At 62.1% G+C, this 115,343-nt stretch carries 86 protein-coding genes and 1 pseudogene (2 of these 87 only partly in view); 30 read left to right on the forward strand and 57 right to left on the reverse strand.

Translation table 11 applies throughout. The annotated features are described in order from the left end of the window. The 19 genes from RO07_RS12540 to RO07_RS25980 form a co-directional block, all read right to left on the reverse strand. On the reverse strand, positions 1-182 hold the beginning of the coding sequence (locus tag RO07_RS12540; RefSeq protein WP_039411105.1) for a hypothetical protein. The gene continues 340 nt to the left of window position 1, outside the view; the window shows 182 of its 522 coding nt (coding positions 1-182); the start codon lies at positions 180-182; its stop codon lies off the left edge, out of view. A 141-nt stretch (positions 183-323) separates the two neighbouring features. Next, the gene (locus RO07_RS12545; protein WP_039411106.1) at positions 324-4,133 is read right to left on the reverse strand and encodes a type VI secretion protein IcmF/TssM N-terminal domain-containing protein; all 3,810 of its coding nucleotides are present in this window, start codon (positions 4,131-4,133) and stop codon (positions 324-326) included. A gap of 1 nt (position 4,134) precedes the next feature. Beyond that, positions 4,135-4,797: a DotU family type IV/VI secretion system protein gene (locus tag RO07_RS12550; RefSeq protein ID WP_052267240.1), complete on the reverse strand. Its 663-nt coding sequence runs from the start codon at positions 4,795-4,797 to the stop codon at positions 4,135-4,137. Position 4,798: 1 nt separating this feature from the next. Continuing rightward, positions 4,799-6,184, reverse strand: coding sequence for a type VI secretion system baseplate subunit TssK (tssK, locus tag RO07_RS12555; RefSeq protein ID WP_039411107.1), 1,386 nt, complete (start codon positions 6,182-6,184; stop codon positions 4,799-4,801). Further along, positions 6,181-6,879, reverse strand: coding sequence for a type VI secretion system lipoprotein TssJ (tssJ, locus tag RO07_RS12560; protein WP_052267241.1), 699 nt, complete (start codon positions 6,877-6,879; stop codon positions 6,181-6,183). The genes tssK and tssJ overlap by 4 nt, the downstream gene beginning before the upstream one ends. After that, complete coding sequence (locus RO07_RS12565; protein WP_039411110.1) at positions 6,876-7,280, reverse strand: DUF4150 domain-containing protein; 405 nt, start codon at positions 7,278-7,280, stop codon at positions 6,876-6,878. The genes tssJ and RO07_RS12565 overlap by 4 nt, the downstream gene beginning before the upstream one ends. A gap of 20 nt (positions 7,281-7,300) precedes the next feature. After that, positions 7,301-7,879 (reverse strand): DUF3540 domain-containing protein, encoded by a 579-nt coding sequence (locus tag RO07_RS12570; protein ID WP_039411111.1) that lies wholly within the window; start codon positions 7,877-7,879, stop codon positions 7,301-7,303. A 63-nt stretch (positions 7,880-7,942) separates the two neighbouring features. Continuing rightward, positions 7,943-8,908, reverse strand: coding sequence for a pentapeptide repeat-containing protein (locus tag RO07_RS12575; protein WP_160118043.1), 966 nt, complete (start codon positions 8,906-8,908; stop codon positions 7,943-7,945). Further along, positions 8,905-11,406 (reverse strand): DUF2169 family type VI secretion system accessory protein, encoded by a 2,502-nt coding sequence (locus tag RO07_RS12580; protein WP_039411115.1) that lies wholly within the window; start codon positions 11,404-11,406, stop codon positions 8,905-8,907. Before RO07_RS12580 ends, RO07_RS12575 begins: the two co-directional genes overlap by 4 nt. Before the next feature lie 4 nt (positions 11,407-11,410). Next, entirely contained in the window at positions 11,411-13,603 is a 2,193-nt protein-coding gene (locus RO07_RS12585; protein WP_052267242.1) for a type VI secretion system Vgr family protein, read from the reverse strand. A 2-nt stretch (positions 13,604-13,605) separates the two neighbouring features. Further along, complete coding sequence (tssH, locus tag RO07_RS12590; RefSeq protein ID WP_039411117.1) at positions 13,606-16,317, reverse strand: type VI secretion system ATPase TssH; 2,712 nt, start codon at positions 16,315-16,317, stop codon at positions 13,606-13,608. Beyond that, a complete protein-coding gene (gene tssG, locus RO07_RS12595; RefSeq protein WP_052267243.1) occupies positions 16,304-17,377 on the reverse strand; it encodes a type VI secretion system baseplate subunit TssG in 1,074 nt (357 codons plus the stop codon). Before tssG ends, tssH begins: the two co-directional genes overlap by 14 nt. After that, positions 17,341-19,065: a type VI secretion system baseplate subunit TssF gene (tssF, locus tag RO07_RS12600; protein WP_039411119.1), complete on the reverse strand. Its 1,725-nt coding sequence runs from the start codon at positions 19,063-19,065 to the stop codon at positions 17,341-17,343. Before tssF ends, tssG begins: the two co-directional genes overlap by 37 nt. Positions 19,066-19,106: 41 nt before the next feature. Then, positions 19,107-19,523, reverse strand: a complete 417-nt coding sequence (tssE, locus tag RO07_RS12605; protein WP_052267244.1) for a type VI secretion system baseplate subunit TssE — start codon at positions 19,521-19,523, stop codon at positions 19,107-19,109. Positions 19,524-19,612: 89 nt separating this feature from the next. Beyond that, the gene (locus RO07_RS12610) at positions 19,613-20,098 is read right to left on the reverse strand and encodes an Hcp family type VI secretion system effector (RefSeq protein WP_039411123.1); all 486 of its coding nucleotides are present in this window, start codon (positions 20,096-20,098) and stop codon (positions 19,613-19,615) included. 68 nt (positions 20,099-20,166) lie between these two features. Next, positions 20,167-21,663: a type VI secretion system contractile sheath large subunit gene (tssC, locus tag RO07_RS12615; protein ID WP_425325261.1), complete on the reverse strand. Its 1,497-nt coding sequence runs from the start codon at positions 21,661-21,663 to the stop codon at positions 20,167-20,169. Between the two features lie 5 nt (positions 21,664-21,668). Then, positions 21,669-22,175, reverse strand: coding sequence for a type VI secretion system contractile sheath small subunit (gene tssB / locus RO07_RS12620; RefSeq protein ID WP_039411127.1), 507 nt, complete (start codon positions 22,173-22,175; stop codon positions 21,669-21,671). A gap of 1 nt (position 22,176) precedes the next feature. Next, complete coding sequence (gene tssA / locus RO07_RS12625) at positions 22,177-23,721, reverse strand: type VI secretion system protein TssA (RefSeq protein WP_084072586.1); 1,545 nt, start codon at positions 23,719-23,721, stop codon at positions 22,177-22,179. A gap of 229 nt (positions 23,722-23,950) precedes the next feature. Next, on the reverse strand, positions 23,951-24,136 hold the full coding sequence (locus RO07_RS25980; protein WP_147284487.1) for a hypothetical protein: 186 nt from the start codon (positions 24,134-24,136) through the stop codon (positions 23,951-23,953). 458 nt (positions 24,137-24,594) lie between these two features. Between RO07_RS25980 and RO07_RS12630 the strand changes: the two genes are divergently transcribed. Further along, entirely contained in the window at positions 24,595-25,617 is a 1,023-nt protein-coding gene (locus tag RO07_RS12630; protein WP_157118205.1) for a hypothetical protein, read from the forward strand. A gap of 130 nt (positions 25,618-25,747) precedes the next feature. Here RO07_RS12630 and RO07_RS25985 read toward each other — a convergent pair whose 3' ends face one another. Continuing rightward, entirely contained in the window at positions 25,748-26,800 is a 1,053-nt protein-coding gene (locus tag RO07_RS25985) for a hypothetical protein (RefSeq protein WP_157118206.1), read from the reverse strand. A gap of 1,040 nt (positions 26,801-27,840) precedes the next feature. Here RO07_RS25985 and RO07_RS12640 point away from each other — a divergent pair. From RO07_RS12640 to RO07_RS12645, 3 genes are all read left to right on the forward strand, one after another. Continuing rightward, positions 27,841-28,998 (forward strand): GTPase family protein, encoded by a 1,158-nt coding sequence (locus RO07_RS12640; protein ID WP_039411138.1) that lies wholly within the window; start codon positions 27,841-27,843, stop codon positions 28,996-28,998. A 124-nt stretch (positions 28,999-29,122) separates the two neighbouring features. After that, positions 29,123-29,356 carry a hypothetical protein gene (locus RO07_RS25990; protein ID WP_147284661.1) on the forward strand — a complete coding sequence of 78 codons (234 nt, stop codon included), beginning with the start codon at positions 29,123-29,125 and terminating at the stop codon, positions 29,354-29,356. Between the two features lie 552 nt (positions 29,357-29,908). Continuing rightward, positions 29,909-30,946 (forward strand): hypothetical protein, encoded by a 1,038-nt coding sequence (locus tag RO07_RS12645; RefSeq protein WP_039411139.1) that lies wholly within the window; start codon positions 29,909-29,911, stop codon positions 30,944-30,946. A 174-nt stretch (positions 30,947-31,120) separates the two neighbouring features. Here RO07_RS12645 and RO07_RS12650 read toward each other — a convergent pair whose 3' ends face one another. The 5 genes from RO07_RS12650 to RO07_RS12670 form a co-directional block, all read right to left on the reverse strand. Beyond that, positions 31,121-31,783 (reverse strand): winged helix-turn-helix domain-containing protein, encoded by a 663-nt coding sequence (locus RO07_RS12650; RefSeq protein ID WP_147284662.1) that lies wholly within the window; start codon positions 31,781-31,783, stop codon positions 31,121-31,123. Between the two features lie 1,188 nt (positions 31,784-32,971). Beyond that, a complete protein-coding gene (locus RO07_RS12655) occupies positions 32,972-33,538 on the reverse strand; it encodes a Dabb family protein (protein WP_052267246.1) in 567 nt (188 codons plus the stop codon). Positions 33,539-33,549: 11 nt separating this feature from the next. Continuing rightward, entirely contained in the window at positions 33,550-35,160 is a 1,611-nt protein-coding gene (locus RO07_RS12660; RefSeq protein WP_039411141.1) for an Ig-like domain-containing protein, read from the reverse strand. Between the two features lie 77 nt (positions 35,161-35,237). After that, complete coding sequence (locus tag RO07_RS12665; RefSeq protein ID WP_052267247.1) at positions 35,238-38,438, reverse strand: RCC1 domain-containing protein; 3,201 nt, start codon at positions 38,436-38,438, stop codon at positions 35,238-35,240. Between the two features lie 69 nt (positions 38,439-38,507). Next, positions 38,508-43,508 (reverse strand): RCC1 domain-containing protein, encoded by a 5,001-nt coding sequence (locus RO07_RS12670; protein ID WP_147284663.1) that lies wholly within the window; start codon positions 43,506-43,508, stop codon positions 38,508-38,510. Positions 43,509-43,669: 161 nt separating this feature from the next. Between RO07_RS12670 and RO07_RS12675 the strand changes: the two genes are divergently transcribed. The 4 genes from RO07_RS12675 (at position 43,670) to RO07_RS12695 (ending at position 51,118) form a co-directional block, all read left to right on the forward strand. Next, positions 43,670-45,676 (forward strand): hypothetical protein, encoded by a 2,007-nt coding sequence (locus RO07_RS12675; RefSeq protein ID WP_039411143.1) that lies wholly within the window; start codon positions 43,670-43,672, stop codon positions 45,674-45,676. Positions 45,677-46,792: 1,116 nt separating this feature from the next. Continuing rightward, positions 46,793-49,066 (forward strand): autotransporter outer membrane beta-barrel domain-containing protein, encoded by a 2,274-nt coding sequence (locus RO07_RS25545; RefSeq protein ID WP_160118122.1) that lies wholly within the window; start codon positions 46,793-46,795, stop codon positions 49,064-49,066. Between the two features lie 59 nt (positions 49,067-49,125). After that, positions 49,126-50,619: an EAL domain-containing protein gene (locus tag RO07_RS12690; RefSeq protein WP_039411147.1), complete on the forward strand. Its 1,494-nt coding sequence runs from the start codon at positions 49,126-49,128 to the stop codon at positions 50,617-50,619. Positions 50,620-50,830: 211 nt separating this feature from the next. Beyond that, on the forward strand, positions 50,831-51,118 hold the full coding sequence (locus RO07_RS12695; RefSeq protein WP_039411149.1) for a tautomerase family protein: 288 nt from the start codon (positions 50,831-50,833) through the stop codon (positions 51,116-51,118). A 114-nt stretch (positions 51,119-51,232) separates the two neighbouring features. Here the strand turns inward: RO07_RS12695 and aqpZ are convergent, their stop codons facing one another. Continuing rightward, complete coding sequence (gene aqpZ, locus RO07_RS12700) at positions 51,233-51,958, reverse strand: aquaporin Z (protein ID WP_218026587.1); 726 nt, start codon at positions 51,956-51,958, stop codon at positions 51,233-51,235. 975 nt (positions 51,959-52,933) lie between these two features. Here aqpZ and RO07_RS12705 point away from each other — a divergent pair. Continuing rightward, a complete protein-coding gene (locus tag RO07_RS12705) occupies positions 52,934-53,899 on the forward strand; it encodes a LysR substrate-binding domain-containing protein (protein ID WP_052267250.1) in 966 nt (321 codons plus the stop codon). 34 nt (positions 53,900-53,933) lie between these two features. Here RO07_RS12705 and RO07_RS12710 read toward each other — a convergent pair whose 3' ends face one another. From RO07_RS12710 to RO07_RS12820, 23 genes and pseudogenes are all read right to left on the reverse strand, one after another. Then, positions 53,934-54,863, reverse strand: coding sequence for a helix-turn-helix transcriptional regulator (locus tag RO07_RS12710; RefSeq protein WP_160118123.1), 930 nt, complete (start codon positions 54,861-54,863; stop codon positions 53,934-53,936). Positions 54,864-55,439: 576 nt separating this feature from the next. Next, a complete protein-coding gene (locus RO07_RS12715) occupies positions 55,440-56,366 on the reverse strand; it encodes a hypothetical protein (RefSeq protein ID WP_039411155.1) in 927 nt (308 codons plus the stop codon). Positions 56,367-56,920: 554 nt separating this feature from the next. Further along, a pseudogene (locus RO07_RS12720) lies at positions 56,921-58,189 on the reverse strand (IS256 family transposase). A 71-nt stretch (positions 58,190-58,260) separates the two neighbouring features. Then, complete coding sequence (locus RO07_RS12725; protein WP_039411157.1) at positions 58,261-58,530, reverse strand: acyl carrier protein; 270 nt, start codon at positions 58,528-58,530, stop codon at positions 58,261-58,263. Beyond that, on the reverse strand, positions 58,527-60,113 hold the full coding sequence (locus RO07_RS12730) for a hypothetical protein (protein WP_039411158.1): 1,587 nt from the start codon (positions 60,111-60,113) through the stop codon (positions 58,527-58,529). Before RO07_RS12730 ends, RO07_RS12725 begins: the two co-directional genes overlap by 4 nt. 74 nt (positions 60,114-60,187) lie before the next feature. Beyond that, entirely contained in the window at positions 60,188-61,192 is a 1,005-nt protein-coding gene (locus RO07_RS12735) for an IpaD/SipD/SspD family type III secretion system needle tip protein (protein ID WP_160118124.1), read from the reverse strand. A 58-nt stretch (positions 61,193-61,250) separates the two neighbouring features. Then, positions 61,251-61,541, reverse strand: a complete 291-nt coding sequence (locus RO07_RS12740; RefSeq protein WP_039411160.1) for an H-NS histone family protein — start codon at positions 61,539-61,541, stop codon at positions 61,251-61,253. Positions 61,542-61,636: 95 nt separating this feature from the next. After that, positions 61,637-62,971 (reverse strand): IpaC/SipC family type III secretion system effector, encoded by a 1,335-nt coding sequence (locus RO07_RS12745; protein WP_052267252.1) that lies wholly within the window; start codon positions 62,969-62,971, stop codon positions 61,637-61,639. 65 nt (positions 62,972-63,036) lie between these two features. Next, a complete protein-coding gene (gene sctE / locus RO07_RS12750; protein ID WP_039411162.1) occupies positions 63,037-64,881 on the reverse strand; it encodes a type III secretion system translocon subunit SseC family protein in 1,845 nt (614 codons plus the stop codon). Next, positions 64,878-65,399: a type III secretion system translocator chaperone SicA gene (sicA, locus tag RO07_RS12755; RefSeq protein WP_418303722.1), complete on the reverse strand. Its 522-nt coding sequence runs from the start codon at positions 65,397-65,399 to the stop codon at positions 64,878-64,880. Before sicA ends, sctE begins: the two co-directional genes overlap by 4 nt. Before the next feature lie 156 nt (positions 65,400-65,555). Further along, positions 65,556-66,665: an EscU/YscU/HrcU family type III secretion system export apparatus switch protein gene (locus RO07_RS12760; RefSeq protein ID WP_039411163.1), complete on the reverse strand. Its 1,110-nt coding sequence runs from the start codon at positions 66,663-66,665 to the stop codon at positions 65,556-65,558. Positions 66,666-66,677: 12 nt separating this feature from the next. After that, positions 66,678-67,424 (reverse strand): type III secretion system export apparatus subunit SctT, encoded by a 747-nt coding sequence (sctT, locus tag RO07_RS12765; protein ID WP_039411164.1) that lies wholly within the window; start codon positions 67,422-67,424, stop codon positions 66,678-66,680. Between the two features lie 22 nt (positions 67,425-67,446). After that, positions 67,447-67,701, reverse strand: a complete 255-nt coding sequence (gene sctS, locus RO07_RS12770; RefSeq protein ID WP_039411166.1) for a type III secretion system export apparatus subunit SctS — start codon at positions 67,699-67,701, stop codon at positions 67,447-67,449. Between the two features lie 45 nt (positions 67,702-67,746). Continuing rightward, positions 67,747-68,424, reverse strand: a complete 678-nt coding sequence (locus tag RO07_RS12775) for an EscR/YscR/HrcR family type III secretion system export apparatus protein (protein WP_039411168.1) — start codon at positions 68,422-68,424, stop codon at positions 67,747-67,749. Then, on the reverse strand, positions 68,418-69,410 hold the full coding sequence (gene sctQ / locus RO07_RS12780; RefSeq protein ID WP_039411170.1) for a type III secretion system cytoplasmic ring protein SctQ: 993 nt from the start codon (positions 69,408-69,410) through the stop codon (positions 68,418-68,420). Before sctQ ends, RO07_RS12775 begins: the two co-directional genes overlap by 7 nt. Then, positions 69,407-70,294, reverse strand: coding sequence for a SpaN/EivJ family type III secretion system needle length determinant (locus tag RO07_RS25550; protein WP_084072592.1), 888 nt, complete (start codon positions 70,292-70,294; stop codon positions 69,407-69,409). Before RO07_RS25550 ends, sctQ begins: the two co-directional genes overlap by 4 nt. Further along, complete coding sequence (locus RO07_RS25995; protein ID WP_072637035.1) at positions 70,281-70,739, reverse strand: hypothetical protein; 459 nt, start codon at positions 70,737-70,739, stop codon at positions 70,281-70,283. Before RO07_RS25995 ends, RO07_RS25550 begins: the two co-directional genes overlap by 14 nt. Continuing rightward, positions 70,723-72,015, reverse strand: a complete 1,293-nt coding sequence (sctN, locus tag RO07_RS12795) for a type III secretion system ATPase SctN (protein ID WP_176582426.1) — start codon at positions 72,013-72,015, stop codon at positions 70,723-70,725. Before sctN ends, RO07_RS25995 begins: the two co-directional genes overlap by 17 nt. Positions 72,016-72,029: 14 nt before the next feature. Continuing rightward, on the reverse strand, positions 72,030-72,437 hold the full coding sequence (locus tag RO07_RS12800) for an InvB/SpaK family type III secretion system chaperone (RefSeq protein WP_039411176.1): 408 nt from the start codon (positions 72,435-72,437) through the stop codon (positions 72,030-72,032). A 15-nt stretch (positions 72,438-72,452) separates the two neighbouring features. Next, positions 72,453-74,540, reverse strand: a complete 2,088-nt coding sequence (locus tag RO07_RS12805; RefSeq protein ID WP_039411178.1) for an EscV/YscV/HrcV family type III secretion system export apparatus protein — start codon at positions 74,538-74,540, stop codon at positions 72,453-72,455. Continuing rightward, positions 74,534-75,700: a type III secretion system gatekeeper subunit SctW gene (gene sctW / locus RO07_RS12810; protein ID WP_072637036.1), complete on the reverse strand. Its 1,167-nt coding sequence runs from the start codon at positions 75,698-75,700 to the stop codon at positions 74,534-74,536. The genes RO07_RS12805 and sctW overlap by 7 nt, the downstream gene beginning before the upstream one ends. Positions 75,701-75,705: 5 nt before the next feature. After that, entirely contained in the window at positions 75,706-77,541 is a 1,836-nt protein-coding gene (gene sctC, locus RO07_RS12815) for a type III secretion system outer membrane ring subunit SctC (protein ID WP_039415321.1), read from the reverse strand. Between the two features lie 19 nt (positions 77,542-77,560). Further along, positions 77,561-78,253 (reverse strand): helix-turn-helix domain-containing protein, encoded by a 693-nt coding sequence (locus RO07_RS12820; RefSeq protein ID WP_052267254.1) that lies wholly within the window; start codon positions 78,251-78,253, stop codon positions 77,561-77,563. 383 nt (positions 78,254-78,636) lie between these two features. On the opposite strand from RO07_RS12820, the gene RO07_RS12825 reads away from it, so the two are divergent. The 9 genes from RO07_RS12825 (at position 78,637) to RO07_RS12865 (ending at position 84,626) form a co-directional block, all read left to right on the forward strand. Continuing rightward, positions 78,637-79,905: a PrgH/EprH family type III secretion apparatus protein gene (locus RO07_RS12825; protein WP_039411182.1), complete on the forward strand. Its 1,269-nt coding sequence runs from the start codon at positions 78,637-78,639 to the stop codon at positions 79,903-79,905. 3 nt (positions 79,906-79,908) lie between these two features. Further along, entirely contained in the window at positions 79,909-80,187 is a 279-nt protein-coding gene (sctF, locus tag RO07_RS12830) for a type III secretion system needle filament subunit SctF (RefSeq protein ID WP_052267255.1), read from the forward strand. 42 nt (positions 80,188-80,229) lie between these two features. Beyond that, complete coding sequence (sctI, locus tag RO07_RS12835; RefSeq protein WP_237171246.1) at positions 80,230-80,544, forward strand: type III secretion system inner rod subunit SctI; 315 nt, start codon at positions 80,230-80,232, stop codon at positions 80,542-80,544. A 7-nt stretch (positions 80,545-80,551) separates the two neighbouring features. After that, positions 80,552-81,412, forward strand: a complete 861-nt coding sequence (gene sctJ, locus RO07_RS12840; RefSeq protein WP_052267256.1) for a type III secretion system inner membrane ring lipoprotein SctJ — start codon at positions 80,552-80,554, stop codon at positions 81,410-81,412. After that, a complete protein-coding gene (locus RO07_RS12845; protein WP_039411185.1) occupies positions 81,390-81,989 on the forward strand; it encodes a type III secretion apparatus protein OrgA/MxiK in 600 nt (199 codons plus the stop codon). Before sctJ ends, RO07_RS12845 begins: the two co-directional genes overlap by 23 nt. Then, complete coding sequence (locus tag RO07_RS12850; protein ID WP_052267257.1) at positions 81,943-82,677, forward strand: hypothetical protein; 735 nt, start codon at positions 81,943-81,945, stop codon at positions 82,675-82,677. The genes RO07_RS12845 and RO07_RS12850 overlap by 47 nt, the downstream gene beginning before the upstream one ends. Then, the gene (locus RO07_RS12855) at positions 82,658-82,891 is read left to right on the forward strand and encodes a hypothetical protein (protein WP_039411186.1); all 234 of its coding nucleotides are present in this window, start codon (positions 82,658-82,660) and stop codon (positions 82,889-82,891) included. Before RO07_RS12850 ends, RO07_RS12855 begins: the two co-directional genes overlap by 20 nt. Before the next feature lie 104 nt (positions 82,892-82,995). Further along, complete coding sequence (locus RO07_RS12860; RefSeq protein WP_052267582.1) at positions 82,996-84,081, forward strand: DUF2827 family protein; 1,086 nt, start codon at positions 82,996-82,998, stop codon at positions 84,079-84,081. 14 nt (positions 84,082-84,095) lie between these two features. After that, positions 84,096-84,626 (forward strand): lytic transglycosylase domain-containing protein, encoded by a 531-nt coding sequence (locus RO07_RS12865; protein ID WP_084072852.1) that lies wholly within the window; start codon positions 84,096-84,098, stop codon positions 84,624-84,626. 90 nt (positions 84,627-84,716) lie between these two features. Here the strand turns inward: RO07_RS12865 and RO07_RS12870 are convergent, their stop codons facing one another. Further along, positions 84,717-85,670, reverse strand: coding sequence for a LysR family transcriptional regulator (locus tag RO07_RS12870; protein ID WP_052267258.1), 954 nt, complete (start codon positions 85,668-85,670; stop codon positions 84,717-84,719). 114 nt (positions 85,671-85,784) lie between these two features. Between RO07_RS12870 and RO07_RS12875 the strand changes: the two genes are divergently transcribed. After that, entirely contained in the window at positions 85,785-87,068 is a 1,284-nt protein-coding gene (locus RO07_RS12875) for an MFS transporter (RefSeq protein WP_039411190.1), read from the forward strand. A 68-nt stretch (positions 87,069-87,136) separates the two neighbouring features. Here the strand turns inward: RO07_RS12875 and RO07_RS12880 are convergent, their stop codons facing one another. Beyond that, positions 87,137-88,006: an AraC family transcriptional regulator gene (locus RO07_RS12880; protein WP_039411192.1), complete on the reverse strand. Its 870-nt coding sequence runs from the start codon at positions 88,004-88,006 to the stop codon at positions 87,137-87,139. Between the two features lie 238 nt (positions 88,007-88,244). On the opposite strand from RO07_RS12880, the gene RO07_RS26000 reads away from it, so the two are divergent. Beyond that, positions 88,245-88,436 (forward strand): hypothetical protein, encoded by a 192-nt coding sequence (locus RO07_RS26000; protein ID WP_147284664.1) that lies wholly within the window; start codon positions 88,245-88,247, stop codon positions 88,434-88,436. Positions 88,437-88,494: 58 nt separating this feature from the next. Here RO07_RS26000 and RO07_RS12885 read toward each other — a convergent pair whose 3' ends face one another. Further along, positions 88,495-89,052: an NADPH-dependent FMN reductase gene (locus RO07_RS12885; protein ID WP_039411194.1), complete on the reverse strand. Its 558-nt coding sequence runs from the start codon at positions 89,050-89,052 to the stop codon at positions 88,495-88,497. Between the two features lie 280 nt (positions 89,053-89,332). Between RO07_RS12885 and RO07_RS12890 the strand changes: the two genes are divergently transcribed. The 8 genes from RO07_RS12890 (at position 89,333) to treY (ending at position 108,804) form a co-directional block, all read left to right on the forward strand. Beyond that, on the forward strand, positions 89,333-90,703 hold the full coding sequence (locus RO07_RS12890) for an APC family permease (RefSeq protein WP_039411196.1): 1,371 nt from the start codon (positions 89,333-89,335) through the stop codon (positions 90,701-90,703). Positions 90,704-90,889: 186 nt separating this feature from the next. Then, a complete protein-coding gene (locus RO07_RS12895; protein WP_052267259.1) occupies positions 90,890-94,276 on the forward strand; it encodes an alpha-1,4-glucan--maltose-1-phosphate maltosyltransferase in 3,387 nt (1,128 codons plus the stop codon). Continuing rightward, positions 94,273-97,641, forward strand: a complete 3,369-nt coding sequence (gene treS, locus RO07_RS12900) for a maltose alpha-D-glucosyltransferase (RefSeq protein WP_039411198.1) — start codon at positions 94,273-94,275, stop codon at positions 97,639-97,641. Before RO07_RS12895 ends, treS begins: the two co-directional genes overlap by 4 nt. Before the next feature lie 113 nt (positions 97,642-97,754). Next, entirely contained in the window at positions 97,755-99,977 is a 2,223-nt protein-coding gene (gene glgB / locus RO07_RS12905; RefSeq protein ID WP_039415339.1) for a 1,4-alpha-glucan branching protein GlgB, read from the forward strand. A 3-nt stretch (positions 99,978-99,980) separates the two neighbouring features. After that, a complete protein-coding gene (gene glgX, locus RO07_RS12910; protein ID WP_084072594.1) occupies positions 99,981-102,104 on the forward strand; it encodes a glycogen debranching protein GlgX in 2,124 nt (707 codons plus the stop codon). Between the two features lie 42 nt (positions 102,105-102,146). Beyond that, positions 102,147-103,931 carry a malto-oligosyltrehalose trehalohydrolase gene (gene treZ / locus RO07_RS12915; RefSeq protein WP_039411199.1) on the forward strand — a complete coding sequence of 595 codons (1,785 nt, stop codon included), beginning with the start codon at positions 102,147-102,149 and terminating at the stop codon, positions 103,929-103,931. Continuing rightward, a complete protein-coding gene (gene malQ / locus RO07_RS12920; RefSeq protein ID WP_052267260.1) occupies positions 103,928-106,183 on the forward strand; it encodes a 4-alpha-glucanotransferase in 2,256 nt (751 codons plus the stop codon). Before treZ ends, malQ begins: the two co-directional genes overlap by 4 nt. Beyond that, a complete protein-coding gene (gene treY, locus RO07_RS12925; protein ID WP_039411201.1) occupies positions 106,180-108,804 on the forward strand; it encodes a malto-oligosyltrehalose synthase in 2,625 nt (874 codons plus the stop codon). The genes malQ and treY overlap by 4 nt, the downstream gene beginning before the upstream one ends. Before the next feature lie 85 nt (positions 108,805-108,889). On the opposite strand, the gene RO07_RS12930 is transcribed toward treY, so the two are convergent. The 5 genes from RO07_RS12930 to RO07_RS12950 form a co-directional block, all read right to left on the reverse strand. After that, entirely contained in the window at positions 108,890-109,519 is a 630-nt protein-coding gene (locus tag RO07_RS12930) for a DUF4142 domain-containing protein (protein WP_084072595.1), read from the reverse strand. A 68-nt stretch (positions 109,520-109,587) separates the two neighbouring features. Next, the gene (locus RO07_RS12935; protein ID WP_039411202.1) at positions 109,588-110,454 is read right to left on the reverse strand and encodes an SDR family oxidoreductase; all 867 of its coding nucleotides are present in this window, start codon (positions 110,452-110,454) and stop codon (positions 109,588-109,590) included. Then, positions 110,451-111,017, reverse strand: a complete 567-nt coding sequence (locus tag RO07_RS12940) for a membrane protein (RefSeq protein ID WP_039411204.1) — start codon at positions 111,015-111,017, stop codon at positions 110,451-110,453. The genes RO07_RS12935 and RO07_RS12940 overlap by 4 nt, the downstream gene beginning before the upstream one ends. 38 nt (positions 111,018-111,055) lie before the next feature. Further along, positions 111,056-111,355: a DUF2795 domain-containing protein gene (locus RO07_RS12945; RefSeq protein ID WP_039411206.1), complete on the reverse strand. Its 300-nt coding sequence runs from the start codon at positions 111,353-111,355 to the stop codon at positions 111,056-111,058. Positions 111,356-111,394: 39 nt separating this feature from the next. Further along, entirely contained in the window at positions 111,395-112,426 is a 1,032-nt protein-coding gene (locus RO07_RS12950) for an SDR family oxidoreductase (RefSeq protein ID WP_039411207.1), read from the reverse strand. A gap of 707 nt (positions 112,427-113,133) precedes the next feature. Here RO07_RS12950 and RO07_RS12955 point away from each other — a divergent pair. Both RO07_RS12955 and RO07_RS12960 read left to right on the forward strand, forming a co-directional pair. Further along, on the forward strand, positions 113,134-114,471 hold the full coding sequence (locus tag RO07_RS12955) for a glycosyltransferase family 4 protein (RefSeq protein ID WP_052267262.1): 1,338 nt from the start codon (positions 113,134-113,136) through the stop codon (positions 114,469-114,471). Continuing rightward, on the forward strand, positions 114,468-115,343 hold the 5' portion of the coding sequence (locus tag RO07_RS12960) for a UDP-glucuronic acid decarboxylase family protein (protein ID WP_039411208.1). Its footprint extends 153 nt past the window's final position; the window shows 876 of its 1,029 coding nt (coding positions 1-876); it begins with the start codon at positions 114,468-114,470; its stop codon lies off the right edge, out of view. The genes RO07_RS12955 and RO07_RS12960 overlap by 4 nt, the downstream gene beginning before the upstream one ends.

Below are 115,343 nucleotides of genomic sequence, written 5' to 3' on the forward strand. Positions count from 1 at the left end.
AGTTGTTCACGCAAAAGCGCTTTCTTGGTTGGACGCTTGGCGCCCGCCTCGCGTGCTTGAGTTTGTAATGCGCACCAAGTGTGGCTCGGATAAAGGTGAGCCAATTCGGCCTGGGACACACCGGTTTCCCAGTACGTCTTCAGTTGAGACAACTGTTCGTAGGTCAAGAAACGATGTTTCAACTCGATCTCCTCTATTTTCCGGGAGGCTGGACTGCCATCCGAGGTTAAGCTTTGCTGCGACGTCTGATCTCCTACATTTCAGCCATGATTCAAAGTGCCGAGAAATTCGAGAGCAGGTCATGCACTGTTGGATCGTCCGGCCTACTTCGCAACGGGCGCCGTATTTCGCGACGTACGAGGGAGGGCTGCAGAGGCTCCTTTCGTCACCTGGGCAGGCACGGTGTCGATCCAACAGGCGGAGATTTCACGCGGCACGGCATACAGGGCGCCAGGCGACGGCGCATTGTCCGGCGCGCCGCTGACGGTCGCGCCCTGCAGCGCAGCGCGTCGGTCGGTAAGCGTCTTGAGCAGTTTCGTAAGTCGATCCACCTCATCGAAACTCGCCAGCAAAGCACCCTGCCCTTGCTGCTGATACTTCAACTTGACCCACTCCACGCGAGATGCCGCCAGCGTCTTCTGCTCGTTCGGATAGTTGCTTAAATCAAAGGTGTATTGACCGTCCGCGCTCGCACGCAGGAAGTCGATGAACGCGCGTGCCCCCCGCCAATGGCGAGTGAGCTCGACACCCGGCAGGCGCACGTCAAGCGTCACGTCGCCGCAGGTGGCCAGCGACCAGTTGAACGACTTGCTGCTGGGAAAGTTGTAGTTGTCGAGCGTGGTTTCGCCACCAGTGCACTGAAGCGTCAGGCTCGATTGCTCCGGAAGCACCTTGGCGCCAGGATTGACCTCGGCGGGCTGCGCAGTGAGTTTGACGATCCCGACGGTAGCCTTCAGGGCGTCGAGCTTGGCGGATACTTCGTTGATTTGCTGCTCCAACGCCGGCAACTCGGCCGCCTGTGCTTCAGCCGTCTGTCGCGCCTGCTGCACGCCCGCGTGGGCGCGCTGGGCCTGACTGACGAACGCATAGAAAGTGCCGTTGAGCGGGATGCTCTGCCCCTGCGTTTGACGCGGGCGATACTGTGTTGCGTCGCGCTCGACGAAAGGTTTGACCGTACCCGCCATGAACGCCGGCACCACGCCTGCATCGCCGTACAACGCCGCGCTCATCTGCTGGCTCGACACGCCCTGCAGCGGCGCCAATACCTGCGCATCCCAGTCCTTCTGCAGCGCACATGCGGAGACATGCCCCCCATAGTCCAGGACGAAGTCGAGTGGGCCGCGCAGCAGATTCCAGATGGAAAGATCGGCAGGATGCACCGCTATGTCATCGCTTTTCTTCATCGCGTCCATTGCCTCGGCGGCCGTGTGCAAGGGGGCGCTTTGGATCGACGGGTCGGAGCCATACGCGTAAGTGTCAGCGGTCAGCTTCAGCGCGTGGCCGTCGCCCTGGCGCATGATCTGGATCGCTGCGGCCAACTGGTCGTGGTAGACGCCAAGCTCCTGGGCCAGTGCAGTGCTGCCGCGCAAGCGCTGGGCGATGGAGCCCGCACCTTGACTTCCGATCGCCCGCACGGCATCTGTCCCAACCGCGTTGGCGAGGGAAAACAGTGCCGCTGAGCGCTGTTCCAACGAGCCGTCGCTGGCATTTGACGAAGCGATCAGACTGTCAAGTCGCGCCGCCAGTTGTGCCCAGTCCGGCGCGGCCCCGCCACCGCCGAGGCTGTCCGGAAACGTGGTGGCGATCTCGTGAATGACCCGCAGGTAGGGATCGTGCGAAGTAAGAATGAGTGCGAAGGCGTCACGCCACTGCTGCTCGCCGATCAGGTAGCGCCGAGAGTTGGCAAAATCGGTGGCAAAGCGCAGCCAGGTATCCCGCAGTTGCTCACGATAGCGCCTCGCCAAGGTGACTGGCTGTGTCTTCAGCTGTGGATCGTCACCCGCGGCGCGCGCCAGTTCGTCGATGAACCCGGAAACCGCGCGACGCCCGTCAGGCGTGTAGGCGCGCGACACACGAGGCAGCTCCGGCCGATCCGGGATATCCCAGAAGGAGGCCAGCGTAACAGGCGTGAGGTCGCCCTGCAGGTTGGCCCACGCCGCCAGCCAGGATGTTGAGCGACTTGCGATGCCCAGTTGCGCCAGGCGGGCTCTCAGAGAATCGCGTTCGGCCCGCAACGCACCTTTGTCTGGCTGCCAGCGTACGTAGTCCCCGTATAACGTGGCAAAGCGCGACGCCATCATCGGATCGTAAGGCGTGAGCGGATCCAGGTGCAGCGAGATGGCCTGCAGTTCGCTGCCGGGCAGCGGCGCGTCGCCCTGCGGCCGCTGCGTCATTGCGGCGTCGAGCGCATTGATGCGGCGCACGTAGTGCTGCGCGTAAGCTGCGACCATCGTGTCGTCGGCGCTTGTACTCAACGTGGCCAACTGCGGGGTCATCATCTGGTCAACGCCCTGTACCAGTGCATGGCGCTGGAAGTCATCGCTGAAACCGCGCTGGAAGTGGTGCGCCACCCGATTCACTTGCCAGTGATACGGCAGCCAACGATAAAGTCCGAGCGACTCGTGGGTCTCGAGCATGCGGTTGGTCGTGTCGAGTTCGCTCAACTCCCTCAGCCGCGACGCCAGGTCGCCGCTGAAGTCGAGCTTTTGTTGATGGCGCGCCGAGACCGCCGTAATCACCTGACGGGCGTCCAGATAGCCCCACGTCAACAGCACGGCGCTCAGGCCGCACAACGCCAGCCAACTGACGACCAGTCCGTGTCGGGCAAAGCGCCTCCACAACCCATTGCGGGTGTACGGCCGATAGGCGTCGCGTTGCGCAGGAAGCACGACGCTGAACAGGTCCTTGCTGAACCAACCCCACGGCACGGAGGCGCCCTCCCACGCTCCTTCGGCTCGCTCCAGCGCCTGCGCGGCACCGTTCGGCGCCGTTTCAGAGATCGTCCGTGTTTCCCGGATCCCGGATGTATCGGGCCCCTCGGCGCTCTCGATCGCGTCCGACGCCTCGGGCATCACCTCTGCCGTGAGGTAGATGCCTTTGAGCCAAGGCGTTTCGCCGTAGGGGTTCTCGTCGAAGGCTGGGGCCAGGTAGGCCTCGAGCGGCGCAGCCATGGCGGCGGCGTGTTCGGGGAAGAACAGTGCGTCGCTGTCGCTCCCGCAACTGCTGCTCTGTTCGAGGCGCACTTCGCCCAAACGCCGATTAATCCCGGCGAAGGCCTGCGCCACGAAATCCGTGGCGTTGGCGGCCTGAATCTCCACACCCAACGCCGTGTCCAGCATGGCGGCCGGCAGCTCTCTCCCCCATGCGACGAAGCCAGGGATCTTGTCGCATTGCGTGAGGACGATCCAGATCGGGATATGGGCTTCGTAGATCCGGCTCAGCGCGTCGATGCGGGAACGCATGGCGCGTCCCGCATCGGCGAGCTGCTGCGGGTCGGCCTGCAGCAGCTCGCCCGCGGGCAGGGTCAGAACGATGCCGTTGAGCGGCTCCCGCCGGCGCGTGCGGCTCATGCGATCGAGCAAGCGCCGCCAATCGGCCTGCTCATGTGCTGGATCCGCAGCGTCGACAATGTTGCCGGCGGGCTCCAGAATCACGCTATGGTCGAAGTACCACCAGTCGAGTGCGTTGGTGGGTGGCACGGGGTCGTGCTGATTGACCGGCCGCAGGGCCGAGGACAGCCGCGAACGCGTGAGCAGCGTGCTCTTGCCGCTACCCGCAGCGCCCATCACCATGATCCACGGCAGCGCGTACAGGACGCTGTCCCAGCGTGGGAGCCGCGAGTTTCTGAGGTTTCCCAGCAAGCGAACGCCGCGCCGCCAGGCGATGTCCACACGCGCGGTATCCCGCACCGGCGCTGCTGCGGCGCTCTCGCACGCGAGCTTGCGGTGGGGGCGCCAGGTTTTCCACATTCGCCAGGCGCGTCTAACGCACCACGCGCCCGCGAGCACGCCGCACAGCAGCAAAAGGCCGCTCCACGCCGACCATCCCAGATACAGCGCTGTGAGCCAGCAGGCCAGCAGCAGAATCAGCAGCAGGACGACCCACAATGCGCCTTTGGCAAAGTTCTTCAACATATCAGTAGCCCATTAGCAAGGTGTCGACCATGGGAGTGAGCAGCCCGTTGTAGAACAGGAACAACACGCCCAGCAGTACCAGCGGAACGCCTGCGACCAGCGCGGGCATGAGCAGCGAGCGCCGAGGCTTGAAACGCCAGGTCTGCGCGTCGGGAGGGGGCGTCGCGGGAAACAAGATGTCGCAGCCGGGCTCGCCGGCACGCGTTGGCAGCAGGCTCTCGACCAAGGTGTTCCGATAGGCCTGCAGTTCGCTGCGCGGCCGTTTGCTGTACTCGCCTTCGAAGCCCGCCGCGAGCATCAACGCGTACACTTCTCGCACCTCGGCTGCTTTCGTCGGCAACGCTTCGAGCCGCACGAAGAAGTCGACACCCGCACGGTTCGAAGAAAAGTAATGATGTTGCAAGGGCGTCTCGCGCCACGCCTGAGCGCCCAGCCACGGGCGACTCATCGCCTGTTCATCGATCCACGCGACCACCGCGAACAGTGCATCGTGGACCTGCTCCTCCGTGTAGCCGTCCCGGCGCGCCCTGCCTTGCGTCGCATCCAGCATCGCGATCAGTTCAGTCGCTAGCCCCTTGTCTCCACCCTGCGCAGCCGACTCACCGTGCGCGAGACGGTTGCGCGCGTGCTCGACGATCGGCATCCAATAACTGACGAAAGACATGCTATCTCCTGATGGCCACGACTTCGGCCGTGAATTGCGCAGGCGCGTTGGGAAAGAACAGCCTCAGTGCCCGCTCGCGGCTTACCGCTCCCCATGCCTGTGACGTCCGATCGATGTGGAAATAGGTCACCCCGGCTCGGCGCGGCATGCCTGGCGGCGGGGCCGACAGGTGCATCAGTTCGATGCCCGGCAGCGCGTGCGACACGATGGTCTCGATCTCCTTGGGCGTACCGAGCTTGCCCTCGCGCACGAGCGCCTCGGCCAACGAGTCCGCATCGGGGCCGCCCTCCAACACCAGGTAGTAGCGATGGTGTGCCGCCAGGAATGACTCGGGCAGTTCGGCCAGCCACATCCCGTCCGATGCGACGAAGCGCACGAACTGTTCGGGACCGAAGGTGATTTCGTTCATGATCTGGTTTGCGAGCTCGACGAGCCATGCAAACTGCGGACCGGCATTCTCGTGCTGGTATGGGGCCACGAGGGCCTGTCCGTCCGGCGTTCGGCCCAACATGTCGCAACGCTGGGTAAACCAGCTCAGTTCGCCGATGAACTGGCGCAGCGCGCCATAGAAGGCCCACGGATGCACTTGCGGCATCTCGATCCAATGCGTGAACAGCGGACCGTAGCGGTTAAGCACGGCGAGCGCCACTGTCAACCGCGTCTGGCTCTGCTCGGACTGGCTGTGCGCCCGGTCGCCGCCTTGCTTGTACGCCTCCAGTTGCCGTGCCCGGGCGACGATCTCGTCACGCAGGTCGCGCAACAGTAGCTTGAGCGGCGGCGAGGCGCCGATTGACAGACTTGGCGCAACGAAGCCCGGCATCGTGCGAATCGCATCGCCATCGCGTTCAAGGCGGGCGATCGGGACCAGGTCGTATTGCGTCAGGTTCTCTATCTCGTTATCGAAGAACAGGCGCAGAACGTAGTGCATCGCTCTGACCTGGGCCGTCTGCGTTCCTTCCAGCAGGTCGGGCACATCCTCCGCCTCGGCCAGCGTGGCAAAGCGGGTGCGTGCGCGCGCAGCGGTCACGAACGTTTCATGCACGCTGACGTTGGGCTGCCCAGGCACCAGGCGGCGCAAGCCGACGTAAACCGTGCGCGGACCGTCGGCCAGCTCGCCTGGCAAGAAGCTGCGAGGTTCGAGCAGCGCATTGCCAGGAAACTCGACGAAGGTGCCGTCGCGCATCCACAGACACAGCTCGGAGAGACTGATCTGACCCGCTGGCAAGGCCGGCTCGGCGAGTTGATATGACACGACGCCCCAACTGTGAGGTCCGGCGACGTCGGCAAGGCGTCCGAGCGCGTCGGCATGCCGTCGGTCGTTGTGCTGCAGGTGGTGGGGCTGCAGAAACAAGCCCTGATGCCAGTAGAGCGGTTGACTGATGTTCATGGTGTGGGGGCCCGGGGAATCGATTGTTCTTGAGGCGTTGACGCGTTGCCATCGAGCGCGACTTCTCCCGCCGTGGGCTTGTCAACCGAAGGCGCTTCGGCAGGTGCCGAAGTGCCACCCAGCAGGCCGTCGCTGCCGAGTTCAAGCGTGATGTCGAGCGGAAGGGGTTCGGCGGTGCGGGTCTTGACGAACAAGCCCTTGCTGTCAACGTCGGCGCCGACCCGGTACAGGCGCGTCACCCGTGCCGTGTCCAGACTGTAGTAACCGGCGATCACGGCCACGTATTGGGTCCCCTCCGCGCGCGGCAGCCATGTGTCGCCTCGCTTGCCCGGCTGTATGAAGATGCGCTGCATGCTGGTGAATCCCGTCGGCAGCGTGGCCGCCGACAGCAACGCCGAAAGCCCCTGGGAGCTTGCCGCGGCTTGCCTGAAAACGTTGGGTTCGGGCATTTGCAGCACGGTCAGCAAGAGACTGTGCGGGTCGCCTCCCGAAACGTTGAGGTCGGCCGACGCCGTCCAATTGACGTGGACTCCCTTTTCGCTGTAGTCCCACTTCAGCTTGGCGAGCGCGTCTTCGCTGGAATTTCCGCCGAACATGCTGTTGAGCGAACTGCACCCGGTAAGGGCAATGCTGATGCACAGCAATAGCGGGATGGCTGCGCGCGCGGTGACGCCGCGACGTGGCGAAATGCTCATGACAGGATACTCACGGTGGTTTGGGACGGTGCGACGACCGACCCTTGGACATTGGGGGGCGCGCCGTTCTGGCCGGTCTGCGCCGTCAACCGCACTGCTGGCTTGCCGCCGACGCGCACGCGTGCGCTACCGACCAGGAAACAGGCTTCGCCCATGGTTTTTCCCGACACCACGCCGCCCAGGCTGCCCGCCTGGTCGCCTTCGGTCAGGGTGATCTTCGAACCCAGGTTCAGCGCAGGCATGCCCACGACGAGCACCTTTTGCACGAGTCCCCCCGGGTCAGCCATCTCGGTGGTGCCGGTATTCGGATAAGGCAGAGGCACCACGATCGGGCCTATCGGCGTATTGCAGACGTCAGGCATCGCCAGCATGATGGCGCCCCCGTTATTCAACATGAACATGGCTTGTCTCCTTGCCCGGGTTATCCGAGCTGGATCTGTTCTTGCGCATCAACGCTCACGCGGCGCTCGGCAATCACCGTCGCGTCGCGCGCACTCACGTTCCAATCGTCGGCGACTCGCTGGCGCATCGAGCCGGCCTCCTGCTCGCTGTGCCCGCTTACACGGCACAGGCTTTCGCCAAAGTGATTTTCCGAGTAGGCCGCGGCGAGGAACTGTCGCTGCGCCAGTTGCTCGGTCTCGTGCCACCGCATGGTCAGGCGCCGCCCGCTCATGTCGAGCGTGTCGCAGCGCACATTCAACCGACCTCCCTCGGCGAGCAGCGTGGTGTCGGCGTCCAGGCGCACCTCGCGCGCACCGGTGTCGCCTTTCTCCAGGACCGACAGGATGTAGCCCGCTTCACTGCCGCGCATGCCGTAACCGGCGAGCGAGATCAGTACGATGTCGTCCACCTGCGGCCGGAGCAGGCAACCGGCCGCGACTTTGACCGATAGGTGTCCGGCCTCGCACACCACGCCGAAGTGCTCGCCCTCGCAGGCGATCACCCGTGCATGGAAGAAGGCTGCCGCAGCGGTTTGGCGCATCGCATTTGCGTGTTTCATGGTCGGCTCCCTATTTGCAAAGTGTTGAAATGAGTCGGCGGTTCGGGGTGTTCCTGCCGATGCTCAGACCGTTGGTATCCAGCGCTCGGCCCGTAGACGTTCCGGGTCGTCACCCATGGCTGCCGCCCGGTCGACGCCTTCCCAGATCGCGTTGTCCAGCATCGCGCCGTGCAACTTCGCGCCCGTCACGTTCGCGCGAGTGAAATCCGCCCCGGGTGCGCGCAGGTGCGAGGCGTCCGCGTAGTTCAATATCGCCGCGGCAAAGCGCGTTTCGTCGGCCTGCGCGTTGATCCATATCGACATGCTCAGATCCGCACCGCTGAAGTCGGCTCGCGAGAGCGTGGCGGCATTGAATTTCGCGCCATGCAGATGGGCGTCGACCAACTTCGCTGTGCTCAGGTCCGCGCCCACAAAGGACACGAACGGCGCGTGGGTTCGGCTGAAGTCGGCCCCCGGTGCATGTGTGTCGGCAAAGCTGCAGTGCAACAGCGTGGCGCCGGCGAAGCGAGCGTTGCTGAACTCGCATGCCCGCGTCTGAACGGTGTCCCACGTCGCTCCGCGCGCGTCGATGCCCGCAAAATTGCAGTCAGCCAGCCACACGTTTTTCATGCCTGCGTCGGCCAGATGTATGCTGCGAAGGTCGCACCCGTCGAACGCGCTGCGCGTCAATTCGGCGCCTGCGAAGTTCGTGCCGAGCCACTTGCATTGGTGCGCCCGCAGGCCGTGTAGCATCGCCTCGGCAAAATGGGCGTCCTGCACCGAGCACGCGTCGAGGCGGGCTCGAGTCATGTCCGTGCCCTCGAAGTACGCGCCGTCGAGCTGGCAGTTCCTCCAACGCGTGTCGGCAAGCCTTGCGCCATTGAAAGTCGCGCCGCGCGCATCGACGCAATCCAGACGCACCGCTTGCAGGTCGACGCCCCGGTAGTCGCCACCGGCCAACGACACCCCCGAAATGCTGGTCGACGTCTCCCGCAACGCCAGTAGGTCGGCGCGGCTAATGCGGGGCGTTGCTTTTACGCTGGCGCTCATGCTTGCAACTCCTGCCATGCGCAGCGGGTCAGAAGCGCGCCCGGCACCGCGATGCGCTCGACACGGGCGGTGCGCGCATCGACCTCGTAGAGATTGGCGTGACTGAAGTTGGCGTCGAGCACGACGCAGCGGCGCAGTGACGCCTGCATCAGGTTGGCACCGGTCCATTGCGCGCTCACCATCTTCGAGCCGCTGAAATCCGCCCCCCTTGCCACGCAGTGGTGCGCGTCGGTACCGGACAGGTCGCAACCCGCCAGCAACGCCGCGTCCAGGCGCGCGCCACGCAGCGTGCTGCCGCACAGCACGGCGCCCTCGATTCCGGCACGAACGAGATCCGCTTCGTCGAAGCAGCTCCTCTCCAAGCGGCTGGCACGACCAACGCGCACGCCGGCCATCGACGCATGACGGAAATCCAGTGCCTCGCCTTGCACGCCCCATAACGAAGCGCCGCGCAGGTCCGCTTCGGTAAAGCGAGCACCGGACATGGGGCTGTCCTCCAATATCGCGGCACTCAAGTCCGCCCGGCTCGCATCCATTCCGGCGAGGTCGCTCTCGGTGAACCTGGCGCGGTGACCCCGCGCATCCGTCAGATCAGCGCCGACCAGCGACGATTTGACGAAAGCGGCGGCCTGGAGCCGTGCACCGCTCAGATCCGCCGCGACAAACCCGCACCGCACGAAGCGCGCGTCTGACAGGTCGGCGCTCGCCAAACCTGCACGGTCGCCGGTGCAATGGCTGGCGAGCAGACCGCGCGCGCTGGCACGCCGGGCATCGATGCCGTCCAGTTCGCATTCGACCAGGCGTGCACCGTCAAGCCTGGCGCCGACCAATTTGGCCCCCGAGAGTTTGCAACGCACGAATTCGCTGCCCGATAAGTCAGCATCGGACAGGTCCATGTCCGATAGATCCGCGTCTTCCAGGCGCACGCGGGTAACCGTCTCGCCTCGGGTGTGGGCCGCACGCAGGGCCTCGGCGCCAAGGACGCGGTGCGGCGCAACGAGCGGATCGAGGCCGGGTGAGGTGGCGGCATGCGCACTCGCCACTTTGGCCGCAATCCGCTGTTCCAGGCCTTTGGCGTCGGCCAATTCGGCAGCGTACTTCTGCGTGAAGGTCGCGGGCAGGACGGCGGCATCAAATGTGCGCGAGGGCATCCCGCCCGTGGCCGAGTGCCGCTCGGCGCTCCTGAACAATCCGTCCACATCCACGCCGGCGGCTTTGAGCGTTTGCCGGATTTCATCCTCGACGCCACTGGCGAGACGCTTCACTGCACCTTTGATGGCCCCTTCGTTCAACGGGGTGGTATCGTCCGGCCCCGGTGCAGGGCGCGCGAGAGGCGGAACCACTGACGGCAGTATTGCCGGCCCTCCCTTTGCCTTGATCTCCTTGACGAGCGCGTCGTGCGTCGCGCTGATCTCGGCCCATACCGCGTCGGCCTGCGCCGCGGCATTCGAGTCCTGCACGGTCCTCCCTGCGGTTCGCTCCACCTCGGCCTCATCGGGTCGCCAGCGCTTCATCAGCATGGCCGTCGTCTCGGCGGGAGCTGCCAGAGACTCGGTATGCACAAACATCTCGGCGACATCCGCATCGACGCTCTCACCTGTCTCGATCAACGCCCTGTAAAGCACCAGCACGTGCTCGTCGTTGGGGAACAGCCATACGGTATCGAGTTGCAGGGGTGCTTCGCAGACTTGGTCCGCGTCCGGTTTCAGGTGCCACAGAAGGCGCGGACGCAGGCCCGGCAGTTGCCCCGCGACGGCGTCCTTCTCCGCATGCATACCGCTTACTTCGAAGGTTTCATCGCCGCGCCAGTACGTGGCGATGCATTGATCCGCGGCGAGCGCATCGAACCACGCCGCATCGGCATCGTCCGGAAATCCGGGAAATCGTGTGCGTAGCCAGTGCTCGTCCGTGGTGCCAACGAGTCGCTGACGTTCCGGTGCGCCCGCCGGGATGGGCAGGAAGGTTGCTGGCGCGCGGGTGTCCTGCGGGGTGAGCACTGGTGCGGCAGGCCATTCCACATTGGGAAGCAATACCCCCTCGATTTCCTGGGAATCGGCACAATGCCCTTGCCCGATCGGGTTGGCCGGCCAACCCTGACCACCGTAGGCGTGCTGCAGATCGACGGGCATCATGTCGAACGGCAGCGGCTCGGTATGGCGCCAGCCCTGTGTCTTCCGTGTCCAGCGGCGCTCGCCATAGACCCTCAGCGTCTTGCGGAGGTGACCCAGGCGTGCTGTGACGTCAAGCGTCGCGGTTCGAGTGCCGACGGGAGCGTAGGCGTTCCCGGCCACGGCGAAGGTGCCACGCGTTTTCTTCAGGCCCTCATCGAAGACGCTCTGGCCAAACTGCCTCCGAAGAAACTGCCACGCCCCCTGCTCGTTCATCGCCCTTCCGTCGGCGCCGATCAGGTACCCCAGCGTGACGCACACATGCGGGCGTCCGTTGAGCGCCATCGTGCTCAGCAATACCAGGGCGTCGGTCGGTTTCGCGATTCTCATGGCGTCATCCCAGATGGATTGTCTGGCCGTCGATCGACACGGACGGCGCGCTGACGTCGACCTTCTGGCCCGAGAGCTTCAGCGTTTGTGCGTCGACTTTATAGGTCACGGCCTCGAGGGACGAATCAACATACTTTTTCTTGTCCTTTACGCCCACTTCCTCCTTGTCGGCCGAGACTTGTTTCGTTTTCGCGGCGGTTTCCTGCTTGTCCTGAAAGACCTTCTTCGTGACGGATTGCTTCATCTCGAGAACGCTTTGCAGCGCAACGTCAATCTTGCCTCCGGCGACCAGACTGTTCTGCTGACCCAACGTCGTCGTCGTTGTCATTCCCATGTTCAACGTGGTGGTTATTCCCTCGTAGACGTCCGTCGTGGCAACTGCGTGGTTCCTCACGATGACGCCTGCCTCCGCGGTCGCCTTGAAGAACTGGTCGCCCGAGCTTTGCGAACCTGGGGAATTGCCCTGAGCGGGATTCGGCGAAGAGGGGGACGCGGGAAAGGCTGGCGTGCCGACTATTTTTTCCGAATAGGCGCCGTGCACGACGCGCATCGACGAAGCTGAACCCATCTCGATATGCGCATCCGAGGTCATTTCCAGGCCGGGCTGCTCCGCTTGCCCCAGCTTGACGCTGGTGTTGGCGACCGGCGTTGCCAAATGGATGCATTGATCGCCGCGCTTGTCATCCAGCACGAACTGATTTCCGCCCGCCGTGCGCAGCACGTTTTGCTTGGCGTTCTGCTCCAGCACGACATTGGGGTTTTCCGAATTGGCGACTGCGCCGGCGATGTATGGCCGGTCGGGATCGCCGTTCAGGAATGCCACGATGACCTCGGTGCCCTTGAGCAGCGGCAAGTGCATGCCGTGATGCGCCCCCGCGTAGGGCGACATCAACCGCAGCCAGGCCGACGAGCGCATGGTTGCCTTGTCGGTGCGCTGAAAGGGGAACCGCACCTTGTAGCACCCGTGCTCGTTCAACTGCGCGTAAGGTTCGTCGCCCTCGGCGTCGATGATCGCGCTGACGGTCTGGGGCATGATGGGGTTGCGGATTTCCGGTTCGGGGCGGAATTGCACTTCGTCCGGCAAGGCGACGAACTCGTTGCGATAGTCCTCCAGCACCGTGTCGGTCCCGTCCGGACCCCGCACCGCCCGCTCGCGTCGGCGCCCGGGGACCAGTTGTCCACCCTCGTGGCGCAGCCCGATCAATTGATAGTCGGAATTGAAATCCGCGCGAGGATGGTCGGCAAGACGCACTTTCGTTCCCGCCGAGAGCATCGGTACGTGACTCAGTCCGCGATACTCCCGCGCCCGGCATCCAGATGCCTGCGCACGCAACCGTCCCAGGCGGCGGCCGACTTCTTCAGTGTCGAAATGTTCGCCGTATAGGTCGTGCTCACCGGATTTCCCACCCTCCACCTGCGCCTCGATGCGCAGGTCCAGGCCCGCGTGGGAGCCGGCGAAATCAAGCAGCACAACCTTGCCGGGCACCGGTCGGACCTCCGCCGAAAAGCGCTCCACGGCCGCGTCCACGGGCCTTCCCCGGCGCGTGGATGCGGGCCGGTAGGACAGCGCAATCGCGTCACCTGCCTGATATGACCGATCACCGCAGAACACCACCGCTTCGCAATCCTCGAGTTGCTCGAAGTAGTAGTAGATCCCTTGTCGCGCCAGTTGGCGCGTCAGGAAATCGAGGCAATTCTCGTCGAACTGGCAGACGAAATTGGCCTTCGTGGCGGCGATGTCCGGTCCCGACATGCCAATGCGAAAGTCGTAGCGTTTGTCCCCCGGCCCTCCTTCGATGCCCAGCTCTCCCAGGCGCATGACCTTGCGCACAATTTCCGGTAGCGTCTGGTCGAGGTACACATCCGAAAAACGATAGTCGGCCAGCCCCGCCAGCCTGGGCATCAACACGACTCGGTAGCAGGCCCATTCGGCGTCGTTGTCGAGCTGGCAAGCTTCGCGCACCGTACCGTGAAAATGGCGCGTCATGCCGTTTTCCAGCTTGATGCGAAAACGCCCTTGCGCGCCTAGCAGTGCCGTCAGATCACATGTGTTGTCGCGTGCCAGCAAAGTCAGCTCGAGACGATAGGGATGCGAAATCTTCTCCTCGCCGCTCCAGCGCAAAACGAAGAAGGTGTCTGGGGCGAAGTTCTTGCACTCGAACGTGAACAAGCTGGTGGTCGGGTTTGCCTCGGCCATGGTTATGCCCCTCCTCCTTGAATGGCGCCGCGCGCGGGAGATGCCTCGGGCTGTATCACGGCCGGCCCGCTTTCGTCCGCGCTGATGGACCATCTGCCCTGATCGTCAATGCCGATCCGTAACTTCGATACGTCGCGGCCGGCGGATGTGGCCTCGAGCAGGAGGTCGGACATCCGCGGCAATATGTGTTTTCGCAGGAGAAAATCGACGTTGCGCGCGCCCGTTTCCGCTCGGGTGCAACGCTCGGCGATTGCTTCGATGACGTCGTCGTCAATCTGCAGGGGGACGCCGTGCGATGCCAGCAACTGCGAGGTCAGTCTGGCGAGCTTGAGGCGCACAACGCCGAGCATCGCGTCGTGCGTCAGCACCCCGTACGGAACGACCGTCATGCGCGCCAGCAGGGCCGGCTTGAAATGCCGCTCGAGGATCGGCCGGATTCGTTCTGCGATGGCCTCGGCCGTCGGCTGTCCTGCGTCGGCCTGGGTCAGTGCGGCGACGATTTCTTCGCTGCCGAGATTACTGGTCAGAATCACCACGGTATCGCTGAACTTGACCTCGCGTCCCTCGCCGTCGGCGAGCGCGCCTTTGTCGAACACCTGATAGAACAGGTTGACGACATCCAGATGTGCCTTCTCCACCTCGTCCAACAGCACTACCGAGTAGGGGCGACGCCGTACCGCTTCGGTCAGCACGCCGCCCTCGCCATAGCCGACGTAGCCCGGCGGCGAGCCGACCAGGCGGCTCACCGTGTGGCGCTCCTGGAATTCGCTCATGTTGATGGTGATCAGGGCCTGTTCGCCCCCGAACAGTTGCTCGGCCAGGGCGATAGCCGTCTCGGTCTTACCCGTGCCGCTGGGGCCCACCAGCAGAAAAACCCCTAGCGGATGCGTGGGGTCTTTCAGGCCCGAGGTCGCCGATTTGAGCATGTCGGCGATGACATCCAGCCCCGCGTCCTGCCCTCGAATACGGTCCTTGAGCGTGTCCGCGAGCCCCAGCATGGCAGCGGCGCCGTCACGCTTCAGTCTGCCCAGGGGGATGCCGGTCCAGTCCGACACTACGCGTGCCACGACCTCCGGCGTCACCTCGGTAAACAGCAGCGGGGCATCTCCCTGGCATCGCTCGAGCGCGGATTGCGCCGCCGCCAACTCGGTCAGCAAGTCCGGTTCGCAAGCCGTGGCAGTCGCCTCGGCGACGCGTGCCCGCAGATCGAACACCGGCTGCGCTACGGCTCTCTCGAGCGCCCAGCGCGCATGCAGCCGGTTCAATTCCTCGGTCTTTTGCGCCTCGCACACCTGGATTTCGGCGAGGCGTGCGGTATGTGTGTCTTGACCGTACTTTGCGTCGCGCTCCAGCGCGGTGCGCTCGCGTCTTATGCCTGCCAGCGCCCGCTCGGTCGATTCGATGGCATAAGGCTTGACGTCCAGCCCGATCTTGACGCGGGCCGCAGCCATATCGATCAGATCCACCGCCTTGTCCGGCAAGTGCCGGCCCGTGATGTAGCGGCTCGACAGTTCGGCTGCGGCCACCAGAGCGTCGTCGCGTATCGCTACGCCGTGCTCGGCTTCGTAGCTGTCTTTCAGGCCTCTCAGGATTTGCATGGTCACCGGGACATCCGGTTCATCTAGCCTGACGAGTTGGAAGCGCCGGGCAAGGGCCGGGTCCTTCTCGAAGTACTTCTTGTATTCGGCCCAGGTGGTCGCGGCGATCGTCCGCAGTTCGCCGCGCGCGAGGGCCGGCTTGAGCAGGTTGGCTGCATCGCTGCCACCTGCCGGGCCGCCCGCGCCGATCAGCATGTGGGCCTCATCGATGAATAGAATGCTCGGCGTGGCCGACGTCTTGAGCTCGTCGATCACACCGCGCAGCCGGTTCTCGAACTCACCCTTGATGCTCGCTCCCGCTTCCAGTAGGCCGAGATCGAGCGCCAGCACGCGCACGTCGGCAAGAAACGCGGGGACGTCGCCTTGCGCTATACGCAAGGCCAGCGCCTCGACCACGGCGGTTTTGCCGACGCCGGGATCGCCCACGCAGATCGGATTGTTCTTACGTCGGCGCGCCAGGATGTCGATAATCTGCCGGATTTCAGCGTCGCGTCCGAAGACAGGATCGATTTTTCCCGCGCGGGCGCTGGCAGTGAAGTCCTGGCAAAAGCGCGCGACGGGCGAGTCGTCCGGGGCACCGCCCGTGGTCCCACCGACGAGCGGTGCGACATGCTCGTTTGGCTCCGCATCAGGGAGTTCTTCGTTGGATCGCTCGGTAAGGGCGGCAAAATCAGCGCTTGCTGCGTCGGCATGTATCGCGCGCAACAGGCCGTCGTAAGCCGAGCCGGCGATGTAATCGCGGGCGTGCGAGCGCAGCGCGATCAATAGCGCACCGCCGCGGATGTGAGTCTGGCCCAGCGTGATCGAAGCCGCGAGCCAAGCGTCTTGCAGCCAATCGGCGAGCCGTGGCGAAAACACGGGCCGCGTTGCGCTACCATTCTTCAATTTGGCGAGTTGCGCCTCGAGCGCAGCGGCAAGGCGCGCGGTGTCGATCCCGAAATGCGCAAGCATCAACGGGACGTCGCTGCGCGGGTCATCCAGCAGCTTGAGCAGAAAGTGCTCGATGGCAATCTCGTAATGACCACGTGTCAGGCATAGACCTGCGGCGTCCTCCAGTGCCCGGCGGGTATAGGGATTGAGTCGCGCGAAGAGCGGCTTGAGTTCAACTTGCAACATGGATGTCTCCAAGTGCCGTGCATGGTTCGCTTTCGCCCAGCGGCAGGGCGAACCTGGCGATGAATTCGCCCTCGTCCTGCATCTGCCCTGACAGCCAGGTATCGAGCCCCAGACGTCCCCAACGTCGCCCGCCCAGCGTGGCCGGTTCGCACTCCGCAGGGTCAAGCAGTACCGCCAACTCGCAGTGGATCGGGTCGTGCAGGTACAGCGAAATGTCGCGGCCCAGCATGGCGTAGTCCTCGCCGCCGGGCAGCAGCTTCTCGAAACTGCGCGCGCGAACCGGGCCGATACGAATCTCGGTCGTGCCGTTGCAATGGGTGGCTTCCTGCCCTATCAGCGTCTCGCCGATGCAAGCGCTTGGCTGTCCGAGTGCGCAGCGGTTTTCCAACGGCACGGGTACGCGCCGGGTCACGCACGGCGTGACGCTCACGGGCGTTTCGCGCAACAGTCCCCGGACCAGGGTTTCCAGGCCCAGCGCGGAGCGCGGAAACTGGCTGAACAGGCCTGCAAAATGCAGCAGCCTCGGATTGGCCGGCGCCGCCGTCTCGTCACGCATCTGACCGATGAGCGCGTATAGGTAGTCGCCGTCGCGAGTTCCGTCCCGCTCGGCACAGGCGATCCATATCCGGTACTTTTCCCATGCGGAAAACAACATCGGATAGATCGCCGCGTGCAACACGTCGAGAAAGTCGCGCGTGGTCGTGCGCCCGTTGCGCCTTTCATCGATGAGGTCTTCCGTGTAGAACGTGGGCAGCGGCGAGGACACGCCGTACAGACCGAAGAAGTTCGCGACGACGCGCCAGATGTCATCGGAAGGGTCGTGTGCGATATGCTCGACGTCTTCGCTCGGGAAGGCGAGGCTGAGGTTGGGCTGCACACGCACGCTCGCGCGGAAGGCGTCGTCGTCCGCATATGCCGCACGCATCAGGCGCAGGGCCTGGAAGAAGGTCAAGGGCGCTCGATGCGAGCCCTCGCCCATGATGAACGAGCGCAGTGCTTCCTGTGCCGATGCCGGTGCGCCGCTTAGAGCAGGCGTTGCCGGCCGATCTTCGGTGGCCATTGCAGAATCTCCCCAGAAACGGAATCGCGCAACGTCAGCGCCGAGAATGTATTCAGGCTCGTGATGCCCGCGAAGAACTCGTCGAGTACGGCGCCGAACAGAAACAGGTCGCCGAGATTGACGAATTGATCGCCACGGCAGGTGAGTTCGAGGTGATTGCCTTCCACGGCCGAGCCGCGCAAAAAACGCCGCTCGTGATGCGACTCGAACTTCTCAATGGCGTTGATGCGCTGGACCAGCGCCTGGTCGCCCTGGGTGGGACACCCCTCCGGCAGATGCAGTGTGAGCAGGCTGCACAATTGATCACGATTCGCGAGACGCGCGTGGTTCGCGCTCAGGAGCGACAACATCCGCCACAGCAGGCGCTCGCCCATCAGGGGCTGCCGATACGACGTGACCCCCCGGATGTTGCCGAACGACATGCGTGCCGGCGTCGTGTCGGCGTTTTGCGAGATATCCCCCAGACGCAGACCTTCGGGCAATTTCCCCTGGGTGCATGTCAGTCGCAACGACAAGGTCTGCGGCGTGACGTCCGGCACCTCGCCGCGCGCATACGGAATCCCGACGTAATGGTCATAGCCTTCGCCCAGCACCGAGGGCGCGATGCGGACGTGGTAGAGGCGCCGGTCCGCCTCGAACGCACCGAATGGCTGATAAGGCACCTCACCCGTGTGGGCGGCATGCGCCGTGACCGATTTGACGCGATAGATCTGCTCGCCCTGTCGCCCTGGCTGCCGTGAAAGCCGGATGGGGTACTCGGCTTGGCGGTGGTCCAGCGAAATCGGATGCGCATCGTCTTCGAACATATTGACGACCGGGGTGGCATTGAGTGCCAGGCTGGCGAGGTGCACTTCCGGCGTCCAGGCCGGTAGCGAGTCGAACATGAAACGCAGGGTGAAGCGCCCCGAGCGGCCTCGCTCACGCCAGCGATCCAGGCCGCGCACGTCGACGAAAAGGAATTTGTCGTGAAAAGCGAAGTACTCGCGCAGCAGGTTATACGCGGGCTGCACATTGTCCTCGTTCGGCAACAGCGGCAGGTCGGGACGGAGTCCCGCCAGTTCGACGGCAGACGGTGGCAGCACGGTGACCGGCCCGTCGGGGGCCCCGACCCGGATCTCACGCACGTGGCGAGAGAGCAGCAGCAGCAGGCGTGTGGCTTCGGAAAATCCGTCCGCGAGGTAAAAACGCAGGCGATCGGCCCGCCAGGCGCTCACGTCATCGCCATCGAAGGACAGCTCCAGCAGCAGAGATTGTCGAGCGACGTCGTCGCGGTCCCAGCGAACCGAGTGCAGTGTGACCGGTTCGACCGACACCGGAAAAACCGTGCGAAAAATGGCGCGCACGTCGTCGATCGGCACCGAGGCCACCTCCACGCCGGCCGGGATCTGGACCGTCTCGGCGAGGGGGACTTTAGGCGTGAACTTCAGCACCGACATGCAGGGCATCGGCCGAAGATATTGCGGGAACAGCAGATGGGCCAGCTCCTGGATGAACTCCGGGAATTCATCGTCGAGCCGTTGGTGCACCATCCCCGTCAGAAATGCCGTCCCTTCGAGCAGACGCTCGACGTCCGGGTCGGGCGCCACGCCGCCGCTCAGAAGCGGCGCCAGCGCCGGGTTGCGCGCGGCAAACTCGGCGGCCAGGCTGCGCAAATGAGTCAGCTCCCGCTCATAGTAGGCGTTAAACATGGCAAGTCCTTACAGTGGGCGCTCGGTTCCCTTCGATCCCTTCATGTGCAAAGTACCGAGGCGTGGCCGTCCGACGACAAGCGCGTGGTCAGCCGGATAGGGACGTCCCGGCCATCGACGCCGAGGCTTCCCTCGATGACGTACGACAGCGACAACACGTCCTGCGATTCGATCTGCTCGACACGCGGGCCCTTCAGTCGTGGTTCATAGCGCTGCAACACGCGGGCAATGTCGGTGGCGATCTGTTGCGTGGTGCCCGCCGTGGCCGTACCGGCGAGATTGGTGAAGTCGGGAACGCCGAATTCCGGATCGATCGGTGCGCTGCCCTGGCGGGTGTTCAAAATGCGCGTCAAGTGCGCAAGTATCGATTCGATCAGAACATCGACGCGGGTCACGTGCGAACGTTCGCCCTCCACTTCATATGCCGCTATCCGCTCCAACAATCGGCGTTCCTTCATGCTCCCTCCACACAAGAGCGCGCCGTCACCGCCGCCCCCCGCCCTGCCCGGCCGAATTTCACGAGGGCGGGCGTCAGGGGGGCGTCGCCTCAGCGTGGTGCGGTCCAAGAGTCCTCGCTCTCGATGCCATCCTTGATCCATGTCCACACGATCTTCTGGTAGGACAAACCAATGCTTTCCATATGACCCATTTTCCCGTTCTCGGGCAGCAGGACATTCGGCACCCAGTCCTCGGCCTCGAACACCGCAGCGTTCTGCAGCTTGATCGTGTAGTACTTCTCCTCCGTACCGCCGGGGGTGAAGCGCCAGAATTCAAGAAGCACCTCGCTCATCTGCTCGCCGGAGCACAGCGCCTGAAAGAGCTTGGGCGACGATTTGTCGATCTCCTTGACAATGCTCATTCCCACATGCCGACGCACGCTGGAGGGAGCTCCCGTCTGCTCGTTCTTGGGCAATTCGACGCGCAGCTTCATGGCCTGCACAAGGATCTTTCCCTCGTGGCCCCGAACATCGCATGAACCTTCGATCTTTCCTTGTTTGTCGCCGGTCAACGACAAATAGCATGGCATTGGCATGGTCTAATCCTCGCAATAAAAGTGGCTGAAATACGGTGATATTTAGCGTTTTCGGTGATCGATCCTCCTCAGTTCTTGTCCAGCTTGCCCACCAAAGACAGCGTGAACGACGCACCCATGTACTTGAAATGCGGGCGCACCTTCAGCTCCACACGGTACCGGCCCGCGTCGCCGGCAACGTCCGATACGACGATTTCCGCCTGCCGTAGCGGCCGGCGGCTGCGCACCCCCAGCGCCGGCGTGTCCATGTCGGCCACGTACTGGCGGATCCAGTGATTGAGCTCCACTTCCAGGTCTGAGCGCTCTTTCCAGGTGCCGATGTTCTCGCGCTGGATTACCTTGATGTAGTGCGCCAGGCGGCTGACCAGGTAGATGTACGGAAGCTGCGTGCCGAGCTTGAAATTCAGTTCGGCCTGCTTCCCTTCGGCCGTGTTGCCGAAGAATTTCGGTTTCTGGCAGGCGTTGGCCGAGAAGAACGCGGCGTTGTCGGTGTTCTTGCGCATCGTCAGGGCGATGAAACCTTGCTCGGCGAGTTCGTACTCGCGCCGCTCCGAGATCAGCGCCTCGGTCGGGATCTTGGCCTGCATTTCGCCCATCGCCTCGTAGTGATAGACGGGCAAATCGCTGACCGTGCCGCCCCCCTGCGGACCGATGATGTTGGCGCACCACCGGTATTGGGCAAAACTGTCCGCCAGACGACTGGCGAATGCGAAGGCGGCGTTCCCCCACAGAAAGCGCGAGCTGCCCGCCTCGACCGACTCCTCATAGTGGAATTTCCTGGCCGGCACGGTATCTTTGCCATAGGGCAAGCGCAGCAGGAACTGAGGTACCGTCAGACCGACGAAGCGCGCGTCTTCGGTTTGCCGGAACGCGTGCCACTTGGCGAACTGCGGCCCTTCGAAAACTGCGTCCAGATCCTTGAGGTTCGGCAATTCGGCAAATGAGTCGACGCCAAAGAACTGCGGCCCCGCCGCGGCCACGAACGGTGCGTGCGCCATCGACGCCACACTGGCAAGCGATCGCAGCAGCTTGATGTCCTGGGGACCGGGTGTGAAATCGTAATTGCCAACGATGGTGCCGAATGGCTGCCCGCCGAATTGTCCGAACTCCGCGGTGTAGACCGCCTTGTACAACCCTGATCGGGTAATGTCGGGCGCATCCTCGAAATCCTGCAGCAGCGCGTCCTTGGCGACATCGAGGATCTCGATGCGGTTGTTTTCCCGGAAGTCCGTTCGATCCACCAGGAATTTCAGCGAGCGCCACGCGCCTTCCAGTTTCTGGAATTGGGCATGGTGCAGAATCTCATCGACTTGCTCGCACAGCTTCGCGTCGATCGCCGCGATCATCTCGTCGACCAGCGCCTGGCTGACCTTCGACACGGCGCGATTGGGCTCGAGGAGCTCGGTGACGAAAGCCTCGAGGCCCCGCCGTGTGACTGCATACGCGGCATCGCCGGGGCGCGTCCGAGTGATCTCGACCAGTTCGTCGAGAATGGACGAAGATGGTGCGGTGCGGGCTACCTGGCCGCTGGATGCCGATGTCTTGGCGTGTGTCGAATGGGTCACGGTCATCACTCCTTCGCCGAATCGCCCACGCCAAGCTCGGCGAGCAGGCGTTCGCGCGTTTGCGGTTCAGCGATCAGCGTCTCGATGCGTTTGCGGAAGGCCGGCAAGTTACCCAGCGGGCCCATGAGAGCCTTGAGCGCACTGCGCAGTTCGATGAGCTGTTTGAGTTCCGGCACTTGTTCGACCAGGGAGTCCGGCTCGAAGTCGCGCAGACTCTCGAACTTCAGTTTGACGTCGAGAGACTCGTCGGGCGCCGCGTCGTTGGTCAATCGGTTCGGAACCGTCAGCGTCAGCGACAGTCCTTGTGCCTTGAGCACGCCATCGAAATTGTCGCGGTCGATCTGAATCGTCTCGCGCTCGTCAAGCGGCACGTCGGGAGCGCGCAGCGTGAAGTCCCCCAGCACCAGTTGCTTGAAGGGCAGTTCCACATCCTCCTTGGCATCCCCGGTTGCGGATTTATAAACGATATTGACCCGCTCTCTGGGGGCCACCGACCCTTTGTCGTCAGCCATCTTAAGCTCCTGTCCAGTTCACTACATCCGGCTTGCGCGTACGCACAAGTCGCCAAGCCATCGAAAAGTCGAGCGCTGCCAAGCGCGCCAGCAAGTCACTTCTCTCGTGATGGCCAAACTCCTCTTGCTCAGCGGCGGCGGCGGCCAATGCCAAGGCATCTCGCGCCAGCGCAGGTTCCCATTGCATCAACCGGTGGGTTTCGATGTGCTCGACCAAGGGCGCGGATAGTGCCGCGAGCGCGAAACCAACGCCTGCACCGCCGAAATCCCTGATCAGTTCGCACTGTGCGAGATGGGCGCGAAACTGATCGCGCTCTGCCACTGCGCAGCTGCGCCTCTTGTCCAGCGCTTCGAGCGCGTCGTCGAGCCGGCCTGCCGCTGCGCAGGCCCGCATCTCGTGGAGAGCGCATGCCCAGTCGTCAGGTGCGGAATCTTGCGACTCGTTCTGTGGGCTGCGCGGTGCGATGGCTGCGAGCCAATCCACGGTAGCCGCGTCTGCGAACGGCGTGCCGTCGGAGAATTTCAAGCTTGGCAGGCTCGGCAGGCGCCCCGCGAAGCACGAGGTCTGTGCGGCAACCTCCTGCGCGGCCGCTGCAGCTCCCGCACGCTGCAAAGCATGGTGAGTGACGCGACACAAATCGAGCCAGAACGGAGCGCTTGTCAGCTGCGTTTGCGCGAAGCGCGCGGCAGCAAAGGGATCGGCACCCTCAGCGAACTCTGCGAGGGCCTTCTTCACCACATCGGGTGGCGGCGGCACGTGCGTCACGTCATTCGTAGCGTAGGGAGCGGCGTCGACGAGAGCCCAAGCCGCCATGGCATTCAGGCGATAGGCGAAAGGCTCGAAGGGTTGCTCGTTGAAACAACGATCGAGCAATGCCCCTAGCGCACGGAGCGCTCGCTCAGCGGACTGTTCCAGTGGCTCGACCTCGCTCAAGCCAGGAGCCAGCGCGGCGAGTCCGTCATTTTCAGTCGCTGTGTGTTCGGGATCGACCGGCGCGCACGCAAGCGTCGTCGGCAGGCTGGTGAACAGACGCGACACGCGGGAGAACTCCGGCCCGTCGGGGTCGTGTTGGCGCCAGCAGCGTTCGATGTCGTTCCACTTGGACACCATGTCCGCCAACTCCGGCGGCGGCAACGGCGTAAGCTTGGGCGGACGGTCGTCGGCCAGTTCCTGCTCGAGCTTTGTCAACAGCCACTCGACCAGATTGCGACGGCCGCGCAGACGGTCGATCGGCGGAAACAGGGTATCCCAATGCAGAGTGAGGAGATCGCGCAGCACGCACACGCCGCGCGCCAAGCCGGCGAGGCCGTCGAGCTGCAGCCAGCCGATTACGAGCCATACCGTGACAGCGAGATCCTTGCCATCTTCCCGCAGGATGGACTGGGCATGCGATACGACCGATGGCCATTCGATCGCCGCGCTCGCGTGAATATCGGTCAGTTTGTCGATTTCCGCCTGCAGGAGTGCAAAAGCCTCTCCTGCACGCACCCCATCATGTGAGGGCGCCGATATTCCGCACTTGCCAATGTCACCATTCGCTGTCATTGCGCATTTATCCGAAGAAATACTAATCGAATATAATCATTTCGCTTCCCGAGCCAATAATTGATTTTCGAAAATTGAAAATCGATTCGGTTGGACAATTAATAATATCTACCCGGCATTCGTGTCAACGTAACTAACAAATCATTCATAATGAATGACTAAATTCATAGTGAGTTGAAAACGTCAATGGCTCATATTGACTGTTCATGGCATTCAAGCGGGGAAAACTTCACCTGCCGATGAGGCACGTTTTCTTGATGCGCATCAAAATCTCCGCATCGGCTGCCCATCGTTGTCCTGCGGTGTTTTCGTCATGATTCGGGCATTTGAGGATGAACGACGGAAAACGCAGGAACTCACGCTGATTTTCGGCAAAAGACCGCCCTGCACGGTGCGAGCCATGCGGCAGTCTCATGGATATAAATTCATGAGAACAGAAGTGCTCACAAATAAATCAAAAATTGATTTTTATGCTGGTTTTATTCTTTGCATATCAATCTGGAGAATATGGGGAATTTAAAAGCGAGCTGCCACGCGGCTGCAGGATTGATGTCCTTCGGTGTGCGCGAATAGGCAGTCAATGGTGTTCGGGATGTTGGTATCGAACCGCGGCTTCTGCCGCGCGTATGCGGCGTAGCGCTGACGTTGCGTTGGGCTCGCGAAGGGAGCCGGGGCGGAAGATGGGGGGAACTGACGTCGGCCGCCATTGAGCGATTTATGCAATTTTCCAGCCGGGCCGCAGGCTACTATCGCTTCCTACGCCGAGCTCACGTGACGCACCAAGTGAGAGGAACACCATCCATCACAGGGAGCCTTGGCAAAGAAAACAGTTGTCTCCCTGCGAATCTATCGAACCGGAACCGAGAGGCCGACATGATGCCGATTTCAGGAGGCTCCGCCTCTTCTGTCCAGACCGCTGCGGCGGCTGCAGTACCTCAAGAGCGGCAGACGAGGATGGCAGCCGATGTCGCTACGGTATCTCTCGGTGTACCGACAATCCCTTCATTGCCCAACAGCAGCCCAGGGACCGGTGATATCGAGCAAGAAGCTTCGTTTCAGCATATGCCTGGCGAGGTTCTGCGGCGGATTATTTCAAATGTGCGCACTCCGAGAGACACACTGAATTTGGCCTTGTCCAGCAAACAGGTACATCTAGTCGCCAGCCCGCGTCTGTTTGCGGAAAAAATCGACTGGAAGATCCGCCAAGGGGTGGCGACCCCCGAAGCTGTTACGAAATTATTGGGGGAAATCGAGCGAACCGAGGCCAGTGCGCGCGGCATGCTGCTTGGGCGTCTCATCCAGGAGATTCCGCAGATGGGCTATCAGATAGCTGCGCAGAAAATCCAGCGACTGGAAAGCATGGCTGCCTTCCAGCATGCGCAGCAATCGGCAGTTGAGCAGTTTCTTGAGGCAATTCATCAATTGCCTGACAAGCACCGCGCCAATCCACTCTATTCCCTGGTCGCCGTCTTCAAGGACCGTGAAGCAAGGAGCGTCTTTCTCAGGGACCCGACAACCGTATTCAATCGCCTTCTCGACGAAGTGATGCGTCTGCCCGATTTGGGTGACCAAAAAGAGATTCTCCGTTATGGCCTGGCCCCCTCGCTTTCAAAACTGCCGGTCAATGCCCGCGCGCAAGCGCACTATCGTCTTCTCGACGCAGCGAGCGAGATTTTTCATTCTGACGAGAATCGCTGCCAAAGTAGCGACGATGCAATCGCCGCAGGTGTTCCGCCGGACGATTGGCTGAGTGGATCGTTGGTCGGTGCAATAAATTTTCTACCGGAAAGCGCTCGGGCGGAAGCCGCAACTCGTACGCTCGACGCCATCACAAAACCCGGCGCACTCAGCGACGACCTGCGCATGAAACTTGCCGCGTTCGGCGCCGGGCGTTGAGCTTCCCACGTACGGAACACCGGCCGGCGCCGCACGATTCCAGACAGAAAAGCCGCCGGGATTCCTCTCGCGCGGCGGCTTCGGTGGTGGGTGCCGTGATTTGGCCAAACGCCAGGCCCCTTTCCTCCTTCTACTTCGAGGAAGCGTCCTTATATGCAGTTTGATAATGTTGTTGCAACTCGGCCAGAATCACGGCTTCGGTGACTCTCGTATCGTCCGCCCAAATTCGCACCTCTTCGGGTACCGAGGGATGCGCAAGCATTTTTTGAATTTTAGGATCGAATGCCCGGTTGTGAGGTCGGTTCGCTGCGGCGTCGAGAGCGGGTGCAGAGTTGTCTTCCGAGCGCGTTGGCAGTTGGTGAACAACAGTGGCTTCCGATCCACCGGTAGCGAGAACTGCGGCAGGTGGCACAGGAATCGCGACCGGTATGGGCTGACGCGGTGACGTCGTTTGTTCGCGCCCGATGCTGGCAAATCGCGCGGGCTTACTCGCGGGGGGCGGGGGCGGAGGCGCTGGCCGCACCGGCACAGAGGAAACGCTTCGCTGAGCGAGACCAACTTCATGATTCCCACCGAACGTCGACATGACCTGAGAGGCTGACGTGGTGCTCAGTGTCCGAAAGCTCAGGCCAGTATTCGCCGACACGCTGGAAAACGAACGCCAGCCAAAGCGCTCTGGATCCGGCGGCGTAAAACTTCTGGCGTTGGCCTGCTCCTGAGGCGTGGCTCCTGATTCGGTATGGTTTTGTTGTTGCGAAGGTGCACTTGCTTCACTCGGCAACCTCAATTTTGGCGTCTCGAGAAAACCCTCCAGGGGGTGAGTACCATAGGTACGCCCCGCGCCATCCAAGGCGGCCTGCACCTGCTCGTGTTGCCCGAGCAAGTCATACGCATTGCTGAGGCGGGCGAACGCGTCTTCAACCACTGCCTTATGCACCGATGCGATCCGGGCGGCCATTGTGATGCTGAGGCCTGTCCCTCTGAGCAGAAGGAGGTTTTGCGTACGGCGCAGTTCTTCAGGACTCGCGGATTTGATACGCTCGCTCAGTTTCTGCATCGTTTTGTTCGATACTTTCGTTGGATGGCCAAAATCCAGCTTCCGCGCCACGGCCTGCTCTAAATTGTCGGAGGCGCGGATTTGGCGGCGCCCCAGCATGGTATTCACCGCAAGTTGGAAATTCATGATTCTGCTCTCGAATTGTCAGGGAATTTTGGAAGGCTCGGATTCAATGGCTAACAATCTCAGTTTTCCGTGCCTTGCTCTATCACAAAACGGTAATGGCGGAAAATACAGCAGAAACTATCTATCCATACCTTTATCGACATGCGCAATGACGCGTCCCCCTGGTCAAACTTGCGCGGCACGGGAGAACCCGACTCACATCAGGGTTAAAGGAGCGGCGGGATACGCCCCCTCACTATGAGGCGTCACGGTATCCGATGCGGTACACGAGCTCGGAGGAGAGGCAAGGTAAGCCACGCATGGCGTCGCTCCAGCCTGTCTGATATTGGCGAATTTCGACGACGTGCCTTACCGTTGCAGGCGGGTGAAGAACCGCACTCGACGGTACGCCGCCTAACGCCTCGGCCTTGGCACTCGGATCCTGAGAAATAAGCCGCTGGCCCAGGAATCCCTGAATCTGCCCAATGGTTGTCGGTGGTTTGGAGGCCGATGAGAGTTGGCTCAAGCTTGCCGATGGACGCGACCGCCCATCAGCCTGCTTCACTTCACGTACGTTGGCGGCCAACTTGGTAGGCTGCGCCGACGCTTTTGTCGGAGGCTGCAGGAAGTGCGCTGCTCTAGCGCCGAAAACGGGATGCATGGACTCACCTCACCTCGCGGAAGCTTCTTTTTTTGATCTCGGCGGCCCAGTCATTGTTGACGGACCGCCGTGCGTTTTTTTATTGTCGCAGAGCTTCACCATCAACACTTGCATGAATCGCTCTTTCGGTATTCGGTAAATGTAGCGATTTGTCCGCGTAGCCCACTACATCGTCGCTAATCGAAGCGCCTTCTCCGAATTTATTGACGCGAATTCCCATTGCACACCCGCCCCTGCGGCGAATTGCCGCTTCTCGAGGGGCGACATTTCGGAAAAGTCCGATATTTTGAGGTGGCGGGCTCACCTAGTATGGGTTCTTGAGCGGTGCGATTCCAATATGCTCCGGAACTGTGCGATGGTGGCGTGGCCGGCAAGCAGGTTATGTGCGGGAGTATGAGAAATGGGTGACTCTGACTTGATTATGCGGATCATTCGCGCATTTGATTCATTGCCTTCGATCATAAAGGGCGACAAACACTTTCTAGAACTGGCGAGCCGCCTCCACGAGATAAAGAAGATCATCGTGGACAAGCGCCCCCCAAGGTTGGCGGTTGTCGGGCGGCGCGGCGCCGGGAAAAGCGCACTATTCAATGCACTGGTCGACAGAAAAATCCTGCCTGAAGGCGAAGTCGACACGACAGGCACCTGCTCATGGCAAAGCTGCAAGCTACAGGGCGATGATGAAATTTCATGGATCGACACGCCGGGCCTCGGTGCGGGGCAATTGAAGGCCGATCGCGTTCGGTTGCTGCAGCGGGAGTTCGGCCGCAGGCCTCCGGACGTGTTGATTTTTGTCCACAAGGCATCGGAGGTTGACTCCGACATCGATGCGACGCTCGACGATTTGCAGCAAGTCATCGAGTGTATCGGCGACGAGAACACGCGTCCCGATTTGATCGTGGTTCTCAATCAGGTGGATGGTATTCGCTCACCGATGGATTTGGCACCACCTTACAAAAAAGAAAAACAAGATCGAATCGTATTGATACAGAAGAAGTTGGAGTGGCATTTGGAGCGTCGGTGCATTAGATACAAATGCGTAATCCCGACGGCCGCCTATTTCGATTCGGAGCATGATCTTCGGTTCAACATCGAAGGCGTCGCAGCTGAGATTGGATGCTCGATTCCATCAGAGGCCATGTTGGGCGCCTCTGCAGTTTTGAGATTCAATGGGCTCAAGCGAGAGATTGCGACGAGGATCGTCAATCTGTGCGCTATAGCTGCGTCATGCATCGCCCTTGTCCCGATTCCGCTATCGGACATCATTCCGCTGACCGCATTACAGGTCCTGATGATTTCCTCGATTGGCGGTCTGGGTGGAAAGACGCTATCCGACGTTGAAATCCGCGAGTTCATCGTGGGACTGGGATTACTTGTGACAACTGCAACTGCCGCGCGCCAGATTGTTAGAACGGTACTGCCTCTCCTGGGGGCGGGGGTATCCGTTGCGGTCGCTGGTGTGACGACCAGCGGGATCGGGGCTGCCGCCATCGCTCACTATATTGATGGCGCTTCGCTGCACGAGGCAAGGAAAAAGCTACGTTCGTTCATCAAGTAAACCGTCGAGGGTTCGACCGCCACCGATGATACGAACGTTTTCTGATAGCCGAGAGTTCAACAAAAGGACATTATTAACTCGTCGGCGCAGTTACGCATCACGCTGCTTTCCAAAGAGGTTGCGAATGATTGAAAATTCGGCTCTCGTCGAACATATGGAAGTGGGGGTGGTGGACGGTTCTGCACGGGTAGTTGCTATACGCCTCGTGTACACAGGCCCTGACGATGATTTCAAGGCACCTCGCAAATCGCCGATGTATATTCTTCAGCCCCAGCAGGCCGACGAGTTGATCGAGGCGCTGACCAATGCATTGGAAATATCTCCGGGTGGGGGCCGCACGGCGCCTTCATGTCAATGATTACTGCTCGCCCCCGGGCGCAGTGCGTTCAATAGCACCGATCGCCGCTGGCAGAGAGCTTCCTTAACGCGCTGGAGGTCGAGCGCATTTACCCTCCTCCGCTCCATCTCTCCCCATTCCGGGCTCAAGTCTGCATCTCGAAACTTGCCGCTAAAGCTCACGTCTGAAGCCGCCGCGCTGCCAAAGCTGGCCTGGCATACCGCTCCGCCCCCTCCTCCCTCGCTTCCGGATAGCTCGCGTTACGAATGCCAGGTCATTGTGCGAATCCAAATAATAAAACCAGTAGTTTTGATAGTTTTTTCTGGCTGAAATTTATGGCTTCATGACAGTTAGGTGAGCAAACTGTTACTTGCAGCACCTGGCCACAGGTTTCTGGATGAAATAACGACAGGCCGTTCATCTCGCTGTGGCATTTTGTGCATAACCCTGTCATTTCGGCGTTTTGTCGGGCCGTTTCGGGAACACCGCGCAATATTAAAATACCTCAAGCTCTTCCGAACTTACGGCCCATTCGCTTGTGGACGTAGTTTTTCACCTCCAAGGAGATGTGAAATGAAGCGCCTGCTTTCAACTTTGACTCGCAGCTTTATCGCGGCAAGCATTGTTCTTTATTTTGGTGGTCACGCATATGGGCAAGCCGCCAAGGCTGCCCCTCCTCCCCAAACAACGACCACGTCCAAAGCAGCAACCGCCTCCAAAGCCGCAACGACCTCCAAAGCCGGCGCGATGCGGGACATCGCGAGCGAGATGAATGCGCTGTTCGCAACCATAAAAGACTACTGCGATTACGATAACGGCGACCCCGGCGACAAGAGCAGACCGTCTTTCCTTTGCTCAGGCATCATTATTCGAACCGCGACTCCCGGCCCGACCTGGAACGTCTGGGATATTGATGCCAAAACACTGACTGAGACTGGCGCGGGCGGAGTGTCCTTCTCCTGGCTAAGGCAGGATAGTACATTTGGAGACTTGGGAAGTAGCGGCCTGACGATGTTCCCCTTGTTTGGTCCGTACAATGCACATGATTCCAACGACAAGGTGGTGAAGTACGAATGCGCGTTCGTGTTCGATGCCTGGACGAACATGCGGGATCAAAAGGGATGCGGCTCAAATCCCTCGATGTACTATACGGAAGGCAAACCTTGCCAGACGCAAGGCATCATGACGGGGCCGCAGTGGGTGGCCCATTTCCTTCAGACGCCCGGTGGCTACAAAACAGGCCAATCCTATTTCTACCAATGCGGATTCAACGTTTGGAGTGATGGCGATGGCTTCCTGGCGGCTGTGAGAGCACGGGGTTTAATGGCGTCATATGATAGTTCTTACACGTATAACGATAGAAACGAATTGCGTGCGGAGAATTGGCCTATCGACGGTAATGGCATTGCACTCTATCCCCAGGAACTTCCCATCCAATCGTTCTACTATGTAAATGGAAGTGGAAGCGTGCCTCGCCTGTACGCAGTGGAAAGTCAAAAAGCTTACTATGAAAAAACAGGGAAAACTGTCCCGGTCATTCGAGTCACTCCGCAAAATAATGGCTACTTTTTCGAACAGCTTCCGACAGACCAGTTTCCAAGCGGTACCTAAGAACGGCTAGCACGACCATGCCATCGGAAGGTGCCGGAGCGGCGTTACCGATGGCATGGCATGCACGAAAATTCTGCTTCCCCGGTCGAGCTCGTGCGCAACCCAGCAGAGCTGTCCGGGAATTCGCGTGGCGCTACATACCTAAGCGACGACCACTGCACCGGTGGACGACATTCACTTCGACCCGGTCTTGGTAAACCAATCCACAACCGTTAGGGGCCGGTCAATCTCCTTGATCTTGGCGGTGGCGTCGGCAAGAGCACGGCGCACGATGAACGCGACAAGGGCCGCCGCGATCGACAGCAGCGCTGCGGCACTCAACTCCCAGGCTCGGGTAGCAAGACCCCGCACTCCGGTCATTGGGGCAGCTTGCGGCAGCATGTCCGCGGGAGCGCTCGGTGATGCTTCAATGGAATCGCAACGCGGCCCCACTTCGCCATCCTGCCCAGCATCGACCTCCACTTTCGTGACAGCACCCGCAGTCGGGGCCGGACCGTCACGCTCGTCGGGGTCTGACGGTCCGAGCAGTTCGAGGCCGTAGCGCGGGATGGTTCGAACGAGTTGTTTCGGTAAACCGAGTTGATCCAGGCTATTGCGCAACTGCGTAACCAGTTGGTAGTAGCTCGCATCGGTCACTATCACCCCTACGCTCGTCCAGATGTGCTGGATCAACGCTTCCTTCGTCTGAGGTCCTTCCCACAGTCGTTGAAGAAGACGTGATTCATTGCGTGACAGGTATTTCTGCTGGCCACTCTTCGGGTTGGCAAGTATGCGGGTCGTCGAATCGAAGACCATATCGATTCGAGTCCCGCTCGCAAGAAGTTGTTCATTCGACATTCGCTCACACCTTATAGAAATTTCATCTTAACCAGTCACGTCGGTACAAAATGACATGCAAAATTGATTGGGGCTGTGCATGGCGGCCGTTAACAAGCCGTTAAGCCTTAAGCCGTTAACAGACTGCTTACTCGCCGACCCATGGAGTCCGTGCAAATAAGATGCTCATGCCGATCCGAATCGATCTTCCGCCGAACTGGTGCCGGTACAAACCAATCTGCCCTGGTCACGGAGGTTTCTGGTCGACGGCAAGGCGTTGTCGCAGCCGGCAGGCACATGGCAAAACCAACTGCGAGCATCGGCCAGTCGTTTTGCTATCTGATTCAAGTTCATTCATAGCGGATCAATATATTTCGTCCATGCAGGCTAAACGCATCGTCCTTTGATAATCGAGCCGCGAATCGGAGTGAATACCGATACGAAACTTCCTCGGCCCGGGTTCAGATGACCACAACCGGTCGCACGCATGAGTGCGATCAAAACGGCGCGAGTTTTCGGGCCGCCACGAAGGTGGTTAGTCTGGGGACAAAGAAACTCTTGATGGTTGACGCTGCGGCGCGCACCATCTCGGTTTGACATCTGACGCGTTCAGACTCCCCTGTAAAACTCGGAACCCGAAGAGTTCCAGTGTTTTCCATTCGTTCGAACAGAAATGTGGGGCGACCGAACTTGTGGGCGAAAACGTCAGATGACGCTCATCATCAACACTTGGCTTGTAAATATTCCGCTATGAACCAGCCTATCATCATGTGACAGGGGCTAGCGGTGATGTTCTTATCCCGATTAGATCGCATGCTTTCGGAATGCGATCAAAACACCTTTAGCTTCTTTCTGTTGCGCTACATTCTCTCAAAAGTTGGAATCTCTACCAAGCCCAATGGAATTCGCCGAAGTTAATAGTCCAACTCCCAAATTAAGGAAATTTCACAACGCCTTGCATTGACGCCCATATGATTTTTAGTGTAGGGAGGAACGTCCGGCATGCAATTTTCTCACTTTCATATGATTGTCTGCGTGATTGCCGAGTCCGGGCAGCGTGCGGAGCGAACGCAAAGATCGATGCCACAACGCTTTGGCATGATGGGTTGACGTGGTGGGAAGTGTTGGTGTCCGAAGAAGGTGCTACAGCGCTCAGAGGCTATGCGGTTCTTTTTCAGACACTATCGAACTGGCTGTGGAGAGCGTGGTTCAGCGCTTTCGCTCTTCCGCGGACTTGCAAACTTGGGGAATGACCTCCGCGGAAGCCAATGCGATTTTGTAGTCAAGGACAATAACGCTGGCCAGATATGGGGCAGCGAAATTCTTGAAGGCGTCGTGTGCCGAATCGTAGTATTTCGGATTCGTCACGATTGGCTTGCCGACGTAGAAATTCCGGTCACCCTCGGAGCAGAAGGTGACCAGAAACACGTCGTCAATCGACTGATCATTTTGCTCGCCGGAATTCTGCGTGCCGACTTCGATACTAATATTGTATTTTTTCCCGCCTGGTCGCTGCACCTGATTCTGGAGTGCCAAGAATCTTTCCCTCACGGATTGGCGCTCAGACGCGGTAGCCGTTATCCGATACCGAAACGCGACGATGTGGCGGATCGGTAGCGCGTTGTACGTGTGATCAGTGAATACCGCCGGACCATACTTATCCAGCGCGAGATAGAGCGTTTGCGCCGGGGTGAGTTGGGCGGTCGTATTTTGCGCATTTGCACTGTTGGCAAAGAGCACGACGCAGATCGCTATATATCCAAGCCGGTGTTTCATAGCCCTCCATTTCAGGGCGCGATGCCTGCGACCTGCATATATTCCGTTTCGTCGAACCCTGTTGCGTTGCCTTGTGCGGAAGCGCCATTCAGATCGTAAGCGTAGGCTGTTCCCGCGCCAAGCTCGGTTGCAGTCCAAAACGGGTACCCTAGCCAGCCCTGATAAGCGCCAACGGGGCCGGCACTCGGATAGTAGAGTTGCCAGAATTGACGCATTTCGTCGAGAGTGACGCTGCGCAGACCAGCAGCCGTGCACGCCGCCTGGGCTCCGGAAAAACTTGCCGAGCCGCTCACGAAGAACAAATTCAGTACGCCACTTACCGTCAAGGTGTAGGCAAGGCTTTGATTCTTGCTGTCCGTCGCGCTGATAATGGACGTGCCGTTGGCAACTGCCGTTACCTTGCCCTGATTATCGACCGTGGCTACCGAGGGCGTGCCACTTTTATACGTGTAGGGAGGCTGGCCAAACTTGGCTTTTCGCGTATAGGTGAAGGCGTCCGGCACGGCGGGAGGCAACTTATCCGTCACGATGTAGCCGCGTCCGGTCAAGTCCAGCTTTGCGGGTGCCAGAAACGCGTCCCCGATCCACAAAGCCAACGTGTCCGACGGTCGAGACGTCACGCTGCCACGCGTCACCACGTACCATAAGATGGCAGAACCATTGATGTTCTGGTCCACCTGCGCACGCGGGACCTGAAACGGATAATCTTTCTCGGGATCCTTGGGCGCGGTTGCGCTATGTGTGAAGGGGGCCGGCACGCCGCTCGTGTTCTCCCACGTAAAGTGGATGACGTCTCCTTCTGCGATGTCCGGATAAGGCTTGACGATTGCCTCCACTGTGGCGCCGGTCACTTTCTTCGGATCGAGAACATCGTCTTCGGCCAGTGGCACGCTTGGCTTGGGCAGCGCACCAACCGGCTCGAGGACGCGCACCGGCAATGGAAGCGAGCCAAAGATGTCGCCTTTGGCCGGAACTACCGTGGTGGTCAGCTTGATGGTCTGGCCCGCGTAGCCAGTCAATACACTTTTCGGGATGACGAACTGAACAGGCTTTCCAACCTTGTCAGGCGTATCGATCTGTACGGCGCGCTCCCATTCGTTGACGTTAATGTCTATGAAAACGACGTCGTACAAAGCCATGCCATGATACGCGCGCACCGATGCGTTCGCCCCCTGATCGGATACGCTCGCCAGATTGAGTACGCCGTCAACCACACCTTCGACATCGGGTGGCTCAACCTTCCCCGGTTCCGGTTTCGACTCCCCAATGGTGATGTACAACGGCTCGGAAGAATCGTCACTTCCATCAGGGCGGTGCACCACGTAGGAAACTTCGACCCGAGAGCCCTCGTTGACCTTGATATATTCGGCCTCGACGTAAAAATACGAGGGGCGATCCTTGCTGGCGTCGGTGATACGAATTCCGTCGTCGGTGGAGCCCTCCGGCGTCGGCGCCTTCCAGTGCATCGTGATGCGGTCTCCTGCCGCCTTGTTCGTGTAGACGGGAACGACCACCGTTGCCTCGGGCAAGTCCGGGTTCAGTACGCCGTTGACAGCTTCCAATACCGAGGGTTTCGCCAGCAGACTATCAAGCGTCTCGAGTATCTCGTTGCGCTGGACCATTGACTTGCTCCGTTTAAATTCGCCTGAGTGGAAATGCAAGACGACGCTGCGCGGCGCCGCCTCATGGCATGCCGAGGCTATGCCCTGACACGTAACGCAGCGCGCGCCCGACCGCGTGCTGCCGCGCCCGCCTCATAGGTGAGGCCGCTATCGAGATACGGCTTGACCGAAGCGCTGTTGCCGCCGCCTGCCGCCGTCCCCCAGGTGACCGCGCCACCCCCGGCGAGAATCGCAACAAAGGCTTCGCTGTTGCCGTAGATTGCGCGCACGTTCTGAAGCTGTGCCTTGACCGCAGACGAGTCACCACCGTAGGCGGCGTTGCCCCATGTCACGACGGTGCCGTCGCGGCGCAGCGCGGCAAACGCGCCGTCGGAGGCGGCCACTTGCACGATGTCGGGGATCAACGCGATGTCCGCCGGGACCACGCTCCCCCAGGATGAACTCCCCCAGGCAACCACACGCCCGTTGGCGCGGCGCGCGGCAAAGGCCCCCTTGCTGGCTATGACCTCCTCGATATCGGTCAATTCGGCGATATCGGGAGGCAACACGCCGCCCCAATCGGCATGGCCCCAGACGAGTACCTGCTTTCCGTCGGTCACTACGGCGTAGGCATAGGCCGACGCCGCGGCTAACTCCACAATGTCCCGGCGGGCGGCAATGGTGGCCGGAACCGCGCCGCCATTGCCCGCGGTCCCCCAGGCAACCACCGTCTTGTTGGCGCGCAACGCGCAGAAGGACTCGTAGTTGCCACGCACGTCGATAATGTCTGTGACTTCCGAGCTAATGGACTCCGGCACTTTCCCGCCGTAGCGGGTGTCGCCCCAGGCCACGATCTGCCCTGTTTTTCGAAGGGCAGCGAGTGCTGAAGAGCCGGAAAAGATCTGTGTGACGTCCGTCAGGGCGAGGACGTCGGCCGTCGCCTGGCCTCCAAAGGTGGCATTGCCCCAGGTAGCAATTTGGCCGTTGGCGCGCAGCACCGCAAAGGCTCCGTAGCTTCCTACGATGCGCGTCGCGTCAGTCACACTCACGGTGAACCCGTCCGGCAACGTCCCACCATAATCCGCATTGCCCCACGCCGCTATCCGCCCGTTACTGCGGCGTACCGCGAAGGCGGCTTGCGTGGCGGCCATTTCGACGACGTCGTCGTAGGTCAAAATGGTGGGCGGCACGGTGCCGCCGTAACTAGCGACTCCCCAGCCGATCACCCCTCCTTTATTGAGGAGCGCCACCATCGCGGCTGTGCCGCGGGTCGTGCCGTTGTCACCTGTTCCGGCGATATTGACGGGTTGGATCGTGACCGTATCGTCCTGGCTCTTGACGTTAAGAGGAACCCACGGGCGTGTGTCCTTGAACGATGCGCCGAGTTTCCAGTTGGACTCGTCGTCGTAGCGCCATTGCGCATTCAATGGCTGCGAAGTGGCCTTGTCGAAGGCGCTCAGGCGATGCGACACATGCTCCCAGCGGAAGCCCGCCGAACTATTTCGTGCCCCCATGACCAGCAACTTGCCTTGCCCGGGTTGCGCCGTCACGTCGTAGAGCGAGGGCGGCGATTTCTCCTCGGTCGGGTTGCCTGCTCGAATCACCGTGTACTCGAGCGTCACGGTCTGCCCCACATCCGCCTGCACCGTGGCTTGTGACACGTTCAGCGTCACGTCGCCGCCCTGCTCCGCATCGCTGACCGTATGGTTTGCCGTGACCGAGCCCGGGCCCGGTACGCCTTGCCACTGCAAGGTGATCTGATCGCCCGCCCGAAACCCGCCCGAGCGATCGAGCCGCACGGTCGCGCCATCGGGACAATCGGCAGGATCGAGCGTGCTGCCCGTGGCCTGGTCGATCGTCGCCGCGGGCAGATTGCCCTGTTGAACGGTCAAGGTCAGCGGCAGGCTCGACGCATAACGCTTACCGGCTCGCCACAGGCTGTACGACACCGTGACCTGCGCATCGAGGCTCGCCATGACGTTGGTATAGGGAACGTCGAATTCGATGGACTGGTCCATCTCGGTCGAGAGCAGGAGATGCTCGCCGTCCCAGTTGCCCGGCGTCTTCTCAGACGCCCACGTCAGCCGGATCGTGTCGCCCTGGCGCGTGTGCTCGGCCGCCGGCACGAATACCGGGCAGCCAATCTGGGGCGACAGGGCCCGGGGATCGAGCACGCCATTGGCCGCCTCGGGCACGCTGGGCGGCGCGACCTGCGCCACCTGCTGTTCGACTTGCAGGGTCAGCACGTTCGACTGCAGCCAGGTGGCGTTGTCGGTCTGCAATACCGAATATTGGAACGTGACGCTCTTATTGAGAAACGGGGTGATGTTCGCGTACGGGATATGAACCGGATAGGGCTCCGTCTGGAAGTTCTCCGAGATATCGAACGGAATCTCGATGCCGTCGGGCGGGCCGCCTCCCCAAACGGCCTTGCCCTTCACGCCATTACCGAGCCCCTCGTTGGGCCCGAGCAAGCCGGTGCATCCATCGGGCACGAGGTCGGGGTTCAGGATATCTCCGATGGCCTCCGCGACGACCGGCGCCGGCAGCTTGCTCTCATCGGGCGCGTTGCCGATGCGCAGGGCATAGAGTGCGGAGGGCGAGATGGCGCCACCGCGATTGACGTCGTAGCGCACATGCACGGTCTTGTCCAGATAAGGCCCGACGTACTCGGCCTCGACCAGGAAGGTGACCGAGCGCACGGCGCGCAGGGTGATTTCATCCTCGTAGTAGCCCGCTTCGCCGGCGGCGCCCCAGTACATATAGACCTTGTCGCCCGCGGCCATGCCCTTGTAGATCGGGATTCTCACGAGCACGTCGCTGGTCGCCAGGCTGCCGTCCAGATGCCCGTCGACGGCTTCGTCGACGCTGGGCGCGGCCAGCAGCGGCGGGTTGCCGATGTGCAGGGGCAGCGGCGCGGAGGGAATCTCGGGGCCGCCGTCGCCGGGCTCGACGAGATAGGCGGCGGTCACATCGTTGTCGAGCGCCTTGACGACATTCGCCTTGGGCACGGTGAATGAGATGTCGGTGCCGACCTTTTTGCGGGAGACGTCGAAGTCCTTGGTGTATTCACCCGGGCCGCCCATGTCGAACTGGAAGATGACGTGATCGCCTTCTCCCATGTTGGGGTAGGCTTTGACGACAAAACCGACGCCCAGATCACTCAGTTCATTGGGATCGAGCAGACCCGCGGCGGCATCGGGACAAACCGGTGCGGGCAACGCGTCGGCCAATGTACGAGAGGCCGACAGGTCGCTGGCCTTGAACCTCGCTGCGTGAGAGCTGTTTTTCTGCGTCATGCCGGCTCCTCGAACTCTTGAAGGAATGTGCTAATTCATGAACGACAGTCAATAACCGAAAACTTTGCCTTAGGTTTGGACGGGAACCGCATCTACCGCACCGGACTCGGCCGTACTGGTAGGCATTGGGCGTGCCTGATAGAACAGCTGTGAATCGAGCAGCGACTTGACCGAAGAGCTATCGCCCCCGCTTACGGCCACACCCCAAGTCACGACACCTCCGCCGTCTTTGAGCGCCACGAACACTTCGGTGTTGCCATACACGGCCCGGATGTCCTGCGCCTGTGTCACCGTGGCGGGCGCGGTGCCCCCCGTCGCCGCGGCGCCCCACGCGACCACGCTGCCATTGCGCCGCAACGCCGCGAACGCCGAGCTGTTTCCCGTGACCTGCACAATGTCGGTCAGACCCGCAATGGCCGTAGGCACACTGCCGCCACGCGCCGGGTCGCCCCATGCGACCACCGTGCCGTTGGCCCGGCGTGCACAGAATGCCCCCCACGTGGCCGTCACTTCCTCGACGTCGTTCAGCGTCGCAATGTCGCTTGGCAGCGTTCCGCCATAGTTGGCGTTGCCCCATGCCAGGACCTCGCCGCCCGTCGTCCGTACCGCGAAGGCGCGCGCCGTTGCGCTGGCCAGCTCGAGGAGGTCGCGCCGGGCGGCCACGTTCTGCGGCACCACGCCGCCGTCGGCACTGGCACCCCACGCCACCACCGTACCGTTGCCCCGCAGCGCGCAAAACGCAGTGAAGTTGCCCAGCACGCTGACGATGTCGGTGGCGCCGGCGATGTTGCCCGGAACACTGCCGCCGTAGCCCTGAACCCCCCAGGCGATCACCTGGCCATTGTTTCGCAGCGCGCAGAACGCCATGCCGGCGCTCGCCACCGTTTGGACGTCAATGAGCGCCTGGGCATCGGCCGAGAGCGTACCGCCATAATCGGCCCTGCCCCAGGCGGTCAAGGCGCCGTTGTTCTGAATCGTCACGAACGCGCCGGCGTTGCCGAAAATGCGCTGCGCGTTCGTGATGTTCGTGCCGCCTGGAATGGCCCCACCGAGCGACGTGTCTCCCCACACCGCGACGCGGCCATTGGCGCGTCGTACGGTAAAGGCCGCCTGCGTCGAGCTGATCTCGATCACGTCGGTAAAGGTGATGATCGTGGGTGGAACCGCGCCGCCGTAGCCGGCCACGCCCCAACCGATGACGTTGTCGCTTCCCAGCAGCGCAACCAGTGCCGAAACCCCCGTCTGGTTCGTGGCATCCGACCCGGAGCCCGCAATGTTGATCGGGTTGATCCCCACCTGGTCGTTGGCCGAACGCACCTTGAGCGGCACCCACGGACGAGTGTCCTTGAAGCTCACGCCCGACACCCAGTTGGCATCGTCCTCATAGCGCCACTCGGCATACAAGTCCTTACGCGCCGATTTATCGATGGCGCGCAGGTAACGCGGCGTGCTCGATGCCCGATAGATACCGCCGTGAGCCCGTGCGCCCATCACCAACAGGTTGCCTGAACCCAGTTGGCGCTGGACATCGTAGATGGACGGGGCCGACTGCTCGACCATCCCTCCCTGTGCCCGTGTGACCTTGTAGTCCAGTGTGATCGACCCGCCGTTGTTCGCATCGACGTAGGATTTGTCCACGACGATGGTCACGTCGTTACCCACGTCGCCCGCCTGGACGGTGTACGGGAACGTCCCGCTGCCAGGGCCCGGCGCCCCTGTCCAATGCAGTTCTATCTGATCGTTGAGCGCGAACATTGCGCTGCTGGCAAAGCGCACCGTCGCGCCCGAGGGGGAAGGTGGTACGTCGTCGGGATTGAGATTGGTGCCTTTGGCCTGGTCGATGGTCGCCGGGGGAAGCGCGGAGAGCTTGATGGCGAACGCCAGTGTCGGGCTCGCGCCCAGGCGATTGCCGCCGCGCATCCACTCGTACCAGGCGTCCACATTGCCATTGATGCCCGCATAAACCACGTTGCTTGGCACGATGAGCTCGATATTGCTCGTCGAACTCCCCACGATGCTATCGATCTGGGTGGACGCCGCCGCCGCGGGAAGCGAGCTGTCCCAGTGCAGTCGTGCGATGTCGCCCTGGCGCATCCCCGTGTGAAACGGAATGACCACGTTCGCGCCATCGGGCACATCGCGGGGATCGAGCACGCCCTTGTTGAGTGCCAGTACCTGCGGCAGATCCAGTTCCTCGGCCTGCCGCTCGATTTGGACCTGGTAGGGGTCGGAGGTGCGTACGGCCGAACTGCCGTTGTCCACGGTATAGAGAAGACTCGCCGTGCGATTGAGAAACGGCAGAATATTAGCCTTCGGAATATCCCGGTTGATGGGCTTGCCCACCATGCTGTCGCTGACGTTGATATACCACTCCAGGCCGCCGCTGCCCGGCCCGCCGCCCCAGATCAGGTGAATGGCATCGCCGCTGGCCATGCCCGAGTAAGCCGGTATCTGCGCGGTGGCGTTCGCCGTGATGACGTCCGGATCGAGCACCCCGTTTTGCGCTTCCAAAATGGTGGGCGCCGGCAGTGCATTCGGTTGGGTGCCGCCAACGCGCAAGTGCAGAACGTCGGACTGAAATACCTTTGCAGGCACGGCCCCGCCGCCGCGTGTGACCTGATAGCTGATGTCGGCTATCCGCCCCACCCACGGCTGAACCTCGGCGGCGTCCATGAGAAAACGATAGTCGCGCGGCGTGCTCACGGCAATGCTGTCGTCGTAGTAGCCCGTGTCGCCCGGCTTGCCCCAACTCATCTCGATCTGATCGCCACGCTGCATATTGCTGTTGGCGTACACGCGAGTCGTGACCCCCCCTGCGATATTGGCCGGATCGAGGTAGTCCCCCTGCGCTTCGTCGACCCCTGGCGCGGGCCAGTTCTGCTGCGTCTGCACGCTCAGAACGAGGTCGTCGGAATTGTCGAGCTTGCCGGTGGCGTACCGCTTGACGATGTAGTTCACGACCACCTGGCTGTTCAAATGGAAGCTGACCTTGTCTTTCGGCACCAGCATGGTGATGTCGTTGCCGACGACGTTGGTCGAGACGTCGAATTCCTGGACGACCGCGCCTGCCCCCGTGCCGGGCGCGAACTGCACGGTAACGGAATCACCGTCCTGCATGCCCGGGTAGGGCTTGACTCGCACGGTGGCACCCGCGGCGGGCAACGTCGCGGGATCCAGAATGCCGTTGACGGCCTGATCGACGCTGGGCGCCGGTAGGTTGCCGCCCTGCGGCGAGACCACGCTGAACTGCGTCCAGGCCGAGTCCTGCGGCGCGGAGCCGTCCACCCGTGTCACCGTGTAGCTCACGGTCACGAATTCGTTGTTCGCGGCGTCGGCGTCGATAACAGTGCGCGGCACCGTGGGCTGAATCGGTTGCCCCACCATCGCCGCTGTCACCGTCACGGAGCCCGACGTGCTGCCCGCCGCGCTCTGGCCTCGCCAATACCAGTCCACACGGTCGCCCACCGCCATCGGCGTCCAGGGATCGATCGTCAATTGCACCCCAGTGGGCACCGCGGCGGGATCGAGCACGCCGCCCGAGACCCCCTGCACTCCCGGCCTGGGCAGTGTGAGTGCGCCCACGACGTTCAGCAGCAGGTGCTGCGACTGCTGTTCCACTGCCCCCTGTCTGACCTTGTAGGACACGTCGACCTTGCCGCCGGCGAGCAGCGTCACGAAGTCGGACGGCACCACAAAGACGACGGGGGAGCCTTCGGCGCCGGGGGCGATCTGGGTCTGGTCCGGATACGCGAGCGGACGACCATTCGCGGTCGTGCCGTTCCAGTCCAGCACGACCACGTCACCGACCGCCATGGCCGGCCAGGGCGGGATTTGCACGTGCGCGCCGTTGGCGGTATTGGCCGGATCAAGATTTCCTCCCACCGCCTCGAGGACCGTGGGCGCGGCGAGTTGGAGCGCCGTACCGGTAATCGTCAGATACGCGCGCTGCGAGCGGCCCTTGTCGCCCCCCAGGGAATCCGTGACGCGAAAGTACACCGACGCCACGCCCGGCACGACCCGGTGCAGCACGTCGTTGCTGATGGACATGTAGACGGTGCGCGCGCCGGTGCGTATCGGGGGGGACGCGCTTTCCTCGGTCACTTGCTGACCGTCGCTCGACACGCCTTCGAACACGAGGTGGATCACGTCGCCCGCCGTCATGGGCGCTTCCACGACGATGATCGCGGGCTCGTCCCTGGTGCCCAGCGCGTCGACGTCGAGCACGCCATTGACCGCGTCGGGGATATCGGGGGGAAGGTACTGCGTGCCGCTGGCTTCGACGTTCACATAGGCGGGCATGGAGTTGTTCGACCAGTTGTCGACCGCGTCGGTGATATCGTACGTCACCATCAACTTGTCGCTGTCGCCTGCGGCGGCGATGGTCTGCGCGTCGATGGGGACGACGACGGGCGAGCCGACGTCGGCAAGCAGCACGGGCGCGGCGTAGACGGACTGCGTGCCCCAACGCACGCGCAGCTTGTCGCCGACGGCCATGTACTTCCAGGCCGGCACCGTGACCGTGATTCCGGCTTGCGCCTGCGTCGAGTCAATCACACTGACCGATGGGGTGGGCGCTGCGAGATTCTCGTTCTCGTAGGGCGTGTTGACCGGATCGGGATCCAGTCCTCCGGGCACCGTGGTTTTCACCAAGACGTCCAGTTTCGGCGATTCGACCGCGTCGGGCCCAAAGCCCTTAAACGTATACCAGACGCTTTTCGTGCCATCACCGACTCGGACGACGTCCTGCACCGTCGCGCGCATCACGATCGGCAAACCCAACTCTTCCTCCTTGAGCGGGTGCACGTCCACCGCACGCGATGCATCTCCCCAATAGAGAGTGATGATGTCGCCTGTGACCCATTCGAGGTTGGGGGCAATCCGCACCAACACGACGCTATCCGGATTGGCCACGGCGGACCAGCCAATGCCGCCGTACGCCTGCGCTACCGGCACCTGCGGCGCCAGAAGGGTGATGAGAATGTGGGGTTTGCGCAGTGCGGGCAAACGCCTGACGTTAGCGTCAGTGGGAGAAGATGGATGCTGAAGTAACCGCGAATCGCTGGTCGTCATGGCTGTTCTCCGCTGGGGTCGGGCGTGGGTGTCTGCCGAACCGCCATGAAGCCATATCCGCTAGCCATCGCCAACTATTAGTATTGTTAGTGTGAATACTCGAACAATATCGATACTGTCTGCATTCCATACCTTCATTCATATTAGAGAAGGAGAATGCGATGAAGCCAGGTCTTTACCACCGGTACAAGGTTCGAAGCCCTTCCGCTGCGGCGGCGGATGCAATCCCGGTAGCGCCGACGCTTAATCAGGCTGACTATGCGCCAGGAACGGCAGGATTCGATACGATGAAGGGCTTGATCAACGGAAATCTTAAAGGTCAAGACCTGATACTGAATATTGGGCTGGATAATAGCTGGTTCCCAGGTGACCAGGTAATCGTCACGGTAAATAACCAAGCGCTGCCGACGCACACCATTACCGATGCAGAATTCGATGCAGATCTCATCAACGTGCCCATCCCCTCCGCCATGCTAGTCGACGGGCAATATAACGTCACTTACCACTATTATTCACCCTTTAGCCTGACACCTTCTCCAGAGAGCAACCCACCGCTCGTGTTCCAGGTGAAGTTCACACCTCCGGGCGACCCTCCCGATGGTGAAAACCTCGGCGCCCCCGTTTTCGCAGAGGCCATCCAGGCGTCGGGACTCACCTCCCCCCAACTCACCCAAATGGGCGATAAGCTCACCGCCAACGTGCCAAGCTATAACAACTCACGCGAAGGTGACACGATTCAAGCGCAAGTTACGCTTCAATCTGGGGGGGCGGCAGTACTTGCGCAGTCCGTGCAGGTTCCTCCCGGGGGGGAAGGCACAGCAATAGTGGTCACCTTTACCCGCGCTGAGCTGACGCAGGTCGGAGACGGTCTTGCTGAGTTCGCCTATACGATCACGGACCTCGCGGGCAACGTTTCCAAGCTTTCGCACGTCGCCGTGATCGACTTGTTCATCACTAGTTTTATCGACGATCTGCAGCCACCGGAAGTCCCCGCCTTTACTGCGCACAAAGTCATCGACGAAGACGACGCGCGCAAGCCGGTGCTAGTTAGTATCCCACCGAATGCGAAACTGCTTGCTGGCGACAAGATCGTGCTCACGTGGGGTACCGCCACGTTGCCCGAGGTGGTAATCCAGGCCGGGGACCTGGGGCAAACTCCGATGCTGCAGATCGCTGTGCCCTACCTGGATATTGCAGGCGAAGGCAACGGTACCATCCCCGTCAATTATGAAGCAAGGCGCGCATCGGGCTCGCTTGGCTCGCCCGCCAATCCGCTGCAGGTGCTGGTCAATCTGGATCAGCCTGGCGGCCCCGATCCTGATCCGACCAAGCCTTACAATACAAACCTTGGCGCGCCAACCGTACGCCCGAGTGGATGGCAGCCTGGCGATGCGGAGAACGTGATTCCACTCGCTGCGTCCAACGCCGATGCGACATTCATCGTGCCATGGCTCACCGCCACGTCAAACACCGATGCGTTCCAGGCAAATGACTCGGTGGATCTCTACTACGGAACTGACAAGTTCGACAGCTTCACTATCACTGCTCAGGACGTCACTGCCAAGCAGGATATCGTGCGCCCCCTGCCCGCCCAGGTGATCCAGAAATACGGTAGCGGCGCCTTCGTTGCCCAATATGTCGGGTCCCGCAACATTCCCAACATCACGCCCCAGCTTCAAAACTCTGCCACCTCTCCCCCGCAGGATGTGACTGTCGCCAGCGGCGCCTCGCTGCCCGGCGGAGGTCAACCGCTACCGCCGGCGTCATTCGATGTTCCAGCCGACAATCCCTACATTACCTACGACCGCGCAAAAGCGGGTGTGAAAATTATTGTGCCAACCTACGTGAACATCGCCGTTGGGGACACAGTTATCATTGAATTCACAGCAAAATGGGGGGCAAAGGGTACCGGGCCGGATATCGATCTCGCGAAATACACCAGCCCCGCGAGCACCGTGGGACCCGATAATGTCACAAACGGGTTGTCGTTCACGCTGCCGCCGGATAATGCACTCTACTTGTATCCCTTCTGCGTGGCATACGTCACATACACGGCAACGAATAAGACGGGGTCCGTAACGTCTCCATCAACGAGCGTTTCCTGTGACGAGCGAGCCAATCCCAGCCCACCGGCTGATCCTAAGCGGCCTAACCCCCCCATCCGGTGACGTCGTTCACCTGTGTTCTACGGTCGCGAATGTTCTTTGTTCGCGACCTTTTCTCGTCCTTGCCGATAAGCTCCGTGGAGATTTGAGCTTGCTGGACGAAGTGCCGAACGACTCGGCCCATCGGATGTAGAGAAGGCTCGTGAGGTAGCGCATCGTCGGGAGATGTGGCGCTCGATTGAATGACCCACCTTGATAGCTTGGGATATCGGATTCAAACCGAGTCACGGTGTCGTCGCTCGGGGTACCGGGTACAGCACAAGTTTTCATTCCTGGAATCCCAGCCCGACATCTATCGTTCACGTATGTCTGGCAGTGCACATTAGGCGTTGACAAAGCGGCTTTCGATTTGAGCATGCGGGTCCGCTCTATCTTTCCCACCCCGAGCAATGTCACCGTTGAGAAATGGGACGAGGTCATTCTCGCCATATGACCGCAGGATATATACCCCTTCAATCACGGCGACAACGTGCGAGCAACACTTGAAAAACTTGAATTGATTTCTGAGAAAATTACGAAAGGAACATGAAAAATTTCTGAGCGAACATCGCGCAGACCAGCGGCCGCCCGCACCTCGCGAGGGTTATAGGACACGAGCATTCCGGCTCGCGCTTACGGTACGCTCCGAGACTCTGCGATTTACATGGGCCTTATGAGGCACGGCTGATTTATCGCAAAATTCATACGCCAATAGCATTATGAATGCCCCACTGGCATGTATATTTACGGCGGCGCGCTTGCAATGCAAAGATGCGAAAGTGGTTTGCGCCAGATCCTTATCCGGCGATTCCAGGCGGCGGCTGTGTGGTTAATCTGACAATTCGAAACGGAATTAACGAATTTGGCATAGATTTTCCTTTGATTTCCAGCCAATGCATAGCACAATCTATGCAATATTTTTGCCTCCTAATTGTCGAAAACAGAGGGTTACAAGGTCTGTAATGCCTAACTGGACGCATCGAGCACAGATAAAAAGCCCAGCGGCGTGATATCCCAAGTGGAACTGCACGGCGCGAATGGCCCATGGCTGGAATGACCTTGCGTATGCACGGCTCAAGCGCGTCGTCCCGTGATTTCACGCATCCATGGGATCCAGCATTGTTTCCACAAGGAGTCAATATGAAAATAAGCAAACGGGCGGTACGTTGGCGGACGTATGTCGTCGCCTTTCCATTTGCCGTGCTCCCCCTCGGTCAGCGCGCGCTCGCGGGGACTGTGAATGGGGGAAGCCAGACCGTAAATGCACCTGGCGATCCATCGGAATCCTGGACGGTGACCAACGGCGGCGCGTTAACCGTGACAAACGGCGCGGCAACCAACGCAATCTCCGTGCAGACAGGCTCTTCATTGACCGCCGACGGGGCAACGATCATACGCAACACAGCTGGGGGATCCGCAGTCGAGATCCGAGATCAATCAACAGGTACGATCAGCAACTCGAACATAACGAACCAGTTCGACAGCGGCCTAGCCGTGTCCGGCCTTATCAACACGACCGCGCCATACCCCGTTGCGACAGTGGCTGGAGGCAGCATCACCGGCACGTGGGCCGGAGCGACGGTCGCAACGAACGGAACGTTGACATTGAATAACGTCAGTGTCGCCAACGGCGCCACTCTACTAAACGGTTTCAATGCCGCCGTCGCAAACTTTGGCTCTACGCTCATTGCGAACGGCGGGACTATTACCGGTGACAAGAACGGGGTTTGGGTGACGAGCAATCGCGGTAACCAAGCCGCAGTCGGTAGCACCACGATCAAGGGAACCGCAGTCGTTGGCCGTACGGGATCGGCCGTTCTCGTTCAGTCAGAGGCCTCGCGACTCCCTACCAACGCGAATATCCTCGTCGCCGATGGCGCCACACTCACTGGTGGCAATGGCAATGCGTTGGAGGCCAACGGCAATGTCACGGCCAATACGACATTCGACAATGCCCAGATCAAAGGCAACGTCGTTGGCGACGGCACTGCGACGATTAACCTGACTTTGCAAAACAATGCGACTTTTACCGGAGACCTCACCAAGGTAACTTCGCTTGCCGTCAACTCAAATGCGACCTGGTTGCTGACGACGAACAGCAGCGTGCCGACCATGACGATGAATGGCGGGAATGTCGCGCTGTCTCAGGGCGCGAGCAACGGCAGCTATCGTGTCCTCACCGTTGGCGCTCTCTCGGGCACAGGAACGTTCCTGATGAACGCAAATCTTGGCGCGGACGCAGGTGATTTGCTCAACGTCACAGGCAACGCCACCGGCAATTACCAATTGAAGATTCGTAACACCGGAGCGGAGCCGAGTAACGCGGCGCCATTGACGGTCGTACGCACCGGAGGTGGCGACGCGCAATTCTCCACGGTGGGCAACAAGGTTGACGTCGGCGTCTACACCTACACGCTCGGCCGTCAAGGCAACGACTGGGTGCTGTCGCCATCACAACCACAGTCATCCTCCGGGGGCAACAACGGCCCAACTGAATTATCCGCCAGTGCTCGCACCGCGATCGGCATATCGAGTGTAGCCCCGACCATCTGGTACGCCGAAACCAACGTCTTGCGCAGCCGCCTGGGCGAATTGCGCCTGAAGGATGGTAAAAACAGCGGCGTGTGGGCGCGAGCCTTCGGCAAGCAATATCGCTCCAGACCGGTGGACGGCGTCGACTTCCGGCAAACAACGTATGGCGTGGTAGGCGGCGCCGACCTCTCGCTCGGACAGTTTTTCGGTGGCACCTGGCTCGCTGGTGTTTTGTTGGGCACAAGCCACAGCAATCTGACGTTCGACGGCGGATCCAAGGGCGGTGTCGACAGCTATACGGCGGGCCTCTATTCAACCTGGCTGGGGGGCTCGGGCTACTACCTTGATGGCACGCTCAGATTCAACCGCTTCCAGAACGACGCGGATGCGCGCATGAACGACGGCGCTCCTGCCCACGGTGGCTTTCAAAACAACGGTATTGGCTTGACGCTGGAGTTTGGACGACACATCGAATTCGGCAACAGTTGGTTCGTGGAGCCGTACATCCAAGGCTCGATGCTGCGTACGGGAGGCGCCGATTTCACGTTGGATAACGCACTGAGCACAAGGTCTCAGCATACTGGCTCCGTCCAGGCGCGCGTGGGCGCGGCGCTGGGCAAGACCTTGGAGATGTCCAACGGCGTAGTGCTGCAGCCCTATGTCAAGGCGGCAGTGGCCCAGGAGTTCATTAAAAATAGTCAGATCCAGGTCAACGGCGTTCCGTTTCAGAGTGATATGTCCGGAGCAAGATTCGAGTTCGGCGCTGGAATGAGTGGCTACGCCAAGCGCAACCTTCAGTTTTACGGTGAAGTCGAAACCAGTACCGGACGTCACGTCAACCAGCCTTGGGGCGTTCAATTCGGCACGCGCTACACCTTCTGACGTGGATGAGACGTTGGCGTTTGGATCCCCTCGCTCCGGGAAAATGGTACCGGTGGCCGATGCTGGCCGCCGCGAGCCTGCCTCTGCTCGTTGGCCTGGCGGTGTCTTTCTGGCACGCGCACCGGATGTTGCACGATGATGCAACGTCTCAGGCGCACCGCGCATTGGGTCACATTGACCGGATGTTGAGCAACGCTCGTGACACCGCGGTGAGAGTCGGTGCACGAGCGGGAGACGCTTGCGAGGATGTGGTGCTTGAGCTCCGGAAGCAGGTCGACTCGGTATTGTTTGTGCGTTCTGTCGACCTCCTGACAAATGGCAACGAGGTCTACTGCAGTTCTCTATATGGCAGTTACCACCGCAGTCTGGATCTGACCGCCTACGTCGATGGGCATCTGCGCATCGCTCCGCATAGCGGAACGCAACCAGATTCCACGTTGCTCGTGTACCGGAACGCCGTCGATGGTCGAGGAGCGGTCGTGACCATCGACGGCCGGCACGTGCGCGATGTTCTGTCGTTGCTCGATCGCAGGGACGTACTGCTGTCGATCCGGGTCGGCGACGTGACACTGGGTCAGAACGGGATCGTCGATAGGACTGCGGCAAACACTCCGGATACCGTTTTGCGTTCCGGGCAATTTCCGGTCTCTGTGCTCGCCACAATACCGAGTGGCACATTGCCGAAGCGCGTGCTCATGGATTACTCGGGGGTCATCGGCGTGTGCGTCATGTTCGGCGCGGTGCTGGTCATCTTGATCCAGAGAGCTTCCAGGCACGTCCGGGTGCGACAGCGCGAGATGGCGCGCGCAATGGAACATGGGGAATTCGTCCCGTACCTTCAGCCCCTGGTCAGCACGGCCGATGCGCGCTGGGTGGGCGCCGAGGTGCTTGTGCGATGGCATCACCCAACGGAAGGCATCATCCCACCCAACAGTTTCATTCCACTGGCAGAGTCAAGCGAATTGATCGCACCGATGACGCGAGCGCTCTTTCACGCCGTCGCGGAAAAGCTCGCCCTCGTTGCCCTACCCAAGGGTTTCCGCCTGAGCTTCAACGTAAGTCCGCAACATCTGACGGATGCGTCAATTATCGGCGATTGCGATGCCCTATTGGCGATGCTCGGCGAAAAGCCCGTACAGATTGTGCTTGAGCTCACCGAGCGCGAACTGCTTGCCACGCAAAGCGAAACGCGACGGATTTTCGAGGCGCTACATGCACGCGGCATCAAAATCGCCATCGACGATTTTGGTACGGGGCACTCGAACCTTGGATATCTACGCGACTTCGACATGGACGCGGTAAAAATCGACCGGTCATTCGTGGAAAAAATCGGTGCGGACCCACTGGCGGAGCGCGTACTGGAAAGCATCCTGGAACTGGCCGCGAAGTTGGAATTGACCACAATCGCCGAAGGCGTCGAAACCACGGAACAGCGCAATTACCTCCGCGATCGCGGCGTACCATTGCTTCAGGGCTTCTTGTTCGGGCGTCCCAGCCCGATCGACGCGTTCATCGTCGAACTTCAATCAAGAAGCGCAGCGGCTCAGTTCTGAAGCACCGCACAACCGGCAAAGGGTCACCCCACACATATCGGCATACGTCCTACAATTGAATCGAGTGTTGTAGAGACCTTCTGCCGTTTGCGCAGTACTCCAACGGATTCAAGCCGGATCTGAATAGCTGCGCAGGCAAGCCTCGAGTCCCAGGCAGAAACGCCTTGAGGATGCCCCGAAGCCATGACGGCTTTTCTATTGGAGCCATGATATGCCTGTTGTTACCTTGAAACTGGTGAAAGGTGCGTTTTCGCACGAAAAGACTCAGCAAATGATGGATAACGTCACCGAGGCGATCGTTGCGACGGCGGGAGAATATATTCGCCCACACGTCATCGTGATTGTGGACGAGGTATCGGACGGTCTTTATTCGTCAGGAGGCCACAAGGTCACGTTAAAAGCGATTGACTCTCTACGCGAGCGCGCCGCCAAATCGTCTGCCACCGGCTCCCTCTCCCCGGCAAGCACCGAGAATACCGAGAAGAACCGGCCTGGGTGAAGTGCTGCCGGAGAGCATCGACACTTCTCCGACCACCTGGCAGCAAGCCATCAGCAAACCACGCGTCTCTGAACGAAACGCGTGGCACGCGCGCGGCGCATTCGCCTGTCGCAGTCAGGCCGAGGGCGACGCCTGCAAGTTTTCCGCAGCTTGCGGATTGAGCAGAAACTTCCAGATTGCCGCACCCAGCGCGCCGCCAATGAGCGGTGCAACCCAGAACAACCAAAGCTGACCGAGAGCATCCGTGTGCGCGAAAAGCGCGACCGCGGTCGAGCGCGCCGGATTCACCGAGGTATTTGTCACGGGAATCGAAATCAGGTGGATCAGGGTGAGGGCCAATCCGATAGCCAGAGGCCCGAAGCCGGCGGGCGCCAGCTTATCCGTCGAACCGAGAATCACGATCAGGAACCCGGCAGTGAGCGTGATCTCGATCACCGCGGCTGACACGAGGCTATAGTGTCCCGGCGACAAGGCCCCGTAGCCGTTGGACGCGAAACCGCCGACATCGAAACTCGGCGCCCCGCTGGCGATTACATAGAGCACACCCGCCGCGGCAACGCCACCGACCACCTGTGAGATCCAGTACGGCAGCACGTCGCGCCAAGCAAATCGGCCTGCGACCGCCACGCCCAGCGTAACTGCGGGATTGAAATGGCCGCCGGAAATGCCACCGACGGCATAGGCCATCGTTAGAACGGTCAGGCCAAAAGCCAAAGCAACCCCAGCAAAGCCGATGCCCAGGTTCGGGAATGCGGCAGCCAGCACCGCGCTGCCGCAACCGCCGAAGACAAGCCAGAAAGTACCGAAAAACTCCGCCGCTAATTTCTTGGTCATTGTAATACTCCACTCGGAGCCTCAAAATAGGTACGGTTCGAACACATATTAAATATGTGTGAACCCCGAAACCACCTCCGGTAGCCCCCTGGAGTGAGGCTCCGACGTGGCTGCGCATCAAGGGTAGCAGAAAACAGAGAGAAGTCCTACAAATTATCTGAATAATGAATCTTGTTAAAAAAACAACAACTTATCGTCGTTTTGTTTCGAACTGCAGGATGTCTTCGCTTCCCGAGTCAAACTTAAATTCCATCACTGAAAAGAAATTCAAACAATAAAACCAGCATTTTCGATAGTTATGCTCGCATGAAATCTATGGCCTCATGACACTCAGGCGATCAGGACTGGCACTCGCAGCACTTGGCCAACAGATTTTCAGAGAAAATAACCGACCGAATCGAGTCGGAAAATGCTGGTTACGTCAAATTAGGCCAGAATCAGACTTTCACAAGACCGTTTCTGAAGTCCATTGTGAGGACGGTCGGCACCCCCGTTTCACGGAAGGTTATCGAGCGGTTGAACACCCGCCTTTTTCAGAAATCAATGTCGCGGCGCCCAACCTTGACCTAAAAAATACTTTCGAAAAAAACTCTGACATCATGAAATATTAAGTCAAATATTGGCCTGTTATTCAGGCGTAATGAACGGTTGAGCAAGTTTTTGTGTCTTAAAATCGGGTTTCAATTTACACCGGCCCTTCACCGAAACCCCGCACCTTCATGAAGGACGTTTGTGGAGTGCAGCCCTCCCGGCTGAAAGGCAATTCATATGCAGTCCCGCATGTGAGTCGCCAGTCTGACGTACAAGCGTCTGATTGCCATTCTTTGACGCTCATTGGGACGTTGTGGGGTAAGGCGCAAGCCGACGACGTCATGAAAACAGCCTGGATAAGAGCGAGCGCCACACCAAGCGCTCCCCACACTAACGGACCTGAACGGTTCGCGCTGCAATACAAGTAGTGCGTCAGAACGAGACGAAACTATGGCCATCGATGAAGAAATCACCCTGAAAAAGTTGCAGATATTTCAGTCGTTCATGACGCTGGGCAATGTCGCGCGCGCATCGGAGGCGCTTGGGCAGAGCGCTGTCAGTGTGCACCGCGCGCTGCGTTCGCTAGAAGATGGGTTGCGCTGCCCATTGTTCAAGCGCGACGGGCGCAAGCTGATTCCGTTGGCGACGGCTTACGTTTTTGCGGATCACGTCAAGCGCATTATTAACGAATGTGACACCGGCATCCGCCGCACTCGCGAGGCGGCTGGCTTCACCTCGCCCACGATGAAGCTTGGCGGGCTGTATTCGCTTACCGTCCGCACGATCCCACGCGTACTGGCCGGCCTGAAGACAAGACGCCCGGCACTCGACATCGAGCTCACATTAGGCGCAAATCGCGACCTGCTAAGTAAATTGAAGGATGGGCAGCTCGATGCGGTGCTCATCGCGTTGGGCGAACCGAGCAACGCCGATTTGCTCACCGTGCCGATGTTCGAAGACGCGCTTCAGTTTGCTGCCCCCGTTAACTCTCCCTACGCAGCGTATTCCGAGATAGACCTGCAGGCTGTGCGCGACGAGAAGTTTGTCGCACCCAGTGATGAATTTGCGGAATATCGGGACTTCGTCGAGGCTTTCCAGAAGGCTGGTTTTCAACCCAATATTGAATTGCACGTAGGCGACATTTTCTCGCTGATGAACTTTGTGAGCGTCGGCATCGGCTACGCGTTGCTTCCTCGCCGTGTCGGAGATTTCAATCCCAAGATTCAGTTGATCCCTCTCGACGAACGCTACGCTGTCAATCAGCATATTGGACTTGTTTTGCCGCGTAATCGAGAGCGCGAACCCAACCTCCTCGCTTTATCCGCGGAGTGTCGGCTGCTCGGGGCCGAATGGTCTCGGTACTCGGAAGAGGGAGGCCTGCCGCCCCCCGTGATTCCTGGGGGCGGCTCCACGTAACTACGGATCGGGCCGTCTTCGTACCGTAGTGCACTCACGCAGTATCGAGTAGTCCTATGCGAGCCGCTTTGAACACCACGGCGACTCGAGAGGAAACGCCGAACTTGCTGCGGATGTTCATCATGTGGAAGTTGATGGTCGCCTCCGAACACGAGAGTATCTGCGACATTTCCCATGTCGATTTCCCGCTCGCCATCCACTTCAAGCACTCCTTCTCGCGCTTGGTCAGTTTGGGAACAACGGCCTCGATGTGGCCTGCAATATGTTCCTGAGCACTCTCGACGGCAATGTCGCGCAGCAATGTCAACGCCGGCAGTTGAAGAGACAAATCGCAGTTGGCCTTCGCCGTGAAGTCTTCGCCACTTGCAAGCGATAACATCCCGACTTCTCGACGAGGGCCGTGGATCGGAAAGACAAGTCCACTTCTGGCTCCCACCATCGAGGCTGCGTCATATAACTTGCGCTCGAGCGTGGAGGCCGATGAACTCTCCCCCCATATGATCGGAAGCGACTGAGCGGTAATGTGCTGAACTAGCGGCTCTACGAAAAACAACCTCTGTTTCATGTAGAAACCGAGCCAGTCTGATGGGTAGTTATTTCTTACGTAAGCGTGTCCAAAGCCGGGGCTCTGGTTAGGAAAAATCGAAAAAAGCGTGTACTCGAAACCGTGATGACAAGCAAGGCTAGCTAAAGTATCGAACCACTCCTTTTCATTTTTCGCACCTAAAAGAGCAGACGCATCGCCGAATATCTGTCCCACCGTATCACCCCCCCGTGGACGCCCAAAATTGTCAAATTCATGACGACATTCTTCGAAAACTCTTTTTGCAACCGCTGCGGCCAGGAAGCGCCGCTTTGTTTTCTTGGGGCGGGGTCTGAGGTTAGCGTTCAGCGTTTTTGTAGAGCCCTCGGTCGCCGACCCAAGGCCGTATTTCCTACCAGATCCGCCGGAGTCGGCCGTCAAGGGCCAGACAACCTCCATCTTGCGCCGGCATCGAGCAGAGACTAAACCGGTACAGCATCCACTCGCCGACAGAGGCTCGGACATCACCGATTGTCAAGTCCATACTGGAAGCCGCAAGTCCGAGAGGCATGTTCACGAGACAACCGTGAAACCATAGCCTTTTAACTTGCAATATAGTTTGTATACCAATATATCTCGGATTTCAAGTTATCCTTAATTTTTACCCCGTTTCTTACAAACTTAGTCAAGTTATTTTTATTACTTATCGGCAAGAAAAATTCGATGATTCCCTCTCATCCTGAATGGTATACAGGGGGATATTCGTGGACTACGGAGCGGGAAGCCGGTCATGACGCGCGGATACATTGGAGTCCGTGCGGAACGCGCCGACAGAGGAACGGGAAGCCCCTTGACGTGACGTGCGGGCCAAGAAAGGAAGCCGCTTGGCCAACCCCACTCGCAGGGGGTGATAAAAAGATGATCTGGAGCGGCGCACACATGCGTTCACGGGAAAGCCGATCCGGGTTGACCAGGGCAAGCGCGGCGGCCTCAGCGCCGCACTTGCCCGCAACAGGCTTATGGAATGGGAACGGCTTGGTCTTCCGGCTTGAAGTGGAAGTCGTAATCGTCGCTCAGCGACGCGGGGGGAGTAATGCGGACGATGGGAATGAAACCGCCGCGGGTGACATTGTAATAATCTTTCTGATCTTTCTGGGCATTCGCGAGCGCCTGACCACCGGCGTCGTTGCCGACCGCCACGTAGAAGAATGACTGGATCGGCAGCTTGGAAGGATCAATGGTTGCAGACCAGGCTGAGATCACCAACTCGTTGTGGTCGTGGAACTCGGTCTCGCCCAGTAGCTGCATCGCTTTGATGACTTGGTTAAAGGCGTCGGTCGTGTCTTTATATGGCGAACTGTGCCGCACGTCGAAACCACATTGATAGAGGTTCCTGTTACTTCCTCCAGGCGCCGCATTCCAGTGGTTCAGCCATGCCTGAGCGGTAAAGATCCCTTGCTGCTGGCAAAGGACGCTCTGCGAGGGAAAGGTTTGCGTAGGCCCGCACCCGTGGTCGGTAGGCCGATGGTCGGTCCATCCGTCCATGGGAAAAGCGCACAGTACCTCGACTTTATCCTGGCCCGACGGTCCCTTGTACGGACCGAGAGCCGGAAACAGGGTGAGTCCGTTAGTACCACCACTCTTAAAGCCCCCGAACTTTGCATCTTTGCGAAGATAGGAGAACGAGATGCGGCCGGTCGCCACATCTTCCGGGGAAGGTTGCCAAGAATAGTAGCCCGGACCCGGTACGGTTTCGCGGATGAGAATTCCGGTGCACAAGAATACTGGTGCTGTATTACTGCCGCAGTCACCGTGCGTATCCATATATTGATGCCACATATCGCGCGCCGTGTGGGAGCTTGTGGCCGCCTCGGCGGCGTTGGCTAGAGAAGCACACAAGACGGACGTCGTAACGAAAGCAAGCTGAAGCAGTATCTTCCTCATCTCTCCCTCCTAGGCGCAGTGCGCATTGACGCTGAATTGTTGGCAGAGACAACTGCTTCAGCTTCACGTCGGCATCGACGGCATGCTCTCTCTACGTAGTAGCGAGTCTAGCCGAGTATGAAGCCAGGGAAACCTATCAATGCTGCTAGCTGAACCCTGGAAATATGTGGAGGCCTCAGGCGCCGAGCGGGGAAGCCAATGTGGGAGGAGCGATTCATGCAAGTCCAGATGGCACGGACTTTGCGCGAATGAAGGGCATATAGTGGGCTGCCAACAATAATGAGTGGCCGTGAACAAAAGACCTTCTACGAGGTGGAATTATGTGTATTAGCTGTTCCCCGCGCCTGGCTCGCACCGACGCGCCGGCTGACATGCCATCGATCGCCGTCGATCGGCTGAGCCGCTAGGATAGCTGGATAATCAGGATCAGGTGGGGTTGGGGATGGTGACGCCGGAGGTTGCAATGACGAGCGGGCCAGCGGTGGCCCTCTCATGGTTTCGCCGGCACTCTAGGACGTGTCAGGAATTTCGTGTGCTGAGGCCGGTTAAAGGTCTCAGCTGATGGCGGAGGTGAATCGCTCGCCGAACAGAATGGCGAACTGATTGACGGCTTGCCGCCAGGTGATAGGCGGCATCTTCCAATCCTTTTCGATGTTGCGCAAGGCCAGATACAACAGTTTGCTGGCGGCTTCGTCGCTCGGGAAGTGGCCGCGGTTCTTGACGATCTTACGCAACTGCATGTGCATGCTCTCGATAGCGTTTGTCGTATATACGATTCGACGCACCTCGGGTGGATAGGCAAAGAAGGGAATCACCTGTTCCCATTGGCGCTGCCACATGGCCGCGACGGTAGGGAATTTGCGACCCCATTCGCTCTGTGCAAAGGCGTCGAGCGCCGCTGCCGCCGCCTCGGCCGTGGCGGCCTAATAGATCGGCTTGATCGCGGCAGCCAGCGGCTTGCGGTCCTTCCAGCTCGCCAGATTCAGCGAATTGCGGATCAGATGCACGATGCAGGTCTGGATTTGGGCGGCCGGATAGACCGCCTCGATCGCTTCGGGGAAGCCGCGCAAACCGTCGACCACCGCGATCAGGATGTCGTGCAAACCGCGGTTCTTCAGCTCGTTGAAGACCTTCAGCCAGAACTTGGCGCCTTCGGTTTGCTCGATCCACAAACCCAGCACTTCCTTGCGGCCGTCGGCGCGGATGCCCAGCGCCAGATAGACCGCCTTGTTCTTGACTGTGCCTTCGTCGCGGATCTTCAGCCGCAGCGCGTCGAAGTACACGATCGGATACATGGCCTCGAGCGGGCGTTGCTGCCATTGCTCGACGTCGGCCAGCACCTCGTCGGTGACCGTGGAAATCAGGTCGGGCGACACTTGCAGCCCATACAGTTCCAGCAGATGGCCCTGAATCTCGCGAACGCTCATGCCGCGTGCATACATGCTGATGACGTGGTCATCGAAGCCCGGCAGCCGGCGTTGATACTTGCCGACCAACTGCGGCTCGAACGTCGCCTGCCGATCGCGCGGAATATCCAGCTTCAGTTCGCCGTTGGGCGTCAGGACCGTCTTAGGGCTGGTGCCGTTGCGGTGGTTGCCGGCCTTGCCTTGCTCGGTCTCGGCTTCCAGATGGTGGCTCAACTCGGCCGCGAGCATGCGCTCGGCCAGCTGCTTCTTGAGCTGGCCGGCCAATCCAGATTCACCTAGGATCGACTCAGCGTCCTTGCCCTGCACCTGGGCAAGCAATTGATCGATCAGCTCATCGGGGAACAGCTTCGGCGCCTTCGGGTTCTTGCTCTTCTTGGTCACTGTTGAATCGGTCATAGGACGTTAGTTCCGTTATCGTCTCATGACCTCAGCACACTAAAAATCTGACAGGCTCGCACTCTACTACGCTATCGATACGACGTTTTCACGAGCGCGACGACGTCACCAACCGTCACGAGTTTCATAAGCCGATCGCGGGTTAGCGTAATTCCCCACCGCTCTTCGAGCACCATCACGAGTTCAATCAGCTCGAGCGAATCCAGCGCCAACTCGTCGGTCAACCGCAGTTCAGCGGTCACGCTTTCAACAGGCAGTCCGGCCAGTTCCGCGATGACCTGCTGCACCGCGCTTCCCAAGTCCGCTGCATCTATGGTGACGCTTTCGGATCCGATGCTCATGACCGGGCCTCTTCGATGGCATCCGAACGACCATGGCGTGCAGTGGCCTCTGACGTGACGGGGTGCCGAGCGGGCGAAACTTCGGCAAACATGGGCTTTCTCTTGCCAATGCGAGGCGCCTGGTCGGCGATCAAGTGTGCGTTCTTCTTTGCCTCGATACGCTCCAGGAGCGTGTCGTACACCCGTGCGAGCGGATCGATCCGTGAAAAACCGTCGGTCGTTCGCACAATCACGCTCTTCCCGCCTCTGGTCCATTTACCATCCGTGCCCCGCTGCCATCCCCCCGGTGTCTGGTAATCGGCAACTGGCACACCGACAGGCTGCGCCTTCGGCTCAACGTCGCTCGCCTTTATCGCCTCTGCCCCGCCACCGTTGACCACCACCGAAGGGGCAACCATGGAACGCGCTCTGGAGGAACGTGGCGTCCCACTGTGTACCTCCGACATATCGGCCCGCCGCGATCCTTCCGGATTGTCCGCGATTCGTTCGGACTCCTCGGACGCCGCGGAAAGAGACGCCCCAGGCCCCTCGTTCTCAACGGGCCTGGCATCCTGACTCTGGTCAGCCTCCAAGGTTTGTTCACTCTCGAAATCTGGCACATGCCTGCCCGGTGTCGCGGTAGCGGGTGATGCCCCATCCACCGAAGGCGGGTCGGCCGAGACGCCCGTACCGTCCGCGCCGTTACGTCCCCTGACGTTTCGCAACAGCTCCGGGCTGGCGTCCTCCTGGTGCAACGCGGTGGCAATCATGCGCAACTTGACGCCCGGTGAGCCCGCTGCCACCGCCGACTCGAAGGCATGGGCTTTCATTCGCTGTTGCGCCTGCGCCGCATGCCGGTCCTTCAAGTCATAGACGTCCCCCACGAGGCTTCCGCCGAGGCACTCGCTCACGCCTTCATGTGTCGCCCGCCTCGTGTATGCCTCGGACGCGGTCTGCGCACTCAAAGCGTGTTTTTCCCATAGCCGAAGCGTGAGCTTCTGGAACTCGCCGAACTTTTTCCTGATGGTCTCCCCATCACGGGTAACGTCGCTGCCGTCGGTTCGCTTCACGCTGGCTGCCGAGCGAACGAACCCTGAAAACACATCGGCGATCTTCTGCAATTCCCGACCATCCGCATTCGCCTCTTCGGCCAGGGACAGCTTATGCAACACCGTCGCCACGTTATCGAGCTCGTCGCGGTCCAGGCTTGTGAACTGCAGGGCGGCGAACGCCACTCGGTCCGCTTCGTCGAGCAGGCATTCGAGATATGCGCGAGCATTGCGCTCTTCCGCCTTCTTGTACCGGTCTCCCGGGGCGCCGGCAAAACAGGTTTCGTGCACTTGGGCATCGCTGTGCGTCGCACTCTGCACGTGCGCGACCTCCTCGCCGATCACTCCGCACGTCGTGCACGGGATGGCCATTGCCACGTCATCGGCGAGCGCTTGCCCCAATCCCCCTGACATACCACTAGTGCCCGCGACAGGAAGGCCCTGAGCCGCGTTGCCTACGAAATTGACACCGACGAGATTCGATTGCCGCTCCTGTCCATAGGGCGGTGTGGCCAGCGCCATCGGGGCTTGGCTCACAATCGCTGAAGTTCCCATGATCGCTCTCTTCTATATTCCGATTTGATCCGTGTGCTTGTACCGAGTGTTGAGATCGAGCCTGTCCTCTGCCGTCAGTTTTGCAGGTAGCCCTTCCACACCTCCTGCATAGCGGCGATCGTGCTACTCAGCACCTTGACCAGATTGTCGTACACCGTAATGCGGTGGCTGTACTTTTCCGCCATCGTCTGCACCTCGGTTTGTATGCCGTTTTCCTCGGAAATGATGCCGTTCGTCCACCACGCCTGGTACTTGGCGTTGTCGATCGTCCAATCCTTGCCCTCCCCGTCCAGACTCTTGATCATGGCCTGCAACCTGCCAGTATTGATCACCACCCCGTAAGTGCCGTCGGCCTTCTGTTTCAGCGTCACGGTGTTGCCGAACTCGCGTTGCAACGCCTGAGCCTGTGCAGCTGTCAGCGAAACGTCCTTCATGGAAACGCTGAACTTATCCAACACCTTCTGCAGCAGCCCCCTGATGGCTTCGGCATCAACCACCATGTTCTTGCCATCCGCGTCCGCATGCATGTGCTGCGAACACTCCGCGATGGCTTCCGATACGTCGGAATAGAACTCGGTCAGCGTTTGCATAATGTCGGCATACGCATCCATCGTCGCCTTGTCGCCGACGAGGACGCCGAAGATTTTCTCGAACATTTCGCGGTCCGATACCACTTCGTAGCGGTCGTCCTCGGCGGAACGCAATCCGATACCAGGGCTGCGAATGCCGTCGCCGCGGCTCCCTACGCCCTCAGTGCGCCACTTGTCGTACGCCTGCACGAGCGCCTCCGTCGGGCTGTTGGCTTGTGCGCCATGCCTGTCCAGCTCAGCGATCGCACGCTTCAACTTGCCGAGCTTTGCATCGCGCACGCGTGATTCCACGCGAAGCTGGGAGGCGAAATCATCGGCGTTATCGCGGTCGATATGTCGAATGACATTCACGCTTCCATTGCCGTCCTCGGCCAGCGTGTTCTTGTATCCGATCTTCTCCGTGTCGTTCGTCATGTCACCGGGCAATTGAGGAGCAAAATGCAACGCTTCATTGCCCAACGGTGGATTATTCTGAATCGCGATAGCCAACTTTTGCTCCCATATCATCGTTTTTCGGTGCGTACCGCAACGCCGTCAGCCGCACCGATCATTCCTGGTCAATCAGGAACTGCCGCCGGTCCTTTCCCCTGATCCAGCGCGGCTCCATACCGCGTCCGGTCCAGGTTGCGCCCGTCGACGCATCCCGATACTTGGGCCGGACCGGCACCGAGGGTTTCGGGCGCTTGTGCCGCTCGAAAATCTCCTGTGCCGTGATCCCGTACTCAGCCACCTTGGCACGAATGTCCTCGATGACCGCCTGCTTCAACTCGCGCCGCATTTGTTCAGCGCGGCGGGCGAGTTCTTCGGCTTGTTCCCTTAGTTCGTGGTAAGTCGCCAAAGTGCTTTCCTCCCTATCGCGAAATCGATTTATGACTCACATCGAACCCCCTTTGGAAGGCGTATCCCTCTTGGCGAAAGGCGCATCACTCACGCTCAGGCCCGCAAGTTCGACGCCACCTGGCTTGCCACGCCGCCGTTAGCGTTGCTCACCTGCAGTGCGAGGTCATGCATCTTCTGCATCATTTCATGCATTCTCTGAGCATTCTCGTGATCTCCGTTCGCCGTCGAACCGGTGGTCTGCTCGTTATTCTGTTCGAGGGCCTGCTGCGCACGTTCGTTGCTTTGCTCCAAGCCCGAGATGCCTTCCGCCTGATTCTTTGCAATCAGGCCGGCCGTGTTGACCGTCGCGCCAATGTTCTGCTGCTTGGTGCCGACGATCTCGTTCTCCTGATGGTTGATGTTGTGCATGTCGATGCGATACTGGCGTGCCGCCCGCTCCTCCGACAGCACCGACGCATGCTCGTCGCTGAGCCGGTTTCCATCAGGCTCGACCGAAAGACGCACGGTCTCGCCGTTCGGGCGGTGGAGGCCCAGGTTGGGCGACTCGCCTTCGGCCAAGGTCGGCGCATTCCTGCCGCGCAGCGCGAGTTGCTGCTCGTAGTCGAACTTCCTTAGTTCGGCCTGAGGCTTGAGCTCGGTCCGGATGGAGTCGGCTCGAGTGTTGAGCCCCTTGAGCTGCATTGCCCCACCGCCCACGCTCAGCGCTCCCAGCAACACACCACCACCGATCGCGCCGCTCAACATGGCCTGCCCCTGACGCTCGAGCGAACTTGCCTGTGACATCGCAGCCTGGCGCTGGAGCGCCACCATCTTGCTTTGCATCCTGAGCTCGCTTTTCTGCGCTTTTCGTAGCTCCGCAGCGATCTTCAGAAGCACGTTGAACATCTCGTCCTGCACACCGCTGCCGAAAGTGCCGCCTACGCTGGTGTTCGCCGCCCCAGGCTCGCTCGCAACGTCGCCCACGCGCCCGGTCGTGGTCTTGCGTTGGCTCGCGTCGGGGCGCGATGAAGCACCGCCGAACCGATCGAGCAAGGTGTCAACGCTCATCGCCACGGACGGATTCTGGGATAGTTCCTTCTGTTTTTCCTGCATTTTTGCGACGCCGAGCGCAACTTCGCGCGCGACCTTCGGTGTGTCCGCCGAAACTGTCGGCGGTGTCAGGTCGGGATCGCCCGATTCTCTCAGCGTCACCGCTTGACGCAGCCGCGGGCTCTCGCTCGACGCACCCTCCACGCTCGCGTAGCGCGTTCTCATGGTCGAGACAACGAACTCGACGAGCGCCCGTTCGTCCTTTTTGGTATCGAATGGGTTGAGTCGGTTCGTTTCCCGACCGACAGCCGGGTCTCGCGACGGATCAACCCGTTGACTTCCGAGCTGCGAAGGATCGGGAAGAACGCGCTGGGATGCGATGGCGACGACTTCGGTCATATTGATTGGCCTCCGAAATGTTGGATCGATAGTGTTGGATTGACAGAACCTGAGTACATGCACAGTCACACTGCGCGCACATTGCGCAGAACCTGCTCCGCTGCCGAAACTTGAGTTGCCATCGAATTGGACATCTGTTGCATGATCTGAGCGAGCACCTGGTTTTGGGTCGCGAACGTTTCGACCGCTTTCTTGAGCAAGTCGCTGATCAACCTCGAATCGCTGATTACACGTTTGATCTCGGCCATCAGGTGCATCGCTCGCTTTTCCGCGACACCGACCACAACATCGCTGACGGCTTGACTCACCTGGTTGCCCATACCCAGCGCTACGCTGGCAAACTCGACCCGGTTCGCGACCAGCAGGGCATCCTCCTCCGTTTTGATGCCGACGGCCTTGCCGAGACGCCCCATGGCCGCTTCGGTGCGTGTCGCAAGCGACTTGAGACCCGACTTTTCGATCGCTTCCATCAGCGTTCTGACTATTGTCGAGTCGAGCGATCTGGTGAGCTGACTCGCGATGGCGTCCGCCACTCGCTGCGCCACGGCCCTCACAAGAGTCACGCCCAGGACGGCGGCCGCAACCAGCGCCACCCCAGTCACAACCGCACCAAGGATGGAACCGACGAGTTGCGCAGTCTCGCTGTTGACTCCGCAGGCCTCCAGAACACTCGCAATTGCGTCGGAAACCCGATTCATGAGCGGCTTGAGAATATCCATCACCGGCTGCAGCAGCTTGTCCATGAAGGAAAAGCCGGTTGCCGCCTTGATGACCTGATCCCCGACCACAAGCGCCAGACCGACGGCTGCGAGGGCGAGACTGGCGCCCCCGGTGAACGCCGCTGCCGCGACACCGACCGCCGTAATGACCCAGCCGAGGATCTTGCCGATGCAGCCCATCGTCCTTTGCATTTCCTCGGCTTTCCTCACCTGCTCCTGGTATTCGTCAGATTTCCTTCGCATCGCCTCCTGACGTCTAGCCTGCATCTCATTGAAGAGCTTCTGCTGCGTCTCGAGCTCCTGCACGCTTCCTTTTGACATCAGCGCCGATAACTCGCCGAGAATCTTCGTCAGCCGAGCCTCCCCGCTAAGGCGCTCGCGGTCGACCTGTCGGGCAACGGGAGAGCCCGGCCCCAACTGCAGCATTGCTGATTGCACGGCGGAATTGGCCTTCGCCTCTGCATCAACCGCCTGGCGGGCCTTGGTCGCCGCGTCGGCGGCGGCAGAAGCAGCGGCCGCGCGTTCGGTCGCCGCATGGAGTTTGGCCGCGTTCGCCGCCGTCTGCGCGTCATCCACCGCACGCTTGCACGTCTGAATGTCGGCGGCGGAAGCGCCGCGCCGCTGAGCGTCCGCCAAGGCTCGCTTCGCATCATCCAGCGCCTTGTCGGCCCTCTTCTCCGCCTGGACGGCCTGGGCCACGTTGTCCGCGGCACGCGAAGCGGCCTGAGTCGCCTCATCCGCAGCATTATTTGCCGTAGTGGCCTCCAGGCTGAGTTGCTCGAGCGTGTTCTTGATCGCCGCGGAAAGCTCGTTCCACACCCGCGCATTGAGTTCCAGTCGATTCAGGCTGTCGACGGTCGCAGTCGATCTGAGCACGGCCAGCACTTCCGTCAGCGTCGCAATTCCCGGACGCGTCGGCGTCGGCGTCGTCGCCGCCTCATCGACATCCCCCATGGCGCCGTCGGCGCCGGAAAGTGTCACCTCGTATCGCGGTTCGGCCAGGCGCGGTGCGTCCCCCAAGGGATCGGCGACATCGAGACTCGAAGCCCGCATCGCCATCTCCCCCAAAAACGCGCGTTGCGCCGCCGATATGACCGTTTTTTGTTCGCCCGGGGTCAGCCTGCCCAGCGCGCCGACCGCTTCACGCAATGGGTGCTTCTGATATACGTTGTCCAACGGTGCCGTTGTCATGTCGCTTCCTTTTCCTTTCCGAGCGGCGGCCATTCCTTGTCGGCTTCGGGCGACGGCGTATTCCGCGCGCCGGCTTGATCGAGCCCCTCCAGATACGACAAGGCCATCTGCTTCAAGTAATCGACGTCCGAACTATCCCGAACGATTTCAAAACAACGCCTTGCCAATCCGGCCTTGCCCATCATCAATTGGCACTGGCCGGTGTGAAACATCGGGCGATAGTCGTCCTTCGAGAGCGAATATGCCAGTGCATAAAGATCAATCGCCCTGGCGTAATCTTCCTTTAACTGGCAAACCGCTCCCATTCCCATCGCATATTCCGCATTGTAGAAATCGTAGATGCACAGGAAACGGAAGAACGTTTCAGCTTCGTCGAGACGGCCTTGCCGATAAAATTTGTAAGCAAACGCATAAACACCGTCCATCAAATCCTGGGAAACACCCTGCAAATCCTTCAGGGTCGCGCCCTTCTGGATTGCCGCGAATACCGTCTCCACTATTTCATCCGTTTGCTCCATTTCCAGAGCGTCCGCTTTCGGTTCACTTTGAGACATATCGCATCCCATTGATTTTGATAGGAGAATCCGGTCAAGCGTCTCGATGTGTTACTGCCGTTCTCGCAGATGGAACGTTACGCTTTTTCCGAAAAGCCTGATTTCAAAAAACCTTCATTTCTATTCGTCGTGCTCTTCTTTTTTGTTATTTACTTCCGGCAGAGGGAAATCCTCGCCACCGTCGGTGTGCGCCCTCGCGCCGCTGTTCGCCATTTCGACCTGCCTGAGCCACCAGAGGACCCGCATTACCGGTTCAAGGTCCTCGCCGCTCACAAACTGATAGCGACGGGAATGGCGGTAGACTGACCGCGCGAGTGGAACGTCACGAACCACGGGCACCCCATTCGCCTCTGCGTGGCGGATAACGGCGAGCGCCCGCGCATTCGTCTCGCGTACGCACACAAACGGTATGGGAACGATGTCCTCGTTCATATAAATGCCGATCGCGATGTGCGTGGGATTGGCCACAATGAATTTCGATTGCTCGACGTTCGCCTTGACTTCCTCGGAAAGCAGTTCCGAGTGCGTTTCGCGGCGTTTCATCTTGGTTTCCGGACGACCTTCGGTTTCCTTGCGTTCCTGTTCGACCTCGCGCTTCTCCATCTTGACGTTCTTCTGATAATGGAAAAACTCGAACACCGCATCGAACAGCGCGACCGGCAGCGCGCACAGCAGGAGCACCATGACGAACTTCACGGTCAAGCGAATCCACTCGTGTGCGAGTGCCTCGGGGGACGCACGGAATACCTGGAACAGATCGCGATGGTTCTGCTCGACGAAAATGGAAATCGCTGCGCAGAGCACGACCAGATGAAGAAGCGCTTTGAGGAGTTCCTTGGCAGCACGCCCACTGAAGAGCTTCTTGAAGCCCGCCACGGGGTCGAGCGCGCCGAAGTCGAGCTTGAGAGCTTCCGTTGCCAACGTAAAGCGACTCTGCACCAGACTGGGCAGTGCGCCGGCCACCGCGCAGACGACGATGAACGGCATGACCATCTTCAGATAGCTCCGTATCCATTCTAGGCCGTAGGATGCCGCATCCTGGTCGGCGCCGGCAGCCGCCACATGTGAGAATTCAGCGATGACATGCCGCAGATCGACGACGATGCCAGCGGCCAACACCCCCACGGCCAACACAATCAGGGTCGTGACGTCCTTCGCCTTGAACGTCTGCCCCTTTTTGGCGGCGTCGCGGAGCTTTTTGGGGGTGGGCTTCTCGGTCTTGGAAGGCATGAGCGCGTCACCTCACGGACCGATGCGGTGGCCCCAAAGCGCATTGAGCTCATAGGGCGCGGCACGCACGAAGTACAGGTGAAAAACAAGGAATGCCACCACGCTCTTCACGCTCAACGAAAGCGAAAACGGGTTGGCCTGCGGACAAAACCGGGAGAAGATCCCCAGCAGGATATCGGAGAGAAACATGACAATGAGCACCGGCGCCGCAAGCGAGAGGCTTTTCGCGACGAGTTCCGTCAGCACCGCGCCGTAGCGCCACACATCCGCGTGAGGCGCCATTCCCGCGGGGATATGTCGGTAGCTCTTGTACAGGGCTTGCACGATCATCAACATCCCACCTTGCTGCAGGAACGCAGCGACATAGAAGAGGCTGACGAAGGGGCCGAGTACGGACGCCTCCACTCCTGTAGCCGGATCGATCGAATCGCTGATCGTCGCGCCGCGCTGGTTGTCTATGAGCTCACCGATCGCGGTCGCCACCCAGAAGGGCAGCGCCAGTGTCACGCCGAGTGTGAGCCCGACGAACGCCTCGCTCATGCACAGGCCGAGAAGCGAGACGATATTCGTTGCCTCCGGGGGAGGCAGTCCGGGCCGCAGACCCAGGATCACCACTACGATCAGGCAGTTCCTTATGACACCGTTGGCAAGCACACGATCGTTCAGGAACGGCATCAGATAGAACACGGGCGCCACGCGCGCGTAGGCGATCGCCACCGCCTCCAACTCGCGATAGAACGGTGCAAGCCATTCGGTCATTGCCATCTCGCGGGCGCCCCCTTCACTTGAGCCCCAGCTGGACCATCTCGACCGCGAATACAAGCATCTTCGTGGAAAGCCAGCCGGAGAGCAGCAACAGGCTGCCGAATACGGCCAGCATCTTCAACCCGAAAGGCAATGTCTGTTCCTGCAGTTGTGTCACTGTCTGGAACAAACCGATCACGAGACCCACCAGCGTGGCCACGACGACAGGTGCGGCCGAGAGCACGATAACCAGCAATAGCGCTTCATTGCTTGCGTAAGCCAAGTCGGCCATGGTCCGCCTCCCGTCGAGTGTTTCGTTGATCCATCCGTTGACCGTTCACTTCATCAAATCAAGGTACTGGACAACCAGTCCTTTGCAGACCAGGGTCCATCCGTCCATCGCCACGAACAAGATCAGCTTGATCGGAACCGAAATCGTCACCGGACTCATCATCATCATCCCAAGTGCAAGCAGCACGGTCGACACCACAAGATCCACGACGACGAACGGCAGGTAGAGATAAAAGCCGATCAGAAATGCGCCCTTTATCTCCGTCAGTGAGTACGCAGGCAACAGCGAGAACAGCGAACCCAGCCCTTCGGCCTCGCTACGTGCCGCCACGGGTCTATCTTCGTCCTCCCCCATGCGCGCCTGCTGCGCCCGGTCAAAGAACTTGACGAGTTCAGGATCCGAGTAACGCTTCAGGTACTGCTTGTAGCTACCGAGTCCTTCGTCCACGAACCCGTCGACCGACTGGCTGCTCATCGGGTCGAACGGGTGCGTCTGCAGATATTCATAAGCGCGATGCGTGATCGGCATCATGACAAACAACGACATGATCAGCGCAATGCTGTTGAGCGCGATATTCGACGGCACCTGCTGAATGCCAAGTGCATTGCGCACCAGCACGAGAACGATCGAAAATTTGAGGAAACAAGATCCCGAAGCAACGATGAAAGGCACCAGCGTTGCGATCGAGAGGACGAGGATCAGACCGACTTCGTGATTCAGCATCGCCCTCTTCCCAACTGGGCGAGTCGCAATGACCTGACCTCCACCGCCAGACAATCGCCGACCTGAATCAGCTCGCCAAACGCGATCACCTGTCCGTTGGCGCGGATCGATACGCAGCCTTGCGCGCCCTCTCGCACTGGAAGCACAGCGCCGGCATGGAGCTTCGCAACCTCTGCAACACTCATCGTTTCGCGTTGAAGCACGAACTCGAGCCGCACGGGCAGCGAATCCACCGAGAAGCAAGGGGGATCGGCATGGAACTCGTTCTGCTCCGAGGACAACGCGGACGCCTCGTCCCCATACTCGCGCTCATCGTCATCGTACGGGGCAATCTCGTCTATTTGTTCATTCAACATGATGTAGTCGTCCTCGATATCAAAACCGCACAATGCCGTGCCACCAACCATTGCACACGGCTTGCGAGTGCCAATCAGAAGCGCGTCGCCGGGCTCGACGGAATCGAGCACCGACAGCGACGCAACGCTCGAACCCAGCACGAAATCTATGATGACGGGAAACTCGCTCGCCGACGCGCCGACGTGCTCGAGCTCCTGCGGAAGCACCTCGGGAAAGGTGCGGAACAATGTCGACATACCGTCGGCGGACTCAAAGCCGATCAACGGTTCCTCGGGCTGCGTGTGCTCGACAATCCCCGTCGCGCGCACATGCGCCCAACCTTGCGGCGGCGCGGGGAGCGGTGCGAGCATTCCCGGTTCGTTCAGCAACTCGACCACATAGCGCACGTCGAGGGCATGCCACGCGAGGTCGTTCAACGCCGGGTAGCGCATTTTCAGCAGCGGTGCGAACCGCACCCAACCCGAGTATTCACGGTCCTCGTACGTCGCCTCAAACGCGGCGTAACCGGGAAGGGGCGCCCGCGAACGAAGTTGCACCGGGTACCCTGCCGCCTGCCATGAGCGCGCGCAGCGGTAGAGCCGCCACTCGGCGGCGCCGAGCGTGCGCAACTTCAGGGGCGCTTTCCTCATTCATTGGCCTCCTGTTGGCCGCCCGCCCAACGCGACTGCCCACCCTGCCGTTGCTCGTCGTCGGCTCTGTCGCGCTCGATGCGCACCGTCATGCCCGATGGGAGTCGGTCGGCATGACGCTCGAGTGCAACCCCAACCGACTCATGCGTCGGGCGCACCATGACGACCGGCGCATTGCGCTTCGTGTCGATTCGCACCGCGACGGCAGGTTGTCCGACCCACGTCGAGAAACTGTAGTGCAGAGTCGTGCCTCGGGCTTCCGTCTCCAGACTCTGCGCTTGTTGGCGAATGCTGGTGGCCAGCTCCGGCGCCGAACGGCCCCTCGCATGCGCGGGCGTTGCGAATGGCAGTCCCGGCGCCCCCTGCAATTGCGTCTGCGGTTGAGCCCCTCCCTGGGTCGGAAGCCCGCCCTCGGCTCCAGAGTGTGCGCGCTCGCGTGCTCCATCATGAGTGGGAGGCGTTCGAGCGCCAGGTGCCTCCTGCGAACCGTCCCGCAACAGGTTCGCATCAGAACCCAAGCCCACGCGCCCTGCGTCGGCCTTATGTGCCGATTGCTCGCCGGAAGCGTCGTCGGGCGGCAGCGCCATCTGAGACACCGTGCTCGCTCGAGCTTGCCCCTGCCCGCTGCCGCGTCCGAATTGCGGATCACGAGTGTGGTGTAGAAACGGCCATGGCAACCCCTGGGACGGCCCATTGGACTTGGTCTTCTTCTCCTCCGACTCCGTCGACTTTGCGGTACGACCGACGTCGTAGTCGTCTGCCTTGTTCAGTTGCCGCGCGCTGTGGGCCAGGTGTTCGTCAAGAGGCGCGGACGATGGCAGCAGCGCCTCGGCGGCAGCCTGAGCGTCCAATGCGCCCGTCGAACCAATGCTATTTGATTGCATGAGATGTCCTTCCGACAAAAACGTCAGCCTGATCCAGGTACTCCTGCAGCAATTTCCTTTTGAAACGCTCTCCTGCAATCCAGTTTCGATGCTTGTTCAGGCGTTGCTCAAGGGCCAGTGCCGCGGCCCGGCTCCGTGCCAGAGCACCCTCGATGCTGGAGCGAACGTCATGCAGCTCACATTCTTCCGCTTGCCGGCGAGCAATCTCGAAACGCCTGGCCGCCTGCGCGCCACGCCAGCGCATCAACTCGGGCTGCGCATAGCTTCGACCGGCGCCTGCTGCTGCGAGCGCCTCACGCAACCGCTCGATTTCTCTACGCTCGCCATCGATTTTCTCGACCACCTTCGAGAGCTCCTCGCACTCGCGGTGCACCTGCCGCCGCAGAACTTCCTCGCGACGTGAGAGAAGTGCAATGAGTTTTCTCGCCTCAACGAACCGCTTCATGGAGACACTCCAACGTTCTGTCGAAATCAGCCGCTTCGTGCATCGATTGCTGTACGAACGCGTCGAGCAGCGGGCGCTTTTCCACGGCCTTGTCGTTCTCAGGGTTTTCGCCTCGCTTGTATTCGCCGAGATCGATGAACAGCTGAATTTCGTCGAGTTTCGCCAGATACTGACGAAACTCGCGCGCGATCTGGCGATGAGGCTCCGACACCAAGCCGTCGAACAGGCGGCTCGCGCTCCGCAATACATCGACCGCAGGGAAATGGCCCTTATCCGCAAGCTTGCGACTCAGGTAAATATGGCCATCGAGGATCGAGCGGATTTCATCGCCGATAGGATCAGGCTCCTCCTCGTTTTCCAGCAGCACGGTATAAAAAGCCGTGATGCTCCCCATTGCGGTGCATCCAGGTCGCTCGAGCAAGCGCGGCAGCGCCTCGAAGACAGATGCCGGATAGCCGCGGCGCGCGGGCATCTCGCCGGCCGCAAGCGCCACATCGCGCAGGGCACGCGCGTAGCGCGTCATGGAGTCGAAGAACAGCATCACGTTCAGGCCGAGGTCGCGAAAATACTCGGCGATCGTCGTGGCCAGCAGCGCCGCGTTGCAGCGATCGACGGACGATTGGTCCGAAGTGGCATACACGACGATCGTGCGCTCGCAGCGGGCCGAGCCTTTGAGGCGCTCGACCAGCTCCGACACCTCGCGTCCCCGCTCGCCGACGAGCACGATCACGTACACGTCAGCGGCCGAGTGACGCACCAGCATGTTCATCAGCACGGTCTTGCCGCACCCTGCTGCCGCGAAAATTCCAAAACGCTGACCGACCCCGCAGGTAAGCAACCCGTCAATGACGCGCACGCCGGTCTCCAGGGGCGCTTCCGTCGGCCGGCGCATCGTGGGATGAGGTGGCGCCGCGTCAATCTCCCGCCGTTGCGGCGGGGCAAACGGCACCGCCGGCTCGGCGAGCAGTTCTTGCACGCAATGCCCCGTCGCATCGATGACCTTGCCAAGCATCGCCGGAGAAACGCTGACGGCAAGGCGTTCGCCCGTCGGCACGAGTACGGCCTCGCGCGAGAGTCCCGTCGTTGTACCGAGCGTACTCAAGATCGCCGTGCCGTTCCCAAAGCCGACCACTTGCGCGCGACCGACCACGCCGCTTTCGTGCACGTTTTGATGAATGAGGCAGAGCTCGCCGATGGCAACCTGCGGCAGTGGCGCCTCGATGATGGGCCCCTGCACGCGCCGTGGATGCGCGCACCGTTTGAATAACGTCAGCATGTTGGATTCCATGCTCACCGGCCGAGAATCTCGCTGATGGCGCATAGTTCTTCATAGAAGGCTTCCAGCGCCTGCGTGAAGGTCTCCGGGTTTTCGGTAAAACGCTCCTCGACGCGCGCGTGCAACACCAGATCGCTGTCCACGAGCGAGAGTAAAGGTCGCCGGCAGACAAACACGTCAGAGCCGCGTGGAAGAAGATAGCTCAGCAGATCCGCGGCAACGCGCTCCAGTTGCGCCGCCCCTCTGTAGTCGAGTTGACTCGTGAATATGACGTTGCCATTGTCGAGTTCGACGTACATCTCGGGCATTGAATGAAAACCGATGCAAATCGGAGAATGAGCATCCAGCTTCCCGGCAACGGCATCGCCGCAACCCATCTTCTCCATGCTCTCCTGCACCAGCCGCACGATATCGGTGTTCAATATTGACTCCTTCGATCAAATGGTCTTCAAGACATCCACCGTTGCGCTATCGGCGACTTCGCCAAACGACAGCACTTCAAGCTCGGGGAACCGCCTCTCGATCAAGCGCTTGACGAAACGCCTGATTTCCATGGACGTGAGCAGCACGATGTCACGCTGCGAGAACCCCACGCGCGAGAGCTCCACTGCGATCAGGTCCAACAGCGCTTCGCTCTTGGCCGGCTCGAGATTCAGGAAGGTCCCGGTTGAAGTCTGTCGTATGCCACTGCCGACAGTCTCCTCGATGTCGTGAGAAAGCATGAAGGCGTTGAGCCGCCCACCGGTGGCGAAGCGATTCGAGATGTAGCGTGCGAGCGCAACGCGCACATGCTCGACAAGCAGCACCGCGTCCTTTTCCTTCGGCGCCCACTGCGCCAGCGACTCGAGAATCAGCTTCATATTCCGTACCGAAATCTTCTCCCCCAGCAAACGCTGGAAGACCTCCGACACTCGCTGTACCGACGCATGGCGATAGGTTTCCTTGAGCAGCTCGGGGTACTTCTTCTCCATGTCGTCGAGCAGGCGCTTCGCTTCCTGCACTCCGAAGAATTCGTTGATGTTGCGAAGCACCAGCGTCATGAACTGGTCGTAGAAATCGTCGAATGCAGTGCGCATGCGCACGCCCATCTTGGTGAGCAGCGAGGCCTGTTCGGGGTCGACCCAGAAGGCGTCGCCGCCCGTGCCGTCGGGCAGCGTCCGCGCCTCTATCGGCAGTCCTTCGAGAACGAGCGTCGAGCCCACCACGCGGTGCTTCTCGAAGCAGATGTGGAAAGTCGCCGCGCGAATTTCGTTGATCAACACAACGACTTCGGTATCGGCCAGGCCAGGCGAAGCCGAAATCGCTATTTCAGGCAGGCGCAGCCCCATGTCCGCAAAGGCTTGACGACGAATCGCCGCAACCGCCTGTTCCGCCTCGAGTTTCGGCTTCACGGCCTCCGAGACCATCACCATGAGCGGCACGGTCTCGGGAACCAGCTTGTCGATGTCGGCACTCGCATGTTCCGGCTGCGCGCCGCCTTGCTGGTCCGGTGCGCTCGCACCGCCGAAGCTGGCCGCCAGCTTGCCCACCAGCCCGCGCCCATGGCTCGGTGGCGAATCGCGGCTGCTCTTCCAGACTCGGCGTACGTACAGGCCGCCGAGCACCACGGCGATTCCCGAGAAAACCGGCATTGGAAACCCCGGCAGCAGACCAATGCCGAATGCCAACGCGGCGGTGGCCAGTAGCGCGAAAGAGTTGGATAGCAATTCGCCGATGATGTCGGCCCCGAGATTTGCCTTGCTTCCACCGACACGAGTCACCACGAAACCGGCGGCAATGGCGATCAAGAGCGCGGGGATCTGTGCGACGAGGCCGTCGCCAATCGTCAGGATCGTATAGGTTGTCAGCGCGTCGGACATCGACATCCCGTGCTGGGCGACGCCAACAGCGATGCCACCGATCAGGTTGACGAAAATCACGATGATCCCGGCGATCGCATCGCCTTTGACAAATTTCATTGCGCCGTCGAATGCGCCATAGAGCTGGCTCTGTCGCTCCAGTTCCGAGCGGCGCTTCTCAACGCCCGCATTGTCGATGAGACCCGCGCGCAGATCGGCGTCAATACTCATCTGCTTGCCAGGCATCGCATCGAGCGAGAAGCGGGCCGCGACTTCTGCCACACGCTCCGACCCCTTCGTGATGACGATGAACTGAACGATCGTCACAATCGCAAACACCACGAATCCGACGACCAGGTTGTCGCCAATCACAAACTGCCCGAACGTCGCGATGATCTTGCCGCCCTCCGCCTCGAGCAGGATCAGCCGGCTCGTGCTGATCGAAAGCGACAGCCGGAATAGCGTCGTAATCAGCAAGATCGACGGAAACGTCGAGAAGTCGAGAATATTGACGATATAGAACGACCCCATGAAAACAAGCAGCGCCGTCGTGATGTTGAACCCGATCAAAACGTCGAGCACCGTCGCCGGCAACGGTACGATCAACATGGCGATCACGATCACCATGAGCATCAGCACAACGAGCTCGGGTCGCGACTCGACTTTGACGAGCAGGGTTTTCAGCATGTTGAGTCACTCAGTCTCGACCGGTGCACATAGGATTCGGCGTCCTGCGCAGCGCTGAGATCGCTGCGCCGTTCGTCTGCATAGCACTGGCTCAGGGTCGCCCTGAGCGCCGAGAGCATCTCCTGCCGCTCCTCCGCGTCGCCGTATAGAGGAATCGGAATGCCGGCGAAGCCTCGCAGCACGAGTTGCAACAGCTGGGCACTGCCCTCCGGGTCCAGGGAAGCGAAGATCACACCGAGATGCTCAAGGAGAACCTCGTCGATTTCGAACGGACGCTGCAGCCCTCCCAACATCAGCGCAAGCGCACGGTCCTCCGTGACGAGGAAGTCGTTCTCGAGCGAAGCACCGAGGAGGTGAGCGATGAAGAGTTCGTCAGCCGAGGTGAGCATGCGGACGCAGTTGAGCGTGCCGAGAAGCGGGCCGAATTCAACCGCCCCGCCGCAACTCGGATCGAGCGAGTGCATATCGCAGACAAGCGCCGCTCCGACGTACTCGACGACGCGCTTGCGCCTGTGCATCCCGAACTGCTTGATCCAGTCCTCGTAGATCGCGACATGCGCGCCATCGGACTCGAGAAACTGCCGATACAGTTGACGCAGCCGCACAGCATTCAGTCGCAGCTTCCTGCCATAGACCTTTGCCTTCAAGGCAACGTTGATTCCGGCCCTGATCTGCCTGGCGTCGCCCTCGCGCATTACCTCGTCAATCGCGCGCTCGACGACGTCGACCGGCTCACCGTCCAGTTTCCTGCGCCGACGCAGTTCGCGCAGCGCCAGTATCAGGTCGCTGTCGTCGTGAAACCGACGCCGGGCTTCGCGCAACAGTATCTCCATGCTAACGGCGTCGCGCTTGGTCAGGTTGAACAACTCGTCGACCTTTTCCTCGCCGTCGGCGTCGAGAATTCGCTTGATGTCTTCGCCGCGCCGCGCCCTGCCATTGCCGTTGATGTAACCGCTTCCCAAGCGCCCGAACTGCGTGAGCACGCTGGCCGCCTCACTCTCGACTTCGGCGATCTGCGCCTGAACGTCGGGGACCCGAACTTCACTGGACGCCGGCTCCGCATCGAGCGCCGGCTGCGCGTCCAACCGGGCTTCCTGCTCGCGTGCATCGCGCGCATACGCGCGAGAAACGGGTGACACACCGCTGATCAACGTGCTCATGGGTCTCAGTTCGTCTCCATGTAGGGGCGAAGCATCTGGACTGTGCCGCGCAGCTCGTCGTTGCTCGCGATGTCACCTGGCTGCCAGCTTTGACCGCCCCGCCAGCTATCGCCGAGGGCGAGCAGCTTGGGTTGAATCAGGAAGAGGCGCACCACCTTGTTGTGCCGCTCGCTGCTCCCGCGGAACAGTCCCCCGATCAGCGGAATGCTCGCGAGCCCGGGAATGCGGAAGTTGCTACGGGTGACGTCGTCGCGCGTGTAGCCCCCGATCAGCAGGCTCTTGTCGCGTGGCACGCGTGCCACGGTGTTGATCTCCGTACGGTTGACCAGCGGCAGCATGCCGTCACTACTCTGCCGCGAATCCGAACTGAAGACGTCGGCGTCGCCGTCCTCGATGTTGACGTCCATTTCCACGTCGTCCGCATTCTCGGTCAGACGCGGCAGCACGCTCACCAGCGTCCCGTAGGTCACGTGTTCAAGTTGCACGCTGCGCTCGCCCACGAGCTTGGTGTAGAACGTCTGATTGTTGTCGAACGAAGCCTGTACATTCTCTTGGGTGAGTACGATCGGTCGGGAGACGATCGTTGCGTCACCGCGTTGGCTCATTGCCGTCACCGAGGCCAGGAATTTGGCTCCGTCGAGCGTGGAGGCGTTGCGCGTGTTATTCAAGCCAATGCTGGCTTGACCAAAACCCAGCACGCCCTCCCAGTTCACGCCAAGCTGATCGACCATGTTTTTTCTGATGTCGACGATCCACAGCGAAAGCTCGATCTGACGCTTCTGCATGTCGAGCCTATGGATGAGCGCCTCCATGTCGTTCACCTTGTCCAGAGGACCGGCCAGCACGATGCTGTTGGTGTCCGAGTACGCGAGCGCGCGCACCCCCTCTTCGGCCGGCACGGAGGTGATGGAGTCGCTGGACGCCGCCGAGCCTTTGAGCGGTGTCGGGACATCCGGGCCAGGCAGCGGATCGGAGAGCGAGAACGACCTGTCCTGCCGCGTTGCATCCCGGCTCGACTTGTCCGGCGATGCCTTCTCGTCCAACTGTCTGGGGCTCGGACCAACGACAGAGGCCTTGCGCCCGCCTCCGTAGATCTGATTGAGCACCGTGGCCATACCCTGCACCACTTGAGTCTTATCGCGCAGCGTGTACGTACGATCTCCGACGAAGCTGTTGCGCAGCGGCACGATCTTGACCACCTGCTTTTCGGCATTCACTCCGTCATGCACAGAATCAAGGTACTTCGCCGCAGCCGTCACCAGATTGACGTAGATGGGCGCACCGGTGATATAGAACGTCGTGGCAAATTCGCTTCCCCGAATCGGGAAGGCGGGGTCCTCGAGCCGAGCCTGGCTGATAAAGTCGCGTACGTTGCGCACCGTCGCGGACTGCATAGAAACGATCGCGCTCTTGATCTCGGAATTGTCATAGACGTAGATCGAAGCGCCGTCGTCGTACCAGATCAGAGACATACTTTGGCTCAGTTGCCTGAGCAATGCGATTGGCCGCTCAAGATTGAATTCACCCGTCACGTGCTTGCGCTTTGCTTTTGCACTCACGATCACCGGCCGCTTCATACGCCCGGAAAGCGCGTCGAGCAGCGTTTCAATACTGGCATCGTTGGCGACGAAATTGCCCTCCTCGCGGCCACGCTGGGCAACGCCTGCGCGCGCTCCGCCGCTACCAGGCTCCGTGTCGGCCGGCGCCGCGCTGCCGGATCCATCGGCGGCGTAAGCCACCGGTGCGTTTGGCGCGGAGCTCCCCGTCGGAGCGGCCACCGCGCTTGCGGTAAGAAGCAGAATTGCACTCGTGCATGTCGAACGGCATACAACCTTGCCAATAACTTCCGTCAAAAACACCCTACTTTCCTCCGCGCCTGAACTGAACAGGGGAAATTCCAAACAGTTCTTTGATCTCTCTCGAGAAGTGCGACGATGACGAGAAGCCGTTACGCATTGCCACATCGACCATACTTTCCCGACCTTCCACGACATTCAGCACCGCGCGAACAGCCCGCCAGAGTCTCAGCTCGCGCTTGAGACTCCTGCCCAGCGCCTGACAGCACAGCCGCCGGAACTGCGACTCGGACACTCCATAGCGCTTGCCCAGGGCCGCCACCGATTTCGTCGCCGCACCCTCCTGCAACAGAAACCGCACAAGCCAATAGCATTCCTGGGCGCGCGCGAATTCGAACAACCCTTGTGCGTCGGCATCGGCATCGGGCACGTGCCCAATCAGCCAGGTTTCGAATTTGCAGGCATTCAATCCGGCCGGCACCACGATCAACCGATCACACTTGGCTTGCGGCAATGGTGTTTCGTCCCCTAAGCGGCACTCGAGAAATGCGAGTAGTTTTGCCACCTCAAAGAGCGAAATGTTCTGAAATCTCCAAGCGCCATCGCGACAAGTGATTTCCGCGCCGACCATGCTGGCAATTAATACTGATTGTTCTTCGCCGATCACGAGTTTCCTGGTCTTTCCGGCAAAGACCACGTCTAAAGTGATGCGTCTGGCCACAGGCCTGATCACCCAGATCCCGGGGCCGGAAAGCACGCGACAAACGCTGGTTGAAACCACCGACCAATCGAATTTCCTGAATCGATTTATCAACTTGCTCCTCCGAGTTCTGGATATTCGCCGCACACAATCCAAATTATCTAGGTCACCTTAGCGACGATTCTCAACAAGTTCAATACGACCAAACTCAAATCACAACTTTTTCACATCAGCCAACATCTCGATTGCAGCCTTCACATCCAATTCATAGTTTTTCATATTCCCGCTATGGGGATCGTTATATGCTCCACTGGCCTATATGCAACATAGTGGCACTGAGATTGAGGCCAATTACTCTTTTCAATCGGAAAAAATTTCTCCTAGCGAGGATTTATTCTCGAGCAGAGTGAAACATCGATATCCCCAATCGAGGGAAAAAGTTGAATAGCCATACTTCTGGACCTGGAGTCCACCATCTTCGGATACTATTTGGGCCACTCTACGGGGCCGATCTCTCGCTCTCGTCCCGGCAGATTTTCTTTTGTGTGGGAGATAGCGTCACCGGCGAGCACCCTCTTGGGGAGAATCTGGTTCACGCATTGAATGCGACATCCGATTCGATTTACATTCCGTACCGTGCGGGTGCCGCCAATTTCAAATTGAAATTCGATGGTGTTTCCGACGAGTCTGGCGGAAACGCCGGGCCGGCCATTGGCCGCGGATATGATTTCGAAATTGAGTTTCTTTCACCTGATTCGGTGGAACGGCGCCCTGCGCAATACAACACGCTGTGCCGCTTCGGCGACATCGTATTCGCGGTCAAGCCCGAAAATGTCCCATGGAGCGAAGAAGTTTCCGCTTTCACGCGGGATTGCGCGGATCAAAAGGAGATCGATACGGGCCCCGCGACGCCGAGCGGGCCACATACTCGCCGTTGGGGGCGCACCAGGCTCGTCGCCAAAATGGGCGCCATCATCCTCGGAGGCACGGCGCTGACGGCCCTCGGTTACTGGCAGATCACGCGATACCAGCGGGCGCAGGAGGTTGCCAGCGTATCGAACCTGCTGGGGCGCGCCCCCACACCCAACGTGGTCCTTGCTGGGCGTGACGGCGCCATCCATGTGCTCAACGCCTCGCAGGACAGCGTCGACTGGGACAAGCAGGCGCTGTTGAAATCAGACGTGCGCGATCGCGTCGATGTCGCGTCGCTGCCGGCCGAACAACAGCGGCTTGAACGTGAATTGGACCTGCGAGGCTTCGATTTCGTCACGATCCGTCTGGATTCGCCCACACACCCCGAGCTCGTGCTGAGCAGCGACTCCGCCCACATTGTCGAATCGGCGGTCAACGACCTTCGACAAGCCGCTCCCTACATTCAGGACGTGCGCGTTCGCACGGTCGGTGTCACCACGCTCGAACAGGAAGCTCGTGCGGCGCTCGACGCCGCCGGCCTGCGCTATCGACGCCTTGCACGCGAGAACGGCGCAACTTTCGATGTGAGTGGCGCGCTGACCGACGGCGAGCTCGCTCAGTTGCAGAACCTCATTGGCAGTTTTGTCCGCAAATGGGGAACCCGCCGCGTCGACTTCAAGGTCGCGATGCGCACCGACTGGCTCAAAGGCAAGTCCTACCGGGAAGGCGGCGAAGGCTACATGCTTGTCGATCACGCGTCCTGGTATTTCCCTCAACCTCTGACAGGAACACCTTAAGCAATGTCCGAATCGGTATACCCCAGCATCTACACCACGTATCCCTCCGGTGCCGACGGCTATCTCGACGATCTTTCGCTGGGATTCGACTCAGGCGTGTCCAAAGCGAATTCGGCGCTGGTATCGGCGCTGAATGCGCTGAACGGAGACCCCTCCAACCCGACGTTGCTCGCCAAGTACCAGGCCGAGCTCTCGCAATACACGCTCTATCGTAATGCGCAAAGCAGTGCGATCAAGGCGATGAAGGACACCGACTCCGCAATCATTTCCAACTTCCGCTAAATCCGATATCGGCGCCACAGGCGCCGCGAGACAACCCCTCCGATGACGAATACCGCGAACATTCAATCTCATCTCTCTCCGCTCGCGATCACCCAGGATATGGGCGAAATCGACGCAGGCGGCAGTCCGATGCAACTCGATGCGCTACTCCAGCGAACGCTCTCCAACGCCAACGACACGGCCAACCTTGACAAGACCGCAATCGCAGAGCATTTCTCAAACCGCGCCGACTTTGCAAACCCGGAAAAACTGATCGAGCTGCTGAGCAAGGTCTCCGACTACAACCTCTCGATCTCCCTCGAAAGTTCGCTTGCGCGCAAGGCGGTTTCAGCTATCGAGACGCTCGTGAAGGGATAGTGCCGCGATGAGACGACTCGCCTCCCTCGCGTTGCTGCCGACCTTGCTTTTACTCGGAGCGTGCCGCGATCAGCAATTGCTTCGCGGTCTTACCGAACAGCAGGCGAACCAGGTCGTGGCGGTGCTGCAAGCGCGAAATATCTCCGTGGCGAAGAACGAGCTCGGCAAGTCCGGCTTCTCCGTCGAAGTCGCGCAATCGGACTTTCCGGCCGCCGTCGACTTGCTCGAGAAGTACGGCCTGCCCGCGCCGCCGAGGGTCGAGATTGCGCGATCCTTTCCCGACAACGCGCTCGTTGCGTCTCCGCAAGCCGAGCAAGCGCGCCTTCTCTCCGCCATTGAGCAACGATTGGCGCAGAACCTCGAGGCGATGGACAACGTCGTGAGCGCGCGCGTGCAATTGAGCTATCCGCTGCAGGCCGAAGCCAGCGGTACCCCGAGCACCGCCATGCACGCGGCGGTACTCGTCGCCTATCGCAACCAGGTCGACACCGACGTGCTGGTCAGCCAAATCAAACGCTTCGTCAAGAACAGCTTCACAAACATCAGTTACGACGACATCTCCGTCATTGTCCGGCCGGCGCCACCGGTGTTCCGTGTGGGGGCAACCGAGCCGCCTTCGCCCGGCATTCAGGGCTGGCTCTACGCACTGCTGGCGATCCCGCTGCTCGCCACCATCGCCGGATTGGCCGCGCTCGGCTATGGACGCCGCAGGAAATCGGGGCAGGCCGAGCAAGGACAGGCATCTCCCCGCGCCGGGCATGAGCCTCCCCCGGCGTCTCCGGCGGCAAGCGAAACCACGCCGTCAGTTGCCGAACGTCGCTGGGTCGGCGCAAGCGAGGGAAAACATGAATCCCACCGTGCTGCTTAACATTCTCTACGCGCCCCTGTCGTATGCGCATGTCGATCATCAGAGCGTCGAGGGCGTCGACCTCGCCCAGATGCCGGCAAGCGCGGCAAATCAGAAGCTGATCGACCTGCACGGGCTTCCGACTGGTCTGGATCCGAGCGCGGACCTGGATCAGGACGCAGAGCGGTGCCTCGACCACTGGGCACGCCTACCTCGCATCAGCTTCCTGATGGGCGTGCAGCGCTTGCGCACGGCATTGATCGAGGAACGATGCTATCTGAGCCTGGATCCGTCGAGTCAGCGGTTCCTATGCCTGCCCCTGCGCACGCCGCAAGTGGCGTCGGGCGACTGGCCGATGAACCACGACGGTCTTGTCAGCGTGGGACTCGCCAGCCTCGCACCAGTGCTGCGACGCTTGCCTTCGTCGTTTCGTGCGCGGCTACCGCTCCTGTTTCCGCGCGCCATCGATCCGTGGCTTCGCGCGCTCGTCGAGGAAAAGCCAAACCGTCAGTCCGATTGGCTCCCCCTGCTTTTTTCTTTCGCAATCGCCCATGCCACTCACGAACCTGCGACAGCATCCCAAGATACCCGCCATTGACGGCGTCCTGATTCGCCGCGCATCGCTCGCGCGTGCCGTCCATGCGGACAATCTGATGCACGAAGCCCGCCGCCGCGCGTGTTCGCTGATACGCGAGGCGGACAGGCAAGCCGATGCCTGCCTGGCGGATGGCGCCCGCCGCGGCTACGAAGCGGGGTTTCGCCTCGCGCTCTCGCAGCTCGCCGAATACTTCGCACGCTGCCGGCAACGCCAGCTCGCCATGCGCGAGCGTCTCGTCGACGAACTGACGCAGACGCTGCGCGGCTACCTCGCCGAACCAGAGCTATTGCTTCGGCTGACCCAGACATTCGCGAATCTACAAGGTGGAACGGCAGCCGATCCGCCGTGGCGCGTCTGGCTTCCCGAGAGCGCCAGAGGCATCCTGCCCGACTTGCGCCAGTTGCTCGCGCAAACCGCGCCATCGGCACAAATCGCCTGCACCGACGGCCCCTCGTTCATCATTGAATGGGGTGACGAAGTCATGGAGTTCGATCCCGGCGACACCGCCGAGCGTATTACGGAGCGCGTGCGTCAAGCGTGCCACGATGCGGCGCTCTCGATGGACGAAACCACGCTCGCGCACGACGTGCTGCTCGAAGCGCTTGATCGCGTCGACAGCAACGATCTTGCGAGCCTGCCCCCAACCGAACTTGAAGGAGACCCTTCGGATGACGATTTCGCACATTGATGGAGCCCGGATTGCCTACCACGCGCTAACCACAGACGCCGTGGAAGACGCAACCGTGGGACACGCCACCTCGGAGACTGCTCTGGAGAATAAGGAGACGCCGTTGGACTCGACGATGAGAATGCTCGTCGAACAGTTCAAGGAATCGATCTTCTCGCCCGACCCCGACGACCCGTCCAGCTCGCCAAAGCTCGACCTGAACGGCGGCTGGTAGCCGTCCGCACATCCATCGGACGCCGTGTCCGACTCGTCCTTGAGCTGAATATCGTGAGGAAAGTCAACGTCGCCATTTCGCTCAGCTTCTCCGGTCAGCCCGGCATGGGCATCTGGAGCAACGGTGGGAACCAGCACTGCGTGTTCCTTTACCAGTTGCTGCGACACTCTCCGGTCGCAGGCGAGGTGTGGCTGGTTCACGATGACGCGTGCTCCGGCGCGCCCTCCGGGTACATGATGGACGGGCTCGAGGACGTGCTGCGCCCGGTCTCGTCCATCATCGATCGGACGGATCTTTTTATCGAAATGAACGGCGTGCTTGCGCCTGCGCAGGCCGAACAGCTTCGCCAACGCAATGCGAGGATCGTCTCCTATCAGTTCGGGAACGCCTATGTCATGGCGCTCGAGAATTTCGCGTTCAATGCGCACACGGATTGGGCGCTCAATCCGCATCGCACCCGCTTCGACGAAATCTGGACCAATGCGCAGCACGAACACACCTGCAAGAGCTTTTTTGAAGTTGCGCTGCGTGCGCCTGTCCACGTCGTGCCCCATCCGTGGTCACCGCACTTCATCGAACGAGGTCTTGCCCGGCGCGGCGTGGACGCTCGCGACTGGGGGTATCGCAACCGTGCCCGAACGAAGCGCATCGCCGTGTTCGAGCCCAACGTCAACGTCGTGAAGAGTGCGCTTATCCCGGTGCTCGCGGCCAATGAATTTCACCGCCGGGTCCCGGGCGTGCTCGAACACCTTTACCTCTGCTGTGCCGAACAGATGAAGGACAACTTCGCGTTCAATCGGTTGGTGCACGGGCTCGAAGTCGTGCGCGACGGCAAAGCGACAGCGACGGGCCGCTTTCCGTTTTTTCAATTCGCGGCCAACTTTACCGATATCGTGCTCTGCCATCAGTGGGAGAACGGCCTCAACTATCTCTACTATGAGGCGCTGTATGGCGGGTATCCACTTGTGCACAATTCGCCTTTTCTGCGCGAGGTCGGCTACTACTACGAGGACTTCGACATCGATGCCGCCGCCTGGGCGATCGAACACGCGGCACTGACGCACGACACCCGGCTTGACGACTATCGGCGCAATGCCAAGGTATTTCTCGCCAAGGCAAGCGTGTCGTCGCCCCTGAACGTCGCGCTTTACACAGAAAGGATCCGCGCCCTGTTCGAGCACCGGGCGTGATGACGAGGCACTGTATGGCAGTCAATCCTATTGGCCGGCACATAGGCTGGAATCTCGCACTCGGCGGACTGCTGTTCGGGGTTGCCGCTTGCTGCAATGTCGCGCGAGCCGATTACATCGATGCCGCAGCCGCGCAGTATGGCGTGAACGCTGGCGTCCTCAGGGCGATTGCGTACCATGAATCAAGCCTGAACCCGAACGCGCAGCACAGAAACCGGAACGGTTCCGTCGATGTTGGCCTGATGCAGGTGAATTCGGTTCATTTTGCGTGGCTCGAGCGTCAACATATCCGACCTGACATGCTGTGGAATCCGTCGGTCAACGCTCGTGTCGGTGCAGCCCTGCTGCGCAGGCAGATAGATCGCTATGGCAGTGTATGGCGGGCCGTGGGCGCGTACCATTCCATGAATCCGAATACGGGCGGTGCGTATTCACGAGTGATCCACAACGTCTATGTCAATCGCCGGTGGGAGCGAGATCGACGTCCTACCCGCGATTCGGTGCAAGCGCGATCCACCCTGGTTGAAACCATCGCGATCGAGTAGGAACCGCCAACACAAGTCATTCACGTCATGCCGCCAGCATGACTGAGCACTTCAGGCTCGCGCGATGGCGCAACGCGCCGGCAGCGAACCTCATGATTTTCTTCGCTTCTTCTGAGGGGAATGTGTGGCCCGACCGGGCGCCGGGACGGCATCCTGCGCGAGCTTTTCGGCAAGTGCGTCACGCATCAACGCGACCGGACGAGCGAGCCGGCTGGGCAACGTGCCGTGCACCAGCCATACATTCAGCCCACTCTGAAATTCCGGGACGTCGAGGACTTGCAGCGCCTTGCCGTGCGGACTGCGGGCGAGCACCTCGGGCGCGGCGAGCCCCACGCCAAGACCACGTGCCACGAGCGAGAGTTGCAGCTCCGACCCGAACGCCTCGACCGCCACGTTGAAAGGCAAACCTGCCGTCGACATCGCACGGCTGATCGCCGAACGCATGCCACAGCCGTCCTGATTCAATACCCACGGATAATTCGCCAGTTGCGCGAGCGATATCGGCTCGTCCGGCAGCGCGAAAGTGCTCGGCGCCACCACCACGGTGGGTTTGTGTCCGAGCAGTGTGGGCGTCAAGCCCCCGGGGAGCGGCGCGCCGTCGGGCAGCAGCACGACCGCCGCGTCGAGCTTCGCCTGCTCGAGACTTTGCAGCAGGCCCGGCGACCACCCCGCCGTGACGCGAAGCGTCAGTTTCGGGAAGCGGCTGCGCAACAAGTCGATCGGCTGCTCCAGCGCGAGTTCCGACAGAAATGGCGGCACGCCGATACGGAATTCACCGGACGGCTCGATATCGGGCGAGACGACCGCCTTCAGATCGTCGACCGCCCGCAGCACGGTGCGCGCGAGACTGTACACCTCACGTCCCGCCGGCGTGGGTTTGAGTGGCTTGCTCTGCCGGTCGAGCAACTCGACGCCCAGCATCTTCTCCAGATTCTGAACGCGGCGCGTCAGCCCCGGCTGCGTCAGGAACAGCTTCTCCGACGCCCTCGCCATCGATTCGCTTTCGACCACCGCGACGAAAGCCTGCAAGTCATGTGTATTCAAAACAAATTCGCATAATCAATATAAACATAATTCAATTGTTGCATAACGCTCGCATTCCTACAATCGGTCGGACTGTCACGCTGCGTGACGCCCGCCATTCAACGGAACCGAACCATGACTCAACCGGCCACCTCCTGTTCGCGCGACATCGGGGCTGCACCCGCTGTCCCTGTCCGGCCACCGCAAGCGCCCTCCTTCACGCTGACCACGCCACTGACGATCTTCTTTGCGGCCGCCGTGGGCGTGATTGTCGTGAACCTGTCGGCCGCGCAGCCCTTGACAGGCCCCGTCAGCCACGCGCTGAAGCTGCCCGCCGAACTCGCCGGCCTGATCGCGATGCTGCCGCAACTGGGCTATGCGGCTGGATTGCTGCTCCTCGTGCCGCTGTGCGATCTGCTCGAGAATCGCCGCCTCATTTTCCGCACCCTCGCTTGTTGCGCGGCGCTCCTCGCGCTTGCCACCTTCGCACAATCGGGGTGGCTGTTCCTCGTGTCGGTATTCCTTGCCGGCGCGACCTCCAGCGTGATCCAGATGCTCGTGCCGATGGCTGCCTCCATGGCGCCCGAGAGCCATCGCGGGCGCGCGGTCGGCAATGTGATGAGCGGGCTGATGCTCGGCATTCTGCTGTCGCGTCCGCTCGCCAGCCTGATCACCGGTACGTTCGGCTGGCGCGCGTTCTATGGCATCGAGGCATTGGCCGATGCGGTTCTCGCCGCCGTACTGTTGTTCCGGCTGCCGACGCACAAGCCGCACGCCGGGGCCCGCTATCCCGCCCTGCTGGGCTCGCTATGGACGCTCCTGCGCACCGAACCCGTTCTGCAACGGCGTGCGATGCAGGCGGCGTTCTCGCTCGGCGCGTTCAGCGCGTTCTGGACCGCCATTGCGTTGCGGCTTGTACAACCACCGTTCTCTTTGGGAATGCAAGGCATTGCAGTGTTCGCGCTGGCCGGGGCCTCGGGCGCCATCGTGACACCGCTCGCCGGCTATCTCGGCGATCGCGGCGCGGGCCGCACGACGCAACTCGTCTCCCACCTGACGATGATGGCAGCCGTGCTGCTGCTCGGCATCGCAGGCGCCGGATGGGGCGGGTTCTCACCCTCGGCGCACCCCGCGCTGGCGATGGCCCTGCTCGTTGCCGGAGCCGCAGCGCTCGATGCCGGCGTGATTACGGACCAGACGCTCGGGCGACGCGCCATCAACCTGATCAACCCGTCCGCGCGGGGTCGTCTGAATGCGCTCTTCGTCGGAATTTTCTTCATCGGCGGGGCGCTGGGCGCCGTGCTGTCCGGCGCCGCCTGGGCATGGGCGGGCTGGAGCGGCGTGTGTATCGTTGCACTCGGATTCACGGGCGTGCTGTTCGTGCTCGGTTGCCTGGATCGAGCGTCAGGTCATCACTGAGATGGAAATGAGGTTCGATGCGCATGTGCCGCCATACCCGCCGATCATCGCCCCCTGCCCGAAACCTTTCAATCCGCCGCGCCACGAGCGATGTCGCGCGGCGTGACCCCGAGCCTGCGCTTCATCCACGCCGCCAGATGGCTTTGATGCGCGAAGCCCGCTTCGAGCGCCACCTGGCTCACGCTCAGGTGGCCCTGTTGCAACAAGGTCTTCGCGCGTTCGAGACGCCGCGTCACGACATACTGATGCACGGGGGTGCCCATCGTCTCCCGGAACAGCACCTTGAAATGCGTCGCGCTCAGATCGACGAGCGCCGCCAGATCGTTCAACGACAGCCGCTCGTCGAGATGCGCTTCAATGTAGTCGATGACGCGAGCCGCCGCTCGCGCGGACAGCATGCGCCGTGTGCGTTCTTGCCGTGCGTCGACGCCGGCCAGGCGCACAAGCATGGCGGTACCGAGACTCTCGGCATAGAGCGGATCGGAGGTTTCCGCCGCTTCGAGCTCGGCAAGCAACGCCCACGCCAATTGCTGGAAGCGCCCATCGCGCCACTGTGCGCGTGGACGGATCTGCGCCGCCGTGCCCGTCGATCCGAGGCGCTCACAGGTGACCTGTGCGAAATCGGCGGCAAACCATATGCTGAAGATCGTGCAACTGGCGTCGTCGGTCCATTCGCCGTCGAAACCGGCCGGGACCACGTCGGCATCGCCATGGGACTGGATGCGCGACGTGCGCTTGCCGTCACACCGGCACGTCGTCCTGACGGGCCGACCAACATGGACCGCGACACGATGATGCGCAATCGCGGGAATACGATGCGAACCGGCCGCGATGCCGAACATTTCGGCGCCTATCCCCGACCACCCCAGAGATGCGCTCGACAACAGACGTTTGCGTTGGCCCGAATGCGGCACCAGCGCAGAGGGAACGGCGCTCATCGCTTGCTCCTTGCGTGACCCTGATCGAGAGGCATTCTGCTGCATTTTCGCCGGGTGTGCCGGTTACTTCGGCAAATCGTCATCCGAATCTGCTGGGCCTCGTCCGTTTGTGCGCGTCGAGCCATTGACGGCTACGTAGACTCGATTAACCGTCAAAGCACTTCCCGCGAGTGGCGGCGTGCGCGATCGCTGACGCGCCCCGAAACGGGACACGGAACTGAAACGGAAGGAGTATGGAATGTCGTGCTGCCCACTTGCCGGACTGATGCGCCTGCGGGATCCGCAAGATCGCTATGCGGCGCATGCCCGAACCCCGTCGCTGACGCTGTTCAGGCTGATGGAAGCGCTCGCCGAGCGCCTGCGCTGGTATGGGCTCATGGACCTGTTGAGCGCGATCCCCGACAGCAACGAGGACTTCATCGTGTTCTGACGCGACGGCACTCCGGACGCCCGCCGAAGCGAGCGCCGAAAGTGCCGGCAAGACCCGTTCAAGCCTTCACGTGCGCCTTGACCCAGCCCACGTAGCGATCCATCCAGCTTTTCACGAACTGGGCGGTGCCTTCGTTGCTGATGTTGCCGGAAGCGTCGAAGAAGCCTTCCTTGACCTGGATGAAGACTTCCGGCTGCCCTAGCGTTGGCATATCCAGGTAGGCAAGAACGTTGCGCAGGTGTTGTTGCGCCAGCGCCGTGCCGATCGCCCCGATCGAAGCCCCCAGAACGCCCGCCGGCTTGCCCGCCCACGCGCTCTGCCCATAGGGACGGGAAGCATGGTCGATGGCGTTCTTCAGGACGCCGGGCATCGAACGGTTGTATTCGGGCGTGACGAAGATCACCCCCTGCGACGCGGAGATCTCCGCCTTCAGGCGTTTGACGGCGTCGGCCTGATTACCATCATCGTCCTGGTCGTAGAGCGGCAAGTCGCCGATCTGCACGAACTTGAGCGTGAATTCCGGCGGCGCCATGCGCACCAGCGCATTGGCGAGCTTGTGATTGATCGAATCACGGCGAAGGCTCCCGACGACGACTGCAATCTGATAGGTGCTCATTTCGACCTCTCCAGGAAAGAAACCCGTCCACCACGCGAATCGGAATACGCAGGTTATTCTGCCGCGTACCGATGCAACACCACAAGTCGTTGTTTTAATTGACGTCTTTCCCTCCATCGTTTGCCAATAAGGCACCCCTGTCCGACACCCCTACGATCCCGACTGCCCCGCCGGCCGGACGACCGCCCTGCACCTTGCACCCATGGCATACCCCCACTTGTCTGTGCCTGCGGCTCGGAGTAAAAGTCGATCCATCGATGTCAACCACGAGTCGCGCGCCATGGACACATCCTCCAAGCTCAACGCCGATTCGCTCGGTATCGTCGAGTCGGTGATCATGGGCATCGCCGGCACGGCGCCGGCATACAGCATCGAGATCACCACCTCGACCATCATCGGGACGGCCGGCACGCGCTCGCCGGCGAGCATCCTCGTGTGCGGGTTGATCATGTTCGGCATCGCCTACGCGTTCATCAACATGAACCGGGCGCTGGCAAGCGCCGGCACCTCCTATTCGTGGGTCAGCATGGTTTTCGGACGAACGCTCGGTTTCTTCGCCGGATGGGCGCTGCTGGTGCTGTGCTGCGTCTTCATGGTCTCGGCCATGATTCCGGCGGCGAACGCCACCCTGCTCATCTTCGACCGGCCGCTTGTGAACAACGTGCACTACGTGACATTGATCGCCGCGGCATGGCTGACGTTCGTCAGCGCGGTGGTTGTCAAGGGCATCAAGCTCACGAGCTACGTGCAGGTGCTGATGACGATCGCCGAGGGCGTCATCCTGCTCGTGATACTGGTGGCGAGCTTCCTCGTATTCCCCCATGCGCCGCAGCATCCGTTCTCGCTGCAATGGTTCTCGCCGTTTTCGTTCACACCGCAGCTGTTCGCCAACGGCGCGCTGGTCGCGATCTTCTTCTACTACGGCTGGGACGTGACCATGAACCTGAGCGAGGAGACGCGGGACGCGACCCGGACACCCGGGCGAGCCGCATTCTGGTCGATGGTGTTCCTGATGGCGTTTTTCCTCGTCTTCATCGTCGTCACCCTGCTCGCGCTGTCGGACGCCGAGATCCAACACTACAACACGAACATCATCTTCGCCATCGCAGAGAAGCTGTTCGGACCGACGTGGGGCTACGTCGCCATCATCGCGGTGTTGCTGAGCACCGTGGGTACGGTCGAGACACAGATGTTGCAATTCACCCGCACGCTGTTCGCCAAGAGCCGCGACGGCGCCCTCCACCACCGCTATGCGCGCCTGCATCCACGCTGGCAAACGCCACACATTGCCATCTTCTTCATTTGGATCACGGGGCTTGTGCTTCTGTTGATGTCGTCGTATTTGCCGACGATCAACGTCATCCTGCAGGATTCCATCACCGCGATCGGCTTCCAGATCTGCTTCTACCTCGGGCTGACCGGGCTCGCCTGCGGCTGGTACTACCGCAAGGTGCTGACACAAGGTCCGTGGCGCGCCATCACCCACGTCATCTGGCCGGTGGCGAGCGGCATTTTCCTGTTCTTCATCGCGCTCTACAGCATCCCCACCTTCGATTGGGTAACCAATATCGTCGGCATGGGAGGCATCGCCATCGGCGCGATCCCGCTGCTGCTCAACCGCAAACGCATCCGCGGCGTGCAGCCGGGCTGAACCACCCCGCCAAGAGCCTTCGGTGGCCACGAGGCCGAAACCGCCGTTCGCAGTTTCTACAAATCCATGCCAATAAGCGCGGGTGACGCCAGCGGTTACCCGTGGCGGTAAGGTTCGCTCCATCGAGGCACGGAATTTGCGTGACCGACGACATCGAATGCTCGCAAGAGCCGGGAGTCGGTTGCAATGTCCAATTCGCCCTCGCGCCAAGGCGCCATGGCCGATGATCCAGTCGCCACGCCCGACGCGCCCGTCGGCATGGGGCCACCACGCATCTACGCGCTGATGGCCCGACCGCTTCCCGCGCTCGACGCCTGGGCAGCCCTGGTCGACGGCATCGCCTCGCTCGGCTTTTCGCGAGTGCTGATCGACGAAACGACGTGCGACGACAGACTGCCGGACTACCTGCGTGCGACACGCCACGGCGGACTGGCGCTCGATATCGCCGTCAATGCCGACGTCGGTTCCGCTGTTGCGTCATTTCGCGCGCCGCAGCGCGGGGAGACTGCCTGCGCCGATGACGAACCGCCGGACCCGCGCCGTCTCCCAGGCACGCCGCAGGCCACAAGTGCTCCCGTCTTCCCATCGCAAGGCGATGCCTCGAGCGCCTCGGCCTCATCCCGGCCACGGACGCCGGGGCTCGCTTCCGATCCGCTCGCCGCCCGTCTGCATCGGTTCGCGGGCCTGGGGGCGAACGGTTTTTGCCTTCACCGTCTCGACGTCCGACCCGCCGCGGCGTGGCAGCGACTGCTCGGCGATTTGCGACGCCACTACCCGGCCCTGCAATGGTTCGGCTGGACGCCTGGACTCGCGCGCGAGCAGATGACGGCCGTGGCCTCCGCGGGTTTCGACGGCGTGTTCCTCTCGTCCTGCTGGTGGGACATGCGTGCGTCGTGGCTGTACGACGAGCATGCCGACCTCGCAAGATGCGCCTGGCGAATCGCGCTCGCCGGCGACCCGTTCGACACGTCTGGCGATATCGTGGCGCGCAGCCACAACGTGCTGGAATGCGCACGGGCGCTGCAACTGGCCTTCGAGCTCGGGAACGGCATTCTCATGCCGGCCGGCATGGAATTCGGGCATGCGCATGCGGCGCGGGAATTGCCGAACGTGGCGCCACCGATCGGCGCGGATCCCGGTACGTCGGCCCATGAAGTCGACTTCCGCCAGATCGTTGCGGCGGGCAACCTGCGGCTGGCGGAGAACGCCAGTCGAACTTCACCGGACGGTGCATCCTCATCGACGCCTCACCTCGCCCCCGCCGTGCTGCGATGCCTCTCCGGCGCCGACGCCGCCATTACAGTCCTTACACAGCGGATTCCTAATGCGAAAGGCAGCCGCGTCGTTGCCGTCAACCGCAGCCTGACGCGGGCGGCAACGCTGCCCATCTCCGCCTGCGCCAACGGTGAGCACGTCAGGTTCACCCCGCTCGACCCGCAGGGCAATACCGTCGGCACTCCGGAAACGCTCTCGCAGATCACCCTGGCTCCCGGCGAAGTGAGGATTTGGCACGCTGAGCTCGAGCGCAGTGTGTCGCGCCACGTGTGGCCCAGGGCGAAGCGCGGCGCGGCGAGCGAGCAGGACCGTCGTGCCGTGCGCGAGGCGGCCGCGCGGTCGCGTGTCGTGATCGAGCAGGTGGAACCGGCACTCGAAGACGGGCGCTTCGCGGTGCGCGCCGTGGCGGGAGAAAGCGTGTCTGTCTGCGCCGACGTCTTCACCGATGGCCACGCGCAGCCGAGCGCCGTGCTGCGGTGGCGAGCGCTCGACTCGAGCGCCTGGTGCGAGACCCCGATGACGCCCGTCGGCAATGACCGCTGGCGCGGCGAATTTCGCCCGACGCGGCTGGGCCGCCATGAATACATGGTCGAGGCGTGGCGGGATCCCTACGTCAACTGGTGCACCGAAGTCGCGAAGAAACTGGACGCGGGACAGCCCGTTGCGCTCGACATCCAGGAGGGTATCGAGTGTCTGCGCGATATCGCCCGGCGTGCTTCGGCGGCAAGGCACCGCAAGACGCTGGAGGCCATCGCGAAGCAAGGCGAATCGCAGGATCCCACCCTCGCCTACGCGATAATGAGCGCCCCGGCCACGCTCGACGCCGTCGCCGCCGTTCGCCATCGGCCCTTTGTGACGCGCACGCCGGCGCTTGCGCTCGACGCCGAGCCGCCGGAAGCGGAATACGCCAGTTGGTATGAGTTGTTCCCCCGTTCGCAAAGCGGCGACGTCAACCGACATGGCACATTCGATGATGTCATTCGCCGACTTCCCACGATCGCTGGGATGGGGTTCGACGTGCTCTACATGCCGCCGATTCATCCGATCGGACGCACACATCGAAAGGGCCGGAACAATCGGCTGGACGCGCAACCGACGGATCCGGGCAGTCCGTATGCCATCGGCGACGAAACGGGCGGACACGACGCGATCCACCCTGAGCTCGGCACGATCGACGACTTTCGACGTCTGCGTGACGCCGCCCGGGCGCAGGGCCTGCGCATCGCGCTCGACTTCGCCGTGCAGTGCTCACCGGATCACCCGTGGCTGCGCGAGCATCCGGGCTGGTTCGACTGGCGCGCGGACGGGTCCCTGCGCTACGCCGAGAACCCCCCGAAGCGGTACGAGGACATCGTCAATGTCGACTTCTACGCGCCTGACGCCGTGCCCGCGCTGTGGCTCGCCCTGCGCGACATCGTGCTGTTCTGGATCGGCGAAGGCATCGAGCTCTTTCGCGTCGACAACCCGCACACCAAGCCCCTGCCATTCTGGGAATGGCTGATTGGTTCCGTGCGGGCGGCGCATCCGCGCACGGTGTTCCTCGCCGAAGCCTTTACGCGCCCGAAGCTGATGTACCGGCTCGCGAAGGTCGGTTTCTCGCAGTCGTACACGTATTTCACCTGGCGCGAAACCAAGACCGAGATCACGAATTACCTGATGGAGTTGCAGCGTCCCGAGATCGCCGCCTGCTTCCGTCCGCACTTCTTCGTCAACACGCCTGACATCAACCCCTATCACCTGCAGCGAGGCGGCCGCCCGGCGCATCTGGCGCGCGCGGCCCTGGCCGCCACGCTGTCGGGGTTGTGGGGGATGTACAGTGGCTTCGAGCTCTGCGAGGCCACGCCGCTGCCGGGGCGCGAAGAATACCTCGACGCCGAAAAATACCAAATCCGCGCCTGGGACTGGGATCGGCCCGGCAACATCGTGCGCGAGATCACCGTGCTCAACCGCATACGGCGTGGACATCCCGCCTTGCAGACACATCGCGGCGTCACGTTTCTCAACGCGGGGAATCCTCACATCCTGTACTTCGAGAAGGCGACGCCCACACGCTCCGACGTGGTGCTCGTGGCGATCAATCTCGACGCGCGCCACACGCACGATGCGCCGATCGAGCTGCCGCTCTGGCGCTGGCAACTGCCGGACGACGCGGCGCTCGATGCCGAGAATCTGCTCGACGGAACGCAGTTCGTGTGGCGAGGCAAACAACAACATGTCCACTTGCCGCCGCATGCCCCTTACGCGATATGGTCGGTGCGGCCGTGGCGAGACAATCCCGATGCCGGGGAGACCCCATGAAACGAGAACCCCGGCTCGGCATCACGGCCCTGCGCGACGACCCGCTCTGGTACAAGGACGCCGTCGTCTACCAGTTGCATATCAAGTCGTTCTATGACGGCAACGGCGACGGCATCGGCGATTTCGCCGGGCTGATCGAGAAACTCGACTACATCGCCGAGCTGGGCGTCGACACGCTGTGGGTGCTGCCGTTCTATCCGTCCCCACGGCGCGACGACGGCTACGACATCGCCGAATACCGGGGCGTACATCCCGATTACGGCACCCTCGCCGATGTGCGCCGGCTGATCGCCGAAGCGCATGCACGCGGCATTCGCGTGATCACGGAACTGGTCATCAATCACACGTCGGACCAGCACCCATGGTTTCGGCGCGCCTGCGCCGCCCGCCCGGGATCGTCGCATCGCAATTACTACGTCTGGTCCGACACCGGGCGCGAATACGAGGGCACACGCATCATCTTCGTCGACACGGAGGTGTCGAACTGGACCTGGGAGCCGACGGCGGGCGCCTATTACTGGCATCGCTTCTACTCTCATCAGCCCGACCTGAATTTCGACAACCCGCAAGTGCTGCGCTCGGTGCTGGGCGTGATGCATTTCTGGCTTGGCATGGGGGTGGACGGACTGCGTCTGGACGCCGTGCCCTACCTCGTGGAGCGCGAAGGCACGAGCAACGAAAATCTGCCCGAGACCCATGCGATCCTGCGCCGTATTCGTGCGGATCTCGACGCGAAATACCGGAACCGCCTCCTGCTCGCGGAAGCCAACCAGTGGCCGGAAGACGTGCAGCAGTATTTCGGCGCGGGCGACGAGTGCCATATGGCGTTTCACTTCCCGCTCATGCCGCGCATGTACATGGCCATCGCGCGCGAGGACCGCTTCCCCATCACCGACATCCTGAGCCAGACGCCGCAAATTCCCGAGTCGTGCCAATGGGCGATCTTCCTGCGCAATCACGACGAACTCACGCTCGAAATGGTCACCGACAGCGAGCGCGACTATCTGTGGGAAGTCTATGCGTCGGATCGCCGCGCGCGGCTCAATCTGGGCATTCGCCGCCGGCTCGCGCCGTTGCTCGAACGCGACCGGCGTCGCATCGAATTGATGAACAGTCTGCTGCTCTCGATGCCGGGAACGCCGGTCATCTACTACGGCGACGAGATCGGCATGGGCGACAACATCCATCTGGGCGACCGCGACGGCGTACGCACACCGATGCAGTGGTCCTACGATCGCAACGGCGGCTTCTCGCGCGCCGACCCCGAGCAACTGACGCTGCCGCCCATCCAGGGCGCACTGTACGGATACGAGTCGGTGAACGTCGAGAGCCAGGCGCGCGACCCGCACTCGCTGCTCAACTGGACGCGTCGCCTTATCGCCACCCGGCGCTCGCGCCGCGCGTTCGGCCGCGGCGGCATCGAGTTCCTGCATCCGACCAACCGCAAGGTGCTCGCCTATCTTCGCGAATATGCCGAGGAGGCGCCGCTGCTGTGTGTGGCGAATCTCTCGCACGCGTCGCAGGCGGTGGAACTGGATCTCTCGCGCTACGCCGGTCGCAGGCCGGTGGAGCTGCTGGGCGGCACCGCATTCCCTGCCATCGGGCAATTGACGTACCTGCTGACGTTGCCGCCGTACGGCTTCTACTGGTTCGAACTGGTGGAGGCGACGCAGGCCCCGCGCTGGAACGACGAGGCGTCGGAGCAACTGCCGGAGTTCACCACGTTCGTGTGGCGCGCCGGCACGCCGCTGCTCGATTCGGCGGCCTGCGAGGCCATCTCGCGGAGCATCCTGCCGCACTACTTGCCGCGACGTCGCTGGTTCGCCGCCAAGAACGCTCGCCTGCATGCCGCGCGACTCGCCTGTGTGACGCCGCTCACGCAAGGCGATACGTCGGACACACCACTGTGGCTGTGCGAAGTCGAGGTGCAACTCGACGCCGACGGCCAACGGCAGACGCAGACGTATCTGCTGCCGCTCACTGTCGTGTGGGAGCAGGCCGGCATGCGCGCGCTGCCCGTTCAACTGGCGCTGGCCCGCGTACGCCGGGGCCGGCGGATCGGCTATCTCACCGACGCCTTCGCCAGCGAGGTGCTGGGCCCGACGCTCGCGGCCCTGATGCAGTCGAACGTGAGCCTGCCCGCGCAGCGTGCGGAGAACGCGGGCGAGCCGGGGGAATCCGGCGCCTTCGAATTCGAGAGTGCCGCCGTCCTCGCGGACGAGCCGTTGCCGCCGGGCGAAGCCACGCAATGGATGGCCGTCGAGCAAACCAACAGCTCGCTGGCCATGGGCAATGCGCTGGCGCTCAAGCTGGTCAGGCAGATCGTGCCGGGTGTGCATCCAGAGGCCGAGATGTTGCGTGCGCTCAGCGAACGCGGCTTCGCCAACTCTCCGCAATGGCTCGGCGAGGTCCGCCGCCGCGACGCGCAAGGCGCCCCGCACACGCTCGCGATCCTGCAACGCTTCGTGGAGAACCAGGGCAACGGCTGGAGCTGGGCGTACGACACGCTGTCGCGGTTGACCGAAGCGCTCTCGCACGATGACGTCAGCGCCGGAGAAACCCACGACGAAGCCGCGCCCTATCTTCAATTCGCGACGCAGATCGGCAAGCGTCTGGGCGAGATGCATCTCGTGCTCGCGCAGGACACCGACGACACGGCTTTTTCGCCCGGCGAGGCGGACCGGCAGGTGCTCGCGCGTTGGACGGAGCACGCCCAGGCGATGGTGTCGCAGGCGTTCTCGCGGCTCGAAGCCCATGAAGCGATGAGCGAGGCGCCGGACCGCAACGCACAGACGCCGCCCCTCGCGCCGTTGCTCGCCCGACGCGACGCCGTGCTCGCACGCCTTGCCGCGCTCATCGAACGCGGTGCGGGCACGATCTGTCAGCGCGTGCACGGGGACTTCCACCTCGGGCAGGTGCTGGTGACGCCGGGCGATGTGGTGCTCATCGACTTCGAGGGCGAACCGGCGCGCGAAGTCGCCGTGCGTCGCGAGAAGAACAGCCCGCTGCGGGACGTGGCGGGACTGCTGCGCTCGCTCGACTATGTGGGACGTTCGGTCGCGAGCACGGAGGAACCACTGCCCGCACCGATGCTCGCGCGGCGCGAAGCGCTCTTCCGGCGCGTGATGAGCCAGGCGAGCACGGCGTTTCTCGAAGCGTATGCCGGCGCGGTCGCCCATGGCGCGCCGCGACTGGCCGAGACTTTCCAGTGCCGCGAACTTCTCGACGCGCTGCTGCTGGAAAAGGCCGCCTACGAAATCGTCTACGAGTGCGCCAACCGGCCCGCGTGGCTATGGGTGCCGCTCGCCGGATTCGAGACGTTGGTGACACGTCTGCTCGACGGTACCGGGAGCGATGCCTCATGAGCCCCACTCAGCGTCGAGCCATGCCCTTGCACGATGAAGCCGAACGTGTCGGCGGCATCGGGGAGCACGGGGAGGACGGGCGGCACAGGGATGCCGCGGGTCGGCCGCCGACGATGTCACAGGACGACCTCCACGCCATTCTCGAGGCGCGGCATCCCGACCCGTTCGCGGTGCTCGGCCCACATCGCGAATCCGACGGATGGACGGTTCGCGCGTTCCTGCCGGGTGCGGTGAACGCGGCGATCGAGCCGCTGACTTCGCGCGAGGCAAGCGTCATTCCGATGCAGCGCGTGCACGCGGACGGACTCTTCCTCGCGTCGCTGCCCGCAGCGTCGGGCGACACGCGGGTCGCCGCCAAGCCGCCCTATCGTCTGCACATCGACTGGCCGCAAGCGCGTCAGGTTACTTCGGATCCGTACGCGTTCGGGCTGCTGCTGGGAGAATTCGATCTGCACCTGCTGCGCGAGGGACGCCACTGGCGCATCGGCGATTGTCTGGGCGCCCACCCCATGGTCATCGACGATATTCCGGGGGTGCGGTTTGCCGTGTGGGCGCCGAACGCGAGCCGCGTGTCGGTCGTCGGCGACTTCAACGGCTGGGACGGACGCCGGCACCCGATGCGCCTGCGCCATGACGCGGGCGTCTGGGAGCTGTTCGTCCCGGAACTCGCCGAGCACGAGCGCTACAAGTTCGAAGTGCGCTCGGCCAGCGGTGCGGTGTTGCCGCTGAAGGCGGATCCGTTGGCGCGCCTGACAGAGCCGCCGCCGGCAACGGCCTCGCGCGTGCCGCCCGTCGCGCCGTTCGTCTGGCATGACGATGCATGGCTTGCCGAACGCGCGTGCCGCGCCGCGCCGGACGCCCCGGTGTCGATCTACGAGGTGCATGCCGGATCATGGCTGCCCGCCGGAAACGACGGCGTACCCCGCGCCGACTGGGATGCGTTGGCCGAGCGACTGATTCCCTACGTGCGCGACATGGGATTCACCCATATCGAATTCCTGCCCGTGACCGAACATCCGTTCGCCGGCTCGTGGGGCTATCAGCCGCTCGGCCTCTATGCGCCCACTGCCCGTCTCGGCGATCCGGCGGCGTTCGCGCGTCTGATCGATACGGCGCACTGCGCGGGCCTTGGCGTCATCCTCGACTGGGTGCCGGCGCACTTCCCGTCCGACGTGCACGGGCTTGCGCACTTCGACGGCACCGCCCTCTACGAGCACGCCGATCCTCGAGAAGGCTTTCATCAGGACTGGAAGACCAGCGTCTACAACCTCGGGCGTCATGAGGTCGTCAATTTCCTGATCGGCAGTGCGCTGGACTGGCTTCGCCGGTTCCATGCCGACGGTCTGCGGGTCGACGCGGTGGCGTCGATGCTGTACCGCGACTACAGCCGCCGACCGGGCGAGTGGGTGCCGAACCGCTACGGCGGGCGCGAAAACCTCGAAGCCATCGCCTTCCTGCAGACGCTGAGCGAACGCGTCGCCGAGGAAGCGCCAGGCGCGGCACTGTTCGCGGAAGAGTCGACGGCGTGGCCCGGCGTGAGCGCACCGGTAAACACGGGCGGTCTGGGCTTCGACTACAAGTGGAACATGGGGTGGATGAACGACACGCTGCGCTACATGAGTCGCGACCCCATCTACCGCCGACATCACCACGACGATCTGACCTTCGGTCTTGTCTACGCGTTTTCCGAGCGCTTCGTGCTGCCGCTCTCGCATGACGAGGTGGTCCACGGCAAGGGGTCGTTGATCGGCCGCATGCCGGGAGATGCGTGGCAGAAGCACGCCAACTTGCGCGCGTACTTCGGCTTTCAGTGGACGCATCCCGGCAAGAAGCTGCTTTTCATGGGCGGCGAATTCGCCCAGCCGGCCGAATGGAATCACGACGCCCCGCTCGCCTGGACGCAACTCGACGACCCGGCGGGCCGTGGCGTGCAGCGCTGGGTGCGCGATCTGAATCGCTGTTACCGCGACCTGCCCGCCCTGCATCGACTCGACACCGAAGCGACCGGCTTCGCCTGGATCATCGGCAACGACCGGGACAACAGCGTGCTTGCCTACCTGCGCTTCGGCTCACCGGCCGGCGGCGCGGCGTCTCGCGACATCTGTCTCGTCGTCGCCAACTTCACGCCCGTCGTGCGTCATGACTACCGCGTGGGCGTCCCCGTCCCGGGCGTGTGGCGGGAAGTCCTGAATTCCGACGCGCCGTGCTATGGCGGCAGCGGCGTCGGCAATGCGGGTCGAATAGAAGCGCGGAGCGCGCCGTCGCACGGTCAAGCGGTGTCGCTTGCGCTGACGCTGCCGCCTCTGGCTTGTCTTGTTCTGGCCCCGGAGAAATAGCCGATGCCGCACACGCTCAACGGACCATTGCAGCCCGGCCTCCCGACGCCGCTCGGCGCGACCTGGGATGGCCTGGGCGTCAACTTCGCCGTGTTCTCCGCCAACGCCACCCACATCGATCTGTGCATCTTCGACGAACGCGGGCGCAAGGAACTCAAGCGTCTAGCGCTGCCGGAATGCACCGACGAAATCTGGCACGGCTACCTGCCCGGTGCCGGCCCCGGCCTCGTCTACGGATATCGCGCGCACGGCCCGTATGCGCCCGAGCAGGGGCACCGCTTCAACCCCGCCAAGCTGCTGCTCGATCCCTACGCCCGAGCGTTGCTCGGCAAGGTTCGCTGGTCCGACGCGCTGTTCGGCTATCGCCTCACGTCGCACAAGGCGGATCTCTCCATCGATCGGCGCGACAGCGCGCCCGCCATGCCCAAGGCCATCGTGGTGGAAGCCACGGACACGTTGCGTCACGACACGCGTCCTCATACGCCTTGGGACGACACTGTCATTCTCGAAGCCCATGTGCGCGGGCTCACGATGCAGCTCGACGGCCTGCGCCAGCCCGTGCGCGGCACGTTCGCGGCACTCGCCTCGCCGCGCCTCGTCGATCATCTGCACCGGCTCGGGGTAACGGCCGTGGAGTTGCTGCCCGTCCACGCGTTCCTGCACGACCGGATACTGGTCGACCGGGGGCTGCGCAACTACTGGGGCTACAACACGCTCGCGTTCTTCGCGCCGGAGGCGTCCTACCTGGGCAACGGCGGCACGGAGGCCATGCGCCGCGCGGTGCGGGCGCTGCATGCCGCCGGAATCGAGGTGATTCTCGACGTCGTCTACAACCACACGTGCGAAGGCAACGAAATGGGGCCGACGCTGTCGTGGCGAGGACTCGACAACGCGAGCTACTATCGCCTCGTGCCCGGCGACGAGCGCTATTTCATCAACGACACCGGTTGTGGGAACACCCTCAATCTGTCGCATCCGCGCGTATTGCAGATGGTGATGGACTCGCTGCGCTACTGGGTCGAAACGATGCAGATCGATGGCTTTCGCTTCGACCTGGGTGTCACGCTCGGACGCGAGGGCTACGGCTTCGATCCGGGTGCGGGCTTCTTCGACGCCGTCCTGCAAGACCCCGTACTCGCGCGCACGAAGCTCATTTCCGAGCCGTGGGATATCGGTCCTGACGGCTATCAACTGGGGCAGCATCCCCCCGGATTCGCCGAGTGGAACGGCAAGTTCCGCGACACGGTGCGCCGCTTCTGGCGAGGCGACGACGGCATCCGGCCCGACATCGCCGAGCGCCTGCTCGGCTCGGCAGGCCTCTTCGCGCGACGCTGGCGCAAGCCATGGGCCTCGATCAACTTCGTGACAGCGCACGACGGCTTCACGCTGGCCGACCTGACGTCCTACTCGGAACGGCGCAACGAGGCGAACGGCGAAGACAATCGTGACGGCGCCGGCGAGAACTTCAGCGCCAACTGGGGCGTCGAGGGGCCAACGGATGATCCGAATATCCTCGCCGTGCGCGAGCGCGTAAGGCGCTCGCTGCTCCTCACGCTGCTCTTTGCAAGCGGCACACCGATGCTGCTGGCGGGCGACGAGTTCGGCCGCACCCAGCGCGGCAACAACAACGCGTATTGCCAGGACAACGACATTTCGTGGCTCGATTGGCGTCTTGCCGCCGAACCGCCCAATGCCGCCATGACCGACTTCACGGCGCGGGCCATCGCATTGCGCCGCGAGATGCCACTGTTTCGCATCACCCGCTTTGTTCGCGACGACGAACCGGTGACGACACCGTTCGAGCCGACTTCCTGGTGGGACGAGCGCGGTCTGCAACTCTCCTACGACGACTGGCACAACCCGAAGGGCCGTGCGCTGGTGCTACGTCGCGCAGCGCGGCGCGAGGACGGCGGCATCGATCTCGCGCTGCTGATGATGAATGCGGCCGACGTGCCGCTGCTGTTCCGCTGGCCGCCCCCGGGCGGCGATTGGCTGCTGCATCTCGATTCCGCCGATCCATCGCGCACTTCGACGTCGCTCGGTGGCGAGGGCGTGCAGATCGAAGCCCACGCGGCCATGGTGGTGACCGGCCGGTGGCGGGACGACGCACCGACAGCCACCGCCTGAGCTCGCCGCCGGTCTCCACGATTCGACATATCCATACGCACCATGACCACGACGCACGCTTTCTCTCTCCCCTTCGGCGCCGCCATGCAGGAAGACGGCACGACGCGCTTTCGCATCTGGGCGCCGGACGTGAGCACCCTGCAACTGGCGATCGAGACCACGCCGCTCGTATCGATGCAGCCTTGCGAGGGCGGACATTTCGAGCTGACGGTGCCATGTGTGGCGGGGACACGCTACGCCTATGTGCTGCCCGACGGCCGGCGCGTGCCCGACCCCGCCTCGCGCGCGCAGGACGGTGGCCCCCACGACATGAGCGTCGTCGTCGACCCTCGCGCGTACGAATGGCAGACGACCGGATGGCAGGGCCGGCCGTGGCATGAAACGGTGATCTACGAAGTGCACGTGGGTGCGCTCGGCGGGTACTGCGGCGTCCGGGCGCGGCTTCCCTATCTTTCGCAGCTCGGCGTAAGCGCCATCGAGCTGATGCCGATCGGTACGTTCGACGGGCAACGCAACTGGGGCTACGACGGCGTGCTGCCGTTCGCGCCCGAGAGTGCCTATGGCACTGTGGACGAGCTCAAAGCGCTCATCGACGCCGCCCACGCCGAGGACATAATGGTGTTCGTCGACGTCGTCTACAACCACTTCGGCCCCAGTGGCAACTACCTCGGGGCGTATGCGTCGCCGTTCTTCGACGAGACGAAGCCGACGCCGTGGGGCGCGTCGCTCGATTTCGAAGTGCCGTGCGTACGCCGTTACTTCATCCAGAACGCGCTGTACTGGCTCTTCGAATACCGGGTCGACGGCCTGAGGCTCGACGCCGTACACGCCATCGGCAACGATGCGTTCGTCCAGACGCTGTCCACCTGCGTGCGCGACGAGATCGCCGCGCGCGAACCGGGTCGCCACGTGCATCTCATCTTCGAGAACGAGCGCAACGCCGCCGGGTTGCTGGCCAATACCTCGGCCGCACAGTGGAACGACGACTTTCACAACGCGCTGCACGTGCTGCTGACCGGAGAACGCGATGGCTATTACGCGGACTTCGGGAAGACGCCCATCGCTCATCTCGCGCGCGTGCTGGCCGAAGGCTTCGCCTACCAGGGCGAGCGCGTCGAACGATTCGGCCTGGCCCGAGGCGAGCCCAGCAGCTTCCTCGCCCCCACCTCGTTCGTCACCTTCCTGCAGAACCACGATCAGATCGGCAATCGCCCGTTCGGCGAGCGGCTGGTGACGCTGGCGGACCCGGCGGCATTGCGCGCCGCCGTGGCCTTGATGCTGCTGTGCCCGCAGATTCCGATGCTGTTCATGGGCGAAGAATGGGGCAGCGAAGCGCCGTTCCTGTTCTTCACCGACTACCAGGGCGCATTGGCCGATGCCGTGCGGGAAGGACGCCGGCAGGAGTTCTCCCGTCTGGGCGCGATCACGGAAGCCTCCGTGCCGGATCCCAACGATCCCGACACGTTCGCGATGTCGTGTGTCGCGCCCGGCGAGGACGAGACGCCCGCGTCGGACGAATGGCTCACGTGGTATCGCGGGCTGATCGACGCCCGACGTACGTGGATCGTTCCCAGGCTGCCGGGCGCCGCGTCGGCAGGTGTCGCCGTGTTGGGCCCGCAGGCATTGTGTGCCCGCTGGCGGCTTGGTGACGGCGCGCTGCTCGTCATCGCACTCAACCTCGGCGGCCACGACTTGACGATCGATGCTTCCGCCATCCGCACGGACGGCGCGCCGCTTTGCCAGACGCCTGCGCGAGCCTCGGCCGGCCTGTCCGAAGGCACGCTGTGCGCGAACGCCTGCGTCGTCTGGCTGGAGGGATCGCTATGAGCACCACTGCCGCTTCGCTGCTGTCCGCGCCATCGCAGGACGCGCTGCGCACGCTCGCACGACGCGCGGGCCTGCTCGTCCATTGGAAGGACGCTGCCGGTCAGGCGCACACCGTCTCGCTCGACGTCTTGCGCGCGCTGCTCGACGCCATGGGCCTGCAGTGTGCGAACGCGGCGCAGTGCCGCGATAGTCTCAACTTCCTGGAGTCGCCGGCATCCCTTTCCGACGACGCACAGATCGTGACGCGGGTCGACGTGCCCGCCACCCTGCCTGACCTTTCGATGACCGCGGGGCGCAAGCGTCTGCCGTACCGCATCCATCTCGAAGACGGCGGCGCCATCGACGGCGTGACCGAGGTCGACGCGAACTCCGGCGAGACGCTGCTGCGCGCCATCGACGTGCCCGGCTATCACTATCTCGACATCGGCAACCGACGACTGATGGTCGTGGTCGCCCCGCCGCACGCGCATCGTTTGCCTGAGACCGCGCGAGACTGGGGAATGAGCGTACCACTCTATGCGTTGCGCGGCGAAGGCGACGGCGGACTCGGCCACTATGGAGCACTCGCCGAGGCCGCAAAAGCGTGCGCGACGCATGGCGCGCAGGCGCTCGCCATCAGTCCGGCGCACGCCATGTTCAGCGCGCGGCCGGCGCAGTACAGTCCCTACTCGCCGTCGAACCGTCGTTGGTACAACACGGCTCACATCGATCCGGCCGCGTTGTGCGGCATGCCCGAAGCACAGGAAGCCGCGCGTCGGCTGCAACTGATCCCCGGCTATGCGCAACGCGAGCGTCAGCAGCTCGTCAATTGGCCTGCCGCATCCACCGCGCGTCTGCAAGTGTTGCGCCACCTCTACGGTCTTCGCGAACGGTGGCTCACGCCCGAGCAGGCCGGTGCGCTCAAGGCATTCCGACGCAACGGCCGCGACGCACTCGAAGCCCACGCCCGCTTCGAAATGCTCCATGAGCGGCTGCACTCGACGCACGGCGACGACTGGCGGCGATGGCCTCGCGGTCTGCATTCGCCATGGGCCCCGCAGGCCGAACGTCTGGCCGTCGAGCATGCCGACGACGTTGCCTTCCATATGTTCCTCCAGTGGCTCGCGTTGCAGGGCCTTCGCGGGGCGCACCGGCAGGCGCGCGAAGCGGGCATGGGAATCGGCCTCATCGCCGATATGGCGGTCGGCGTCGATTCGAGTGGCAGCGAGGCCTGGGCCGATGACGGGCATTTGCTGCAAGGCGTATCGCTGGGTGCGCCGCCGGATGCGTTCAACCACGCGGGCCAGGTCTGGGGACTGACGACCTTCTCGCCCTGGGCGCTGCGGCAACGGGGCTACCGCCCGTTCATCGCGACATTACGCGCGGCGCTGGCGTTCGCGGGCGGAGTGCGCATCGACCACGTGCTGGGGTTGTCCCGCCTCTGGGTGTGTCCGGCGGGCGCACCGGCCATGTCCGGCGCCTATCTCAGATATCCGCTCGACGCCCTGCTCGCCATCGTGGCACTGGAGTCCTCTCGCCATCAAGCAATCGTCGTCGGCGAGGACCTCGGGACGGTGCCGGTCGATTTCCGCGCCCGCGTTGCTGCGCAGGGGGTGCTGGGAACCGACGTCCTCTGGTTCGCGCGCAGCGAGTCATCACCGGAACAGCAGGCACCGCCCGCCGACTTTCTCGACCCGCGCCAGTGGCGCACCGAAGCGGTCGCCACGACGAGCACGCATGATCTGCCGACGGCGGTCGGCTGGTGGATCGGGCGCGACATCGCCTGGCGCGTGCGCCTGTCGCGCACGACCTTCGACGCGCGCGCCGCCCGTCGGGCGCGCCGCGCCGACCGCTCGGCGCTATGGGAAGCGATGGTGGCGGCCGGGGTGGTCAACGAAGGCGGTGAGGCGTCTGCACCGCCAGCGCGTTCCGATTCGGCCTCGGCCGGCGATGCCGGGGACGCTCCGCCGAGATCGGCGGGCCGCCCACCGACGGCGACGCCGCTCGACGCCATCGTGAGTTTCGTGGCGCTCGCGCCTGCCGCGCTCGCGCTGCTGCCCATCTCGGACGCCATCGGAGCGCGCGAAGCCGACAACCTGCCCGGAACCACGACCGAACATCCCAACTGGCGCCGTCGCCTGCCGGCACCGGTGTCGACGCTGCTCGGCGAGCCCGAAGTCGCCTCGCGCGTCGCACGGTTTGCCCGCACGCGCGCCGCCGGTGCGCGACGCAATGCCCCTCGCCGGCCGGCCCACCGATCGACAGGATCATGAATCGTGAGGCTTCCATGACGCCGATCTCGACGCTGCGGGTGCAGTTCAACGCCAGCTATACCTTCGCCGACGCATCGCGCGACGTGCCCGCGTTCGCCGCGCTGGGCGTCTCGCATCTGTACGCCTCGCCGATATGGACCGCGGCGGCCGGCTCGACGCACGGCTACGACGTCGTGGATCCCGGCACCGTGAGCGACGTGCTTGGCGCCGAATCGGGCCTGCGCCGCCTGCGCGACCGGCTGGCTGCTTTCGATATGGGGCTCGTGGTGGATATCGTGCCGAACCACATGGGCATCGGACCGGGAAATCGCTGGTGGTACGACGTGCTTCGACGCGGCAGGAAAAGCCCGTACGCCCGGTACTTCGACATCGATTGGGATGGCAACGCCGACGTCCCCGCGGGCAAGGTGTTGCTGCCCGTGCTGCCGGAGTCCCTCGCGGAGACGCTGGCACGGCGTGCGTTGTCCATCCTGCACGGCGTGACCGGCGAATCGTCGCTCGCATGTGGCGATGCGCGCTGGCCGGTGGCGGCCGACGCGCCGGGGATTGCCGATACGCCGTGCACGCCCCGGGACTGGCAGCGCGTGCTTGCCCGTCAGCACTTCCATCTTGCGCACTGGCCGCTCGCACGCGATGCCCTGAACTGGCGACGGTTCTTCGACATCACGACGCTGGCGGCCGTATGCGTCGAACGGCCGGAAGTGTTCGAAGCGGTCCACCGCCTCGTGCTTCGCCTGTTTGCCGACGGTGTCATCGACGGTGTGCGGGTTGATCACGTCGATGGCCTGAGCGATCCCGGTGCCTATTGCCGCATGCTGCGCGCGACGCTGCGCGAGCACGGTCGAGGGCGCGAGCCGTGGATCGTGGTCGAAAAAATCCTGATGCATGGCGAACGCCTCGACGCCCGCTGGCAAACCGACGGCACGACGGGCTACGACTTCATGAACGACGTCGGCGCGCTGCTGCATGACGAAAACGGCGCAAGCAAGCTCGATGCGCTGTGGCGTACGGCGACGGGCGACACCCGCGACTTCGACGCGCACGTTGGCGAAGCACGGGTGCAGTTGATCGTCGAGCGCTTCGGCAGCGAGATGGCACGGGTCGTCAAGGCGCTCGTCGCGTTGGTGGAGGCAGATGCCAATGGGCCCGCGCGCGATCTTGGCATCGCCAGTCTGCGCCGATGCGCTTGCGCGCTCGCGGGGGCCTTTCCCGTCTACCGCTGCTACCCGGATGGCCCAGAGCCCGAGGACGCGGCCTGCGAAGTGTTGGCCACCGCCATGGCCGGCGCGCGCCAGCGCCTGCACCCGCTCGACCATGCCGCCCTCGCGCAGTTGGGCCGGTGGCTCACGCCGGACGAGGACGGCACGACCGGACTTCGACGCGAGGCACAGATCCGCTTCGCGCAGACCACCGCGCCGTTGGCGGCCAAGGCGGTCGAGGACACCGCCGGGTATCGCTGGGGGCGGCTTCTCTCGCGCAACGATGTCGGCTGCGATGCCGCCACGTTGTCGTTGCCGCTGTCGGCCTTTCATCAGGCCAACGCGTATCGCGCCCAGCACTGGCCCCGGGCCATGCTCACGACGGCGACCCATGATCACAAGCGCGGCGAGGACGTGCGGGCGCGGCTGGCCGTGCTCTCGGAAATCCCGGCGCGCTGGGCCGAGAGGGTCGCCGGCTGGCGGGCGGAGAACGATCGCTTTCGCGATACGTTGCGAAATGCCCCGGATCCTGCGCACGAATTGATGCTGTACCAGACGCTCGCCGGCGCGTGGCCGTGCGCATGGTCGTCCACGTCTGCGACGCGCGAGGCCACGACCCGGTTCGTCGGACGCATCGCGCAATGGCAACGCAAGGCGATCCGCGAGGCAGGTGTGCGAAGCTCATGGCTCGCGCCGGATAGCGCTTACGAAGCGGCCTGCGACGCGTTTCTCGACGCGATCATGGCCGATCCGTCGTTCGTCCAGTCGATGCAGGCGTTCTCCAATGCCATTGGTCCCGCGGGCGCCTTGAACGGTCTGACCCAAACGTTCCTGCGTCTCACCTGTCCGGGCGTTCCCGACACATATCAGGCGAGCGTCGGTTGGGACCAGACGCTCGTCGACCCGGACAATCGTCGCCCCGTGCATTTCGATCTTGACGGCATTGCCGCGCCGGGCGGCGCCATCGACCGCGGCGGATGGCTCTCGCTGATGGACCGCTGGCAAGACGGCGACGTGAAGCTGGCGCTGTTGCGAGCGGTGCTGCGCCTGCGCAAGGCGTTTGCGCCGGCATTCACGCAGGGCGACTACATGCCTCTCGCCGCCCACGGGCCGTGCGCCTCTCAGGTCGTGGCCTTCGCCCGGGTGCCGGCACCGAGTGCGGGCGCGATGGTGATCTGCATCGCCACCCGGCATGCCGCGCATCACCTGGGCGCGACAGGCGCCGCGGCGGTGTCCGACGGCGGCCCCCGTCTGCGGGCGCGGGATTGGCGCGGCACCGTGCTCGATGTCACGCCGGCATCGCGAACATTGCGCTGGCGAAGCCTGATAGACGGCGCGGCAATCGAAGCAAAATCGCACGATGGACTCACGCTCGCGGAAGTGCTCGATGTGCTCCCGGTCGCCGTGCTCACGCCGGCGTGAACCCGCAGGCCCTCGTCGGGGTCACTGCGTAGCGATGTGTACCAATGTGTATCGATCCATTCCCGCCGAACGGCCTGCGACGGTGTCATTTCGTGTTGGCGAGAGACGTGGCGAGCTTGCGTGCCATCGTCAGGTGGTGCTGGATCGTGGGCAGCGTATTACGCGCGAAAGCCTTGAGTTCCGGGTCCTGTCCGGACTTCGCTTCACGCTGGAACAGCCGCGCCGCCTGTTCATGCGCGGCGGGCCCCGCGACCGCCAGATAGGCGACGTCGAAATCGTGGCCCTGCTTGGACTTGAGCGCCTGCAAGTCGGGATCGACCTCCGAGGTCGCCGGCGTGCGGATGCCCTTGCGAGCGGCGATTTGCTGCAACTGGCTTGCCGCCTTGGTGTGATCGGCCACCATCTGGCGCGCGAAGTTCTTCACCTCGGTGTTCGGCGAGCGCTCCAGCGCCAATTGACTCGCCTGCACCTCGAGCATGCCGGAGCGCTCGGCAGCGTCGACGAACTCGGCGTCGACGCCGCCCGGCGGATGCGTCATGAGTCGCGAGTCTCGCGGCTTGCCGGGATCGACCATATCGGCGCCGCCGGGCCTCGGCTCGTGCGGCGTGAGCGGCGTTTGCGCGAGCGCCATCGCCGGCGTGACCAAGGCCAGTTCGGCCAGCAGGCCGTACAGGCGTCGGTGGAAGCGTCCCTGGCTGCGTTGCGTGGGTTTCATGGCGAATCTCCTGAGTCGTGGGGCATTGAAGTCGGCGCTCCGCGGTAGGCAGCACCACGCCGTTGTGCTCAGCCACCCACGGCGGTCCCACCGTTGGGGTGCAACGTCTGCCCCGTCATGTAGCTGCCATCGCGGCAGGCGAGCAGCACGTAGCACGCGGCCAACTCGTCCGGTTGCCCCGGGCGTTTGAGCGGCGTGTTGTCGCCGAACCTGGCCACTTGATCGGCGCTGAACGTCGACGGAATCAACGGCGTCCAGATCGGCCCCGGCGCCACCGCGTTCACGTAGACGCCATGCGGCGCGAGGTTGGCCGCCAGCGCACGCGTGAACGAGACGATCGCCCCTTTGCTGGCCGAGTAGTCGAGCAGCACCGGATTGCCGTGGTAGGCGGTGACCGAGGTGGTATTGACGATGCGCGCTCCCGCCTTCATGTGCACGAGCGCCGCCTGCGTCATGAAGAACATGCCGAATACGTTGGTCTGGAAGGTCCTGCGCAACTGGTCTTCCGAGATCTCGGCAAGGCTCTCGCGCACGTGCTGCTCGCCGGCGTTGTTGACGAGCACGTCGAGGCGCCCCCAGGTCTCGATCACCTTGTCGACCGCCTGACGCGCCTGTGCCCGGTCGCCGATGTCCGCTTCGATCGTCAGACATCTGCGGCCAGTCTCCTCGATGAGACCGCGTGTCGTGCCCGCGTCTTCGGACTCCTTCAGATAGACGATGGCGACGTCCGCGCCTTCCTTGGCGAAGGCCACCGCCACGGCGCGCCCGATGCCGCTGTCGCCGCCGGTCACGATGGCCACCCGATCCGCGAGCTTGCCGCTACCGACGTATTCCTTCGAGGTGTCCTGCGGCTTCGGGTGCATCTCGGCTTCCACGCCGGGCTGCTGCTTCTGCGTCTGCGGCGGTGGTCTGTTGGAATGCTGGCTTGTCGTCATGAGTCGGACTCCTGTGTCGTTACGGGTTGCGGGGGAGCGAGCGGTGAAAAATCGCGCCATTCGCCGTCTTCCCACACGCCCTCGGTGTGCTGGAGGTCGTCGGCGCCGGCATTGCGAAGCACGTTCATCGCCGTGTCGACCGTGTGCGCCGTCACATGCGCGGCGACGATGACGCCGGCGTCGCGGGCGTCGTAGGTTTGCGACCGTGCGCGACGATTGCGCATGCGCGAGAGTGCACCGGCCAACGCGCCGATGTACGCACCGACAAGGGCACCGATGAGCGGAATCGGCCACCAATGCAGGCCGTACCGGTAAATCGTTGCGCCGATCACACCGCCGACGATCGTGCCGACCGCGATGCCGAGGACCGCACCGAAGCCGCCGCGCCGCGCGCCGGGATCCGCATGCACGTCCCCGCCGATGGGAAAGCGGGCGTGCTGCCCCGCGGGGTTGAGGAAGAAGATCGACACGTCGTCCGTCCTGAAGCGCCGCGCGTACAGGCGGCGGGCTACTTCGCTAGCCCGGTCGAAGGTGTCGAAGCGTCCTGCCACAATGGTTGCCATGACGTGCCTCCGTGGTGCTTCTCATGCGCTACCGCCGGTCACATCAACTTGCCGAGTTCCTTCGATACCGATGCCGGCGTCTTGTACTCGATATCGGGAATGTGCTCGAGCGTGTCCAGAATCCTGCGCTCGGCGTGCTGGTCGTGCGCGCACGCGAGAAGCTCCGCCTTGCTGCAGGGATAGTCCATGCCCTTGAGCGCCTTCTGTACGTCCACGGGGCTCGGCGGCCGGTTGTGGCCAGTCTGGTGGCCACCCTTGTCACGGGTGGCACGGTCGCCTTCATGCGAACGGGTACGGCTCATTTCGTGACCGGTGTGTTGCGGATGATGGGAAGCCATGGTCTTTCGCTCCAAAAGGGTTGAAAAAATGGGTCGAAGTCAATGGGTGGGTTGTTTGCGCATTCGCGACAGGGCTGCGTAGGCAATTACCGTTGCCCCGACGGCAAGCGCGCCGGACAGCCGCGGGCGCTTGGCCATTGCCGTGTAAGGACAACTGCGGAACACCACACCCTCCATCCCCGCCCGCTCCTGCATGTCGCGGCCCGGCTCGTGCAGCGCATTCTCCTCGCGCGGCCGCGGCGGCTTGTCGGTGCGCTGCGTGCGCGAAAACAGGTTCGACGCCATTCGGTCGAACAACCCGGGCATGTGATACGCGCTCGAGGACATGACCTTGGCCGCGGCGCCGACGAACAGGTCGCGATGCGGGTGCGCCGCGGCGTGAAGAATGGCGTCGGCGGCAAGCTCAGGGTCGTAGATGGGTGGCGGCAACTTCGGCTCGACGTCCAGATAGTTCTTCGCGTGCTTCACGAACATCGTGTCGAGCGCGGCCGGCTTGATCAGCGTGACGCTCACCGGCGCCTGTGCGGACTCCAGTTCGAGCCGCAACGAGTCCGTGAACCCCTTCACGGCATGCTTGGAGGCCACGTAGGCGGCCTGGAGCGCGATCGGCGCATCGGACGCTTCGCTGCCCATATTGACGATGGCGCCGCCAAGCCCGTCCTGTTTGCCGCGCAGATACTCGGCCGCCACGAGCGACCCGTGCACCACGCCCCAATAGTTGGTGTCGAAAAGCTTGCGCTGGTCTTCCAGCGGAACGTCCGAGGCCGCGCCGAATATCGAAACACCGGCGTTGTTAACCCAGGTGTCGATTTCGCCGAAGGCCTCGATGGCCTTTACGGCGACGTTGCGCACCTGTTCGACATCGCAAACATCGGCGGTGACCGGAATGGCCTGACCGCCCTGCTCGCGAATCTCCTCGCAAAGCTGTTCGAGGGCAACCTGATTGCGGGCGACGAGCATGAGCTTGGCGCCGCGCCGGGCCGCCTTGCGGGCCGTCACGAGGCCAACGCCACTGGTGGCGCCCGTGATGACGATGGTCTGCTCGGAGAGCGGTTTCAATCTGTAGCTCATGAACGAGGCTCCTTGTCGAGTGCAGGCCAGGGGACTGTGCCAGTCCGCTGACACTGCCAATCTTCACCGGCTGATGCGTGGTACAGCCCTGCGGCGACCGATATGGCCGCGTCGCACTGCAGCGGCAAGCGCTGACAGTCGGCACCGTCGCCTTCGGGGACGCCGACAGGAATCTTCAACGGCGTGTGAGTCGGCATGTGGGGATTCCAGCAACCAGGTGGAACCACCACGGCGGGCGCTAGCTGGCGAAGCGCGGTTTCAGTAACGACGCTCATACGGACCTCCGGAGTTTCAGGGCAACGGCACGTGACTGCCATCGTGTACCCGAGAATGGATGCAAGTCGCGTTCCATGCGGTCTGCCACGGGAACGCTCGCAGGAGCATCGCCGCGCCATGTCTTGCACGCAGGGCGTCGGGCAGCACCATGGCACTCGCGCGGTGACGAGACCCCCTGCGTCGACCGGCCTTTTGTCCAAGCTTTTGTAAGAATGGTCGGTAGTCCGCAAGGCCCGTGCGCACGAGACGTCGCAGCGACGAGGGCCCGGCGTCGAGAACCGTTGCGCCTTGTGAAATGCGGTTCTCGACGCGCACTGTCGAGGCTGCCCGGCAGTTGTGCGCTGGCAGTCACTCCTGTTGGCATGCCAATTGCACGACGCCCTTGACGGCGCCGATTTCAAGCGCCCCCCGCCCAGCCGGAGTCATAAGTCATGCAGAAAATTGCTTTGATCAGCGAACACGCTTCGCCGCTGGCCGCCATCGGTGGGGTCGACGCCGGAGGTCAGAACATCTACGTCGCCAACGTCGCCCGACAACTCGTGTCGCGCGGCTGCCGCGTCGACGTTTTCACGCGTTGCGACAACCCGGCGCTGCCCCCTGTCGTGCCGGTCGGCCACAACATTCGCGTCATACACGTGCCCGCTGGCCCCCCGCGCGACATTCCGAAAGAGCAGTTGCTGCCGCATATGGGGGAATTCGCGGAGTTCATGGTGCGCTACTGCGCCCACGCGAATCCAGGCTACGACATCCTGCATGCCAACTTCTTCATGTCGGGGCAGGTCGGCATGCGCGTTCGGCAGGTGCTCGATATTCCGCTCGTCATGACGTTTCACGCCCTTGGACATGTCAGGCGCCACAACCAGGGAGCGTCGGACACGTTCCCCGAGGCGCGCATCGAGATCGAGACCGCTCTCGTTCGCACGGCCGACGTGATCATCGCCGAATGCCCGCAGGACAAGATCGACCTCCTCACGCTCTACAACGCCGACCCGCGTCGCATCGAGATCGTGCCCTGTGGTTTCGATGCCAACGAATTCCACCCGGTCGCCCGCGCCGACGCGCGTGCGGCGCTCGGCTGGGACGCCGACGAGTTTTCGATCCTGCAACTCGGTCGGCTGGTGCCGCGCAAGGGCATCGACAACGTGATTCGCGCGTTGCGCGTGATGTTCGACGAGGTGACATGCGGCCGGCCCGTGAAGCTCCACATCGTCGGTGGCCCGGACTATCGCATCGATGTCGACCGCTCTCCGGAACTGGCGCGGCTGTCGAAGCTCGCCCATGAGCTCGACGTTGCCGAGCATGTCGATTTCGTCGGGCGGCGCGATCGCGACGCGCTCAAGGACTTCTACAGCGCGGCTGACGTCTTCGTCACCACACCCTGGTACGAGCCGTTCGGCATCACGCCGGTCGAGGCGATGGCATGCGCCACGCCAGTGATCGGCAGCAATGTGGGCGGTATAAGAACGACGGTCGTCGACGGCGAGACGGGTTTTCTGGTGCCGCCGAAGCAGCCCGAAGCGCTCGCCGCACGTCTGGCCCAGTTGCGCGACGACCGCTGCCTCGCACACCAAATGGGCCTGGCGGGTGCGCGCCGAGCCAATCGTCACTTCACATGGAGCGGTGTCGCGGAGCAGTTGTGCGCGGTCTACGCCAGACTGGCCGGCGCACCGCGCGGCAAGGCGACCATCGTACCGCTGCCGCCCGTGCGCACGATGACGGTCAAGCCGGCCGCTCCCGTGCTTGAAACGCTCAAGGAGAGCATCCGATGAAAGAACTGCACCGCAAGCGCGTGCTCGTCACCGGCGGCGCCGGGTTCCTGGGCTCTCATCTTTGCGAGCGGCTCGTGAGCGCCGGGCATGACGTACTATGCGTCGACAACTTCTATACGGGTGTAAAGGACAACATCGCCCACCTGCTCGACGCCGGCAACTTCGAACTGATGCGTCACGACGTGACGTTCCCCCTCTACGTCGAGGTCGACGAGATCTATAACCTCGCCTGCCCGGCGTCGCCCGTGCACTATCAGCGCGACCCGGTGCAGACGACCAAGACCAGCGTGCACGGCGCCATCAACATGCTCGGACTCGCCAAGCGGACCGGCGCGCGCATTCTTCAGGCCTCGACGAGCGAGGTCTACGGCGACCCCGGCGTCCACCCGCAGGCCGAATCGTACTGGGGCAATGTGAATCCGATCGGGTTGCGCGCATGCTACGACGAGGGCAAGCGGTGTGCGGAGACGCTCTTCGTGAACTATCACCGTCAGCACGGCGTACAGACGCGCATTGCGCGCATCTTCAACACGTACGGTCCGCGCATGCACCCGCAGGACGGCCGGGTGATATCGAACCTGATCACGCAGGCGCTGCGCGGCGAACCGTTGACCGTCTACGGCGACGGCTCGCAGACCCGGGCGCTCTGCTACGTGGACGATCTGGTCGACGGCCTGATTCGGCTCATGGCGGCGGATGTGGCGGCGGAAGTGCCCGTGAACCTCGGCAGCGATCACGAGCTCTCGATGCTCGACGTCGCACGCGAGGTCCTGCATGCCACGGGCTCGAAGGCGCCCATCGAGTTCAGTCCCCTGCCCGCCGACGATCCCCGGCGCCGGTGTCCCGACTTGCGCGTCGCGGGAGAGTGTCTC

It is taken from the genome of Pandoraea pulmonicola (genome assembly GCF_000815105.2).
Lineage (GTDB): Bacteria > Pseudomonadota > Gammaproteobacteria > Burkholderiales > Burkholderiaceae > Pandoraea > Pandoraea pulmonicola.

What these genes read in the sequence shown, in the direction of transcription:
- RO07_RS12545 (WP_039411106.1), bottom strand. Translation starts at nt 4,133, where the DNA reads ATGTTGAAGAACTTTGCCAAAGGCGCATTGTGGGTCGTCCTGCTGCTG.
- RO07_RS12550 (WP_052267240.1), bottom strand. Translation starts at nt 4,797, where the DNA reads ATGTCTTTCGTCAGTTATTGGATGCCGATCGTCGAGCACGCGCGCAAC.
- tssK (WP_039411107.1), bottom strand. Translation starts at nt 6,184, where the DNA reads ATGAACATCAGTCAACCGCTCTACTGGCATCAGGGCTTGTTTCTGCAG.
- tssJ (WP_052267241.1), bottom strand. Translation starts at nt 6,879, where the DNA reads ATGAGCATTTCGCCACGTCGCGGCGTCACCGCGCGCGCAGCCATCCCG.
- RO07_RS12565 (WP_039411110.1), bottom strand. Translation starts at nt 7,280, where the DNA reads ATGTTCATGTTGAATAACGGGGGCGCCATCATGCTGGCGATGCCTGAC.
- RO07_RS12570 (WP_039411111.1), bottom strand. Translation starts at nt 7,879, where the DNA reads ATGAAACACGCAAATGCGATGCGCCAAACCGCTGCGGCAGCCTTCTTC.
- RO07_RS12575 (WP_160118043.1), bottom strand. Translation starts at nt 8,908, where the DNA reads ATGAGCGCCAGCGTAAAAGCAACGCCCCGCATTAGCCGCGCCGACCTA.
- RO07_RS12580 (WP_039411115.1), bottom strand. Translation starts at nt 11,406, where the DNA reads ATGAGAATCGCGAAACCGACCGACGCCCTGGTATTGCTGAGCACGATG.
- RO07_RS12585 (WP_052267242.1), bottom strand. Translation starts at nt 13,603, where the DNA reads ATGGCCGAGGCAAACCCGACCACCAGCTTGTTCACGTTCGAGTGCAAG.
- tssH (WP_039411117.1), bottom strand. Translation starts at nt 16,317, where the DNA reads ATGTTGCAAGTTGAACTCAAGCCGCTCTTCGCGCGACTCAATCCCTAT.
- tssG (WP_052267243.1), bottom strand. Translation starts at nt 17,377, where the DNA reads ATGGCCACCGAAGATCGGCCGGCAACGCCTGCTCTAAGCGGCGCACCG.
- tssF (WP_039411119.1), bottom strand. Translation starts at nt 19,065, where the DNA reads ATGTTTAACGCCTACTATGAGCGGGAGCTGACTCATTTGCGCAGCCTG.
- tssE (WP_052267244.1), bottom strand. Translation starts at nt 19,523, where the DNA reads ATGAAGGAACGCCGATTGTTGGAGCGGATAGCGGCATATGAAGTGGAG.
- RO07_RS12610 (WP_039411123.1), bottom strand. Translation starts at nt 20,098, where the DNA reads ATGCCAATGCCATGCTATTTGTCGTTGACCGGCGACAAACAAGGAAAG.
- tssB (WP_039411127.1), bottom strand. Translation starts at nt 22,175, where the DNA reads ATGGCTGACGACAAAGGGTCGGTGGCCCCCAGAGAGCGGGTCAATATC.
- tssA (WP_084072586.1), bottom strand. Translation starts at nt 23,721, where the DNA reads ATGACAGCGAATGGTGACATTGGCAAGTGCGGAATATCGGCGCCCTCA.
- RO07_RS25980 (WP_147284487.1), bottom strand. Translation starts at nt 24,136, where the DNA reads ATGAGACTGCCGCATGGCTCGCACCGTGCAGGGCGGTCTTTTGCCGAA.
- RO07_RS12630 (WP_157118205.1), top strand. Translation starts at nt 24,595, where the DNA reads ATGATGCCGATTTCAGGAGGCTCCGCCTCTTCTGTCCAGACCGCTGCG.
- RO07_RS25985 (WP_157118206.1), bottom strand. Translation starts at nt 26,800, where the DNA reads ATGAATTTCCAACTTGCGGTGAATACCATGCTGGGGCGCCGCCAAATC.
- RO07_RS12640 (WP_039411138.1), top strand. Translation starts at nt 27,841, where the DNA reads ATGGGTGACTCTGACTTGATTATGCGGATCATTCGCGCATTTGATTCA.
- RO07_RS25990 (WP_147284661.1), top strand. Translation starts at nt 29,123, where the DNA reads ATGATTGAAAATTCGGCTCTCGTCGAACATATGGAAGTGGGGGTGGTG.
- RO07_RS12645 (WP_039411139.1), top strand. Translation starts at nt 29,909, where the DNA reads ATGAAGCGCCTGCTTTCAACTTTGACTCGCAGCTTTATCGCGGCAAGC.
- RO07_RS12650 (WP_147284662.1), bottom strand. Translation starts at nt 31,783, where the DNA reads ATGTCGAATGAACAACTTCTTGCGAGCGGGACTCGAATCGATATGGTC.
- RO07_RS12655 (WP_052267246.1), bottom strand. Translation starts at nt 33,538, where the DNA reads ATGAAACACCGGCTTGGATATATAGCGATCTGCGTCGTGCTCTTTGCC.
- RO07_RS12660 (WP_039411141.1), bottom strand. Translation starts at nt 35,160, where the DNA reads ATGGTCCAGCGCAACGAGATACTCGAGACGCTTGATAGTCTGCTGGCG.
- RO07_RS12665 (WP_052267247.1), bottom strand. Translation starts at nt 38,438, where the DNA reads ATGACGCAGAAAAACAGCTCTCACGCAGCGAGGTTCAAGGCCAGCGAC.
- RO07_RS12670 (WP_147284663.1), bottom strand. Translation starts at nt 43,508, where the DNA reads ATGACGACCAGCGATTCGCGGTTACTTCAGCATCCATCTTCTCCCACT.
- RO07_RS12675 (WP_039411143.1), top strand. Translation starts at nt 43,670, where the DNA reads ATGAAGCCAGGTCTTTACCACCGGTACAAGGTTCGAAGCCCTTCCGCT.
- RO07_RS25545 (WP_160118122.1), top strand. Translation starts at nt 46,793, where the DNA reads ATGAAAATAAGCAAACGGGCGGTACGTTGGCGGACGTATGTCGTCGCC.
- RO07_RS12690 (WP_039411147.1), top strand. Translation starts at nt 49,126, where the DNA reads ATGCTGGCCGCCGCGAGCCTGCCTCTGCTCGTTGGCCTGGCGGTGTCT.
- RO07_RS12695 (WP_039411149.1), top strand. Translation starts at nt 50,831, where the DNA reads ATGCCTGTTGTTACCTTGAAACTGGTGAAAGGTGCGTTTTCGCACGAA.
- RO07_RS12705 (WP_052267250.1), top strand. Translation starts at nt 52,934, where the DNA reads ATGGCCATCGATGAAGAAATCACCCTGAAAAAGTTGCAGATATTTCAG.
- RO07_RS12715 (WP_039411155.1), bottom strand. Translation starts at nt 56,366, where the DNA reads ATGAGGAAGATACTGCTTCAGCTTGCTTTCGTTACGACGTCCGTCTTG.
- RO07_RS12725 (WP_039411157.1), bottom strand. Translation starts at nt 58,530, where the DNA reads ATGAGCATCGGATCCGAAAGCGTCACCATAGATGCAGCGGACTTGGGA.
- RO07_RS12730 (WP_039411158.1), bottom strand. Translation starts at nt 60,113, where the DNA reads ATGGGAACTTCAGCGATTGTGAGCCAAGCCCCGATGGCGCTGGCCACA.
- RO07_RS12745 (WP_052267252.1), bottom strand. Translation starts at nt 62,971, where the DNA reads ATGACCGAAGTCGTCGCCATCGCATCCCAGCGCGTTCTTCCCGATCCT.
- sctE (WP_039411162.1), bottom strand. Translation starts at nt 64,881, where the DNA reads ATGACAACGGCACCGTTGGACAACGTATATCAGAAGCACCCATTGCGT.
- sicA (WP_418303722.1), bottom strand. Translation starts at nt 65,399, where the DNA reads ATGGAGCAAACGGATGAAATAGTGGAGACGGTATTCGCGGCAATCCAG.
- RO07_RS12760 (WP_039411163.1), bottom strand. Translation starts at nt 66,665, where the DNA reads ATGCCTTCCAAGACCGAGAAGCCCACCCCCAAAAAGCTCCGCGACGCC.
- sctT (WP_039411164.1), bottom strand. Translation starts at nt 67,424, where the DNA reads ATGACCGAATGGCTTGCACCGTTCTATCGCGAGTTGGAGGCGGTGGCG.
- sctS (WP_039411166.1), bottom strand. Translation starts at nt 67,701, where the DNA reads ATGGCCGACTTGGCTTACGCAAGCAATGAAGCGCTATTGCTGGTTATC.
- RO07_RS12775 (WP_039411168.1), bottom strand. Translation starts at nt 68,424, where the DNA reads ATGCTGAATCACGAAGTCGGTCTGATCCTCGTCCTCTCGATCGCAACG.
- sctQ (WP_039411170.1), bottom strand. Translation starts at nt 69,410, where the DNA reads ATGAGGAAAGCGCCCCTGAAGTTGCGCACGCTCGGCGCCGCCGAGTGG.
- RO07_RS25550 (WP_084072592.1), bottom strand. Translation starts at nt 70,294, where the DNA reads ATGCAATCAAATAGCATTGGTTCGACGGGCGCATTGGACGCTCAGGCT.
- RO07_RS25995 (WP_072637035.1), bottom strand. Translation starts at nt 70,739, where the DNA reads ATGAAGCGGTTCGTTGAGGCGAGAAAACTCATTGCACTTCTCTCACGT.
- sctN (WP_176582426.1), bottom strand. Translation starts at nt 72,015, where the DNA reads ATGCTGACGTTATTCAAACGGTGCGCGCATCCACGGCGCGTGCAGGGG.
- RO07_RS12805 (WP_039411178.1), bottom strand. Translation starts at nt 74,540, where the DNA reads ATGCTGAAAACCCTGCTCGTCAAAGTCGAGTCGCGACCCGAGCTCGTT.
- sctW (WP_072637036.1), bottom strand. Translation starts at nt 75,700, where the DNA reads ATGAGCACGTTGATCAGCGGTGTGTCACCCGTTTCTCGCGCGTATGCG.
- sctF (WP_052267255.1), top strand. Translation starts at nt 79,909, where the DNA reads ATGTCCGAATCGGTATACCCCAGCATCTACACCACGTATCCCTCCGGT.
- sctI (WP_237171246.1), top strand. Translation starts at nt 80,230, where the DNA reads ATGACGAATACCGCGAACATTCAATCTCATCTCTCTCCGCTCGCGATC.
- sctJ (WP_052267256.1), top strand. Translation starts at nt 80,552, where the DNA reads ATGAGACGACTCGCCTCCCTCGCGTTGCTGCCGACCTTGCTTTTACTC.
- RO07_RS12845 (WP_039411185.1), top strand. Translation starts at nt 81,390, where the DNA reads ATGAATCCCACCGTGCTGCTTAACATTCTCTACGCGCCCCTGTCGTAT.
- RO07_RS12850 (WP_052267257.1), top strand. Translation starts at nt 81,943, where the DNA reads ATGCCACTCACGAACCTGCGACAGCATCCCAAGATACCCGCCATTGAC.
- RO07_RS12855 (WP_039411186.1), top strand. Translation starts at nt 82,658, where the DNA reads ATGACGATTTCGCACATTGATGGAGCCCGGATTGCCTACCACGCGCTA.
- RO07_RS12860 (WP_052267582.1), top strand. Translation starts at nt 82,996, where the DNA reads ATGGGCATCTGGAGCAACGGTGGGAACCAGCACTGCGTGTTCCTTTAC.
- RO07_RS12865 (WP_084072852.1), top strand. Translation starts at nt 84,096, where the DNA reads ATGGCAGTCAATCCTATTGGCCGGCACATAGGCTGGAATCTCGCACTC.
- RO07_RS12875 (WP_039411190.1), top strand. Translation starts at nt 85,785, where the DNA reads ATGACTCAACCGGCCACCTCCTGTTCGCGCGACATCGGGGCTGCACCC.
- RO07_RS12880 (WP_039411192.1), bottom strand. Translation starts at nt 88,006, where the DNA reads ATGAGCGCCGTTCCCTCTGCGCTGGTGCCGCATTCGGGCCAACGCAAA.
- RO07_RS26000 (WP_147284664.1), top strand. Translation starts at nt 88,245, where the DNA reads ATGTCGTGCTGCCCACTTGCCGGACTGATGCGCCTGCGGGATCCGCAA.
- RO07_RS12885 (WP_039411194.1), bottom strand. Translation starts at nt 89,052, where the DNA reads ATGAGCACCTATCAGATTGCAGTCGTCGTCGGGAGCCTTCGCCGTGAT.
- RO07_RS12890 (WP_039411196.1), top strand. Translation starts at nt 89,333, where the DNA reads ATGGACACATCCTCCAAGCTCAACGCCGATTCGCTCGGTATCGTCGAG.
- RO07_RS12895 (WP_052267259.1), top strand. Translation starts at nt 90,890, where the DNA reads ATGTCCAATTCGCCCTCGCGCCAAGGCGCCATGGCCGATGATCCAGTC.
- treS (WP_039411198.1), top strand. Translation starts at nt 94,273, where the DNA reads ATGAAACGAGAACCCCGGCTCGGCATCACGGCCCTGCGCGACGACCCG.
- glgB (WP_039415339.1), top strand. Translation starts at nt 97,755, where the DNA reads ATGTCACAGGACGACCTCCACGCCATTCTCGAGGCGCGGCATCCCGAC.
- glgX (WP_084072594.1), top strand. Translation starts at nt 99,981, where the DNA reads ATGCCGCACACGCTCAACGGACCATTGCAGCCCGGCCTCCCGACGCCG.
- treZ (WP_039411199.1), top strand. Translation starts at nt 102,147, where the DNA reads ATGACCACGACGCACGCTTTCTCTCTCCCCTTCGGCGCCGCCATGCAG.
- malQ (WP_052267260.1), top strand. Translation starts at nt 103,928, where the DNA reads ATGAGCACCACTGCCGCTTCGCTGCTGTCCGCGCCATCGCAGGACGCG.
- treY (WP_039411201.1), top strand. Translation starts at nt 106,180, where the DNA reads ATGAATCGTGAGGCTTCCATGACGCCGATCTCGACGCTGCGGGTGCAG.
- RO07_RS12930 (WP_084072595.1), bottom strand. Translation starts at nt 109,519, where the DNA reads ATGAAACCCACGCAACGCAGCCAGGGACGCTTCCACCGACGCCTGTAC.
- RO07_RS12935 (WP_039411202.1), bottom strand. Translation starts at nt 110,454, where the DNA reads ATGACGACAAGCCAGCATTCCAACAGACCACCGCCGCAGACGCAGAAG.
- RO07_RS12940 (WP_039411204.1), bottom strand. Translation starts at nt 111,017, where the DNA reads ATGGCAACCATTGTGGCAGGACGCTTCGACACCTTCGACCGGGCTAGC.
- RO07_RS12945 (WP_039411206.1), bottom strand. Translation starts at nt 111,355, where the DNA reads ATGGCTTCCCATCATCCGCAACACACCGGTCACGAAATGAGCCGTACC.
- RO07_RS12950 (WP_039411207.1), bottom strand. Translation starts at nt 112,426, where the DNA reads ATGAGCTACAGATTGAAACCGCTCTCCGAGCAGACCATCGTCATCACG.
- RO07_RS12955 (WP_052267262.1), top strand. Translation starts at nt 113,134, where the DNA reads ATGCAGAAAATTGCTTTGATCAGCGAACACGCTTCGCCGCTGGCCGCC.